This window comes from Streptomyces sp. NPDC090032 (assembly GCF_044748025.1).
Classification (GTDB): domain Bacteria; phylum Actinomycetota; class Actinomycetes; order Streptomycetales; family Streptomycetaceae; genus Streptomyces.
In genome coordinates, this window is sequence record NZ_JBIVFF010000002.1 from 379,837 (window position 1) to 493,832 (window position 113,996).

Annotated in this window: 100 protein-coding genes and 1 pseudogene (2 of these 101 only partly in view); 56 read left to right on the forward strand and 45 right to left on the reverse strand. The window is 70.7% G+C overall.

The window, feature by feature from the left end:
* Both ACIPWY_RS05440 and ACIPWY_RS05445 read left to right on the forward strand, forming a co-directional pair.
* Window positions 1–615, forward strand: partial view of an ABC transporter permease gene (locus ACIPWY_RS05440; protein WP_362900690.1) — the 3' portion only. It extends 57 nt beyond the left edge of the window; the window shows 615 of its 672 coding nt (coding positions 58–672); its start codon lies beyond the left edge, outside the window; it ends in the stop codon at window positions 613–615.
* Window positions 615–1,583, forward strand: coding sequence for an ABC transporter substrate-binding protein (locus ACIPWY_RS05445; protein ID WP_393698582.1), 969 nt, complete (start codon window positions 615–617; stop codon window positions 1,581–1,583). Before ACIPWY_RS05440 ends, ACIPWY_RS05445 begins: the two co-directional genes overlap by 1 nt.
* Before the next feature lie 24 nt (window positions 1,584–1,607).
* On the opposite strand, the gene ACIPWY_RS05450 is transcribed toward ACIPWY_RS05445, so the two are convergent.
* The 9 genes from ACIPWY_RS05450 to ACIPWY_RS05490 form a co-directional block, all read right to left on the reverse strand.
* The gene (locus tag ACIPWY_RS05450; RefSeq protein ID WP_393698584.1) at window positions 1,608–2,771 is read right to left on the reverse strand and encodes an ABC transporter ATP-binding protein; all 1,164 of its coding nucleotides are present in this window, start codon (window positions 2,769–2,771) and stop codon (window positions 1,608–1,610) included.
* Window positions 2,772–2,793: 22 nt separating this feature from the next.
* Window positions 2,794–3,450 carry a lactate utilization protein C gene (locus ACIPWY_RS05455; RefSeq protein ID WP_362900684.1) on the reverse strand — a complete coding sequence of 219 codons (657 nt, stop codon included), beginning with the start codon at window positions 3,448–3,450 and terminating at the stop codon, window positions 2,794–2,796.
* A complete protein-coding gene (locus ACIPWY_RS05460) occupies window positions 3,447–4,928 on the reverse strand; it encodes a LutB/LldF family L-lactate oxidation iron-sulfur protein (protein WP_362900683.1) in 1,482 nt (493 codons plus the stop codon). The genes ACIPWY_RS05455 and ACIPWY_RS05460 overlap by 4 nt, the downstream gene beginning before the upstream one ends.
* On the reverse strand, window positions 4,925–5,680 hold the full coding sequence (locus tag ACIPWY_RS05465; protein WP_362900681.1) for a (Fe-S)-binding protein: 756 nt from the start codon (window positions 5,678–5,680) through the stop codon (window positions 4,925–4,927). Before ACIPWY_RS05465 ends, ACIPWY_RS05460 begins: the two co-directional genes overlap by 4 nt.
* A gap of 74 nt (window positions 5,681–5,754) precedes the next feature.
* Window positions 5,755–7,161: a rhamnulokinase family protein gene (locus ACIPWY_RS05470; protein ID WP_401532418.1), complete on the reverse strand. Its 1,407-nt coding sequence runs from the start codon at window positions 7,159–7,161 to the stop codon at window positions 5,755–5,757.
* Window positions 7,162–7,241: 80 nt separating this feature from the next.
* Complete coding sequence (locus ACIPWY_RS05475; protein ID WP_401532419.1) at window positions 7,242–9,284, reverse strand: bifunctional aldolase/short-chain dehydrogenase; 2,043 nt, start codon at window positions 9,282–9,284, stop codon at window positions 7,242–7,244.
* 5 nt (window positions 9,285–9,289) lie between these two features.
* Window positions 9,290–10,489, reverse strand: coding sequence for an L-rhamnose isomerase (gene rhaI / locus ACIPWY_RS05480; RefSeq protein ID WP_401532302.1), 1,200 nt, complete (start codon window positions 10,487–10,489; stop codon window positions 9,290–9,292).
* 139 nt (window positions 10,490–10,628) lie between these two features.
* Complete coding sequence (locus ACIPWY_RS05485) at window positions 10,629–13,259, reverse strand: alpha-L-rhamnosidase C-terminal domain-containing protein (RefSeq protein WP_401532304.1); 2,631 nt, start codon at window positions 13,257–13,259, stop codon at window positions 10,629–10,631.
* Window positions 13,260–13,343: 84 nt separating this feature from the next.
* Window positions 13,344–16,559, reverse strand: a complete 3,216-nt coding sequence (locus ACIPWY_RS05490) for an alpha-L-rhamnosidase (protein WP_401532306.1) — start codon at window positions 16,557–16,559, stop codon at window positions 13,344–13,346.
* 225 nt (window positions 16,560–16,784) lie between these two features.
* Here ACIPWY_RS05490 and ACIPWY_RS05495 point away from each other — a divergent pair, with 225 nt between their 5' ends.
* The 6 genes from ACIPWY_RS05495 (at window position 16,785) to ACIPWY_RS05520 (ending at window position 23,961) form a co-directional block, all read left to right on the forward strand.
* Complete coding sequence (locus tag ACIPWY_RS05495; RefSeq protein WP_362900673.1) at window positions 16,785–18,281, forward strand: sugar ABC transporter ATP-binding protein; 1,497 nt, start codon at window positions 16,785–16,787, stop codon at window positions 18,279–18,281.
* Between the two features lie 40 nt (window positions 18,282–18,321).
* Window positions 18,322–19,380, forward strand: coding sequence for an ABC transporter permease (locus ACIPWY_RS05500; RefSeq protein WP_401532308.1), 1,059 nt, complete (start codon window positions 18,322–18,324; stop codon window positions 19,378–19,380).
* On the forward strand, window positions 19,373–20,362 hold the full coding sequence (locus ACIPWY_RS05505) for an ABC transporter permease (protein ID WP_393698593.1): 990 nt from the start codon (window positions 19,373–19,375) through the stop codon (window positions 20,360–20,362). The genes ACIPWY_RS05500 and ACIPWY_RS05505 overlap by 8 nt, the downstream gene beginning before the upstream one ends.
* 29 nt (window positions 20,363–20,391) lie before the next feature.
* Window positions 20,392–21,474 (forward strand): rhamnose ABC transporter substrate-binding protein, encoded by a 1,083-nt coding sequence (gene rhaS / locus ACIPWY_RS05510; RefSeq protein ID WP_393698595.1) that lies wholly within the window; start codon window positions 20,392–20,394, stop codon window positions 21,472–21,474.
* 100 nt (window positions 21,475–21,574) lie between these two features.
* The gene (locus tag ACIPWY_RS05515) at window positions 21,575–22,597 is read left to right on the forward strand and encodes a LacI family DNA-binding transcriptional regulator (RefSeq protein ID WP_393698597.1); all 1,023 of its coding nucleotides are present in this window, start codon (window positions 21,575–21,577) and stop codon (window positions 22,595–22,597) included.
* Between the two features lie 59 nt (window positions 22,598–22,656).
* Window positions 22,657–23,961, forward strand: coding sequence for an alpha/beta fold hydrolase (locus ACIPWY_RS05520; RefSeq protein ID WP_401532311.1), 1,305 nt, complete (start codon window positions 22,657–22,659; stop codon window positions 23,959–23,961).
* Between the two features lie 113 nt (window positions 23,962–24,074).
* Here ACIPWY_RS05520 and ACIPWY_RS05525 read toward each other — a convergent pair whose 3' ends face one another.
* Genes ACIPWY_RS05525 through ACIPWY_RS05535 form a run of 3 tightly spaced genes read right to left on the reverse strand, consistent with a single transcriptional unit; the run spans window position 24,075 to window position 27,862 of the window.
* Window positions 24,075–26,303 (reverse strand): molybdopterin cofactor-binding domain-containing protein, encoded by a 2,229-nt coding sequence (locus tag ACIPWY_RS05525; RefSeq protein WP_401532313.1) that lies wholly within the window; start codon window positions 26,301–26,303, stop codon window positions 24,075–24,077.
* Window positions 26,304–26,312: 9 nt separating this feature from the next.
* A complete protein-coding gene (locus tag ACIPWY_RS05530) occupies window positions 26,313–27,296 on the reverse strand; it encodes an FAD binding domain-containing protein (RefSeq protein ID WP_401532315.1) in 984 nt (327 codons plus the stop codon).
* Window positions 27,293–27,862 (reverse strand): 2Fe-2S iron-sulfur cluster-binding protein, encoded by a 570-nt coding sequence (locus ACIPWY_RS05535; protein WP_362900658.1) that lies wholly within the window; start codon window positions 27,860–27,862, stop codon window positions 27,293–27,295. Before ACIPWY_RS05535 ends, ACIPWY_RS05530 begins: the two co-directional genes overlap by 4 nt.
* A gap of 452 nt (window positions 27,863–28,314) precedes the next feature.
* On the opposite strand from ACIPWY_RS05535, the gene ACIPWY_RS05540 reads away from it, so the two are divergent.
* Window positions 28,315–29,160 (forward strand): enoyl-CoA hydratase/isomerase family protein, encoded by an 846-nt coding sequence (locus ACIPWY_RS05540; RefSeq protein ID WP_401532318.1) that lies wholly within the window; start codon window positions 28,315–28,317, stop codon window positions 29,158–29,160.
* A gap of 30 nt (window positions 29,161–29,190) precedes the next feature.
* On the opposite strand, the gene ACIPWY_RS05545 is transcribed toward ACIPWY_RS05540, so the two are convergent.
* Window positions 29,191–30,141 carry an SDR family oxidoreductase gene (locus ACIPWY_RS05545; protein WP_362900654.1) on the reverse strand — a complete coding sequence of 317 codons (951 nt, stop codon included), beginning with the start codon at window positions 30,139–30,141 and terminating at the stop codon, window positions 29,191–29,193.
* A gap of 148 nt (window positions 30,142–30,289) precedes the next feature.
* On the opposite strand from ACIPWY_RS05545, the gene ACIPWY_RS05550 reads away from it, so the two are divergent.
* From ACIPWY_RS05550 to ACIPWY_RS05600, 11 genes are all read left to right on the forward strand, one after another.
* Window positions 30,290–31,264, forward strand: a complete 975-nt coding sequence (locus ACIPWY_RS05550; RefSeq protein ID WP_362900652.1) for an NADPH:quinone oxidoreductase family protein — start codon at window positions 30,290–30,292, stop codon at window positions 31,262–31,264.
* Window positions 31,261–32,448 (forward strand): acyl-CoA dehydrogenase family protein, encoded by a 1,188-nt coding sequence (locus ACIPWY_RS05555; RefSeq protein WP_362900650.1) that lies wholly within the window; start codon window positions 31,261–31,263, stop codon window positions 32,446–32,448. Before ACIPWY_RS05550 ends, ACIPWY_RS05555 begins: the two co-directional genes overlap by 4 nt.
* The gene (locus tag ACIPWY_RS05560) at window positions 32,445–33,536 is read left to right on the forward strand and encodes an acyl-CoA dehydrogenase family protein (protein WP_362900648.1); all 1,092 of its coding nucleotides are present in this window, start codon (window positions 32,445–32,447) and stop codon (window positions 33,534–33,536) included. The genes ACIPWY_RS05555 and ACIPWY_RS05560 overlap by 4 nt, the downstream gene beginning before the upstream one ends.
* 141 nt (window positions 33,537–33,677) lie before the next feature.
* Window positions 33,678–35,279 (forward strand): ABC transporter substrate-binding protein, encoded by a 1,602-nt coding sequence (locus tag ACIPWY_RS05565; RefSeq protein WP_362900646.1) that lies wholly within the window; start codon window positions 33,678–33,680, stop codon window positions 35,277–35,279.
* A complete protein-coding gene (locus ACIPWY_RS05570; protein ID WP_401532421.1) occupies window positions 35,276–36,268 on the forward strand; it encodes an ABC transporter permease in 993 nt (330 codons plus the stop codon). Before ACIPWY_RS05565 ends, ACIPWY_RS05570 begins: the two co-directional genes overlap by 4 nt.
* Window positions 36,261–37,127 (forward strand): ABC transporter permease, encoded by an 867-nt coding sequence (locus tag ACIPWY_RS05575; protein ID WP_393698615.1) that lies wholly within the window; start codon window positions 36,261–36,263, stop codon window positions 37,125–37,127. The genes ACIPWY_RS05570 and ACIPWY_RS05575 overlap by 8 nt, the downstream gene beginning before the upstream one ends.
* Window positions 37,124–38,092, forward strand: a complete 969-nt coding sequence (locus ACIPWY_RS05580) for an ABC transporter ATP-binding protein (protein WP_393698617.1) — start codon at window positions 37,124–37,126, stop codon at window positions 38,090–38,092. The genes ACIPWY_RS05575 and ACIPWY_RS05580 overlap by 4 nt, the downstream gene beginning before the upstream one ends.
* Window positions 38,085–38,750, forward strand: a complete 666-nt coding sequence (locus tag ACIPWY_RS05585; RefSeq protein WP_393698619.1) for an ABC transporter ATP-binding protein — start codon at window positions 38,085–38,087, stop codon at window positions 38,748–38,750. Before ACIPWY_RS05580 ends, ACIPWY_RS05585 begins: the two co-directional genes overlap by 8 nt.
* Before the next feature lie 164 nt (window positions 38,751–38,914).
* Window positions 38,915–39,778: a phosphatidylinositol-specific phospholipase C/glycerophosphodiester phosphodiesterase family protein gene (locus ACIPWY_RS05590; RefSeq protein ID WP_393698621.1), complete on the forward strand. Its 864-nt coding sequence runs from the start codon at window positions 38,915–38,917 to the stop codon at window positions 39,776–39,778.
* Between the two features lie 116 nt (window positions 39,779–39,894).
* Window positions 39,895–40,089, forward strand: a complete 195-nt coding sequence (locus tag ACIPWY_RS05595) for a hypothetical protein (protein ID WP_362900638.1) — start codon at window positions 39,895–39,897, stop codon at window positions 40,087–40,089.
* 100 nt (window positions 40,090–40,189) lie between these two features.
* The gene (locus ACIPWY_RS05600; RefSeq protein WP_393698623.1) at window positions 40,190–41,770 is read left to right on the forward strand and encodes a hypothetical protein; all 1,581 of its coding nucleotides are present in this window, start codon (window positions 40,190–40,192) and stop codon (window positions 41,768–41,770) included.
* A 15-nt stretch (window positions 41,771–41,785) separates the two neighbouring features.
* Here the strand turns inward: ACIPWY_RS05600 and ACIPWY_RS05605 are convergent, their stop codons facing one another.
* From ACIPWY_RS05605 to ACIPWY_RS05625, 5 genes are all read right to left on the reverse strand, one after another.
* Window positions 41,786–43,033, reverse strand: coding sequence for a phosphodiester glycosidase family protein (locus ACIPWY_RS05605; protein WP_393698625.1), 1,248 nt, complete (start codon window positions 43,031–43,033; stop codon window positions 41,786–41,788).
* 74 nt (window positions 43,034–43,107) lie between these two features.
* On the reverse strand, window positions 43,108–43,467 hold the full coding sequence (locus ACIPWY_RS05610; protein ID WP_362900632.1) for a DUF779 domain-containing protein: 360 nt from the start codon (window positions 43,465–43,467) through the stop codon (window positions 43,108–43,110).
* A gap of 92 nt (window positions 43,468–43,559) precedes the next feature.
* On the reverse strand, window positions 43,560–44,375 hold the full coding sequence (locus ACIPWY_RS05615) for a dienelactone hydrolase family protein (protein WP_393698627.1): 816 nt from the start codon (window positions 44,373–44,375) through the stop codon (window positions 43,560–43,562).
* A 51-nt stretch (window positions 44,376–44,426) separates the two neighbouring features.
* A complete protein-coding gene (locus ACIPWY_RS05620; RefSeq protein WP_362900628.1) occupies window positions 44,427–44,987 on the reverse strand; it encodes a hypothetical protein in 561 nt (186 codons plus the stop codon).
* A 36-nt stretch (window positions 44,988–45,023) separates the two neighbouring features.
* On the reverse strand, window positions 45,024–46,124 hold the full coding sequence (locus ACIPWY_RS05625; RefSeq protein ID WP_393698629.1) for an AraC family transcriptional regulator: 1,101 nt from the start codon (window positions 46,122–46,124) through the stop codon (window positions 45,024–45,026).
* A gap of 70 nt (window positions 46,125–46,194) precedes the next feature.
* Here ACIPWY_RS05625 and ACIPWY_RS05630 point away from each other — a divergent pair, with 70 nt between their 5' ends.
* Window positions 46,195–47,760: a flavin-containing monooxygenase gene (locus tag ACIPWY_RS05630; RefSeq protein ID WP_393698631.1), complete on the forward strand. Its 1,566-nt coding sequence runs from the start codon at window positions 46,195–46,197 to the stop codon at window positions 47,758–47,760.
* Between the two features lie 222 nt (window positions 47,761–47,982).
* On the opposite strand, the gene ACIPWY_RS05635 is transcribed toward ACIPWY_RS05630, so the two are convergent.
* On the reverse strand, window positions 47,983–48,690 hold the full coding sequence (locus ACIPWY_RS05635; RefSeq protein WP_393698633.1) for a GntR family transcriptional regulator: 708 nt from the start codon (window positions 48,688–48,690) through the stop codon (window positions 47,983–47,985).
* Window positions 48,691–48,905: 215 nt separating this feature from the next.
* Between ACIPWY_RS05635 and ACIPWY_RS05640 the strand changes: the two genes are divergently transcribed.
* The 3 genes from ACIPWY_RS05640 to ACIPWY_RS05650 all read left to right on the forward strand — a co-directional run bounded on the left by ACIPWY_RS05640 (window position 48,906) and on the right by ACIPWY_RS05650 (window position 52,471).
* Window positions 48,906–50,222, forward strand: a complete 1,317-nt coding sequence (locus tag ACIPWY_RS05640; RefSeq protein ID WP_393698635.1) for an amidohydrolase family protein — start codon at window positions 48,906–48,908, stop codon at window positions 50,220–50,222.
* Entirely contained in the window at window positions 50,219–51,736 is a 1,518-nt protein-coding gene (locus ACIPWY_RS05645) for an APC family permease (protein WP_393698637.1), read from the forward strand. The genes ACIPWY_RS05640 and ACIPWY_RS05645 overlap by 4 nt, the downstream gene beginning before the upstream one ends.
* A gap of 156 nt (window positions 51,737–51,892) precedes the next feature.
* Window positions 51,893–52,471, forward strand: coding sequence for a dihydrofolate reductase family protein (locus ACIPWY_RS05650; RefSeq protein ID WP_362900616.1), 579 nt, complete (start codon window positions 51,893–51,895; stop codon window positions 52,469–52,471).
* A gap of 22 nt (window positions 52,472–52,493) precedes the next feature.
* On the opposite strand, the gene ACIPWY_RS05655 is transcribed toward ACIPWY_RS05650, so the two are convergent.
* From ACIPWY_RS05655 to ACIPWY_RS05665, 3 genes are all read right to left on the reverse strand, one after another.
* Window positions 52,494–53,672, reverse strand: coding sequence for a serine hydrolase domain-containing protein (locus ACIPWY_RS05655; protein ID WP_362900614.1), 1,179 nt, complete (start codon window positions 53,670–53,672; stop codon window positions 52,494–52,496).
* Window positions 53,672–54,070 carry a thioesterase, FlK family gene (locus ACIPWY_RS05660; RefSeq protein WP_362900612.1) on the reverse strand — a complete coding sequence of 133 codons (399 nt, stop codon included), beginning with the start codon at window positions 54,068–54,070 and terminating at the stop codon, window positions 53,672–53,674. Before ACIPWY_RS05660 ends, ACIPWY_RS05655 begins: the two co-directional genes overlap by 1 nt.
* Window positions 54,071–54,162: 92 nt before the next feature.
* Complete coding sequence (locus ACIPWY_RS05665; protein WP_393698641.1) at window positions 54,163–55,941, reverse strand: FUSC family protein; 1,779 nt, start codon at window positions 55,939–55,941, stop codon at window positions 54,163–54,165.
* Between the two features lie 120 nt (window positions 55,942–56,061).
* Between ACIPWY_RS05665 and ACIPWY_RS05670 the strand changes: the two genes are divergently transcribed.
* The gene (locus ACIPWY_RS05670) at window positions 56,062–56,694 is read left to right on the forward strand and encodes a DUF1345 domain-containing protein (protein ID WP_393698643.1); all 633 of its coding nucleotides are present in this window, start codon (window positions 56,062–56,064) and stop codon (window positions 56,692–56,694) included.
* A 100-nt stretch (window positions 56,695–56,794) separates the two neighbouring features.
* Here the strand turns inward: ACIPWY_RS05670 and ACIPWY_RS05675 are convergent, their stop codons facing one another.
* Window positions 56,795–57,286: an Hsp20/alpha crystallin family protein gene (locus ACIPWY_RS05675; RefSeq protein ID WP_362900608.1), complete on the reverse strand. Its 492-nt coding sequence runs from the start codon at window positions 57,284–57,286 to the stop codon at window positions 56,795–56,797.
* Between the two features lie 224 nt (window positions 57,287–57,510).
* Here ACIPWY_RS05675 and ACIPWY_RS05680 point away from each other — a divergent pair, with 224 nt between their 5' ends.
* The 3 genes from ACIPWY_RS05680 (at window position 57,511) to ACIPWY_RS05690 (ending at window position 60,915) form a co-directional block, all read left to right on the forward strand.
* Window positions 57,511–60,066, forward strand: coding sequence for an ATP-dependent Clp protease ATP-binding subunit (locus ACIPWY_RS05680; RefSeq protein ID WP_362900606.1), 2,556 nt, complete (start codon window positions 57,511–57,513; stop codon window positions 60,064–60,066).
* 43 nt (window positions 60,067–60,109) lie between these two features.
* On the forward strand, window positions 60,110–60,385 hold the full coding sequence (locus tag ACIPWY_RS05685) for a hypothetical protein (protein ID WP_362900604.1): 276 nt from the start codon (window positions 60,110–60,112) through the stop codon (window positions 60,383–60,385).
* A gap of 68 nt (window positions 60,386–60,453) precedes the next feature.
* Complete coding sequence (locus ACIPWY_RS05690; RefSeq protein WP_362900602.1) at window positions 60,454–60,915, forward strand: GreA/GreB family elongation factor; 462 nt, start codon at window positions 60,454–60,456, stop codon at window positions 60,913–60,915.
* 10 nt (window positions 60,916–60,925) lie between these two features.
* Here ACIPWY_RS05690 and ACIPWY_RS05695 read toward each other — a convergent pair whose 3' ends face one another.
* The 4 genes from ACIPWY_RS05695 to ACIPWY_RS05710 all read right to left on the reverse strand — a co-directional run bounded on the left by ACIPWY_RS05695 (window position 60,926) and on the right by ACIPWY_RS05710 (window position 66,494).
* Entirely contained in the window at window positions 60,926–61,855 is a 930-nt protein-coding gene (locus ACIPWY_RS05695) for a LysR family transcriptional regulator (RefSeq protein ID WP_393698649.1), read from the reverse strand.
* Window positions 61,856–61,932: 77 nt separating this feature from the next.
* Entirely contained in the window at window positions 61,933–62,769 is an 837-nt protein-coding gene (fdhD, locus tag ACIPWY_RS05700; protein WP_362900598.1) for a formate dehydrogenase accessory sulfurtransferase FdhD, read from the reverse strand.
* Between the two features lie 82 nt (window positions 62,770–62,851).
* Complete coding sequence (locus ACIPWY_RS05705) at window positions 62,852–64,057, reverse strand: MFS transporter (protein ID WP_401532321.1); 1,206 nt, start codon at window positions 64,055–64,057, stop codon at window positions 62,852–62,854.
* Window positions 64,058–64,199: 142 nt separating this feature from the next.
* Entirely contained in the window at window positions 64,200–66,494 is a 2,295-nt protein-coding gene (locus tag ACIPWY_RS05710; protein WP_401532322.1) for an FdhF/YdeP family oxidoreductase, read from the reverse strand.
* Between the two features lie 456 nt (window positions 66,495–66,950).
* On the opposite strand from ACIPWY_RS05710, the gene moaA reads away from it, so the two are divergent.
* From moaA to ACIPWY_RS05740, 6 genes are all read left to right on the forward strand, one after another.
* Window positions 66,951–67,970 (forward strand): GTP 3',8-cyclase MoaA, encoded by a 1,020-nt coding sequence (gene moaA / locus ACIPWY_RS05715; RefSeq protein WP_393698657.1) that lies wholly within the window; start codon window positions 66,951–66,953, stop codon window positions 67,968–67,970.
* Between the two features lie 75 nt (window positions 67,971–68,045).
* The gene (locus tag ACIPWY_RS05720) at window positions 68,046–68,171 is read left to right on the forward strand and encodes a hypothetical protein (protein WP_401532323.1); all 126 of its coding nucleotides are present in this window, start codon (window positions 68,046–68,048) and stop codon (window positions 68,169–68,171) included.
* A 62-nt stretch (window positions 68,172–68,233) separates the two neighbouring features.
* Complete coding sequence (locus ACIPWY_RS05725; protein ID WP_401532422.1) at window positions 68,234–69,424, forward strand: molybdopterin molybdotransferase MoeA; 1,191 nt, start codon at window positions 68,234–68,236, stop codon at window positions 69,422–69,424.
* Window positions 69,421–69,714 (forward strand): MoaD/ThiS family protein, encoded by a 294-nt coding sequence (locus ACIPWY_RS05730; RefSeq protein WP_401532324.1) that lies wholly within the window; start codon window positions 69,421–69,423, stop codon window positions 69,712–69,714. Before ACIPWY_RS05725 ends, ACIPWY_RS05730 begins: the two co-directional genes overlap by 4 nt.
* Window positions 69,715–69,791: 77 nt before the next feature.
* Entirely contained in the window at window positions 69,792–70,238 is a 447-nt protein-coding gene (locus ACIPWY_RS05735; protein ID WP_401532325.1) for a molybdenum cofactor biosynthesis protein MoaE, read from the forward strand.
* Window positions 70,239–70,354: 116 nt separating this feature from the next.
* Window positions 70,355–70,813: an SRPBCC family protein gene (locus tag ACIPWY_RS05740; RefSeq protein WP_401532326.1), complete on the forward strand. Its 459-nt coding sequence runs from the start codon at window positions 70,355–70,357 to the stop codon at window positions 70,811–70,813.
* Window positions 70,814–70,863: 50 nt separating this feature from the next.
* Here the strand turns inward: ACIPWY_RS05740 and ACIPWY_RS05745 are convergent, their stop codons facing one another.
* Window positions 70,864–71,829, reverse strand: a complete 966-nt coding sequence (locus ACIPWY_RS05745) for an alpha/beta hydrolase (protein WP_401532327.1) — start codon at window positions 71,827–71,829, stop codon at window positions 70,864–70,866.
* Window positions 71,830–72,026: 197 nt separating this feature from the next.
* Between ACIPWY_RS05745 and ACIPWY_RS05750 the strand changes: the two genes are divergently transcribed.
* The 3 genes from ACIPWY_RS05750 (at window position 72,027) to ACIPWY_RS05760 (ending at window position 74,403) form a co-directional block, all read left to right on the forward strand.
* A complete protein-coding gene (locus tag ACIPWY_RS05750; RefSeq protein ID WP_401532328.1) occupies window positions 72,027–72,941 on the forward strand; it encodes a helix-turn-helix transcriptional regulator in 915 nt (304 codons plus the stop codon).
* Window positions 72,942–73,064: 123 nt separating this feature from the next.
* The gene (locus ACIPWY_RS05755; protein ID WP_362900578.1) at window positions 73,065–73,760 is read left to right on the forward strand and encodes a L,D-transpeptidase family protein; all 696 of its coding nucleotides are present in this window, start codon (window positions 73,065–73,067) and stop codon (window positions 73,758–73,760) included.
* A gap of 370 nt (window positions 73,761–74,130) precedes the next feature.
* Entirely contained in the window at window positions 74,131–74,403 is a 273-nt protein-coding gene (locus ACIPWY_RS05760; RefSeq protein ID WP_393698667.1) for a hypothetical protein, read from the forward strand.
* Window positions 74,404–74,424: 21 nt separating this feature from the next.
* Here the strand turns inward: ACIPWY_RS05760 and ACIPWY_RS05765 are convergent, their stop codons facing one another.
* Window positions 74,425–75,075 (reverse strand): TetR/AcrR family transcriptional regulator C-terminal domain-containing protein, encoded by a 651-nt coding sequence (locus ACIPWY_RS05765; protein WP_362900575.1) that lies wholly within the window; start codon window positions 75,073–75,075, stop codon window positions 74,425–74,427.
* 38 nt (window positions 75,076–75,113) lie between these two features.
* Here ACIPWY_RS05765 and ACIPWY_RS05770 point away from each other — a divergent pair, with 38 nt between their 5' ends.
* Window positions 75,114–76,607, forward strand: coding sequence for an FAD-dependent oxidoreductase (locus ACIPWY_RS05770; protein WP_401532329.1), 1,494 nt, complete (start codon window positions 75,114–75,116; stop codon window positions 76,605–76,607).
* Here the strand turns inward: ACIPWY_RS05770 and ACIPWY_RS05775 are convergent.
* Both ACIPWY_RS05775 and ACIPWY_RS05780 read right to left on the reverse strand, forming a co-directional pair.
* A complete protein-coding gene (locus ACIPWY_RS05775; protein WP_362900571.1) occupies window positions 76,580–77,365 on the reverse strand; it encodes an SAM-dependent methyltransferase in 786 nt (261 codons plus the stop codon). The genes ACIPWY_RS05770 and ACIPWY_RS05775 overlap by 28 nt on opposite strands.
* Window positions 77,366–77,623: 258 nt before the next feature.
* Complete coding sequence (locus ACIPWY_RS05780; RefSeq protein WP_393698671.1) at window positions 77,624–78,769, reverse strand: S1 family peptidase; 1,146 nt, start codon at window positions 78,767–78,769, stop codon at window positions 77,624–77,626.
* Window positions 78,770–79,088: 319 nt separating this feature from the next.
* Between ACIPWY_RS05780 and ACIPWY_RS05785 the strand changes: the two genes are divergently transcribed.
* The 6 genes from ACIPWY_RS05785 to ACIPWY_RS05810 all read left to right on the forward strand — a co-directional run bounded on the left by ACIPWY_RS05785 (window position 79,089) and on the right by ACIPWY_RS05810 (window position 86,062).
* Window positions 79,089–79,856, forward strand: a complete 768-nt coding sequence (locus ACIPWY_RS05785) for an NPP1 family protein (protein ID WP_393698673.1) — start codon at window positions 79,089–79,091, stop codon at window positions 79,854–79,856.
* 179 nt (window positions 79,857–80,035) lie between these two features.
* Window positions 80,036–80,602, forward strand: a complete 567-nt coding sequence (locus ACIPWY_RS05790) for a glycerol-3-phosphate responsive antiterminator (protein ID WP_362900565.1) — start codon at window positions 80,036–80,038, stop codon at window positions 80,600–80,602.
* Window positions 80,603–80,831: 229 nt separating this feature from the next.
* Entirely contained in the window at window positions 80,832–82,133 is a 1,302-nt protein-coding gene (locus ACIPWY_RS05795) for a nitrate/nitrite transporter (protein ID WP_401532330.1), read from the forward strand.
* A gap of 117 nt (window positions 82,134–82,250) precedes the next feature.
* On the forward strand, window positions 82,251–83,027 hold the full coding sequence (locus tag ACIPWY_RS05800) for an SDR family oxidoreductase (RefSeq protein ID WP_362900561.1): 777 nt from the start codon (window positions 82,251–82,253) through the stop codon (window positions 83,025–83,027).
* A gap of 70 nt (window positions 83,028–83,097) precedes the next feature.
* Window positions 83,098–84,561, forward strand: a complete 1,464-nt coding sequence (locus ACIPWY_RS05805) for an FAD-binding oxidoreductase (RefSeq protein ID WP_362900559.1) — start codon at window positions 83,098–83,100, stop codon at window positions 84,559–84,561.
* 70 nt (window positions 84,562–84,631) lie between these two features.
* Window positions 84,632–86,062, forward strand: coding sequence for an FGGY-family carbohydrate kinase (locus tag ACIPWY_RS05810; protein WP_401532331.1), 1,431 nt, complete (start codon window positions 84,632–84,634; stop codon window positions 86,060–86,062).
* A gap of 275 nt (window positions 86,063–86,337) precedes the next feature.
* Here ACIPWY_RS05810 and ACIPWY_RS05815 read toward each other — a convergent pair whose 3' ends face one another.
* Window positions 86,338–86,766 (reverse strand): pyridoxamine 5'-phosphate oxidase family protein, encoded by a 429-nt coding sequence (locus ACIPWY_RS05815; RefSeq protein ID WP_401532332.1) that lies wholly within the window; start codon window positions 86,764–86,766, stop codon window positions 86,338–86,340.
* A 139-nt stretch (window positions 86,767–86,905) separates the two neighbouring features.
* Between ACIPWY_RS05815 and ACIPWY_RS05820 the strand changes: the two genes are divergently transcribed.
* Complete coding sequence (locus ACIPWY_RS05820; RefSeq protein ID WP_401532334.1) at window positions 86,906–87,334, forward strand: hypothetical protein; 429 nt, start codon at window positions 86,906–86,908, stop codon at window positions 87,332–87,334.
* Window positions 87,335–87,429: 95 nt separating this feature from the next.
* Here the strand turns inward: ACIPWY_RS05820 and ACIPWY_RS05825 are convergent, their stop codons facing one another.
* Entirely contained in the window at window positions 87,430–88,422 is a 993-nt protein-coding gene (locus ACIPWY_RS05825; RefSeq protein WP_362900551.1) for a phosphotransferase, read from the reverse strand.
* Between the two features lie 96 nt (window positions 88,423–88,518).
* Entirely contained in the window at window positions 88,519–89,076 is a 558-nt protein-coding gene (locus ACIPWY_RS05830; protein WP_362900549.1) for a pyridoxamine 5'-phosphate oxidase family protein, read from the reverse strand.
* A gap of 273 nt (window positions 89,077–89,349) precedes the next feature.
* On the opposite strand from ACIPWY_RS05830, the gene ACIPWY_RS05835 reads away from it, so the two are divergent.
* Window positions 89,350–90,024, forward strand: coding sequence for a DUF2238 domain-containing protein (locus tag ACIPWY_RS05835; RefSeq protein WP_393698683.1), 675 nt, complete (start codon window positions 89,350–89,352; stop codon window positions 90,022–90,024).
* Between the two features lie 133 nt (window positions 90,025–90,157).
* Here the strand turns inward: ACIPWY_RS05835 and ACIPWY_RS05840 are convergent, their stop codons facing one another.
* Window positions 90,158–90,643 (reverse strand): carboxymuconolactone decarboxylase family protein, encoded by a 486-nt coding sequence (locus ACIPWY_RS05840; RefSeq protein ID WP_393698685.1) that lies wholly within the window; start codon window positions 90,641–90,643, stop codon window positions 90,158–90,160.
* Window positions 90,644–90,842: 199 nt separating this feature from the next.
* On the opposite strand from ACIPWY_RS05840, the gene ACIPWY_RS05845 reads away from it, so the two are divergent.
* Window positions 90,843–91,793, forward strand: a complete 951-nt coding sequence (locus ACIPWY_RS05845) for an RNA polymerase sigma-70 factor (protein ID WP_393698687.1) — start codon at window positions 90,843–90,845, stop codon at window positions 91,791–91,793.
* A 44-nt stretch (window positions 91,794–91,837) separates the two neighbouring features.
* Here ACIPWY_RS05845 and ACIPWY_RS05850 read toward each other — a convergent pair whose 3' ends face one another.
* From ACIPWY_RS05850 to ACIPWY_RS05860, 3 genes are all read right to left on the reverse strand, one after another.
* Window positions 91,838–91,984, reverse strand: coding sequence for a hypothetical protein (locus ACIPWY_RS05850; protein ID WP_393698689.1), 147 nt, complete (start codon window positions 91,982–91,984; stop codon window positions 91,838–91,840).
* A gap of 304 nt (window positions 91,985–92,288) precedes the next feature.
* The gene (locus ACIPWY_RS05855; RefSeq protein ID WP_393698691.1) at window positions 92,289–93,791 is read right to left on the reverse strand and encodes a long-chain fatty acid--CoA ligase; all 1,503 of its coding nucleotides are present in this window, start codon (window positions 93,789–93,791) and stop codon (window positions 92,289–92,291) included.
* Complete coding sequence (locus tag ACIPWY_RS05860; RefSeq protein WP_393698693.1) at window positions 93,742–94,839, reverse strand: TauD/TfdA family dioxygenase; 1,098 nt, start codon at window positions 94,837–94,839, stop codon at window positions 93,742–93,744. Before ACIPWY_RS05860 ends, ACIPWY_RS05855 begins: the two co-directional genes overlap by 50 nt.
* 253 nt (window positions 94,840–95,092) lie before the next feature.
* Here ACIPWY_RS05860 and ACIPWY_RS05865 point away from each other — a divergent pair, with 253 nt between their 5' ends.
* The 8 genes from ACIPWY_RS05865 (at window position 95,093) to ACIPWY_RS05900 (ending at window position 105,113) form a co-directional block, all read left to right on the forward strand.
* Window positions 95,093–96,109: an AraC family transcriptional regulator gene (locus tag ACIPWY_RS05865; protein WP_362900538.1), complete on the forward strand. Its 1,017-nt coding sequence runs from the start codon at window positions 95,093–95,095 to the stop codon at window positions 96,107–96,109.
* Between the two features lie 216 nt (window positions 96,110–96,325).
* Window positions 96,326–97,384 carry a 3-keto-5-aminohexanoate cleavage protein gene (locus tag ACIPWY_RS05870; protein WP_362900536.1) on the forward strand — a complete coding sequence of 353 codons (1,059 nt, stop codon included), beginning with the start codon at window positions 96,326–96,328 and terminating at the stop codon, window positions 97,382–97,384.
* A 62-nt stretch (window positions 97,385–97,446) separates the two neighbouring features.
* Window positions 97,447–98,418 carry a quinone oxidoreductase gene (locus ACIPWY_RS05875; protein WP_362900534.1) on the forward strand — a complete coding sequence of 324 codons (972 nt, stop codon included), beginning with the start codon at window positions 97,447–97,449 and terminating at the stop codon, window positions 98,416–98,418.
* Window positions 98,419–98,451: 33 nt separating this feature from the next.
* On the forward strand, window positions 98,452–99,327 hold the full coding sequence (locus ACIPWY_RS05880; protein ID WP_362900532.1) for a TauD/TfdA family dioxygenase: 876 nt from the start codon (window positions 98,452–98,454) through the stop codon (window positions 99,325–99,327).
* Between the two features lie 4 nt (window positions 99,328–99,331).
* Complete coding sequence (locus tag ACIPWY_RS05885; RefSeq protein ID WP_401532335.1) at window positions 99,332–100,597, forward strand: MFS transporter; 1,266 nt, start codon at window positions 99,332–99,334, stop codon at window positions 100,595–100,597.
* Window positions 100,594–101,187: an RBBP9/YdeN family alpha/beta hydrolase gene (locus ACIPWY_RS05890; RefSeq protein WP_393698697.1), complete on the forward strand. Its 594-nt coding sequence runs from the start codon at window positions 100,594–100,596 to the stop codon at window positions 101,185–101,187. Before ACIPWY_RS05885 ends, ACIPWY_RS05890 begins: the two co-directional genes overlap by 4 nt.
* On the forward strand, window positions 101,184–103,133 hold the full coding sequence (locus tag ACIPWY_RS05895) for an acetoacetate--CoA ligase (protein WP_401532336.1): 1,950 nt from the start codon (window positions 101,184–101,186) through the stop codon (window positions 103,131–103,133). Before ACIPWY_RS05890 ends, ACIPWY_RS05895 begins: the two co-directional genes overlap by 4 nt.
* Before the next feature lie 225 nt (window positions 103,134–103,358).
* Window positions 103,359–105,113, forward strand: a complete 1,755-nt coding sequence (locus ACIPWY_RS05900) for an FAD-dependent oxidoreductase (RefSeq protein WP_401532337.1) — start codon at window positions 103,359–103,361, stop codon at window positions 105,111–105,113.
* A gap of 231 nt (window positions 105,114–105,344) precedes the next feature.
* Here ACIPWY_RS05900 and ACIPWY_RS05905 read toward each other — a convergent pair whose 3' ends face one another.
* The 7 genes and pseudogenes from ACIPWY_RS05905 to ACIPWY_RS05935 all read right to left on the reverse strand — a co-directional run bounded on the left by ACIPWY_RS05905 (window position 105,345) and on the right by ACIPWY_RS05935 (window position 113,691).
* Window positions 105,345–105,965 (reverse strand): GPP34 family phosphoprotein, encoded by a 621-nt coding sequence (locus tag ACIPWY_RS05905; RefSeq protein ID WP_401532338.1) that lies wholly within the window; start codon window positions 105,963–105,965, stop codon window positions 105,345–105,347.
* 207 nt (window positions 105,966–106,172) lie between these two features.
* Entirely contained in the window at window positions 106,173–107,519 is a 1,347-nt protein-coding gene (locus ACIPWY_RS05910) for a diaminopimelate decarboxylase (protein WP_362900521.1), read from the reverse strand.
* A gap of 300 nt (window positions 107,520–107,819) precedes the next feature.
* Window positions 107,820–109,463 carry a PucR family transcriptional regulator gene (locus tag ACIPWY_RS05915; protein WP_401532339.1) on the reverse strand — a complete coding sequence of 548 codons (1,644 nt, stop codon included), beginning with the start codon at window positions 109,461–109,463 and terminating at the stop codon, window positions 107,820–107,822.
* A gap of 220 nt (window positions 109,464–109,683) precedes the next feature.
* Window positions 109,684–110,187 (reverse strand): annotated as a pseudogene (locus ACIPWY_RS05920) (GNAT family N-acetyltransferase).
* A gap of 314 nt (window positions 110,188–110,501) precedes the next feature.
* Entirely contained in the window at window positions 110,502–111,710 is a 1,209-nt protein-coding gene (locus tag ACIPWY_RS05925) for a bifunctional class I SAM-dependent methyltransferase/NUDIX hydrolase (RefSeq protein ID WP_401532341.1), read from the reverse strand.
* A gap of 361 nt (window positions 111,711–112,071) precedes the next feature.
* Entirely contained in the window at window positions 112,072–112,845 is a 774-nt protein-coding gene (locus tag ACIPWY_RS05930) for an MSMEG_1061 family FMN-dependent PPOX-type flavoprotein (RefSeq protein ID WP_401532342.1), read from the reverse strand.
* 33 nt (window positions 112,846–112,878) lie between these two features.
* Entirely contained in the window at window positions 112,879–113,691 is an 813-nt protein-coding gene (locus tag ACIPWY_RS05935; protein WP_401532343.1) for a PDR/VanB family oxidoreductase, read from the reverse strand.
* A gap of 86 nt (window positions 113,692–113,777) precedes the next feature.
* On the opposite strand from ACIPWY_RS05935, the gene ACIPWY_RS05940 reads away from it, so the two are divergent.
* Window positions 113,778–113,996, forward strand: the 5' portion of a protein-coding gene (locus tag ACIPWY_RS05940) for a hypothetical protein (protein ID WP_401532344.1). The gene runs 75 nt beyond the window's last position; only the first 219 of its 294 coding nucleotides appear in the window; it begins with the start codon at window positions 113,778–113,780; its stop codon lies off the right edge, out of view.

A 113,996-nucleotide genomic window follows, 5' to 3' on the forward strand; every position in this document is an offset into this window, starting at 1 on the left:
GACGACGGCATCTGGCACCGCCTCGCCCAGCACCTCGTCCTGACCGTCGTCTGCCTCGTCATCAGCTGCCTGATCGCCCTGCCCGTCGCCCTCGTCCTCGGCCACCTCGGCAAGGGCGGCGCGCTCGCCGTGAACATCTCCAACGTCGGCCGCGCCGTCCCCACCTTCGCGGTCCTCGTCCTGCTCCTGCTCACCCCGCTCGGCAAGTACGGCGAGGGGCCCACCGTCGTCGCCCTGGTCCTCTTCGCGGTTCCGCCGCTGCTCACGAACGCCTACGTCGGGATGCGCGGCGTCGACCGTGACATCGTCCAGGCCGCCCGGGGCATGGGGATGACGGGACGACAGATGCTGTTCCAGGTGGAGGTGCCCCTCGCCCTCCCGATGATCATGAACGGGGTGCGCATCGCCGCCGTGCAACTCGTCGCCACGGCGACGATCGCGGCCCTCGCGGGCGGCGGCGGCCTCGGCCGCATCATCACCGCCGGGTTCAACCTGGCGAGCACCCCACAGGTCGTCGCGGGCGCCGTCCTCGTCGCCGTCTTCGCCCTCCTCGTCGAGGCGGTCTTCGAGCTCGCCGAACGGTTCGCGCCCTCCCTCGCGCGCAGGCGGGCCTGATGAGGGCCTTACGGCGACGGGCCGCAGCAACAGCCGTACTCTTCCCGCTCCTCCCTCTCTTCCTGGTCGGCGCATGCTCCGGCGGACCCTCCCTGGAGAACCAGGGCGCGGTCACCGCCCCGCCCGGCGACAGCAAGCACCTGACCATCGGCACAGCCGGCTTCACCGAGAGCGACGTGCTCGCCCAGATGTACGCCCTGCTCCTGAAACAGGCCGGATACAGCACCAAGATCCTGTCCGTCGCCAACCGCGAACTGTACGAACCCGCCCTGGAATCCGGCCAGATCGACGTCGTGCCCGAGTACGCGGCGACCTTCGCCGACTGGCTCAACGCCAAGACGAACGGCGCCAAGGCTCCGCCCGTCGGATCGCCCGACCTCGACGCCACCATGAAGGCCCTGCGCGGCCTCGCCGCCCCGCGCGGGCTCACCGTCCTCGACCCGGGCAGGGCCGTCGACCAGAACGCCTTCGCCGTGACCGCCGCCTACGCGAAGCAGCACCGCCTCAAGACCCTCAGCGACCTCGGCGCGTCCGGCCTGAAGGTACGGCTCGCCGCGGGCGACGAGTGCGTCCAACGGCCGTACTGCGAACCGGGCCTGAAGAAGACGTACGGCATCGACGTCACCGCCGTCGACCCCAAGGGCGTCGGCACCACCCAGTCGAAGAAGGCGGTCCAGGACGGCAAGGACCAGCTGGTGCTCACCACGACGACCGACGCGACCCTGTCCGACTTCGGCCTCGTGCTGCTCGCCGACGACAAGCACCTGCAGAACGCCGACTTCATAGTGCCGGTCGTCAATCGGTCGCGGGCGGGCAGCGAGCGCGTCGTCAAGATCCTCGGCGCGCTGAACTCCGTACTGACGACCCAGGACCTGGCGTCCATGAACGAGCAGGTGGACAGCTGGCGCAGGCTCCCGCAGGACGTGGCGCGCTCCTATCTGGAGTCGAAAGGGCTGCTCAAGAGCTGAACCCCCGCCACGGGGGCGGGTCGCTCACGCGTCGGCGACCGAGTCGAAATCCACCTCGTCCCGCGCCACGCCCAAAGCGTCCGCGTCCACCGAGCGGCGCAGCGCCTCATGGAGCTTGGCCGGGGTCAGTACGCCGAGGAAGCGGGCGCCGTCGAGGACCGCGACCCAGCCCGCGTCGTGCTGGAGCATCTCACCGAACGCCTGCTTGAGGGGGGCGCCGACCGGGACCCAGGCGTTCATGCGGTGGGCCAGTTCGCCGACCACCCCGTCCTCGCCCGCGAGCGACACCTCGTCGATGCCGATCCAGCCGTGCAGATCGCCGTCCGCGTCGAGGACGACGGCCCAGCGCGCGTCCTCGTCACGCAGCCGGGCGGCGGCGTGGCGGGCGGACTCGCCGACGCGGGTCACGGCGGGCTGCTCCAAGTCGTCCGGCTGGATCTCGGTCACGGAGAGCCGCTTCAGACCACGGTCGGCGCCGACGAACTCGGCGACGTACGGCGTCGCGGGTGTGCCGAGCACCGCGCCCGGCGTGTCGAACTGCTCGATACGGCCCTGCCCGTACACGGCGATCCGGTCACCGAGTCGGACAGCCTCCTCGATGTCGTGCGTGACCAGCAGCACCGTCTTGCGCACGGCGGCCTGCATCCGCAGGAACTCGTCCTGCAACTGCTCGCGGACCACCGGGTCGACAGCGCCGAACGGCTCGTCCATCAGGAGCACCGGCGGGTCGGCGGCGAGGGCGCGGGCCACGCCGACGCGCTGGCGCTGGCCGCCCGACAGCTGTTCCGGGTAGCGGGATCCGTACTGCTTCGGGTCGAGTCCGACGAGGTCGAGCAGTTCGGCGGCCCTGGCGCGTGCCTTGGACTTCTTCCAGCCGATCAGCGCGGGCACGGTCGCCGTGTTGTCGAGGATCGTGCGGTGCGGGAAGAGGCCGACCTGCTGGATGACGTACCCGATGCGGCGGCGCAGCTTGACGGGGTCGGCCTTCGAGATGTCCTCGCCGTCGACGAAGATCCGGCCGGACGTGGGCTCGATGAGCCGGTTGACCATCATCATCGTGGTGGTCTTGCCGCAGCCCGACGGGCCGACCAGGGTGACCAGTTCGCCCTCGCCGACCTCGAAGGACAGGTCGTCCACGGCCGTCGTGCCGTCCGCGTACCGCTTGGTGACTTGGTCGAACCGGATCATTTCCTCAACGTAACCGCGTCCGTCACTCCCCGCTCACCAGCACCACCTCCAGGGTGCGCGGGCCGTGCACGCCCTCGACCCGGTCGAGTTCGATGTCGCTCGTGGCGGACGGACCGGAGATCCACGTGAGGGGACGCGTGGGGTCGAGCCGTTCGAGGGCCTGCGGGACGGAGGAGACGACCTGGTCCGGGACGCGGACGACGCAGATGTGGTGGTCGGGGATCAGCGTGATGCGGCGGCGGCCCTGGTCGGGCGAGCCGTCGAGGACGATGGTGCCGGTCTCGGCGATGGCGACCGCGCAGCCGGTGACCACGCTTCCCACCTTGTCCAGGTCCTGCGTGGTGCTCACGGCACGGTCGTGCACCCGGGTCGGATCGGCCGCGGACATCCACTCGGGCGGCAGGCCCGGGGGCACGAGCACGTACTGCGGTCCCCGCGCCGCGAGCAGCCTCATGATCAGATACGGGAGCTCCTCCTCGTCCGGGCAGCGGTGCACGATCGCCCGGTAGTCCGCCAGGTTCTCCGCCAGCAGGTCGACGGTCTCCTCGCTGGTCCGGGTGCCGTGCTCGCGCCGGTACTCCCGGTCCACGGCCGTCTCGTACGACTCCCACGCATCGCCCCGCGGCGCATCGCCCAGCGCGCGCCGCACCCGGCCCAGGATGATGTCCCTGCTGCTCACTTGCCGCTCTCCTTGTTGCCGTGCGTGCGCTGCCACCAGTCCCTGAACGGCTCCGCCGGCACCTTCGGCAGATCACGCGTGGCGCTCCAGGCCCGGCCGGGACCGGGGAGCGTACGGGGATGGAAGCGGCGCGTGCGCGAGGCCACCCGCTGGCCGGCGCGCAGCGCTCCCGGGTGGGTGAACGCCCAGCCGGCCGCGCGCATCGCCGCCCGCTCGGCCGCATGCCCCTTCGCCGGCTTCAGGACCACCCTGTTGCCGTGCCGGGTGGCCGGCCCGCCCTGCACGATCCGCTCGCGCAGATGGACGAGGACCTCGGGGATGTCGATGGCGACCGGGCACACCTCGTAACAGGCGCCGCACAGGCTGGAGGCGTAGGGGAGCGAGGCGTCGATCTCGCTTGCGGTGCCCCGCAGTTGAGGGCTGAGGATCGCGCCGATGGGGCCGGGGTAGACGGAGCCGTACGCGTGGCCGCCCGCCCTCTCGTAGACCGGGCACACGTTCAGGCAGGCCGAGCAGCGGATGCAGCGCAGGGCCTGGCGGCCGACCTCGTCGGCGAGGGTGTCGGTGCGGCCATTGTCGATCAGCACCAGATGGAACGTCTGCGGGCCGTCGCTGTCACTGGTGCCGGTCCACATCGACGTGTACGGGTTCATGCGCTCGGCCGTCGAGGAGCGGGGGAGCGTCTGGAGGAAGACCTCCAGGTCGCGCCAGGTGGGGACGATCTTCTCGATGCCGACGACGGAGATCAGGGTCTCGGGGAGGGTGAGGCACATGCGGCCGTTGCCCTCGGACTCGACGACGACCAGGGTGCCCGTCTCGGCGACCATGAAGTTCGCCCCCGAGATGCCGACCTTGGCGCGCAGGAACTTCTCGCGCAGGTGGAGGCGCGCGGCCTCGGCGAGCTCCGCGGGGGTGTCCGTCAGACCCTCGGGGGCCGGGCGGCCCCATTCGCCCATCTCCTTGGTGAAGATGTCGCGGATCTCGCCGCGGTTGCGGTGGATGGCCGGGACGAGGATATGGGAGGGGCGGTCGTGGCCGAGCTGCACGATCAGCTCGGCGAGGTCGGTCTCGTAGGCGGCGATCCCGGCTTCTTCGAGCGCTTCGTTGAGCCCGATCTCCTGGGTGGCCATCGACTTGACCTTGACGACCTCGGGCTCGCCGGTCTCCTTCACCAGGCGCGTCACGATCCGGTTGGCCTCGTCGGCGTCGGTGGCCCAGTGGACGACGCCGCCCGCCGCGGTGACCGAGTCCTCCAACTGTACGAGGTAGGTGTCGAGGTGGCGGAGCGTGTGGTCCTTGATCTGCTTGCCGGCCTCGCGCAGGAGCGCCCAGTCGTCGAGCTCCGCGACGGCCTTCGCCCGCTTGTCGCGGATCGTGTGCGTGGCATGCCGGAGGTTGGCGCGCAGGGTCTTGTCACCGACGGCCTCATGGGCGGCCTCCGGGAACGCGGGCATGCCGACGAAGGTGCTACCGCTCATGACAGGGGCTCCTCTTCCGTGCTCGCCAGGATCTCCGCGATGTGGACGGGGCGCATCGCGGTGTGCAGTCGGGACATCGTGCCGCCGAGGTGCATCAGGCAGGAGTTGTCCGCCGCGCACAGGACGTCGGCGCCGGTCGAGGTGGCATTGCGGACCTTGTCCTCGCCCATCGCCGCCGAGACATCGGAGTTCTTCACGGCGAAGGTGCCGCCGAAGCCGCAGCACTCCTGCGCACCCGGCAGCTCCTTGAGGTCAAGTCCCTTGACCGCCTTGAGCAGTTGGTAGGGCCGGTCGCCGAGCCCGAGTGAGCGCAGACCGTGGCACGTCGGGTGGTACGTCACCGTGTGCGGGTAGTACGCGCCCACATCCGTCACACCGAGCACGTCCACCAGGAACTCGGTGAGCTCGTACGTCTTGGGCACGACCGGCGCGAGCGTGGCCGCGAGCCCGTCGCCGCGGCCCTCGGCGCGCGCCCGCTCACCCATCCGCGGGTACAGCTCGCGCACCATCGCCCCGCATGACCCCGACGGCGTCACGATCGCGTCGTATTCACCGAATACATCGGAGAACTTCCGGGCGAGCGGCTCCGCCTCATGGCGATAGCCGGTGTTGTAGTGCGCCTGCCCGCAACAGGTCTGCCCCATCGGGAAGTCGATGTCGACACCCAGCCTGGTCAGCAGTTTCACCACCGCGCGGCCGGTGTCCGGATAGAGCGTGTCGTTGACACACGTCAGGAACAGTGCGACGCGCATCGCGGCCCCTTCGTATCGATCATCGGATGGGTGCAGGGTACGCGGCAGGCGGCCCCGAGGGGAGACACCTGGCGTCACTGTTCGGCGAGGCGCCGCTCGGCGGCCCGCCACGCCGTGTGGTTCCCGCGCGGTTCGTACCGGGTCAGGGGCTGGGTGCCGGCGACGAGTTCACGTATCGCGGCCCGGTCGCCGACGAGGCCGTGGGCGCGCGCCTGCACGAGTACGTTGCCCAGGGCCGCCGCCTCGGCGGGGCCCGCCACGACGGGGAGGCCGCAGGCGTCGGCCGTCAGCTGGCACAGCAGTGCGTTGCGGGCGCCGCCGCCCACGATGTGCACGGTGTCAACCGGGTGATCGGCGAGGCGCGCCGCGTCGGCGACCGCCCGCCGGTGCGCGAGCGCCAGGGAATCGAGGATGCACCGGGTCGTCTCGGCCCGGCTGCGCGGCACAAGCTCGCCCGTGGCCCGGCAGGCCTCGGCGACGCGCTCGGGCATCCGGCCCGGGGCGAGGAACGCGGCGTCGCCCGCGTCCACCACCGACCGCAGCGGCGCGACGTCCCCCGCCTCCCTCAGCAGCGGCCCCAGTTCGGGATCACCCCAGGCGCGCAGGCACTCCTGAAGCAGCCACAGGCCCATGATGTTGCGCAGATAGCGGACCGTGCCGTCCAGGCCCAGCTCGTTCGTGAAGTTCGCGGCGCGGCTCGCCTCGCTCAGGACAGGGGCGTCGAGTTCGAGTCCGGCCAGCGACCAGGTGCCGGTGCAGATGTAGGCGAACCGCTCGCCGGACGCGGCCGGGACGGCGGCCACCGCGGACGCCGTGTCGTGCGAGCCGACGGCCGTCACGGGAACGGGACCCGCCAGCCCCGTCTCCTCCAGCACCTCCGGCAACAGCCGCCCCGCCGGGTCCCCGGGCCGCCGCAGCGGCGCGAACAGCCCGAGATCGACCCCGACGCGCTCGGCGACCGAGGACGCCCAGTCACCGGCGCGCGGGTCGATCAACTGAGTGGTCGAGGCATTGGTCACCTCCGTGCCCTGCTCACCGGTCAGCCAGTACGAGATCAGATCAGGAATCAGCAACAGACTGCGGGCGGCTGCCAGTTGAGCACTGCCCTGTGCCGCCACGAGCTGGTAGAGCGTGTTGAACGGCGCATACTGCAGTCCCGTCGCCGCGTACAGATCCGCCGCCGGCACGCTCGCCCACACCTTCTCCGCCACGCCCTCGGTGCGCCCGTCGCGGTAGTGCACGGGGTGACCCAGCAGTGTCCCGTCCGCGTCGAGGAGGCCGTAGTCCACGGCCCAGCTGTCGATGCCGACCGACGCGATCCGCCCGCCCGCTGTGGCACCGGCGGCCCGCAGCCCGTCGAGCACACCCGCGTACAGGCCGAGCACGTCCCAGCGCAGCCCCTCCGGAAGCCGCACCGGCCGGTTGGGGAAACGGTGGGCCTCCACCAGGCCGAGGCTGCCGGGGCCGACCCGGCCGATCATGACGCGCCCGCTGGAGGCCCCCAGATCGACCGCGGCGAACGCTCCCTCGCGCGCCCCCGCCGTACCGCTCGCCACCCCGCTCACCGCAGGAAGGCCGCGGCGACGCCGGCGTCCACGGGTATGTGCAGCCCCGTCGTGTGCGTGAGGTCCCCGCCCGTCAGGGCGAACACCGCGTTCGCGACATGCTCCGGCAGCACCTCACGCTTGAGGATGGTCCGCTGCGCGTAGAACTCGCCGAGCTTGTCCTCCTCGATCCCGTACGTCGCCGCGCGCTGAGCGCCCCAGCCGCCCGCGAAGATCCCGGAGCCGCGCACCACGCCGTCCGGATTCACGCCGTTGACCCTGATGCCGTACTCGCCCAACTCGGCGGCCAGGAGCCGCACTTGGTGTGCCTGATCGGCCTTGGTCGCGGAGTACGCCACGTTGTTCGGGCCCGCGAACACCGCGTTCTTCGAGGTGATGTACACGATGTCTCCGCCGAGCCCCTGCGCCCGCATGACCCGGGCGGCCTCGCGCGAGACGAGGAAGGAGCCGCGCGCCATGATGTCGTGCTGGAGGTCCCAGTCCCGGGCCGTGGTCTCCAGGAGCGGCTTGGAGATGGAGATGCCCGCGTTGTTCACCACCAGGTCGACCCCGCCGAACGCCAGGACCGCCGCCACGAACGCGTCGGCGATCTGCTCCTCCGACGTCACGTCCACGGTGACGGCCACCGCCTTGTCGGGACCGCCCAACTCCTCGGCCACCGCAGCCGCGTTCTCCCCGTTCAGATCCGCGACCACCACGCACGCGCCCTCCGCCACGAGCCTGCGCGCGATCGCCTTTCCGATCCCGCTGCCCGCGCCCGTCACGAGCGCGACCCGCGTGGCGAGCGGCCTGGGCTTCGGCATCCGCCGGAGCTTGGCCTCCTCCAGGGACCAGTACTCGATGCGGAACTTCTCCGACTCCTCGATCGGCGCGTAGGCCGACACGGCCTCGGCACCGCGCATCACGTTGATCGCGTTGACGTAGAACTCGCCCGCGACGCGCGCCGTCTGCTTGTCCTTGCCGAAGCTGAACATGCCGACTCCGGGGACGAGCACGATCGCCGGATCGGCGCCCCGCATCGCCGGCGAGTCCGGGCCCGCGTGCCGCGCGTAGTAGGCCGCGTACTCCTCGCGGTACTCGGCGTGCAGCTCCTTCAGGCGCGCGACCGCCTCGTCCAGCGGAGCGGTCGGCGGCAGGTCGAGGACCAGGGGCCTGACCTTCGTGCGGAGGAAGTGGTCGGGGCAGGACGTGCCGAGGGCCGCGAGACGCGGGTGCTCGGTGCGCGACAGGAAGTCGAGGACGACGTCGGAGTCGTCGAAGTGGCCCACCTGGGGGCGGTCCTGCGAGGCGAGTGCCCTGATGAACGGGGCGAGCGCGGCGGCTCGCTCCCTGCGCGCCGCCGGTCCCGCGGCGGTGTACCCCGCGAGCAGCGGGCCGAACGGCTCGGACCTTCCCCGCTCGGCGAGGAACGCCTCCGCGGTACGGATGATGTGCAGGGAGCGCCGCTCGCACTCGTCCGGCGAGTCGCCCCACGCCGTGATGCCGTGACCGCCGAGCACGCAGCCGATGGCCCGCGGGTTGGCCTCCTTGACCGCGGCGATGTCCAGGCCGAGCTGGAATCCCGGCCTGCGCCACGGCACCCACACCACCGTGTCGCCGAAGCACTCGGCGGTCAGCTTCTCGCCGTCCGCCGCGCAGGCCAGCGCGATGCCGGAGTCGGGGTGCAGATGGTCCACGTGCGCGGCGTCCACCAGGCCGTGCATCGCGGTGTCGATGGACGGCGCGGCGCCGCCCTTGCCGTGCAGGCAGTAGTCGAACGCGGCGACCATCTCGTCCTCGCGCTCCACCCCCGGATAGATGCCCGCCAGCGCGCGCAGCCGGTCCAGGCGCAGGACCGCGAGCCCGTCGGCCGTGAGCGTCCCCAGGTCACCGCCCGAGCCCTTGACCCACATCAGCTCGACGTCACCACCGGTCACCGGGTCGCTCGACGTGCCCTTCGCCGATGTGTTGCCCCCCGCGTAGTTCGTATTGCGCGGATCCGCGCCCAACCGGTGCGAACGGTCCAGGAGTTCGGCCACCACCGCGTGCTGCTCCGTCATGTCGCTCATGCCCCCCATCCGGCCTGTACGCCTCCGACGCGGTCCTTGACGATCCGCTCCTGCCATCCTGACCGCCGGTAGGCCCCCATGGGATCCGGGTCGAGCCCCAGCTCTTCCCTGACCTCCTCCAGTAGGGGACGCACGTCCGTGTTGTACGCGTCCATCAGCACGCCGTTGGCCGCCAGCACATCGCCCTCCCGCTGCGCCGCCGCGAGCGCCTCGGCGTCGACGAGCAGCGCCTTGGCCGTCGCCTCCTGGACGTTCATCACCGAGCGGATGATCGCGGGGATCTTGGCCTCGATGTTGTGGCACTGGTCGAGCATGAACGCGATCCCGGAGTCCGCCTCCAGACCGCCGCCGCGCCGCACCTCGTACAGGATGCGGAACAGCTGGAAGGGGTCCGCCGCGCCGACCATCAGGTCGTCGTCCGCGTAGAAGCGCGAGTTGAAGTCGAAGGCGCCGAGCCGGCCCTCCCGCAGCAGGAACGCGACGATGAACTCGATGTTGGTGCCCGGCGCGTGATGCCCGGTGTCCACACATACCTGAGCCTTCTCGCCGAGCTTGAGGCAGTGGGCGTACGAGGTGCCCCAGTCCGGCACGTCGGTGGCGTAGAAGGCGGGCTCGAAGAGCTTGTACTCGAGCACCATCCGCTGGTCGTCGCCGAGCCGGTCGTACACGGTCCGCAGCGCCTCTTCGAGCCGGTCCTGGCGGTCCCGGAGGTCGTCCTGGCCCGGGTAGTTGGTGCCGTCGGAGAACCACAGCTTCAGGTCGCGCGAGCCGGTGGCGTCCATGATGTCGACGCATTCCAGGAGGTGGCCGACGGCCTTGCGGCGCACGGCGGGATCCGGGTTGGTGACGCTGCCCAGCTTGTAGTCGTCGTCCTGGAAGACGTTGGAGTTGACCGCGCCCAGCTTCACGCCGCGCTCCTCGGCGTACGCGGCGAGCTTCGCGTACCCCTCGGGTCCGCCCTCGACCCGGTCCCACGGTATGTGCAGCGCCACGGTCGGCGCGGCCCCCGTGAACGCGTGGACCTGCGCGGCGTCGTCGAGCTTCTCCCGCGGGGTGCGGGGCACGCCGGCCTGGGCGAACACCTTGAAGCGGGTGCCCGAGTTTCCGTAAGCCCAGGACGGTGTCTCGATCGACTGGCGCTTCAGGACGGCCTTGGCGGCCGCCGTCCGTGCCTCGTGTGCTGTGGACCCGGTCATGTCTCTCCTGTGAACGAACGATCGTTGTGAAACGATTCAAAGCCTGACGCTAAAGGGCCGTGCGGGGTGTGTCAACGGCCCCGCACGGCCTGGTCCGTGACTGCGCCCGCGGCCCGATCTCCCGGGCCGCGGGCGCAGTTCACCCCTCGTGCGTCACGGTGAAGCGGTGGGTTCCCGGCGCGAGACCGGAGACCGTCACACGGCCGGAGTCCAGGCGCACCCCGGGCGCCGCGGATCTGCCGCCCCGCCACAGCGTCCGCCCACCGGAGCGCACGGTCGCGCCCCGCCCGTCCGTGGGCAGCGAGACGACCCCCCGGGTGCGCCGCGGCGCCTGCACGGTCAACGTGAACGTGTCACCCTCATGCCCCCACTCCACGCTCAACGGGCCGTGTGGTGTGGGCAGTTCACCCCGCGCCCAGCGCACCGAGCCGGTGAACGGACGCACCTCCCAGTCGGCGTACCCCGGCGACGTCGGCTTCGCGCCGAGCAGTTGATGCGTGAGCGCCGGCAGGACTCCGGTGGACCACCCGTGCGCCATGCTCGTGTAGGCGCCCTCGTACAGCGACCCGTTCGGGCCGATGCCCTCCCAGTGCGTGATCCCGGGGTCGTGGCTCTCCATCCACCCGTAGGTGCGCTTGATCTGGTCGATCGCCGAGTCGGCCAGACCGCTCTCGAAGCGCGCCACGAACTCCGGGTACGAGGTGAAGGCGTACACGCGCTGGGAGGCACCGCCGAAGAGGGTGTCGTTGTCCATGAAGGCGTTGCCGTACCGGCGTTTCGTCGTCGCGTCGAGGTGGGCGAGCGCCGAGGCCGCCCGGTCCGCGTCCGCGACACCTGACGTGATGGCGATCGCGTTGCCGTCCTGCGCGTGCCGGACGGCGCCGGCCGCGGAGTCCAGATAGGCGCCCGCCGCCTCGTCCCACAGATGCGTGTTGACCGCCTGAGCGACCTTGTCCGCCCGCTCCCGCCAACGCCCCGCGTCCGCGTCACGGCCCACGTGATCCGCGATCCGGGCCGCGTCCCTCAGCGCCTGCACATAGTTGGCGTTGTAGTACGTGATGCGGCCCGTGCGCCCGAGGAACGCGTAATCCCCGTACCCGGACGTGCCGTTGAGGCCCTTGCTCAGCAGGCCCGCGTCGTCCGTCACGCTCGGGTACCAGGTGTCGAGAACCTTGACGAGCTGCGGGTAGTAGCGCTCGGCGTAGTCCGTGTCGCCCGTGTACAGGACGTAGTCCCAGCTGCACGTCACCCACCACAGCGGGTAGTCGAACAGCGGGAGCGTGTAGTGGTTGATGGACGCCGGCGGGATCCAGCCGTCGGCCCTCTGGTGCTCGGCCAGATCCGCGAGCACGTTGCGCGCGGCCTCGGCCGCGTCGTCGTGCGTGAGATAGAGCGTGCGCCCCGCCACCGCCACGTCACCGACGTACGGATCGCGGTCCCGCTTCGCGCCGTCGTGCAGGACGAGCTTCCCGTCGAGCGACGAGGTGAAGGCGTCGCGCGGGTCCACGTCGTCCTCGCGGAAGGTGTCGACGACCAGCTCGTTCGTGTACGAGGCGCCGTACCAGTAGCGGTTCAACTCCTCGTCGGAGCACAGGAACCAGCCCCGGTACGACTGCGGTGTGCCGAGATACGCCGTGAAGTCGAGCGACACGGAGTCCACGGCCACGGTGCCCCACGGCTGCGCGGCGGGCGCGTCGGACGGCAGCGCGTCCAGCGTGATCTTGAGATAGCGGAAGCCGTGCAGGCCGTCCGCGTACACCTTGTCGCCGCCCGAGGCGTAGCCCTTCTTGTCCGTCCACTTGGCGCCGCCCTTGGGGACGGCGTACTGGTCCGTTCCCTTCGAGGCGCCGCCAGCCTGGTCGTTGCGGGTGAAGTCGGAGCGGTCGGTGAGGAACTGGAGCGTTTCGGAGAAGGCCAGGCGCACCCCGGGGTGGTTGTCGGAGGCCCAGGCGAAGTCGACCTTCGGGTAGCCGACGACGACCTTGCCGAAGTCGAGGGTGACGCTCGGCGCCACCACCGGGTCCACGGCCTCGGGCCAGACCTCGTTGATCCGCGTGAACACGCCCTGCCCGAGGTCCTGGGCCGAGGCGACCGTGATCCGGACCCGCGCCGTGGACACCGGCCCGTCGAAGCGGACGGCGCGCTGCACCGCGCTGTTGCCGGTGACGGCGGCGACCTTCCGCCAGTCCGAGTCGACCCAGGCGTCCACGCTGAAGTCGGTGGGAACGCCGTCCGTGTCGGACACCACGGTCAGGCCCGACAGCGTGAGCGCATCGGGCGCCGTCACCGTCAGGGTGTCGGGGAAGACGCGCTCGGTGTCGTCGTTCCAGAAGGTGTCGAGGTCGCCGTCGACGGCGTGCTGCGCGTCGTACGTGCGCGGTTGGCCGTCCCCTCCGTTGTTGCCGGCGTGCGTGGTGGAGCCTTCCGCGGTGGTTCCGTCGGGCCAGCGCGGCGGCGCGGGAGGCTCGGGGCGGCGCAGGACGGTGACCTGGCCGCCGGGTTCGAGGAGGGCGTCGGGGCGCGTCACGTCACCGGCGGACCGGACGATCCGTACCGGTCGCACCGTACGGCTGGACGGCGCCTGGACGTAGCGGTGCCAGGCCGTATCGGCGACCGGTCCGGCTGCCGGTCCCTGAACCGGCGTCGCTGCCGCGGCCGTTCTCGAGCCCAGGAGGGGCAGCCCGGCCGCGGCCAGCACCGCCCCGCCCACACCCGCTCCGAGTACGGCGCGCCGGTCGGGCCCCTGTGCTGACTTCACGTCATCCGTCACGTCTGTGTGCCTCCGTCCGCCCGCTCCGGGACCGGGCGGGAGTGAATCGATTTAGGCGTGGGCTCATCTGGGCCTCGCGATACGTCAGTTGGAGAAGCGGTGGGTACCGGACGCCGCGGAGAAGACGGCGCAGCCGTCGTCCATGCGGAGGAACTTCGCCGCCCCGTGGTCGACCTGTGCCGCCTCGGACGCGGGGATCCACACCTCGGCCGTGGTGTTGGCCGGCACGCCGATCGTGAGCTTGAACCCGTCCGAATCCACCGACCACTTCGTGCTGATCGGCCCCTGGACGGAGTCGTAGCGCCCCTCCGCTCGCGTGATCCCGCCACCGGGCCGCGGCCGCACGAGGATCTTGCGGAAGCCCGGCTCGGCCGGCGCGATCCCGGCGATGTTCGCGTACATCCACTCGCCGACCGAGCCGTACGCGTAGTGGTTGAACGAGTTCATCCCGGCGTCCTGGAAGCTGCCGTCCGGCCTGATGGAGTCCCAGCGCTCCCACATCGTCGTCGCGCCCTTGTCGATCTGGTAGCCCCAGCTGGGGAAGGACCGCTGGACGAGCAGCCGGTAGGCGACATCGGTGTGACCGGCCGCGGTGAGGACCGGCAGCAGGCGCGGAGTGCCGAGGAACCCCGTCGACAGGTGCCAGTCCTTCGCCTTGATGAGCGCCACGAGCCGGTCGGCGGCCGGACCCCGGTCGGCCTCCGGGAGCAGGTCCATCGACAGCGCGAGCACGTACGCGGTCTGCGTGTCGCCCTTCACCTTGCCGCCGTCCGAGACGTACGCCGCGCGGAACGCGTCGCGCACACTGCCGAACAGCGAGGTGTACGGCGCCGGGTCCTTGCCCAGCGCCTTCGCCGCCCGCGCCACGAGGTCGGCGGCGTGGGCGAAGCAGGCCGTCCCGATGACGTCCTTGGGCGTCTCGTCCTGGAGGTTGAGCCAGTCGCCGAAGCCCTCGGCCGGACGCAGGAAACCGCTGCTGTGCTTCTCCAGGTAGTCGAGCCACTTCAGCATCGACGCCCAGGACTCTTCGAGGACGCGGGTGTCGCCGTACGCCTGGTACAGCGCCCAGGGGACGGTCACGCCCGCGTCGCCCCAGCCCGCGACGCCGTCGCCGACTCCGGGCATGTCGGGCGCCACGTTCGTGAAGGCGCCCTCGTCGGTCTGGCCGTCGCGCAGGTCGCCGAGCCACTTGGTGAGGAAGCGGGCCGACTCCATGTTGTAGGCGGCCGTCGGCGCGAAGACGTTGATGTCGCCGGTCCAGCCGAGCCTCTCGTCGCGCGCCGGGGTGTCGGTGGGGATGGAGACGAAGTTGCCGCGCTGCCCCCAAGTGATGTTCTGGTGCAGTTGGTTGAGCATCGGCACGTTCGTCGAGAAGTCCATGGTGAACGGCGCCGACGTGTGGATGACCCGCCCCACGACGGCGTTCAGCGGCGGCTTGCCGGGGTAGCCGGTCACCTCGACGTAACGGAAACCGTGGAAGGTGAACCGCGGCTCGTACGTCTCCTTGCCGCCGCCCTTGAGGGTGTAGGTGTCCGTGGCCTTCGCCGTCCGGAGGTTGGCGGTGTAGATCGTGCCGTCCGGGTTCAGTACCTCGGCGTGCCGCAGCCGCACGGTGGTGCCGGCCTTCCCGGCGACGGTGAGCCTGACCGCGCCGACCATGTTCTGGCCGAGGTCGTAGACGAACACGCCGGGCTTCGGCTCGGTCAGCTTCCGTGCGGGCAGCTCGCGTTCGAGACGGGTGGGGCCGCCCGCCTCGGCCACGAGGGCGGCGCTCACCTTGTCGACGACGGTGGCCGCGACCCAGCCGGAGTCGTCGAACCCGGCCCGCGTCCAGCCGTCGGTCTCCAGGCGTGCGTCGTACTCCTCGCCCGCCATCAGGTCGGCCTCGGTGACGGGACCGGTCGAGGCGCGCCAGTCCGTGCCGGACAGCACCCGCTCGGTCGAACCGTCGGTGTACGTGACCTCCAACTGGGCCAGGAACGCGGGCCGTTCGCCGTACTGATGCGGTCCGAACCAGGCGATGTTCCCGGCGTACCAGCCCGCGGCGACCGTCGCCCCGAGTGCGTTGGCCCCGGACTTCACCAGCTTCGTCACGTCGTAGGTCTGGTACTGGACCCGCTTGCGGTAGTCCGTCCAGCCCGGCGCGAGCCGGTCCTCGCCGACCCGCTCGCCGTTGATGTGGGCCTCGTACAGGCCGAGCGCCGAGGCGTACAGGCGCGCCCGGGCGACGGACCTGCCCTTGAGCCGGAACTCGTGACGCAGCTGGGCGGCGGGGGAGTGCGACGGAGCGACCTTGCCCCAAGGGCCCGAGCCCCACTTCGCGAGCGCCTTCGCCGCCTTCCACGAAGTGTCGTCGAACCCGGCCGACCTCCAGTCACCGGCGGGCTCCTGGTCGGCGGCCTTCCAGTCGGCGCCAGTGGCGAAGGTCTTCACCCCGTCCGCCGTCGTCAGCTCCAGGAGACCGAGGAGACCGGCGGGGCTGTCCGTGGCGTTGACGGCGGCGACTGCCAGCGTGGCTGTTCCGGCGTGGAGTTGGGCCGTCACGTCGACGACTGCCGGGCGGCGCCAGTTCTCCGCCGGGCCGTCCGGGTCGGCGTGCGCCACCTCGGTGCCGTTCACGTACGCGGTGTAGCCGTCGTCGGCGGTCATCACCAGGCGGGCCCGGGTCAGCCCTTCCGGGATGTCGGCCCGGCCGCGGAAGTAGCGGGTTCCCGCCGGGGCGCCGGCGGCCGGGTCACCCTCGGGGAACCAGATCCAGGAGGCGTCGTCGAGCGCGGGCGCCCCGATCAGCGCCGCGGGCGCGCCGATCCACCGGGCCGACCAGTCCGACGCGGCGGTCAGACCGGTCTCCCACCAGGACGGCTCGCTCCACTCGGAGGCCCGGCCGGTGGTGTCCCAGACCCGGACGGACCAGTAGTAGCGGGTACGCGCGGTCAGGGCGGGTCCCGCGTAGGGGACGAGGGTGGACTCGGTGGAGTCGACCTTGCCGCTGTCCCACACGTCGGGGTCGGTGAGGCGGCTCGCGGCGGTGGCCACGCGTATCTGACAGGCGCTCTGCGCCCGGCCGGGCTCGTCCGACTCCAGAGGCCAACTCAGCCTGGGATGCGGCACGTCGAGGCCGAGCGGGTGCCTCACGTACTCGACGGTGGGTGCGTTCACGCGCACGGCCTTCGCGGCCCGAGCTCCTGCGGCGGCTCCCGAGGCGGGCGCGGCCTGCGCGGCTCCCGGCGCGGCGGAGGCGACGGCCGTCCCCAGGGCGGCTGTCGCGGTCGTGCTGAGCAGTCGTCTTCTGCTGATCACACTCGGCTCCATACGACTCGGCTATGAATCGTTTCAGGGAGGGAAGCTAGAGTGACGAATGTGGCCTGTCAAGGGTTTGCCGCAGCGCTGCGAAGGGTTGAGAGCCTGCTCTGGGAGATTTCCAAGTCTCACCATTGACGCCGCTGTTGGTGCGGGACTAGCTTCCGTGCAATCTGTTTGAAACCTTTCATAGTCAAGCCCTTCAGACCCGATCGGTGCCATCCCATGAGAGAGCCCCCCGTCCTGGCCGTAGAGGGACTCGACAAGTCCTTCGGTGCCGTGCGCGCCCTCCACGGCGTGTCCCTGCAGCTCCACGCCGGAGAGGCGCACGCCCTCGCCGGAGAGAACGGCGCGGGGAAGTCCACCCTCATCAAGACGCTCGCCGGGGTCCACCGGCCCGACGCCGGCACCGTGCTCATCGACGGCGAACCCGTCACCCTGCACGGACCCGCCGACGCCCGCGACGCCGGGATCGCGGTCATCTACCAGGAGCCCACGCTCTTTCCGGACCTGTCCGTCGCCGAGAACATCTTCATGGGGCGCCAGCCCCGCCGCTCCCTCGGCCGGATCGACCACAAGGCGGTCAACGCCGCGGCCGCCGCGCTCTTCGCACGCCTCGGCGTCGACCTCGCCCCCGAGCAGCCCGCGCGCGGCCTGTCCATCGCCGACCAGCAGATCGTCGAGATCGCCAAGGCGCTCTCCTTCGACGCCCGGGTCCTGATCATGGACGAGCCGACCGCCGCGCTCACCGGCAGCGAAGTGGCCCGCCTCTTCGCCGTGGTGCGCACCCTGCGCGAACAAGGCTCCGCCATCCTCTTCATCTCGCACCGCCTGGAGGAGATCTTCGGGCTGTGTCAGCGCGTCACGACGCTGCGCGACGGCACCCTGATCGCGAGCGAACCCGTCGAGGGCCTCACCGAGGACGACCTCGTACGCCGGATGGTCGGCCGTGACCTCGACGAGCTCTACCCCAAGCAGGCCACCGACATCGGCGCGGTCGCCCTGAGCGTGCGCCGCCTGACCCGCGAAGGGGTCTTCACCGACGTGTCGTTCGACGTGCGGCGCGGCGAGATCGTCGGCCTCGCGGGGCTCGTCGGGGCCGGTCGCAGCGAGGTCGCGCGGGCGGTCTTCGGCATCGACCGCCGGGACGCGGGCACCGTCGAGATCGACGGCCGTGCGCTGGTCAACGGCGCCCCCAGCACCGCCATGGCCGCCGGACTCGCCCTCGTACCCGAGGACCGGCGCGCCCAGGGCCTCGTGATGGGCATGTCGATCGAACGCAATATAGGGCTCACGGGGTTGCGCACGACCGCGCGGGCCGGACTCATGGACCGTGGGGCCGAGCGCAGCCGCTCACTGGACTGGGCCATGAAGCTCCAGGTCAAGTACGCGCGGATCGCCGACGCGGTCGGCACGCTGTCCGGCGGCAACCAGCAGAAGGTCGTCCTCGCCAAGTGGCTCGCCACCGGCCCCCGCGTGCTGATCGTCGACGAGCCGACCCGCGGCATCGACGTCGGCACCAAGGCCGAGGTGCACCGGCTGCTTTCCGGACTCGCCGCGGACGGCGTCGCGGTCCTGATGATCTCGTCCGACCTTCCGGAGATCCTCGGCATGGCCGACCGCGTCCTCGTCATGCACGAGGGGCGCCTCACGGCGGAGATCCCGCGCAACGAGGCGACGGAGGAGTCCGTGATGGCGGCGGCGACAGGGAGGGCTGCTTGATGCGCGGCCCGAACGAAACGCACCCCGGAAGGAGGACCCCATGACCGTCACCGCACAGCCCCCCGCGCCCGCCGTCGATCCCGACAAGGCCGGCGGCACCCGGCTCGTCGACCGGGTCTTCAAGATGCGTGAACTCGCCATCCTGCTCGTCTTCCTGGTGATGATCGGCATCACCCAGGCCGGCAACAGCGAGTTCCTCTCGGAGCAGGGCATCAAGGACCTGCTTCTCAACGCCACCATCCTCGTCCTCGTCGCCACCGGTCAGGCGCTGGTCGTCATCACGCGGAACGTCGACCTGTCCGTCGGCTCGACCCTCGGCATCAGCGCCTTCGCCGCCGGTGACTACCTCCACGGCGGCGGCAACTCCATCGTCGCGATCGTGCTGGCCGTCGCCCTCGGCGTCGGCTGCGGGCTCCTCAACGGCGCCCTCGTCAGCCTCGGCCAGGTACCGGCCCTCGTCGTCACCCTCGGCACGCTCTACGTCATCCGCGGCATCGACTCCATCTGGGTCGGCTCGCGGCAGATCACCGCGTCCGATCTGCCGGGCGGATACGTCGACTTCGGCTCCGGCGGCATCTCCGCCGTGCCGTATCTCGCGCTGATCGCCCTCGCCGTCCTCATCGCGGTCGCGTACTACCTGCGGCACTTCGGCGGCGGGCGCGAGCTGTACGCACTCGGCTCCAACCCGGAGGCCGCCCGCCTCGCCGGCATCCCCGTGCGCCGCCGGATCCTCGCCGCGTACACCGCGTGCGGGGCGCTCGCCGGGCTCGCGGGCGCCCTGTACCTGGCCCGCTTCGGCAACGTCGACTCCGCCACCGGCAACGGCTACGAACTCACCGTCGTCAGCGCCGTCGTGGTCGGCGGCGTCGCCTTCACCGGCGGCTCCGGCAGCGTCTACGGCGCGGCCCTCGGCGCGCTCCTGCTGACCTCCATCAACAGCGTGCTGCCCGCTCTCGGCGTCAGCTCGGTGTGGGTGCTCGCGATCAACGGCGTCCTGCTGGTCCTCGCCATCGCCGTCGACCGGGTCGTCGCCCTGCGCGTCGCCCAGGCACTGAAGAAGAGGGCCGCAGCCAACAGAAGGAGCGGCAGCCATGGCTGATCTCCCCCTCGCCCGTGCCGTCCGGTGGGACACCGTGGTGGGCGCCCTCCTGGTGGTGCTCCTCCTGGCGTCGTTCTCGTTCGTCGACGGCTTCGGCAACGCGCTCAACCTGTCGTTCCTGCTCGGCAACACCCTGCCCATCGCGCTGATCGCGCTCCCGATGACCCTCCTGGTGGTCGCCGGCGAGATCGACCTCTCCGTCGCCTCGACGGCCGGCCTGTCCGGGGCCGTGATGGGCTCCCTGTGGAACGCGGGCATGGCCATCGAGACGATCATCCCGCTGTGCCTCGTCCTCGGCGTCGTCTGCGGACTCGTCAACGGCCTTCTGGTGACCCGCCTCGGGCTGCCCTCCCTCGCCGTCACCATCGGCACCATGGCCGCCTACCGCGGCATCGCCCAGATCATCCTCGGCTCGGACGCGGTCACCGACTTCCCGTCGCAGTACCTGGACTTCGCGGCGGGACGCATCGGCGACACCTTCCTGCCGTACGCGTTCCTGCCGTTCCTGGCGCTGCTCGCGATCGCGGTCGTCATCCTGCACGCGACGCCGTTCGGCCGATCCCTCTTCGCGATCGGCGCCAACGAGGAGGCGGCGCGCTTCGCCGGGATCCGCGTCCGGCGCCACAAGCTGTGGCTGTTCGTCGCCACCGGCCTCATGGCCTCCCTGACCGGCGTCTTCTGGGCCCTGCACTACGCCAGCGCCCGCTACGACAACGCCACCGGGCTCGAACTGTCCGTCGTCGCCGCCGTGTTGCTCGGCGGCATCGACTTCGACGGCGGCAAGGGCACACTCGGCGGCGCGATCGCCGGAGTGTTCCTGCTCGGCGCCCTCCAGAACGCGATGAGCCTGCTCAACGTCTCCGCCCAGTCGCAGATCGTCGTCACCGGCGTCCTGCTCGTCGTCTCCGTGCTCGGACCCCGCGTCGCCCGACAGGTCGCCACCGCACGAGCGGGCCGCCAGGCCGCCACCCCCTCGCCCTGACCTCACGTACCGCCCGAAAGGGGCTCATGATGTCCGCACCCGCACTCCGCCGCGCCTGCCTGGCGCTCGCCGCCGTCACCTCGCTCGCGCTCGCCGCCACCGCGTGCGGCGGCACCACCAAGGACTCGGCGAAGGACGACGACGCCGGCACGTCCTCCCATGCCAAGGCCGATCCGGGGGCCGCCACCAAGAAGGGCCTGAAGGTCGCCTTCCTGCCCAAGCAGGTCAACAACCCGTACTTCACGACCGCCGACAAGGGCGGCGAGAAGGCCGTCACCGAGCTCGGCTCGACGTACAAGGAGACCGGCCCCAACAGCGCCACCGACACCAGCGGGCAGGTCAGTTACGTCAACACGCTCACCCAGCAGCAGGTCGACGCCATGGCCGTCTCGGCGCAGGACCCCGGCGCCCTGTGCACCGCCCTCAAGCAGGCCATGAAGAACGGCATCAAGGTCGTCACCTACGACTCGGACACCAAGCCCGAGTGCCGCAACGCCTTCGTCTCGCAGGCCAGTGCCGAGGCCCTCGGCCGCACCCAGGTCCAGCTCCTGGGCGAACAGACCGGCTACAAGGGCGAGATCGCGATCCTGTCCGCCGCACAGACCGCGACGAACCAGAACACCTGGATCGACTTCATGAAGGACGAGCTGAAGAAGCCCAAGTACAAGGATATGAAGCTGGTGAAGGTCGCGTACGGCAACGACGACGCCCAGCAGTCCTTCCAGCAGACCCAGGGCCTCCTCCAGGAACACCCCGAGCTCGCAGGGATCATCTCCCCGACCACCGTCGGCATCAAGGCCGCCGCCCAGTACCTGTCCGGCTCCAAGTACAAGGGCAAGGTCAAGCTGACCGGCCTCGGCACCCCCAACGACATGCGCAAGTACGTCAAGAACGGCACGGTCGAGGGCTTCGAGCTGTGGGACCCGGCCAAGCTCGGCGAGCTCGCCGCCCGCACCGCCGTCGCGCTGTCCTCCGGGCAGATCACCGGCAAGGAGGGCGAGACCTTCGAGGCCGGCGGCATGGGCACCTTCACCATCGGCAAGGACGGCGTGATCGACCTCGGCAAGCCCACCGTCTTCGACCGGAAGAACATCGACGACTACCACTTCTGAGTCCCGGACCTGCGAGTCCACCGTCTCCACAGCCACCAGCGCATTCACGGGTAATCTGAACCATTCCCGTCGCTCATCGCCCCATGGAGGTCCCCGCCCGATGGCCCAGTCGGTGGGTATCAAGGACGTCGCCCGCGCCGCCGGAGTCTCCGTCGGCACGGTTTCGAACGTCATCAACCGCCCGGACTCCGTCGCCTCCGACACCAGGGTCCGGGTGCTGTCCGCCATCGACCGGCTCGGCTACGTACGCAGCGAGTCGGCGCGCCAACTGCGCGCCGGCCGCAGCCGCATCATGGGGCTGCTCGTCCTCGACATGGGCAACCCGTTCTTCGTGGACGTCGCGCGCGGCGCCGAGCGTGCCGCGCGCGACGCGGGGCTCGGCGTGATGGTGTGCAACAGCGCGCAGAACCCCTCCGAGGAGGCCGAGTACCTCTCCCTCTTCGCCGAGCAGCGCGTGCGGGGCGTGCTCCTCACGCCGGCCGAGGCGAGCGGCCGCAACATCGAGAGCTTCCGGAGGCACGGCATCCCGTTCGTGCTCGTCGACCGTGTCGCCGAGGGCACCTCGGAGTGCTCCGTGTCCGTGGACGACGTCACCGGCGGCGCCCTCGCCGTGCGCCACCTCGTGGACGCCGGACACCGCAGCATCGCCTACGTCAGCGGACCGCCCGCGCTCAACCAGGTCAAGGACCGCCGCACCGGCGCCCTCCAGGCCCTCGCCGAGGCGGGCCTCCCGGCCGGAGCGCTGCGCGAACTGCCCACCGAGCGGCTCGACGTCGCTGCGGGACGCGACGCCGGGGCCCGCCTGCTCGGCCTCGCCGACCGCCCCACCGCCGCGTTCTGTGCCAACGACCTGCTCGCACTCGGCGTCCTCCAGGCGATGTACGCGGCCGGTGTACGGGTCCCCGAGGACATAGCGATCGTCGGCTACGACGACATCGAGTTCGCGTCGGCCGCCACGGTGCCCCTGACCTCCGTACGCCAGCCCGCCGTCACCATGGGAGCGATGGCCGCCGAACTCCTCCTGGAGGAGACGGAACCCGCGAGCGGCGAACCCCACCACCACCGCAGGGTCGTCCTCCAGCCCGAGCTGGTCGTACGGGGGTCGAGTCTGGGCTCGCGCTGACATGTGCTCAACTGGGCGGACAGCACGCACCGCATTCCGAACGCCGCCCAGGAGCCTCCTTGTCGACCGTCACCTACCGCCAGCCCGGAGTCGTCCTCACCGACCGCCGCTTCTCCGTGCCGCTCGACCACGACCACCCCGAGGGCGAGCGCATCGAGCTGTTCGCCCGCGAGGCGGTGGCCGTCGGCAAGGAACACGCGAACCTCCCGTGGCTCCTCTACCTCCAGGGCGGCCCCGGATTCGGCGCCAACCGGTTCTCCGGCAAGCAGGCCTGGCTCGGCACGGCGCTCCAGGACCACCGGGTGCTCCTCCTCGACCAGCGCGGCACCGGCAGCTCGACCCCGGCCAACCGGCAGACGCTCCCGCTGCGCGGCGGCCCGCGCGAACAGGCCGACTACCTCACGCACTTCCGCGCCGACTCGATCGTCCGCGACTGCGAGGCGATCCGCGGCGAGGTGACCGGCGGCGCCCCCTGGACGGTCCTCGGCCAGAGCTTCGGCGGGTTCTGCGCCACGCACTATCTGTCGACGGCCCCCGAGGGCCTCACCGCCGCCGTCATCACCGGCGGCCTGCCCACTCTCGACGGTCACGCGGACGACGTCTACCGCGCCGCGTACCCGCGCATCGAACGCAAGGTCGCCGCCCACTACGCGCGCTACCCGCAGGACGTCGAGCGCGCCCGCCGCATCGCCGAACACCTCGCCGAGCACGAGCCCGCACTGAACGGCGGCTACAAGCTGACCGTCGAGGCGTTCCAGTCCCTCGGCATCCTGCTCGGCGGGACCGGCGGCAGCGACCGCCTGCACTACCTCCTGGAGGACGCCTTCGTGCGCACCCCGGGCGGCGTCGAACTGTCCGACGCCTTCCAGGAGGACGTACAGGCCGCGCTCTCCTACGCCGGACACCCGCTGTACGCGCTCGTGCACGAGGCCATCTACGGACAGGACGCCCGCCCCACGAACTGGTCGGCCGAGCGCGTACGCGGGGAGTTCCCGCAGTTCGACGCCGCGAAGACGCTCGCCGGTGACGGGCCCCTGCTCTTCACGGGCGAGTCCGTGCACCCGTGGATGTTCGACTGCGACCCGGCCCTGCGCCCCCTGCGCGAGACCGCCGAACTCCTCGCCGCCCGCACCGACTGGGCCCCGCTGTACGACCCCGCGCGCCTGGCAGCCAACGAGGTGCCGGTCGTCGCCGCTGTCTACCACGACGACATGTACGTCGACAGCGCCCACGCCCTGAGCACGGCCCGCGCCATCAAGGGCCTGCGCACGTGGGTCACCGACGAGTTCGAGCACGACGGACTGCGGGCCGGAGCGCCTCGCGTCCTCGACCGGCTGCTCGCCATGCTGCACGGCGACATCTGACACAGGGCGGCGGGAGCTGCCCCAGGTGCTCGGCGCGGTCCCGGTTTCGCCGGCTCACGCCCACCGGCCGGCGAACCGGAACCGTCGTCACGGATTCAGGAATCCACACGGATTCACGTATCCATCAGTGGCAGACCGGGCAGCACCTTCTCGATGGTGATGGGGAAGTCGCGCACGCGCACGCCGGTGGCGTTGAACACCGCGTTCGCGATCGACGCACCGGCCCCGCAGATGCCCAGCTCGCCGACGCCCTTCGCGCCCAGGGCATTGGCCTTGTCGTCGTACCCGTCAAGGATGACCGCGTCGACGTCGGGGATGTCGGCGTGCACCGGCACCAGGTACTGCGCGAAGTCCCGGTTGACGAAGGCGCCGGATCGCAGGTCGACCACGGCCTCCTCTTCGAGGGCCGCGCCGGCTCCCCAGATCATGCCGCCGATCAGCTGCGAGCGAGCCGTCTTCGCGTTGAGCACGCGGCCGACCGAGAACACGCCGAGCATCCGCCGCAGACGGATCTCGGCGGTGTCCGCGTCGACCCCCACTTCGGCGAAATGGGCCCCGTAGGTGTTGATCGAGTAGTCCGTGTAGTTCGGATCATCGCCCATGAAGCGGGTACCGCCCTCCGCCTCGAACCCTTCCGGACGGCTGCGTGCGACGATCTCGCTCAGCGCCTCGGACGCGCCGCCGATGCCCACGTTGCCATCGGAGAACACGGCGTCTGCCGGGTCCAGGCCGTGCAGCGGGGAGCGGGTGTCGTCGCGCGCCGCGGCCAGGAGCTGCTCGCGCAGGGTCATACACGCACCATGCACCGCATTGCTCGAGCTGGCGGCGCCCCACGAGCCGCCGGATCCCCAGCTGGTGGGAAAGTCGGAACGCCCGAGCTCGATCCGCACCCGGTCGGGCGGCAGCCCGAGCCCCTCGGCCGCGACCTGGGTCAGGACGGTGTACGTGCCCGTGCCGAGATCGGTCATGTCCGTCCGGACGACGGCGGTGCCGTCAGCCTCCAACCGCACTCGCACAGCTGTCGGCCCTTGGAAGTGCCCGCGGATGGCGGCCGACATGCCGTATCCGACCAGCCACCGCCCGTCGCGCACACTCGCCGGCGTGGCGGGGCGGCGCTCCCAGCCGAACCGGCGCGCGCCCTCGCGCAGGCACTCCACCAGGTGCCGGTCGCTGTACGGCACGCCTCGCTCGGGATCGACGGTGGGCTCGTTGAGGATCCGCAGCTCGACCGGGTCCATCCCGAGCGCTTGGGCCAGCTCGTCCATCGCCGACTCGACCGCCAGCATGCCCGGCGCTTCGCCCGGCGCGCGTACGTCCGTCCCGGGCGGCAGATCGAGCGGCGCAAGACGGTGGCTGGTCAACCGGTGGGGCGCGGCGTAGAGACTGCGGGTCGTGGCGGCGGTCTGCTCGGCGTACTCCACGTCGGGGTTGGTGTGCATGGTGACGTCATGGGCGATCGCGTTCAGCCGTCCGTCCTGCTCCGCGCCCAGTCGGACCCGCTGGCTGGTTGTGGAACGGTTGCCGACGAGCTGGAAGATCTGCTGCCTGGTCATCGCGACCTTGACCGGTTGGCGCAACTCGCGAGCGGCGAGCGCCGCCAGGATCGTCTCGGAATGGATGCCCAGCTTGGAGCCGAACCCCCCGCCGACGAAGGGGGTGACGATGTGAATCCGCTCCGGGTCGAGCCGGAGCGTGCCGGCGACCGAGGCCCGCGCCGCGTCGACGATCTGGCAGCTGACGTAGACGACCAGGTCCTCGTCGCGCGGTTCCACCAGACACGCGTGCGGTTCCATCGGCATCGAGAGTTCGTACGGCGTCGTGTACAGCTGGTCGACCTTGACCGCCGCGCTGTCGAACCCGGCATCGAAATCGCCGACCGCAGTGTCGGTGGGGAGACCGGCGTTGACCACTTTCGGGATGTACACCTCGTCTTCCTGCTCGGCAAAGTTGAAACGTCCGTGCCCGTCGGCGTATTCGACGTCGACCAGATCGGCCGCCCCTCGGGCCTGTTCGAGGGTCGCGGCGACGACGAATGCCACCGGCTCGCCGAAATAGTGGACGTCGGGGCCGGTCAGCACCGGCTGGGCGCGCCAGTACTCGGACGGAACGGACTCGTCACGGACACCCTGTGCGGGGGCATTGTGATAGGTCATCACCATCTTTACGCCAGGTGCGCGTTCGGCGTTCTCGGTGTCGATCCGGGTGATGCGGCCTTTGCCGATCGTCGCGCCGACGATGAACCCGTAGAGAGGCTGGCCGGCCCCCCACTGCTCGTAGGCGTATGTGGCCCGGCCGGCGACCTTCAACGGGCCGTCGACACGGTTCAGCGCTTGCCCGATCATCTCGTCTCCTCAGCTCGCCCGAGCCGCTTGCGCCAGCGTGCGGCACAGCGTGCGCCTGGCCAGCTCGATCTTGAAGTCGTTCTGCCCCTGTCCCACGGCGTCGCGCATCGCGGCCTCGGCGGCGGCGCGATAGGTGGCCATCGTGGCGGGACGGCCGGTCAACGCGGCCTCGGCCTCGATGGACCGCCAGGGCTTGTGCGCCACACCGCCGAAAGCCACCCGCGCGTCACTGATCGATCCCTGATCGGTCGAGACGACGGTCGCCACGGAGACCAGCGCGAACTCGTACGACGCCCGGTCTCGCACCTTGCGGTAGATCTGCCGGCCCGGCGGGGGCGGGGGAAGGAGCACGCTCGTGATCATCTCGCCGGGACGCAGCACGGTCTCGATGTGCGGCGTATCGCCCGGCAGCCGGTAGAAGTCCGAGATGGCGACGCGGCGTACCGACCCGTCGGCGTCGAGCAGCTCGATCTCCGCCTCCAGCGCGGTCATCGCGACGGCCATGTCCGAGGGATGGGTGGCGATGCAGGAGCCGCTGGCCCCGAGGACGGCGTGAATCCGGTTGAACCCGCCGATCGCCGAGCATCCGGAACCGGGATCCCGTTTGTTGCAGCCCGCAGCGGTGTCGTAGAAGTAGGGGCAGCGAGTGCGCTGCAACAGATTCCCCCCGGTGGACGCCTTGTTGCGCAGCTGTCCCGAGGCTCCGGCCACCAGTGCCTCCGACAGCACCGGGTAGCGGGTACGCACTCGGGTATCGGCGGCCACATCGGAATTTGCCGCCTGGGCCCCGATGCGCAGTCCGCCGTCCGGGAGCTCCTCGATGTCCCGCAACGGAAGCCGACTGATGTCGACCAGATGGCTGGGCTTCTCGATGTCGAGCTTCATCAGGTCGAGCAGGTTGGTGCCGCCGCTGATGAACTTCGCGCCGGTTCTGGACACCGCTGAGACGGCGGCCTGCGCGTCGCTCGCTCGCTCGTACGTGAACGCTCTCATTCCGGGTCTCCCACCGCGATGCCGCGGATGGCCGCGACGATGTTCGGATAGGCGGCGCACCGACAGATGTTGCCGCTCATCCGCTCGCGGATCTCCGCATCGGTCAACGCGATCCGCGGCGAGGTCACGTCAGCGGTGGCGTGGCTGGGCCAGCCCGCCTCCACCTCGGTGAGCATGCCGACAGCCGAACAGATCTGGCCGGGAGTGCAGTAGCCGCATTGGAAGCCGTCACGCTCGACGAAGGCACGTTGCATGGGGTGCAGGTCATCGGGATCGCCCAGGCCTTCGATCGTCACGACCTCGTCGTCCTCGTGCATCACGGCGAGCGTCAGACAGGAGTTGACGCGCCGGCCGTTGATCAGCACCGTGCAGGCACCGCACTGCCCGTGATCACACCCCTTCTTGGTCCCGCTCAGGCGCAGGTGCTCGCGCAGCGCGTCGAGCAGTGAGGTCCGTGGATCCACCTCCAGTCGTCGCACCTGATCGTTGACGTTCAACTCGATCGCCGAGAGCTGGGCCGTCTCGCCCTGGCTCCGCCCTGCGGCGCCCGTATCCGAATCGCTCACCACAGCCCGCCTTCCTCGCTGGGTGCGGGTGTCACCCTGGATATGTGTCGCCACTGTCGGGCGCACTCCTCCTCAAGATCTCGCAGGAATCGATGCACCGCTCGTCGGGAGGCGCTCAATCGCGCCCGCCTCACTCGACCGGGCGCTTCTGCGCGGCAGCCCGGCGCGGATCCCGCGCAGCCACACCGCGAACCTGCGCCGGTGGCGAAGACGGGCCGTCGGCGTGTCTGTGTGTGGGGGGTGGCCCAGAGTCTTTGAGTGAGACTCGCGGACGAGGACCCCGAGGCCTGGTGCCGCTCGTTCCGCACCGGAAACGTCGAAGCGATGGCGCCCCGCTTCGGAGGCGTACCGGCCGTAGCGTTCGAACCCTTCAGTCGGTAGGGCCTGTCACCTACTCTGCCCCATCTGATGACACGTCTGATGACACGTCAGAAAGGGTGGGTGGTGGCGGGATGATCGACACGACAGGCAATGAACTCCCCGACGACAAAGACAGCGAACGGCGGCTCCGGCTGGACGTGGAGGACGGCGGCATCGGCGTCCTCACCCTGTGCCGGCCGGAGAAGCTGAACGCCTGGAGCTGGGAGTCGAGCCGCCAGCTCGGGCTGCTCGCCGACCGGATCCGCTTCGACGACACGATCCGGGTGGTGCTGCTGCGGGCCGAGGGGCGGGCCTTCTGCGCGGGCATCGACATCAAGGCGCCCGGCGGCGCGATCACCGGCAGCACCGGGTCCGAGCGGACGCGCAACTACTACGAGGGCATCCGCTGGGTCCACGAGCGGTTCCGCGCGTTCGCCGGCCTGCCGCAGCCCGTCGTCGCGGCCGTACAGGGCTACTGCCTCGGCGTCGGGTTCGAGCTGGCCCTGATGGCCGATGTGCGGATCGCGGCCGACGACGCGGTGTTCGCGCTGCCGGAGGCGCGGCTCGGGGTCGCGGTCGACGCGGGCGGCGATCTGCGGATCGCGCGCGAGGCGGGCGCGGGGTGGGCCAAGTTCCTCGCGCTGACGGGCCGCCGCATCGACGCGGGGGCGGCGCACCGGCTGAACCTCGTCCAACAGGTCACCGCAGCAGGCGAGTTGGACGATGCGGCTCGTATGGTCGCCGCGGAGATCGCGGCGAACGCGCCGCTCGCCACGCAGTCCATCAAGCGTGACATCGACGCCTTCGCGGACGCGGGCCTAGAGGCCGCGCTCGACCGGGTGGCGATGAGCGCGGCCCTCACACTCACGTCGGAGGACATCAGGGAGGGGTACACGGCGAAGGCGGAGCGGCGCGCGCCGCGGTTCGAGGGGAAGTAGGGCCCGCGGTGCCCGTGTCCTACACGGTCACTACTCGAACAACCCCCTCCCCATCTGCTCCCGCACGGTCACCACGGGCGGGCTCACCAGCCCGCGCCGCTGCCAGTTCGCCCCGTCCACGACGAGTGTGTGGCCGCTGATGAAGCGGGCGTAGGGGGAGGCGAGGAAGGTGGCGGCCCAGCCCAGCTCGCGGGGTGCGCCGACGCGCAGGGCGGGCTGCCGGGCGTCGTGGCCGGCGTCGTCCCTCTCGATGCCCTCCTCTCTGGGGCCGCCTCTCTCGAGGTTGGCGCGGATGTCGCCCGTCATGTCCTCGTGCGGCATGAGCCCCGGCACGAGGCCGTTGACCTGGATGCCGTACGGGCCCCACTCCACGGCCAGCGTCTCCACCAGGTTCTTCACGCCCGCCTTGGCCGCCGCGCTGTGGGCGAAGCCGGGGCCGCCCGTCCATGCGTACGAGGCGCCGACGGCGATCACCGATCCCGGCGTGCCCTCCGCGAGGTGTCTGCGGCCGAACTCGCGCGTCATGTAGAAGGTGCCGTTGAGGGTGATGTCGACGACGGTGCGCCAGGCGTTCGGGCTCATGTCCTCGGCGGGCACGGGGAAGTTGGCGGCCGCGTTGTTGACGAGGACGTCGGGTGTGCGCCCGTGCGCGGCCTCCGCCGCGTCGAAGACCTCGGCGATGCGGTCCGGGTCCCTGATGTCACAGACCGCGGCCGTCACTGTGCCGCCGTCCCGGCTCACGCGCGCCAGTTCCTCCAGTGCGGGCTCCAGATGCGCGGCCCGGCGGCTCACGATCACCACGTCCGCGCCGAGCCGTGCGAACTCGGCGGCGACGGCCTTCCCGAGCCCGGTCCCGCCACCGGTGACCAGGACCAGGCTTCCCCGGTACGTTCCCGGGAGCAGCGCCGTCGTGCCGGCCGGGGGAGGGGCGGGCAGTCCCCGCGGTGTGGTCGCACGGGCGGGGCCGGTCGAGTCCGTCATGCCGTATCGATACCGCGTGGACGCCGAAAGCTCCATGCCTGCGACGGCAGGCGCGAAAAAGGGTCGCCCGCCTGTTCCCAGATCTCCAAGCGACCGCTTAGTATGCGAACGAGCCCGGTCAGACGAAGCAGTCCCGTGGAGGCCCCGCATGCAGGCATGGCAAGTGCACCGGAACGGCGAGCCGAGCGAGGTGATGGAGCTCGCCGACGTCGAGCGGCCCGTCCCCGGCGACGGCCAGGTCCTGCTCAGGGTGCGCGCGGCGAACATCAACTTTCCCGACGCGCTGATGTGCCGCGGCCAGTACCAGGTGCGGCCGCCGATGCCGTTCACGCCCGGCGTGGAGATCTGCGGCGAGACCGAGGACGGCCGGCGCGTGCTGGCGAACCCGGCGCTGCCGCACGGCGGCTTCGCCGAGTACGCCGTGGCGGACGCCGCCGCCCTGCTGCCCGCGCCGGACGCGCTCGACGACGCCGAAGCCGCGGCCCTGCACATCGGCTACCAGACGGGCTGGTTCGGCCTGCACCGCAGGGCGCACCTCCAGGCGGGCGAGACGCTCCTCGTGCACGCGGCGGCCGGCGGCGTCGGCAGCGCGGCCGTCCAGCTCGGCAAGGCGGCCGGCGCCACCGTCATCGGCGTCGTCGGCGGCGAGGAGAAGGCGAAGGCGGCCCGCGACCTCGGCTGTGACGTCGTCATCGACCGTCGCGCGCAGGACGTCATCGCCGCCGTGAAGGAGGCCACCGGCGGCCGGGGCGCCGACGTCATCTACGACCCGGTCGGCGGCGAGGCGTACACGCAGTCCACGAAGGTCGTCGCCTTCGAGGGCCGGATCATCGTCGTCGGATTCGCGAGCGGCACCATCCCGAGCCCGGCCCTCAACCACGCCCTGGTGAAGAACTACGCGATCCTCGGCCTGCACTGGGGCCTGTACAACACCAAGGACCCGAAGCTGGTCGCCCACTGCCACGAGCAGCTCACCGAACTCGCGGCGCGTGGCGCGATCAAGCCGCTGATCAGTGAGCGGGTTCCGCTGGGCGGCGCAGCGGCTGCCGTGCAGCGCGTCGCCGACGGCGTCACCACCGGCCGTGTCGCAGTGGTGCCCGGCCGCGAGGGGGCGGGCGCATGACGGACGCCGCCGAACTGCGCCGCCGCACCCAGGAGTTGCTGTCCGCGTATCCGCCCGCGACCACGGGCCGTACCGACTTCCTCAAGGCCCGCTTCGACGCCGGACTCGCGTGGGTGCACTACCCGCGGGGCCTCGGCGGGCTCGGTCTGCCGCGCTCGCTCCAGGCCGTCGTGGACGCCGAACTCGCCGCCGCGGACGCCCCGGACAACGATCCGCGCCGCATCGGCATCGGCCTCGGCATGGCCGCCCCGACGGTGCTCGGCTTCGGTACCGACGAGCAGAAGCAGCGCTTCCTGCGCCCGCTGTGGATCGGCGAGGAGGTGTGGTGCCAGCTGTTCAGCGAGCCCGGCGCGGGCTCCGACCTCGCGGCCCTCGGCACCCGCGCCGTGCGCGACGAGGCCACCGGCGACTGGGTGATCAACGGCCAGAAGGTGTGGACGTCCGGCGCGCACGCCGCCCGCTGGGCCATCCTCATCGCCCGTACCGACCCGGACGTGCCCAAGCACCGCGGCATCACGTACTTCATCTGCGACATGAGCGACCCGGGCGTCGAGGTGCGGCCGCTGCGCCAGATCACCGGCGAGGCCGAGTTCAACGAGGTGTTCCTCACCGACGTCCGCATCCCGGACAGCCGCCGCCTCGGGGAGATCGGCGACGGCTGGAAGGTCGCGCAGACCACGCTCATGAACGAGCGCGTGTCGATCGGCGGCTCCCGCATCCCGCGCGAGGGCGGCATGATCTCCGCGGTCGCGAAGACCTGGCGCGAACGCCCCGAGCTGCGCACCCACGACCTGCACCAGCGGCTCCTGAAGCTGTGGGTCGAGGCCGAGGTCGCCCGCCTCACCGGCGAGCGTCTGCGCCAGCAGCTCGCCGCCGGACAGCCGGGCCCCGAGGGCTCCGGCATGAAGCTCGGCTTCGCCCGCCTCAACCAGGAGATCAGCGGCCTGGAGATCGAACTCCTCGGTGACGAGGGCCTGTTGTACGACGACTGGACCATGCGCCGGCCTGCCGTCGTCGACTTCCTGGCCCGTGACGCCGGATACCGCTATCTGCGCGCGAAGGGCAACAGCATCGAGGGCGGGACGAGCGAGGTCCTGCTCAACATCGTCGCCGAACGGGTCCTCGGGCTGCCCTCCGAGCCGCGCACCGACAAGGACGTCGCCTGGAAGGACCTCGCGCGATGAGCGATCTGCTGTACACGGAGGACGAAGACGCGCTGCGGTCCGCCGTGCGCGGCCTCCTCGCCGCCCACTGCGACGCCGCGTCGGTGCTCGCCCGCGTCGAGACGGACGAGCCGCACGACCGCGCGCTGTGGAAGTCCCTCGCCGAGGGCATGGGGCTCGCGGGCCTGCTGATCCCCGAGGAACTCGGCGGTCAGGGTGCCACGCACCGCGAAGTGGCCGTGGTCCTGGAGGAGTTGGGGCGTTCCGTCGCCCCCGTCCCGTATCTCACCAGCGCCGTCGTCGCGACCGAGGCGCTCCTCGACTGCTCGGGCGACGAGGCCTCCACGCTGCTCGGCGCGCTCGCGTCGGGCCGCACGGTGGGCGTGCTCGCCGTCCCCCTGTCGGCCGCGCCCGGCCAGGCCTTCACCGGTGTACGCGAAGAGGGTGGCCGGCTGGAAGGGCGGGTCACCGGCGTCGCCGACGCGGCGGCGGCCGATGTGCTCGTGGTGCCGACGAGCAGCGGCCTGTACGCGGTCGATGTCACCGACGACGGCGTCACCGTCGAGCCGCGTACGTCCCTCGACGCCACCCGGCCCGTCGCCACGGTGACCTTCGCCGGCGCACGCGCGCGCGTGCTGACCGACAACGCCGTTCCGGCCGTCCGCCGCGCGCTGCGGGCCGGAGCGGGACTTCTCGCGTCCGAGCAACTCGGCCTCGCCGACTGGTGCTTGACCGAGACGGTCCGCTACACGCGCGAGCGCCACCAGTTCAACCGGCCCGTCGGTTCCTTCCAGGCGCTCAAACACCGGCTCGCCCAGGTCTGGCTGGAGGTCGTCGGCGTCCGCGCCGCGGCCCGCAGCGCGGCGGACACCCTCGCCGCCGGGAGTGACGACGCGGACGTCGCGGTGGCCGTCGCCCAGGCGTACGCGGGACCCGCGGCCGTCCATGCCGCGGAGGAGGCGCTCCAGCTGCACGGTGGCATCGGCATGACCTGGGAGCACCCCGTCCACCTCTACCTCAAGCGGGCCAAGGCCGACTCGATCGCGCTGGGTTCCGCGGGCAGGCACCGGGAGGAGCTGGCCGAGCTGGTCGACCTCCGGGCACCCTGACGCCGGGTCCGATGCCGGACACGACATCGGGCCGGATGCCGGAGCCGATGCCCGGCCTGACCCCGGGTTTTACCTTCCCTTGACGAGATGGCATTATTGCGACTCGTTCGCAATAAGAGTTGATCTTCAATAGGGGTGGGCATGGTGGTCAGGCCGGCACGAGGTGCGACAGCGATGGCGGCGGTCGCCGCATTGTCGGTGACCGCCGCGGCCTGTTCGGCTCCAGGAGGGTCGGGCGAAGGTGGCAAGGGGCGGACAGGGTCGAGCGCCGTCGTGGGTATCGCCTACGAACCGGACACGCTCAGCCCGCTCCTGGGCTACGGCAAGGACGGCAACTCGAAGATCTTCGACGGGCTGCTCACCCGCGACGCGGACATGAAGCTGCGGCCCGCGCTCGCCGCCGCCCTGCCGAAGGTGAGCGCCGACGGCCGCACCTACACGTACAAGCTGCGCGACGGCGTGCGGTTCAGTGACGGCAAGCCCTTCTCTGCCGAGGACGTCGTCTTCACCTACGAGACGATCCTCGACAAGAAGACCAACAACGCCTCCAAGACCGAGCTCGACGCCGTCGACACCATCGAGGCCGAGGGTGACGACACCGTCGTCTTCCGCCTCAAGTACCCCTACGCCCCGTTCGCCGAACGCACCGTCCTGCCCATCGCGCCCGAGCACATAGCGGGCAAGCAGGACGTCAACACCGGCGACTTCACCACGAAGCCGGTCGGCACCGGGCCGTACACGCTCGTCAAGTGGTCCAAGGGCGAGAAGCTCACCTTCAAGGCCAACCCCCGCTACTGGGGCGGCGAGCCGAAGGTCAAGAACTTCACCATGGCCATCGTCAAGGACGACGACGTGCGCGCCACCCGGCTGCGCTCCGGCGACCTCGACGGCGCCATCCTGCCGCCCAACCTCGCCGCGACCTTCAAGAGCGACGGCGACAAGAAGACGTACACCGCCCGCACCTTCGACTACCGCGTCGTGACCCTGCCCACCGGCAACAAGGTCACCGGTGACACCGCCGTCCGGCGCGCGCTCGACATCGGCGTCGACCGCAAGGCCATGGTCGACTCGATCCTCTACGGCGCGGGCAAGGAGGCGTACGGCCCGGTCCCGACCGACAGCCCCTGGTTCACCAAGGGCACCGAGCGCACCCACGACCTCGCGAAGGCAAGGGAGATCCTCGACGACGCGGGCTGGAAGGCCGGCAAGGACGGGATCCGCGCCAAGGACGGCGTCCGCGCCGCCTTCCCGCTCTGGTACCTGACCGGCGACAAGCTCCGCCAGGACCACGCCCTCGCCTACGCCTCCGACGCGAAGAAGCTCGGCATCCAGATCAAGGTCGAGTCCGGCACCTGGGAGGTCATCGAGCCGCGTATGCCCAAGGACGCGGTCCTCGCGGGCGGCGGCTCCCCGGCCGACCCCGACTTCGACCAGTACACGCTCCTCAAGTCCTCCCTCGCGGGCGACGGTTTCAACAACATGGCCTGGTACGACAACGCGCGCGTCGACGAGGCACTCGACGCGGCCCGCAGGACCGACGGCCGCGCCGAGCGCAAGGCCGCCTACGACACCGTGCAGCGCGAACTCGCGAAGAACCCGGGCTACACCTTCCTCACCCACATCGACCACCTCTACGTCGTCGGCGACCGGTTCGGCGGCCTCACCACCCAGGTCGAGCCGCACGACCACGGGCTCGCGTCCGGCCCCTGGTGGAACGTCGAGAAGTGGCAGCCGGCCTCGTGAAGCGGCGGCTCCCCTGGGGGCCGATGGCGCGCCTGACAGGACGGCGGATCCTGTTCGCCGTCCCGGTCCTCGCCACCGTGACCTTCGGCGTCTTCGCCATCGCCGCCGCGTCCCCCTTCGACCCCGTCAAGGCCTACGCGGGCACGGCCGGCCTCACCGCCTCACAGGACAACCTCGACCAGCTCCGCGCCAACCTCGGCGTCGACCGCCCCCTGGTCACCCGCTGGTGGGACTGGCTGACCGCCGCGCTCCAGGGCGACCTGGGCGACTCCTCCGTGCTGCGGCAGCCCGTCGCCGACGTCGTCGGCGAACGCATCGGCTGGTCCGTCCTGCTCGCCGCCACCGCTTTCCTCGCCGCCGTCCTGCTCGGCACGGCGCTCGGCGTCCTCGCCGCGCGACGTCAGGGCGGCCGGCTCGACCGAGCGGTCAGCGCGCTCGCCTACACCCTCGAAGCCGCGCCCCCGTTCTGGCTCGGCCTGCTCGCCATATGGCTGTTCGCCCTGAAACTCGGCGTCCTCCCCGCCGGCGGACTCACCGACACCGGCAGCACCACGATCACGGCAGGGCAGATCGCCTCGCACCTGGTGCTCCCCGCCGCCGTCCTCGCCGTCTCCCAACTTCCCTGGTTCGTCCTGTACGTACGCCAGGGCGTCGGCGACGCGCTGGAAGAGGACCCCGTCCGCGGGGCGCGCGCACGCGGACTCGCCCCGCGCACCGTCCTGCTCGGCCACGCCCTGCGCTGCGGAATGCTGCCCGTACTGACCCTCATCGGCTCCCGCGTACCCGAACTGATCACCGGCGCGCTCCTGGTGGAGACCGTGTTCAGCTGGCCGGGCATCGCCGCGGCGACCGTCCAGGCCGCGACGTCCGTCGACTTCCCCCTGCTCGCCGCGCTGACCGTCCTCGCCACGCTCGCCGTGCTCCTCGGCAACCTGGCCGCCGACCTCCTGTACGGCCTCGCCGACCCGAGAGTGGGCTTCGATGGCTGAACTCACCTGGCGCACCTACGGCGGCGCGCGCCGCTCCACGCGCGCGTGGCGGGTCCGCACGTCCGCCGTCCTCGTCGCGGCGGTCGTCCTCGCCGTCCTCGTCGTCCCGCCCCTCGCGCACCTCGACGAACAGGCCGTCGACCTCGCCGCCAAGCTCCGACCACCGTCGTGGGCCCACCCGTTCGGCACCGACGACGTGGGCCGCGACCTGCTGCTGCGCTGCGTGTACGGGCTGCGGGTCTCCCTCCTCGTCGGGGTCGTCGCCGCCGTCGTGGCGACCGTCATCGGCACGGCCGTGGGCGCCCTCGCGGGGGCTGCCGGCGGCTGGACGGACCGGGTCGTCATGCGGCTCGTGGACGTCTTCTCGTCGGTGCCGCACCTGCTCCTCGGCATCTTCATCGTCGCCATGTTCCGGCCGGGCGTCTGGCCGGTCGTCGTCTCCGTGGCGCTCACGCACTGGCTGTCCACGTCCCGGATCGTGCGTGCCGAAGTGCTCTCCCTGCGCTCGCGGCCGTACATCGACGCGGCCGTCTCCGGAGGCTCGTCGCGGTGGCGGATCGCCGTGCGCCACCTGCTGCCGGGCGTCCTGCCGCAGGCCGCACTCGCCGCCGTCCTGATGGTGCCGCACGCCATCTGGCACGAGTCCGCTCTGTCGTTCCTCGGCCTCGGCCTGCCCGCGCACCAGGCGAGCCTGGGCACCCTCGTCCAGTCCGCGCGCGGCTCCCTGCTCGCCGGGGACTGGTGGCCGACGCTCTTCCCCGGCCTGTTCATCATCGTGCCGACCCTGGCGATCGCGGGCCTCGCGGGCGCCTGGCGGGAACGGCTCAACCCGCGCCGCCGATCGGAGCTCATGCTGTGACCCGGCCCCAACCGGTCCTCTCCGTGCGGGACTTGTCCGTACGCTTCCGGATGCGCGACGGTGTGTACGTCCAGGCCGTCAGCGGCGCACGCTTCGACCTCGCGGCGGGCGAGTGCCTCGCCCTCGTCGGGGAGAGCGGCTGCGGCAAGTCGGTGCTCGCGTCGGCCCTCCTCGGGCTCCTCCCGGGGAACGCGGAGACCGCCGGGTCCGCGTTCGCCGGGGACCTCGACCTGCTCGCCGCCGACGAGCGCACCCTGGCCCGCACCGTCCGCGGCCGCCGCGTCGGCCTCGTCCCGCAGAGCCCCGCCGCGCACCTCACGCCCGTACGAACCGTCCGCTCTCAACTGGAGGAAACAGTACGTGAGTTGACCGGGGTGCGGCGCGGGCCGCGGCTGCGGGCCGCCGCAGAGGAAGCGGCGGCGCGCGCCGCGTTCCCCGCCGGGCATCTCGACCGCCACCCGCACGAACTGTCCGGCGGGCTCGCGCAGCGGGCCGCGACCGCGCTGGCCCTGGTCGGCGACGCGCCGCTACTCCTCGCCGACGAACCCACGACCGGGCTCGACCGCGACCTCGTGGAGCGCACCGTCGACGAACTGCGCCGCCACATCGGGGCGGAGCGTGCGCTCCTGCTCATCACGCACGACCTCGCGGCCGCCGAGCGGATCGCCGACCGGGTTGCCGTGATGTACGCGAGCCGCATCGTCGAACTCGCCGACGCCCCCGCCTTCTTCGGCAGCCCCGGGCCCCGGCACCCGTACGCCCGTGGCCTCCTCGACGCACTGCCCGACCGGGAGTTCACGCCCATCCCGGGTATGCCGCCCGAACTGGGCGCGCTCCCGGCGGGCTGCGCGTTCGCCGCGCGCTGCGACCGCGCCACCGACACCTGCGCGACCCGGCCCGCATTCGCGGACGGCGTGGCCTGCCACCACCCCGCGACCATGCCGCTGGAGGCGCCGCGTGCTTGAACTGATCTCCGTCACCGCCGGCTACGAGCGCGCCAACCCCGTAGTGCGGAACGCCGGTCTGACCATCGCCCCCGGAGAGGCCGTCGGGCTCCTCGGGCCGAGCGGCTGCGGCAAATCCACCCTCGCCCGCGTCGCCGCCCTGCTCCACCGCCCCGATTCCGGCCGCGTCGTCATCGACGGGGAGCCGGCCCGCGGCTGGCGCCACCGCGCGCCCCGTGAGCAGCGCACCGCGTTCGGCGTGGTCTTCCAGCAGCCGCGCATGTCGGCCGACCCACGGCTGCGCCTCGCCGACCTCATCGCCGAACCGCTGCGGGCCTCGGGGCGTCCACCGGACGACCGGGTGGGCGAACTTGCCGCGACCGTCGGCCTGGGCACCGACCTCCTGTCACGGCGCCCCCACGAAGTCAGCGACGGACAGCTGCAACGCGCCTGCCTCGCCCGCGCCCTGGCCCTGCGCCCGCGCTGGCTGATCTGCGACGAGATGACGGCGATGCTCGACGCGTCCACGACGGCGGCCCTGGTCGGCGTCGTGGAGGTCTATCGCGAGGAAACGGGTGCGGGGCTGCTGGCCGTGGGCCACGACCGACGTCTCCTTGAACGCTGGTGCGACCGAACGGTGGAGTGGGCCTCGCTGGGCTCGGGCGGGGGTGGCGGGTGAGCGAGGGGCGGGCCGACCCCCGCCCGGCAGCCCCGCGTTCACCCTGAGCGCACAGGTGAACGCGGAGTGCCGGTCCGGCCAACTCCCGCTCCGGGCCTGCCCATCGGTACCTGCGGGACTCCATACTCGCTGGGGTCCCGTACGGCACTCCCCGGGAGGAACACATGGCCCGCCCCACCCGTCGCAGAGCCCTCACCGCCCTCGCAGCGGCGGTCACCGCCACCGTCGCGGTGCCCGGCTACGCGCAGGCGTCCGAGCCCGCGCGGGGCCGCGGTCCCCGCCCCCTGGCGCGCGCCCACGCGCACAACGACTACGAGCACCCCCGGCCCCTCCTCGACGCCCTCGACCACCGCTTCGCCAGCGTCGAGGCGGACATCTACCTCGTCGACGGTCAGCTCCTCGTCGCCCACGACCCCGTCGACCTCGACCCGAAGCGCACCCTCGCGGCGCTCTACCTGGAGCCGCTCGCGGCCCGCGTGAGGGCCAACCACGGCTCCGTGTACCGGGGTTACCGCGCCCCCGTCCAGCTCCTCGTCGACATCAAGACCGAGGGCGCGGCCACCTACCTCGAACTCGACCGCCAACTGCACGGTTACCGTCACTTGTTCACCACGTACGCGCACGGCCGGGTGCGCACCGGCGCGGTGACCGCGGTGATCTCCGGCGACCGTGCCGCCCGCGAGCCCATGGAGCGGCAGCGGGCGCGCAGCGCGTTCTACGACGGCCGCCTCACCGACCTCGGCGCCGCCGCGCCCGCCTCCTTCACGCCGCTCATCAGCGACAACTGGGCGAACAACTTCACCTGGCAGGGCGCGGGACCGATCCCGGCCGCCGAGCGCGAGAAGCTGCGCTCCATCGTGTCGGCCGCCCATCGTGAGGGCCGCCGCGTCCGCTTCTGGGCCACGCCCGACGTCGCGGGACCGGAGCGCGACGCCGTGTGGGGCGAACTGCTCGCCGCCGGCGTCGACCACCTCAACACGGACGACCTGGCGGGTCTCGAAGCGTTTCTCGACGCGCACGAGAAGTAGGCGCCCGCCGTCACATCACTCGTTCGGCGGACACGTCACTCGCCCGGGCGCAGCCTCCGCTACGCCACACTTGCGGCCGAAAGCCGCGGTGTTGGCGTGGCGGAGGAGGTTCGGCGATGTCCCTGTCGATTTCGGTCGTGCTGCTGCTTCTGATCCTGGCGGTGGTCTTCCTGCGCAACGGCGCGATGAAGATCTCGCACGCGACGGTCTGCGTGCTGCTGGGGTTCCTGCTGGCCGGCACGAGTATGGCGCCCACGCTGCAGAACGGCCTGACGGCGACGGCGGGGATCGTGAGCAGCCTGCATCCATGATCCGTCGGCCGTCACCCACGGGTCCGTTGATCGTTTCGGGTTCATGAACAACACCCGTATACGCATGGACACTTCAAGGGCGCGGCCCTAGCTTCGCGCCATGACGAGCAGAGCCCTCAGTCGCGCCCTCGCCCTGACGATGACGATCGCAGCTGCCTCGGTCGCGTACCCGGCCCAGGCGGACGACATCCCCAAGGCCCCCGGTCACCGGCTTGTGGAGCAGTACGCGGGCGCGCCCGCTGAGGCGCACCCCGTGCCGGGGCAGGCTCCGCCGCAGCACCCGTATCTCGCGGCGAACGGGCGCAGCGGCATGCACGCGGACGCGGCCGGCAGCGGCACGTATCCCTGGAGCGGGCCGCTGGGGAACAAGCCCACCGTGAGCAGCGAGAAGATGGCCGCGCTCGGTGGTGAGTGCGCGACGGTGACCTTCGACAAGGACGGCCGCATCGTGACCGTCTGCGGCACGTTCACCGGCTTCCTGGTGAAGCTGCTCGACCCGCACACCCTCAAGACCCTCGCCGAGTACAAGCTCCCGCAGCGCCCGTCCACCATCGAGGCCATCACGCGCCTCGACTTCTCGAAGATCTTCAAGGACACCTCGGGCGGCGCCTACTCGTACCTCGACAACGAGGACCGGCTCGTCCTCGCCGACTCGCGCCAGCACATCGTCAGGCTCGCGCACGAGCAGGCGGCGGACGGCGGTTGGAGCTTCCGTGTGACCGACGACTGGGACCTTACGGGGCAGGTGCCGCACGACTGCGTGAGCTGGACGAACCTCTACCCGAGCGGCACGTGTGACCCGGTGACGTCGGTGATGCCCGACTGGGAGGGTCGCATCTGGTGGGTGACGCGCCAGGGGCGCGTCGGCACGGTCGACCCGGCCAACGGGACGATCAAGTCGGTCCAGCTGCCGGGGGAGGAGATCCAGAACTCCTTCTCGGTCGCCGAGGACGGCGTCTCGATCGTCTCCGACCACGCGCTCTACAGCTTCGAGGCGGATGCGGACGGCACACCGAAGGTCGTCTGGCGCCAGACGTACGACCGCGGCACAGGCACCAAGCCCGGCTCGGTGAACCAGGGTTCGGGCACCACGCCCGACCTGTTCGGCGCGGGCGAGGACTACGTGGCGATCACCGACAACGCGGACGACCGCATGAACATCCTGGTCTACCGCCGCGGCCGCGACGTCCCCGACGACCGCCGCCTTGTCTGCAAGGTCCCCGTCTTCGGCTCCGGCGCCTCCACGACGGACAACTCCCTGATCAGCTACGGCAACAGCCTCGTCGTCGAGAACAACTACGGCTACGAGAACATCACGTCACTCACCTTCGGCCGCTCCGTCGTGGGCGGCGTCACCCGGGTCGACGTACGCAAGGACGGCTCGGGCTGCGACACGGTCTGGGAGAGCAAGGTCCGCTCCCCCTCCACCGTCCCCAAACTCTCCACGGCGAACGGCCTCCTGTACTTCTACACGAAGGACTCCAACCCCCTCGGCATAGACGCCTGGTACTTCACAGCGGTCGACTTCCGCACGGGCGAACCCCGCTGGAAGCAACTGGCGGGCACGGGCATCGCCTACGACAACAACTGGGCCCCGATCACCCTCGGCCCGGACGGAACGGCGTATGTGGGGGCCTTCAACGGACTGGTGGCGGTGCGGGACGAGAACCTGGGCGGTTGAGCCGGGAGGTGGGGTTCAGCGCCGCGAGAACACCCCGATCCCGTTCGCCACGGCCCGCTCCGGTGCGTCCGTCGGGTGGTTTCGTACGGTGACCGCCGCGGCGCCCGGGTCCCTGGTCACCAGGGTCGACGAGCCGCCGCCGTCCAGGCTGAATGCGTCGTCCGCGCCCAACTTGCTCATCGCGTCCGCCACTTCCGCGATGGTCAGGCCGGTGCGGTACTGCGGGGCGCCGTCGAGGGCCAGGAGGAAGAGGTGGCGGCCGTCCGCCGTGGCGCCTGCGGCGGTGCGGACCGCGGCCGTCTTCGCGTCGAGGCCGGGCAGCGGCGCGCCGTCCCGCAGTACGGGGTAGCCGCCGATCGCGAACCGGTAGGGAATGTGGGACGCCGCCGCCACCAGGCGGTGCCTGATCCCGACGCGGTCGCCCGCCGACAGCTTCCGCAGTTCCTGCGCGCCCGCCTCGCGCCCGACGAGCACAGTGGTGCCGGACGCTATGGGACCGCTGCCGGGAGTGTCGGCCGATGACACCACGCGGCCGTGGCGCACCGTCACCTCGTACGTGTCCGTGCTGCACGGCGCGGCCCGGTTCGTGTCGGTGCCGCACGTGGCGCGCACGCGTGACACGCCGCCCCAGTCGGAGGTGAACGCGCCGATCGAACCGACCGGCAGGGCGTACTGGTTGAGGCCGCCGAGCGGCAGCCGCCGGCCGTCGGCGCTGACCGAGCCGTCGAGGGCCATGTGGTCGAGCCGGACCCGGCGGTCCACGCCCACGCCGAGCACGTCCTCGGTGGTGGTGCCGGGCGGGAGAGCGGGGCCGAAGCGCTGGCCGTCCGGCACGGCGGCCTTGAGCGTCCGGCCGTCGGCGACGGCGGGACCGACGGAGGCGCCGGTGGCCTCGACGCCGGGGTGCTGGGACTCGGTGATGTTGAAGAAGTCGCCGTTGACGCCGCCGACCGCGCCGCTCGCGTCGGCCAGCGAGGAGACGGTGGCCCGTCCGCCGACCGCGTCCGGGTGCAGCAGATCGACCCGCACCCGCGGGTTGCGCAGATCGACGCTCAGCACATGGGCGTGCGTGAGGCCCTTCGTCGCGGGGATGTCGAACTCCTCGTACGTGACACCCGGCGCGATCTCCGTGCCGCTACTCTCCGCACCACTGGCCGGTGCCGCCCCGGCGAGGACGGTGCCGGCCAGCGCGCCGAATGCGGCACAGGCCGCCAGAGCCGATCTGTAGCGTCCGTCTCGCCGGCGTCCGTCGCGATGTCTCACGTGCCCCCCTGGTGTCCGCGTAACTCACCCCTGTCACAGGGGAGTTCACCAGACGCGGAGGGACACGTCGATGGCTAGGTGCCGACCAGCCGGGAACGGATCAGGAAACGTACACCTTCGGGTGCTTCCAGGGAGAAGCCGCTGCCGCGGCCCTCGACCACGTCGACGATCAGCCGGGTGTGGCTCCACACCTCGAACTGGCTCTTCGACATCCAGAACGCGACCGGCTCCGCGACACCCTCGACGGTCAGGGACGCGAGCCGCACATCGCTGCCACCCGTACGGAACTCGCCGTCCGGGTAGCACATGGGAGCACTGCCGTCGCAGCACCCGCCGGACTGGTGGAACATCAGGGGCCCGTGGGCCGCACGCAGCCGCCGCACCAGCTCGGCGGCGGCCGGGGTCAGCTCCACACGCGGGGCCTCGTCACTCACGGCAGGCTCCTTCCATAGGGCGGTGTCGCGGGGCCACAGTCAACTCTCCGCTACGTTGCAGGAAGGTTGCGCCCCGCGCCAGGCCCCGGGATCTAGGAAGCCTCGGGAACCAGCCGTTCGCGCAGGAAGGAGACGACTCGCTCGCGGGCGGCGAGCGCCGGGTTGCCCGGCTCCTCGCGGACCTCCGCGGTGAGCACCGAGTGCGCGGTCCTGGCGAAGCCGCCCGCGTTGCCCGGGGACGAGTCCAGTTCGACGACCTCGAACGCGTCGCCGAGGTGCTCGCGCAGGGTGCGGAAACGCTGGGCGGGCACCGCCCTGTCCTCGCTGAAGCGCAGGCCGAGCATGCACAGACCGGACTCCTTGGAGCGGCTGACCACCGTGTCGAACTCGGCCCGGGACAGCCCCGGGTCGACCCTCCGGGCCCCGCTGACCGGGAAGGGGACCGACGGCTGGCTGAGCACCGGCGCGAGCACCACGTCGTCCACCGCGGCGGCCAGCGCGAAGCCTCCGGTGAAGCACATGCCGATGACGCCGACACCGGGCCCCGGCGTGCGGGCCGCGAGATCGCGGGCAAGGGCGCGCAGATAGTCCGCGATGGGCCGGCGCGCGTTGGTGGCGAAGGCGCGGAACTCGGAGGCGACGCAGAGCCGGGTGAGGACCTTGAGGACGTAGCCGGCGGACTCCTCGCGGCCCGGCTCGCCGAACGGGGACGGGATCGCGACCGTGAACCCCTGCTCGACCAGATGGTCGGCGAGGCCGAGCACGGCGGGAGTGATGCCGGGGATCTCCGGGATCAGTACGACACCGGGTCCGCTGCCCTTCTCGTACACGTCGTAGGTCAGTCCGGCGCCCGTGAACGGCGCCTTCTGCCAGCCGGTGAGATCAGAGGTCGATGCCGAACCGGTCACGGCCGTTCTCCTTCGACGAGAGTGAGCAACGAGCGGGCGTCGCCCACGATCTCACGCGGCGAACGCCGAGATCTTCAGCGTGTCCGAAAGGACCTGCCACACCGCCAGGGCGAGCAGTCCGCTCACCACACCGCAGCCGTTGGTGCACGTCGTCACCTCGTCGTACCAGGCGCGCACGGTCAGGAAGTGCAGGCCGAGGGTCCGCGAGAAGGAGAACCGGATGTGGAGACCGTCCCCGAGGCTGTGTCCCGGCAGCGTGGTGATCTGGAAGTACGTCCTCCCCACGCGCTCGACGGACACGGGGTTGCCGCCCACCAGCGAACACCGATCGCCCTGCCGGACCGGCCCCAGGCAGCCGCTGCCGGCCACGGGGAACAGCCAGAAGTGGTGCGTGAGCTGGGACCGGATGTCGTGCGGGGTGGTGAACGGATGCAGTCCGAGGGCGAAGTCGTACTCGTACAGCCAGTTCACCCCGGAGCACGGGTAGGCGTCGGTGCCGCACTGCGCGGGGCGGCTCCCGGCCTGGGCGGCGGCGGGTCCTTGCGGCGCGGTGACGAGGGCGCTCCCCATGACGACCGCCAGTACGGCCCGCGCCCACGCGAGACGCCGCATGCGTACTCCCTGTGTCCTTACGTCTTCACGGCCGGATCATGCCCGTGAAGCACCATAAGTCGGACCGAGCTGCGGCGGGCGACGCACTGGGGCAGTCGGCCCAAGGGCCGCTCCCGAGTCCGTGTCTCTCAGTTGTCCGGGCCGGCCCAGGCGAATCGCGCGAGGCGTGGCGCCCCACCAGCGCCGGCAGCAGCGGTTGAGGGCCGACTGCTCGGACAGGCCGAGAAGGAGTGCGACCTGGCCGAGGGGCAGGTCGGTGCCGGTGAGGTAGCGGTGGGCGGCGGTGCGGCGCTCCTCGTCGACGACCTCGGCGAAGGTCGTGCCCGCGGCGCGCAGCCGCCGCTGCAGGGTCCGCGGATGGACGTTGAGGAGGCCGGCGACGGCCGAGATCTCGGGCGACGACGTGCCGAGCGACTGCTCGACGACGGCCCGGACACTGCCCACGACGTCCGCCGGTTCCTTCGGCAACTGCTCGTCGAGGTACGCGAGCGCGAGGTGGCGCAGATGCGCGTTGCTGCCGCCGAGCGGCCAGTTGGCCAGGCTCAGGGGGACGCGCAGCAGCGCCGCGGGGCGGTCGACCTTGACGGGTACGCCGAAGAACTCCTCGTACACAGGGAGCGGGGCGAGCAGCGGGTGGGGGAGTTCCACGGAGCCCAGTCCGTACGGGCCGACCAGATATGTGACGGCCCGGTGTATGAAGCCGAGGGAGAGGTCGATGCCCTGCGGCGGCGCCACCACCCCCTCGCGCACGCCGTAGCGCAGCGCGGCCATCCCCGGAGTGCCGTACGGATCGGGTTCGAGGCTGAGTCTCACCGAGCGGGCATGGACGAAGAGGTAGCGGGTCGTGCACTCCAGGGCGTCCCCGAGGGTGTCGGAGTTCTGGATCGCGAGGGCCAGGGCGCCGAGCATGCCCAGGTCCTGCCGGGCGGCGATGCGCAGCCCGAGGTCGGTGCAGCCGAGGTCGGCGGCGGCGAGTTCGAGCACCGTCGCCATCGCCTCCTCCGGCACCAGGAGGTCGTCCACGTCGAGCGCGGCCGGCGGGCAACCGGCCTGCCGGGCGTACGACTCGGCGTCACCGCCGAGCTCCGCCACCGTGGCGCGGAAGCCCCGCAGCCCCGCCGATCTGATCACGGACATGTCGTACAGCGTCAAAGATCTGTCGTCCCAGGTCAATTCCTGCGGGGTGTGCGTCCCGACACTGGGAAACATGACGCACACCGCAGACACCAGCACCGCCGGCTCCGCGGCCCCTGCCGAGCACATCGACGTGGTGATCGTGGGCGCCGGCCTGTCCGGCGTCGGCGCCGCGTACCGGCTCCAGACCGAATGCCCGGAACGCTCGTACGCGATCGTCGAGGCGCGCCAGGCCATGGGCGGGACGTGGGACCTGTTCCGCTACCCGGGCGTGCGCTCGGACTCCGACATGTTCACGCTGGGCTACCCGTTCAAGCCCTGGCGGGACCGCAAGGTCCTCGCCGACGGCGGGTCCATCCTGAGCTACATCAAGGAGACGGCGGCCGAGTTCGGCATCGACCGCCGGATCCGCTACGGCACCAAGGTGCTCGCCGCCGACTGGTCGACCGAGACGGCGCGCTGGACCCTGACGCTGGAGCGCACCGACAACATCGGCCACCGCGCACGGTCCATCGTCACCTGCGACTTCCTCTACTCCTGCGCGGGCTACTACGACTACGACAAGGGGCACACCCCGGAATTCGAGGGCGCCGACACGTTCTCCGGCACGGTCGTGCACCCGCAGTTCTGGCCCGAGGACCTGGACTACGCGGGCAAGCGCGTCGTCGTCATCGGCAGCGGCGCCACCGCCGTCACGCTGGTCCCCGCGATGGCGCGGAGCGCCGCGCACGTCACCATGCTCCAGCGCTCCCCGACCTGGATCAGCTCGCTGCCCTCGCGCGACAGACTGGCCGACGGCATCCGCGCGGCCCTGCCCGCGGGAGTGGCCCACCGGGTGGTGCGCAGCAAGAACATCCTGTTCACCATCGGCGTCTACCAGTTCTGCCGGCGCAGCCCGAAGGCGGCACGGCGCGTGCTCACCGGGCTCAACAAGCGCATCGTCAAGGACGACCGGCTGGTCGACGAGCACCTGACGCCGTCGTACGACCCGTGGGACCAGCGGCTGTGCGCGGTGCCCGACGCGGACCTGTTCAAGGCCCTCAAGTCGGGTGACGCGGAGATCGTCACGGACCACATCGACCGCTTCGTCCCCGAGGGCATCCTGTTGCGGTCGGGCCGCGTCGTGGAGGCCGACATCATCGTGTCCGCGACCGGACTCAAGCTCCTTGCCTTCGGCGGCATCGCGCCGCGTGTCGACGGTGAACCCGTCGCGTTGAACCGCCAGTTCGTGTGGCGCGGCGCGATGATGACCGGCGTCCCCAACTTCGCGGTGTGCATCGGCTACACCAACGCCTCCTGGACGCTGCGCGCCGACCTCACGTCGCGGCTGGTGTGCAAGGTGCTCAACCACATGCGCCGCCACGACTACGCGGCCGTGGAGCCGAGGCCGACGGGCACCCTGAACGAGCGCCCGCTGCTCGACCTCGCCGCCGGCTACGTGAAGCGCTCCATCGACGCGTTCCCCCGGCAGGGCGACCGCAGCCCCTGGAAGGTCCGGCAGAACTACGTGCTCGACGCCGCGTCGACCATGCGCACCAACCTGCACCGGACGCTCGCACCCACCCCGGCGTCGAAGGTGCGCGCGGCCCGCATCGGCACGGGCGGGAGGCCGGCCGAGACGGCGACGGCGGCACGGTGACGAAGCCCCGGTCCACGGGCGACGACGAGGGCGCGAAGCGGCGAAGAGCTGATCGACGGTGACCGACGCTGATCGGCAACGCCGTCAGAACCTGAAGCCCTCGGTGACGGCCGGGCCCGATGGGCCGCCCGACAGCGCTCGGCACGGCTTGCCGCTCGGGGTCGGAACGGCCGCAGCGGTTGAGCCGGCTGGGGGGCGGCCTCGGGGCCCCCACCCCCCCCGTTACGCGGCGCCCCCGTCGGAGAGCTGCGTCGTCGCGTCGGAGAAGTAGCGCAGCGCCGAGTCGCGGGTGCCGGCCACGTGGTGTCGGGCCAGTTCCTCCGCGCGGGGCGCGTCGTGATCGCGGATCGCCTCGTACAGGCGCTCGTGCTCCCCGCACATCGGATCGCCGTCGTTGAGGTCGGAGGTCAGCCGGAAGAGACGGCGCAGCCGGGCGTCGAGAGGGGCCATCAGCTCCTGGAGGAGCGGGTTGCCCGAGGCCTCGACGATCTGCTGATGGAAGTCCGCGTTGTGGGCCACGGCCTGGCGCAGCCGCCCCGCGTCGGAGGCCTTGCGGCTGCGCGCCAACAGGCGCTCCATCGTGTGTAGTTGGAGGGTCGTGGCATGGCGGGCCGCGAGCCCCGCGGCCAGACCCTCCAGGTTCTCCCGGACGTCGAAGAGGTAGCCGGCGTCCTGTGCGCCGAAGTCCGTGACCACGGAGCCGCGCCTGGCCTGCACGGTCAGGAAGCCCTCCCGTTCGAGCCGCTGCATGGCTTCTCTCAAGGGGATGCGGGAGACGCCCAGCTGGTCCGCCAGTTCGCGTTCGACCAGTCGCATGCCCGCCGGAAAGGTCCCCTCGATGATCCGCTCGCGGAGTTCCACGTAGACCCGTTCTCTCAGGGACTGGTGGGTCTCACCGATCGTGGGGCGGCGGTCAGCGCGGGTGGTCATCGAGTCCTCTCCGGTGGCGTGCGGGCGCGGTCGTGACTGCGCCAGGGGTGCTCCTGATCATCGCAGACCGCGGAAACAAGATCCCTCAGACCATTGCCTGGTATTTGGTATACCAGTTAGCTTGTCGTTGCCCGCCGCTCACCAGCAGCGATTCCGCCGGTTCACGACCGGCTGGTCAGTCGTGCCGGGCGCCGAACGAACAGTTGGAGGAAGTCGTGTCGCACCCCGCCGACACCCCGTCGATCCCGCTCGCCCCCGAGGTCCTCAGGAACGCCACGCTGCCCGACGGCCGACGTGCCGACATCCACCTCGCCGAGGGCCGGATCACGGCTTTGGTCGACCAGCCGGACCACCCCCACAGGCCCGAAGTCGGCCGGGGCCCCGCCGCCGCCCGCGGCAGCATCGACCTCGAGGGCGCTCTCGTCCTGCCCGCGCTCGTGGACGGGCACGCTCACCTGGACAAGACGCTGCTCGGAGCACTCTGGCAGCCGCACCCCACCTCGGCCACGCTGCGCGAACACATCGCGAACGAACGGGCCCTGCGCTCCTCCGTCGAGGTATCCGTGACGGACCGGGCCACGGCCCTGGCACACCGCATGGTGTCCCTCGGCACCGGCCATGTGCGATCACACGTCGACATCGACCCGGACGTACGTCTGGACGGTCTGCACGCGCTGGCCGAGGTGCGGGAGAAGTTCCGCGACCGGCTGGGCATCCAGATCGTCGCGTTCCCGCAGAGCGGTGTGGTCACCGCGCCGGGCGCCGCCGACCTTCTCGACGCGGCGCTCGCGGAGGGTGCCGACCTGATCGGCGGGCTCGATCCGGCGGGCTTCGACCATGACGTGGACGGCCAGCTCGACATCGTCTTCGGGCTGGCCGAGCGGCACGGCGCGGGCGTCGACATCCATCTGCACGACGGAGGCGAGACCGGCACCCGGCAGCTACGGGCCATCGCGGAGCGGACAGCGGCCCTCGGCCTCGACGGCACCGTCACCGTCAGTCACGCCTATGCCCTCGGCGAGGTCGATGCCACCGAACTCGACCGCACCGCCACCGCCCTGGCGACGGCCGGTGTGGCGATCATGACCAACGGCCCCCGGCACTCCATGCCGCCCGTGCTGCGCCTGCGCGACCACGGCGTCCGCGTCTTCGCCGGCTCGGACAACATCCGCGACACCTGGTGGCCCTATGGCACCGCGGACATGCTCGAACGCGCCACCATCATCGGCCTCCAGGGCGACCTGATGACCGACGACGAACTGCGCCACGCTGCCTCGATGGTCACCGACGAGGCCGCCGCGGCCCTCCGTCTCGACGGCTACGGCCTCGCCCCCGGCTGCCGCGCGGACCTCGTCGTCATCGCGGCAGGCGGGGTGGCGGAAGCGGTCGCGGCCCATCCGCGACGCCTCCTGGTCCTTCACGACGGACAGGTCGTCGGGCCCGCGCCCGAGCCGGACTTCCCGAACTTCCCGGACTTGCCAACCTTCTCCGTACCGGGCGGCGACGCCTCTGCCCCACAGGGGGAGCGATGAGCGTCCAGCCGTCCACAGCCGACCCCGCCGGAACCGCCGAACCCGCGGGAGCCGTCGGCAGACCCGGACCCGGCGTCGCCGGGCAGGACGCGAGCGGTGGCCTCTCCTCCGGACAGATCGGCACCTTCGATCTCGTCTTCTTCGTCGTGGCCGCCGCCGCGCCACTCACCGTGCTCGCCGGCGTGGCGCCCATCGCCATCGCCATCGGCGGCCCGGGCGCCCCCCTGGGATACCTGATCTCAGGAGCCCTCCTCGTCCTCTTCGCCGCGGGCTTCACGGCCATGAGCCTGTATGTACGCAACGCCGGTGCCTTCTACGCCTATGTGGCTCGTGGCCTCGGCCGCACCCTCGGTGTCGGTATCGCCTACGTAGCCGTGGTGTCGTACAACCTCATCACCCCCGGAGTGGCGGCGGCCTTCGGCTACTTCGCGGCCGGGTCGGTGCACGACGCGACCGGAGCCGACATCCCGTGGTGGGTGCTCTCCGGCGTCTGCGTCCTCGCCGTCGGCGTGCTCGGCTGGCTCAGAGTGACCCTCAGCGCCAAGGTCCTCGGCGTCGCCCTGATCCTCGAAGTGCTGACCCTGCTCATCATGGACGGCGGCATCCTCGGCCACCGGGGCACGGCAGCCCTTGACGCGCACTCCTTCGACCCGAGCACACTCGCCACAGGCGGTATCGCCGGGATGTTCGTCATCGTGATCGGCGCCTTCACCGGTTTCGAGGCCACCGCCATCTATGCGGAGGAGGCGCGCGAACCGAGCCGCACCGTCCCGCGCGCCACCTTCATCGCCATCGGGTTCCTCGCCCTGTTCTACTCCGCGGGCGTGTGGCTCATCATGGGCGCGTTCGGCACGGACAAGGCGGTGGCCATGGCCCGCGCCGCCGCCGGTCCCGAACTCACCTTCAGGGCAGGTGAGTTGTACGTCGGCGCCTGGCTGTCCGACACCATGCACGCCCTCGTCATCGTCAGTGCCTTCGCCGCCACCCTCGCCTTCCACAACGCCGCCGCGCGCTATCTCTACGCTCTCGGACGCGAAGGACTCCTGCCGCGGCGACTGGGCGTCGTCTCCGCCCGGCACGGCTCTCCCGGCGTCGCGGTGAGTGCGCAGACCGTCTTCAACCTCCTGGTGATCCTCGTCGGCGCCGCCCTCGCCGCCGACCCGTTCTCGCAGGTCCTGATCTGGACCAACAGCATCGCCGTCCTCGGCATCATGGTCATGCAGGCCCTGGCGGCCCTCGCCGTATGGGCCTTCTTCCGCCGGGACCGACGGGGCATGTCGGCCGCCCGGGTGGTCTGGTCCCCACTGATCGCGTTCGCCGGCCTCGCGCTGCTGACCGTCCTGGCGGTCCTCCACTTCGACCTTCTGACGGGCGCGTCGGACACAGTGAACGCCGTCCTCCTGGCACCCCTGCCCGTCGTCCTGCTCGCAGGCATGGGCATCGCCCTGCGCATCCGGAACAAGGACCCGCAGCGCTACGCCCGGCTGACCAACATCGACGTCGAAAGGGACTGACACCCGGCGGCAGGCCGCGACGCAGGAGACGTACACGAGACGTACGCGGGTGATGCGCCCGCCCACGTATGTCTCTCGTCGAGCGATGAGTCCTGGGGGTCTGCTCGGTCTATGCATGTAACGGCTTCACGCGACGGACGACACCCAGGAGATGTGATGAGCAAAGTGGTCATGCACAACGTCGTTTCCGTGGACGGCTTCATCGCCGACTCGGAGGACCAGGTCGGCCCGCTGTTCGACTGGTACGCGAACGGCGGCGTCGAGATCGGTTCGAACGGGATGGTGTCGGTGTCCAAGGCCTCGGCCGACTACGTCCGGCCGATGTGGGAGAGCATCGGGACGCTGGTGATCGGGCGGCACTTGTTCGACGTGACCAACGGCTGGGAGGGGCAGCCCCCGGCGGGTGAGCACGTGGTCGTGGTGTCCCATCGGCCAAGGCCCGAGGACTGGCACCCCGAGGCGTCGTACTACTTCGTGGACGGCGTGGCGGAGGCGATCGCGAAAGCCAAGGAACTCGCGGGGGACCGCACCGTCGGCGTGGCCGCCGGCGAGACGGGCGGTCAGGCACTTGCCCTGGGGCTGGTGGACGAGGTGGCCATGGACGTCGTACCCGTCGTCTTCGGCTCGGGCAAGCGGTACTTCGGGTCCGTCGACGCCCAGCACCTCCTCGAGGACCCCCACGTCGTGATCCAGGGCGACCGCGTACTGCACCTCCTCTACAAGGTCCGTCACTAGCTCTACAAGGTCTGTCACCAGTTCACGAGGTGAGGACGGAAACGACCCGGTTGGTCATGTCCTCCGCGGACGCCGGCGGGGTCTGGGTGTACGCGAGAACCCAACGGAGCCGCTGATCGCGCGTGGAGAACACCCGTGTCCGGTATCCGTACGTGTCACCTGTCTTCCCCCAGAACGTCACACCGTTCACCGTGGCCTGCTGCAGTCCCAGGCTGTACCGGGCGGGACTGCCGTCGAGCATGCGCACACTGTCGGGTGGCAGCGTGAACAGGTGGTTCATCGCGTGCGGTGGCAGCAACTCGCCCGAGAACAGGGCCTGATGGAACCGGAGGAGATCGGCGACCGTCGACACCAGTTCTCCCTCGCCCCAGGCGCTGGACTGGTCGTACACGGTGACGTCCCGGAGCGACCCGTCGGTCATCTTCAGGTATCCGTGCACATGAGAGCCGTGCAGTCGCGGGTCGCGGTCCGGTATCAGAGTCCCTCGCAGACCAAGCGGACGGACGACCCGCTCTCTGATCACGTCGCCGTACGGGCGTCCGGTGAGGGCCTCGACGAGCAGGGCGAGCAGGACGTAATTGATGCCCCGGTACTCCTGTTTGCTGCCTGGTCGGAACTTCGGCGGATCGAGCGTCACCGTGCGCACCAGCTCCTGTGGCGTCCACTTGTCGAACCGATGGCGCAGGACGGCTTCCGGCGTGCTGACGTCGGGCAGGCCGCGATGGTCGGGGAGCCCGCTCGTATGGTTCAGCAACTGCGCGACGGTGATCCGCGCGGACTCGGCCGGAAGCAGTCCGGGAAGATGCCGTCCGATGGGCACGTCGAGCTCCACGAGCCCCCGCGCCCACAGTTGCAGCACCACGGTCGCCACGAATGCCTTCGTGACGCTGCCCGCGCGGAACGCGTCGTCAGGGCGTACCTGACGTGCGGTTCTGATGTCGGCCACGCCTGCCGTGCCGTACCAGCGCTGCCCCGGCCGGTCGACGAGCAACTGTGCGGACGTGGCCGGTGGGTGGGTGAGGTCGGAGATCGCTTCTTGTAAGGCGCGTGTGTCGAGTGAGGCAGAGCCCGACGGCGTATGTGCGGCAGCACGCCCCGTGCCGGCCGGCATCGTGCCCGCTGCCGCACTGCCTGCCAAGAGGGAACGTCGCGAGAGGAATGTCATGACGTCGATCTTGCCGCCGACGCCCCGCGCTTCCATCAGGGATGGCCCCCACGCGCACCCCGATTGAACCCGGAGTCCTGGGCCGACGCCCGCGCGAGGAAGCGTCGCCGGTCGACGATCGCGCGGTCGATCTCGCCCGTCGCCACCAGCTCTCCCGTACTGTCCAACGCCCTCACGAGGAAGGTGAGTTGCCGGCCGTCCGCCTCGGTCGGCGGTTCCGCGAGGACGTCGACCCAGGCGCCCACCCGTGTGGCACGAAGATGCTTGACGCGCACGCCGGTTCCGACCGTCGTGCGGCCCGGCGCGGTGAAGGGCGCGGCGGCCCGCACGGTGGCCGCCTCCATCCACGCGATCAACCACGGAGTGGCGAGAACGGGCAGGTCACCGCTCCCCACCGCCATCGCGGTATGGGCGTCGGACACCTCATGGCGCATCACCCCACGCTAAGGGCCGTCCTGTGATCCCGCAGCCGGAGCCTCGGGCGCGTCGGCCGTCGCTCGCACCACAAGGTCCCTCGAGGACCCCGCTACCGCTGGTGATGGAGCCGTTCCAGCAGGAGGTACGCACGTTGCTCGGCGGCCGCGAGCTCGGCGGGATCGATCCCCGCCGGCCACAGTTCTCCCGCGGCGGCGTCGTCGGCATCGCGCAACTCCACCACCGCCAGCACCAGTTGGACCTGGACGACCGGGAGCTGGGGCGCCGAGGCCCGGGTCAGGAACCGCTGTGCCTGATCGGATGCCTGCGTGCAGGCGGCCAGCGCACGCTCGACGCGCAGGGCGGCATGGTCATGGACGACGAGGAGCGCGCAGACGAGCCCGACGACGATGCCGAGTACGCTTCCCAGCACCCGGTCGGCGACGAGCTCCCCGGCAGGGGCGGGCGCGGCCAGGTCGCTCATCAGCAAGGCCAGTGGGGTGAGGAAGACGACGCCCAGCCCGTAGTTGCGCGGGACGAAGTATTCGAGAAGGAATTCGAGGAGCACGATCACGCAGGCGAGTGCCACCGGCCTCGGATCCGTGGCCAGCACACCCAGCGCGAGAAGCAGGCCGATGACCGTGCCGAGGGTTCGCTGGACGGCGCGCTGGGCCGTGGTGCGGAGGTTGACCGAGTGCAGCACGGCGGCCGCGGAGATCGACGCCCAATAGCTGTGCTCCAGCCCGCCGGCCACCGCCAGCCCGCCCGCGATCCCGGTGCCCAGGACCATCCGCACCGCGGGAACGGCGAGGACGGCCCGATGCTCGGCGCCGCCCGCGCGTCGCCCCACCAGCAGCTCGGTGGCGCGCCAGGCGACAGGTTGGGCCGGTCCCGCGGCCGGCCCTGCGACGGGAACCATGGGCGGAGCCTCGCTGTCCTGCGCCGTCGGCGACGGGAGGGACAGCTCGGGCACAAGCGCGGGCGGCCGCCGGCGCCGCTCGGTGAGGATCCGGGCCTGACGGAGCAGTTGATCGGCCGTCGCGGCGGGGGCGTCGGGCGGTCGGCGCGCGGAGCTGATCAGCAGTGACCAGGACAGGTCGGTGAGGCGTACGAAGATTCCGTCCCGGCCGGTCTGGTGCGCCTGTGTCGGGGGCGCGATGCCGAGGGAGTGGTACGCCTGCAGCACTGCCACGGTGGTGCGGTGTCGCGCCTGCCGGGCGTCGCCGCCCGGTCCAGGCCCGGTCAGCAGTCCCGCGAGCTCACGCAGGGCCCTGGCGACGGCGAATCTCTGCGGACGGTCCGGGTGCACGAGCCGGCCGGACACGCCGAGCACCCAGGCGACCGCCGCTCCGGCCGCGGCAAGGCCCGTCTGCGGCAGGACGTCGGCGGCAGAGGGGGAGCCGTTGGCCGCCACCGCGAAGGAGAACAGCAGCAGCACCGCCCCGAGCCCGCTCAGCCGGGTCGCATCGCACGCCACCTTCGCCAGCCCGGCGACCACCGCCGTCGCCGCGACCACGACGGCGGCGCCCCCGCCTCCCTCCTCCGGCCGGACCCAGGCGGCGAGAGCCGATCCGCAGCCCACGCAGGCCGTCATGGCCACCGCCACCAGCGCGAGCACGCGAGCACGGCGCGGGTAGGGCAGATTGCGCCCGAACGTCGTCGTGAAGGTGCCCAGCATGGCGTAGACGGAAAGGTCGGGCCGCCCCGCGACCGCGACCGGCAGTGCCACCAGAGCCATCGCCAAGGCGCCGCGCGCGGCGAAGAGAAGCGCCCCGTCCGCCCGCTGGAGCGTGAGCGAGCCGCGCGGGGAGAGCAGACGCATCGCGCCGGCCACAGCAGGCCGCCAACCGTGCCTGGTCACGGCAGCGAGTGGGCGGCGGGTAAAAGGCATCCGGTATGTACCACCGGCTCCGAGCGGGGTTTTTGAGCTGAATCCAGCTGAATCCAGTCTGTGTCCAGGCCGCGGGCTCCGCCAGGCCGGCCGACGGCGGAAAGACTACTGTGGGCGTCCATGAGCACATGGCTGCCTTTGTCCGCGCTTCCCCGACTCGCGGTCGCTGTGGTTGCCGGTGCGGTGGTCGGAGCGATCGTCGCGGTGGCGAACAACGCGGCGCTGGGTGTTCTCTCCGGTATCGCGGCGACCGAACTGATCTTCGTGCTGGCGGGTTGGGCAGTGCTGTGGCCGATGGACGCCAAAGCCACGAAAGCCAACGCCCGGCGTGAGGACTTCCAGCCCGTCACCGATGAAATCGTGATCGTCGGCGTCGCCCTGTGCGGCCTGGTGGCGACCGTGCTGCTACTCCTGCTGGGCAAGTCCGACAGCGGCCACGCCGCGGCGGCGGTCGCGCTCGGCGGCGTGTTCATGGCCTGGGCGGCGCTCCATCTCATGTACGCCACGCGTTACGCGTACCTGTACTACACGGCCTCCGGTGGGATCGACTTCAACAACGACGACCCGCCCAGGTACAGCGACTTCCTCTACTTCAGCTACAACCTCGGCATGACCTACCAGGTGTCCGACACCAACGTCTCGACCTCGACGATCCGCGCAGTGGTGCTGCGGCACTCGCTCCTGTCGTACGTGTTCGGCACCAGCATCCTCGCCACGACCATCAACCTCGTCACCGGCATCGTCACCGGCTGACATCGACAGTGACGCCTTTGCCGGCAGGACGACCGGAGAATGACGGGGGACACTGGGAGGAGAACGGCGCCTCTCAGCGCCCGGTTGCTGCTGCCATCAGCTACTTGCCGCTGCCATCGGCGTTGTCGTTGCCGTCGGCGCGGACATCGATGGTGCGCCGCGTCACCGCCGCGGTTTTCGGCAGGCGCAGAGTCAGGACACCGTCCGCCATATCTGCCTGGATTCGATCGACATCGACGTCGCCGGGAACGCGAACCCCATAGGAAAAGGTCCCTGATCGGCGGCGCAGCGCATTTCCGTCCGTGGTCTCGTCCACGGAACCGGAGATGTGGAGTTCCCTGCCGTCCACCTCTACCTTCACGCGCTCACGACGGACGCCGGGCAGTTCCGCGCGCACCACGTAGGCGACACCGGAATCCGCTTCTTCCACCACGGGCATCCAGTGCTGCAAAGGGCCGGCCGGCTGCGAAGAACGCTCCAGCAGACGGCTCACCTCGCCCCACAGGTGCTGAAGCTCCGCTGCCGGATCGGCCCCGGCCCACCAGGCAGTTCGTGCCGGATTCGACCGGGCGACGTCTGCGCGTTCATCCATGATGTGCTCTCCGACTCCGTCGACCCTCGCGGCGCTCGGCCGCCGGATTTCTCTCACGACAGCCTGCGTCCCGAGCCGCCCGCCCGCAATTAGGCCCACGCCATTAGGTTGCATACCCCTCCTAACTTGATTCCGGAGCTCGGAAGCGCCGATTCCGCTGCTGTTGCGACCCGGCTGACATCGCGCTTGAGTTGAACCAATCTCTCTCGGCACCTGGAGCAGGCATGTCGATGACCTTCGGTTCAGGGTTCGGCCAGTCCGACCCCTTCAGCGACTTGTTCAACCGGTTCTTCGGAATGTCGCCCGCCTCGTCACCACCGGCCGTCCAACGCGTGCCGATCGGACGGCTCTTGACGGATTCGTCGCAGGAACTCCTCAATCTCGCCGCCCAGAGAGCGATCGAGGACGGAACCTCCGATCTCGACACCGAGCACCTGCTGTGGGCGACCACCAAGGTCGATCCGACCCGGAAGCTGCTCGCCCAGATCGGCGTGGACCCCGACGCGCTGTCCACGGAAGTCGCCGCTGTCCTGCCGCAGGAGTCCGGCCAGCCGTCGGCCGAGCCCGGACTCACCCCGGCGGCCAAGCGCACGCTCCAGGCCGCCTACTCCCATTCACAGGCGACCGGGGCCTCTTACATCGGCCCCGAGCACATCCTCGCGGCACTCCTGAGCGACTCCGGCAGCGGCGCCGCCCGACTGCTGCGCGCGCAGGGCTTCAGCCCGGACCGCCTGGAGGGCCTCGCGGACCAGGCGTCGCGTGCGGACGGGGCCGCGGAGGCCAAGAAGCCGGCGACGACGCTCGACGAGTACGGCCGGGACCTGACGGAGGACGCGAAGGCCGGGATGCTCGACCCGGTGGTGGGGCGGGCCGACGAGATCGAGCAGACCATCGAGATCCTCTCGCGGCGCTCCAAGAACAACCCCGTACTCATCGGCGAGCCCGGCGTCGGAAAGACCGCCATCGTGGAGGGCCTGGCCCAGCGCATCGTGGCGGGCGAAGTCCCGGACACCTTGAGGGACAAGCGAGTTGTCTCACTCGACCTCTCCGGCATGGTCGCCGGCGCGCAGTACCGCGGCCAGTTCGAGGAGCGCCTGAAGAAGGTCATCGAGGACGTCCAGGAAGCCAGCGGCGACATCATCCTGTTCATCGACGAACTGCACACGGTCGTCGGCGCCGGAGCGACCGGCGAGGGTTCCATGGACGCGGGCAACATGCTGAAGCCCGCGCTCGCGCGTGGTGAGCTGCAGCTCGTGGGCGCGACGACCATCGACGAGTACCGCAAGCACATCGAGAAGGACGCCGCGCTGGAGCGCCGTTTCCAGCCCGTCCTGATTCCGGAGCCGACCGTCGAGCAGACCGTGCAGATCCTGGAAGGGCTTCGGGACGCGTACGAGGCCCACCACCAGGTCCGCTTCGCCGACGGCGCCCTGGCGGCGGCGGCCGAGCTCTCCGACCGCTACATCAGCGACCGGTTCCTGCCCGACAAGGCCATCGACCTGATGGACCAGGCGGGCGCGCGCGTGCGGCTGCGCAGCGCCGGTCGTTCCACCGAGGTCGTCAGCCGCGAGGACCGCATCGCCAAGCTCCGGCGCGAGCAGCAAGAGGCCGTGGCCGGTGAGGACTTCGAGAAGGCGTCGGAGTACAAGCGGCAGATCGCCGAGCTGGAAGGCGAACTCGCGGGCATCGAGGAGCGGCGCGAGGGCGTCGTCTCGGTCACCGCGGCCGACATCGCCGACATCGTCTCCCGCCGCACCGGCATCCCCGTCTCCCAGCTCACCGCGAGCGAGAAGGAGAAGCTCCTCAACCTCGAGGCGGAGATGCACGCGAGGATCGTCGGCCAGGACGAGGCGGTCACCGCGGTCTCCGAGGCCGTGCGGCGCAACCGCGCGGGTATGGGCGACCCCAATCGCCCCGTGGGCTCGTTCCTCTTCCTCGGCCCCACCGGCGTCGGCAAGACGGAACTCGCGAAGACCCTCGCCGACCTCCTGTTCGGCGACGAGGATCACATGATCCGCTTCGACATGAGCGAGTTCCAGGAGAAGCACACCGTCGCCCGTCTCGTCGGCGCCCCTCCCGGGTACGTCGGTTACGAGGAAGCCGGCCAGCTCACCGAGAAGGTCCGCCGGCAGCCGTACAGCGTGGTGCTGTTCGACGAGGTGGAGAAGGCACACCCCGATGTCTTCAACACGCTGCTGCAGATCCTCGACGACGGGCGTCTCACCGACGGCCAGGGCCGCACGGTCGACTTCCGCCACTGCGTCATCATCATGACGTCCAACATCGGCGCCCACCGGATCCTCGCGCACCACGGTGATGTGTCCGAGATCAAGGACGACTTGATGGAGGACCTGCACGCCAGGTTCCTGCCCGAGTTCCTCAACCGCATCGACGACATCATCATCTTCCACGCCCTCAGCCAGGACGACCTGTCGCAGATCGTGGACCACCTCCTGGACCAGAGCAAGCGCCGGGTGTCCGGACAGGGCATGACCCTGGAGGTCACCGAGGCGGCCAAGAAGCTGCTCGTCGCCCACGGGCACCAGCCGGAGTTCGGTGCGCGTCCGCTGCGGCGCACGATCCAGGCCGAGCTCGACAACCGGATCGCGTCGATCCTGCTGAGCGGTGACGCGGAGCCCGGGGACACCATCGTCGCGGACGTGGTGAAGGACACCCTTCACTGCACCGTGAGAAAGGGCGACGCCGCGGGGGAGGCGAAGGCCGAAGGGTCCGCGGAGGAACCGCCCGCGGCCGAGGCGCAGCAGACGCCCGATGCCTGATCCGGTCGGGCGCGCCTGACGGCGCCTGAACCAAGGAGGACACATGGTCCATCACCACAAGTCCAACCGAGCCGTCGAGGGCAACCCCGACGACCGGCGAGGCATGCCCCTGCGCCCCAACGTGGAACAGCTCGAAAGGCGCACCCAGGAGGACCTGCGGGACGTCGGGCTGCGTGTGAAGAAGCCCGAGCGGCCCGCGAAGCAGTACGAGGCGATCCGGAACGAGGTCGAACGCGAGGTCGACAGCGGCGAGCTGCCGAGCGGCAAGATGTCCCGCGCGGAGCGAGAGGCCTTCCCGCCGACCCGCTACGACAGGTGACACAGGTGGCCTTCCCGCACCAGGGCCACGACGGCAGTGCGGCCACGACAAGTGAAGGGAGCGCGGGAATGAGCGGAGAGCCCGAACCGATGAGCGCCGCCGAGCGCCGCGCGCTCGAGAAGGAACTCGCCGACGTGACGGCCGAACGCGACGCGGACGCCGCCACGTTGCAGGACACCACCGAGGTGGGCGACCGCGCCGACCAGGCCGATGAGTTGATCCGCTCCGACGAGACCCACCGTCTCGATGCGCGCATCGACGAGATCAAGGTGCGCCTGCGCACAGCCGCCGACGCGGGCCGGCCCGGCACGGACGTGGTGGGCGTGGGCAGCACGGTCGAGGTGCGGTACTCGGACGGCTCGGTGGCGACCGTCCAGATCGGTGAGGGGGCGGCGGTGCTGGACCAGACGCTGGTCACCGCCGACAGCCCGCTCGGCAGCGCGCTGCTCGGGGCCCGGGCCGGTGACAGCGTCAGCTATGACGCGCCCGCCGGGCGGGCGACGGTCACGGTCGTGTCGCTGGGGGCGTAGCCGGCCGGGTCTACGCGCCCCCGGGACCCCCCGGGAGACGTTCCAACGCGGCCGCCACGTCGGTGTGCCGGGCGACTTCCACCAGCGCGCGGGCCATGACCGAACCCGGCTCGCGGGCCGTGACCACGAGCCCGACCGGCACCGTCCGGGCGGGCTCGACGAGTGGCACCGCCCGCATGCCGTGCGGGACGCCGAAGACGTGCAGCCACGCGTGCGGCACGATGCTGGCCCACCGGCCCGTCCTGACATGGGCGAACAGCGCGCCCACCGAGTCGGTCTCGACCCGGGGCGAGGGCCGGGACCCGGCCTCGGCGAACACCTCGTCCAGCACCCGGCGCCCCTGCATGGAGTCGGTCAGCAGGCACAGCGGCAGCCGCGACGCCTCCGTCCACGTGGCCGTCGTCCGATGCGCCAGGGTATCGGCGGCCGTGATCAGGAGCACGTACCGCTCGTCGTACAGCGGGACGGTGTGGAAGTTCTCCGCAAGTTCCTTGTGCAGATAGGTGATTCCGGCGTCGAGCTCGAAATTCTGCAGCTGCCGCAGTATGTCCCGCGACTGGAGATCCGCTATCACCTCCACGGTCACCAGCGGGTGCTGTGCGCAGAACGGGCTCGTCAGCAGGGAGACGGCGCCGGACGCCGTCGGGACCGAGCCGATCCGCATCCGGCCGCTCAGTCCGGTGCGCAGCGCACCGACCTCGTCCTTGAGCGCGTCGCGATCGGCGAGGATCCGCTGCGCCCACACCACGATGCGTTCGCCTTCGGGCGTGAGGCCCTCGTACTTGCGGCCGCGCCGGACCAGTGGCACGTCCAGCTCCTCCTCCAGCTTGCGGATCGCCTCCGAGAGGGCGGGCTGGGAGACGTAACAGGCCTGGGCGGCGCGGGCGAAGTGGCGCTCCCGCGAGAGGGCCACCAGGTATTCGAGCTGGCGAAACAACACGCCATGGGTCTACCCGACGACCTGGGGGAAAGCCAATCGGGCTCGCTGGCCGGCGGGCGAATCATCGGTCGGGGCCGTCAGGCCACGGGCACCTGTGCCAGCCGTTCGGCACCGGTGTAGACGTTCATCGAGGAGCCGCGCAGGAAGCCGATCAGGGTCAGCCCGTTCTCGGCGGCGAGGTCCACGGCGAGCGAGGACGGGGCGGAGACGGCGGCCAGCATCGGGATTCCGGCCATCAGCGCCTTCTGCACCAGCTCGAAGGAGGCCCGGCCGCTCACCATGAGCACGCTCTCGCGAAGCGGCAGCAGCCCCTCGCGCAGTGCGTGGCCGACCACCTTGTCGACGGCGTTGTGCCGGCCGACGTCCTCGCGCAGGCACAGCATTTCCCCGTCGGCGCTGAACAGGCCCGCCGCGTGCAGGCCGCCCGTGCTGTCGAAGACCTTCTGGGCCGCCCGCAGCCGGTCCGGCAGGGCTGTCACCAGCTCGGGACCGACGCGCAGCGGATCCTCGGAGACGGTCCACGCCGCCGAGGTGCGCACCGCGTCCAGGCTGGCCTTGCCGCACAGCCCGCACGAGGACGTGGTGTAGAAGTTCCGCTCCAGGGAGGCGTCAGGGGCGGCCACACCGGGGGCCAGGGCGACGTCCACCACGTTGTACGTGTTGCCGCCGTCGGCCGTGGCGCCCGCGCAGTAACGGATCCCCGTCACATCGTCGGCGGCGTGCACCACGCCCTCGCTCACCAGGAAGCCGGCCGCGAGATCGAAGTCGTCGCCCGGTGTCCGCATGGTCACGGTGAGCGCCCGCCCGCCCACCCTGATCTCCATCGGCTCCTCGACGGCCAGGGTGTCCGGCCGGTAGGAGGACACCCCGTCCCGAACTCGCAGCACCCGCCGCCGCGCGGTCACGCGTCCCATGATGTTGCTCCTCTCCTCGGAGCAGCACTCCGATGTTGTCGACGATATGACGCATGGCGGACCCCGTCGTGCGGCCGCGCCATCAGGGAAGACTCAGGCGGCTGTACCTCGCCGTGACCGCCAGGCACAGCAGGCCCACGGCCGCCATGCCCGCCAGGAGTTCCGGGTAGACGGCGGTGCCGGTGCCCGCACCAGCGGTGAGGGCGAGCAGCAGCGGTGTGAGGAAGCCGCTGTAGGTGGCGCCCTGGTAGAGGACCGCCGTAGAGGGGTGGGCTTTCGGTGGCACGAGCCGTTCGATCTCCAGCAGCCCCGCCGCCAGGGTGAGGCCGTATCCGGCGCCGAGGAGGGCTGCCGCGGCCATCACCAGACCGGCGGAGTTCCGGTGCGCGGCGAGGGCACCCACCGTGAGTCCGCCGATCACCGTGACCATGGCGGCCAGGGTGGCCCGCGCGCTGTGCGCATGGTCCAGCCATACGGCCAGGGGCTGGACGACGATGCCCACGGTGAGCGTCAGCGCCGTCACGAGACCGCTGAAGAGCGGCGCGTAACCGGGAACCCGGTTGGCCACCAGCGGCGGCAGCACGACGTACGCCACGGTCGCGGCGCCGAACACCGCCGGGCTCGCGGGAAGCACGACCCACAGGAAGCGCCGGTTCCTGACGACCGCCCGGTGCAGGACCATGACCCGGGACGTCACCGGGGCGGCACCGGGCGTAGGCGCCGTCTCCGGTACGCGCCTGGTCGCGCCCAGGACCAGCAGGACCAGCAGACAGTGGGCGAGGCCGGGCAGCACCATCGGCTGCGGCAGCCACTCGGCGAGCGCGCCCGCCGTCACCGCACCGGCCGCGAAGCCGCCACCGCTGGCGTACGTCGCGCGCCGGTCACCGGCGTCCGGGCGTCCGGCCCCGGCCGACAGTTCCCGAAGCCATTTGGTGCCCGCGGTCAGGACGACACCTGCCGCGAATCCGGTGGCCGGCCGGCTCAGGTAGACGGCGACAGGGCTCACCGGCGCCGCCGCCAGCAGGGCGCTCGCGGCGGCGGACAGGGCCAGGGCGGGCCGGACCGTGAGGCATCGGCCGAACCTGTCCGCGGCCGGGCCGCCGAGCAGCAGGCCGGGGAGCAGACCCAGCAGATAGGTGGTGAACATCGCGGCGACCGGGACGGGAGGCCAGTGCTCCTGGGTCCGGTACACCACCGCGAGCGGAGTGAACTGGTTCGCGCCCCACCCGGCGGCGAACACCGCGGCCGCCGCCGGAAACCAACCGCGGGCGGCGCGAGATGCGGGCATGCAGGCACGTACCTTTCTGACTGGACACTGCGCTTCGGCCCGCCGGCGCGGCGAGCGGGCGCTTCGGCTCGCCGTCGTGGCGAGCGCTCCGAGGAGGGTTCCGGCACTCCCTCCCGAATTCCCGGGGAGTGCCGGAAGTTGGTCAGCCAGAATTGCTGACGGGCTCCAGACGCACCACGACTCCCTTGGAGGTGGGGCAGTTGCTGATGTCGGCGACGCTGTCCAGCGGGACCAGGACGTTCGTCTCGGGGTAGTAGGCCGCGGCGGAGCCGGGGCTGGCCGGGTAGGCGACGACCTTGAAGTTCTCGGCGCGGCGCTCCCGTTCGTCGTGCCAGACGCTGACCAGGTCGACCATGTCGCCGTCCTCGATGCCGAGCAGTTTGAGGTCGGCGGGGTTCACCATCACGACACGACGGGCGTTGTGGATGCCGCGGTAACGGTCGTTGGGCGCGTACCAGATGGTGTTCCACTGGTCGTGCGAGCGCAGCGTCTGGAGCAGCAGGTGGCCCTTCGGCACGTGCGGCATCGTGAACTCGTTCTGCGTGAACACGGCCTTGCCGCTGGGGGTGTTGAAGACGCCGCGGTTGGCCGGGTTGGGCAGGTTGAACCCACCCGGCGCGGAGACACGCTCGTTGAAGTCCTCGAAGCCCGGGATGACGCGGGAGATCCGGTCGCGGACCGTGCCGTAGTCGTCCTCGAAGCCCTGCCACGGGATGCCGTACCTGTCGCCGATCGTCGCGAGGGCCATGCGGCTGATGATGGCGACCTCGCTGAGCAGGTGCGGGGAGGCCGGCGGCAGCTTGCCGCGGGAGGCGTGCACGTCGCTCATGGAGTCCTCGACGGTGATGAACTGCTCGCCGGAGGCCTGGAAGTCCTTGTCGCTGCGGCCCAGCGTGGGCAGGATCAGCGCGGTCTCACCGCACACCGTGTGGGAACGGTTGAGCTTCGTCGAGACGTGGGCCGTCAGACTGCAGTTGCGCATCGCCTGCTCGGTCACCTCGCTGTCGGGGGTGGCCCGCACGAAGTTGCCGGCGACGCCGAGGAAGAACCTGGCGCGCTTCTCGTACATGGCACGGATGCCGTCGACGGCGTCCAGGCCGTGGTGGCTGGGCGGCGTGAAGCCGAACTCCTTGCCCAGGGAGTCCAGGAACTTCTGTGGCATCCGCTCCCACACGCCCATCGTGCGGTCGCCCTGCACGTTGCTGTGGCCGCGTACCGGGCACGCGCCCGCGCCGGGCTTGCCTATGTTGCCGCGCAGCATGAGGAAGTTGATGACTTCGCGGATCGAGGGGACACCGTGCTTGTGCTGAGTGAGGCCCATCGCCCAGCACACGATGACCGACTTGGCGTTCAGGACGCGCTCGAAGACCTCGTCGATCTCCTCGCGGGACAGGCCGGTCGCGTCGTGGATGTGCTCCCAGGTGACCTGGCGCGCGTGCTTCTCGAAGGCCTCGTAGCCGATGGTGTTCTTCTCGATGAAGGCGTGGTCGATCACCGTGCCCGGGTTGGCGTCCTCGGCCTCCAGGAGCAGCAGGTTCAGGGCCTGGAACAGGGCGAGGTCGCCGCCGGCCCGGATGTGCAGGAACTGGTCGGCGATCTGCGTGCCCTTGCCGATGATGCCGCGCGGGCGCTGCGGGTGCTTGAAGCGCAGGAGGCCGGCCTCGGGGAGGGTGTTGACGGCGACGATCTTGCCGCCGTTGCGCTTGGTCTCCTCAAGGGAGGACAGCATGCGCGGGTGGTTGGTGCCCGGGTTCTGGCCCACGACGAAGACCAGGTCGGAGTTCTCCAGGTCGTCGAGCGAGACCGTGCCCTTGCCGATGCCGAGGGTCTCCGACATCGCGGAGCCGCTGGACTCGTGGCACATGTTGGAGCAGTCCGGCAGGTTGTTGGTGCCGTAGGCGCGGGCGAAGAGCTGGAGGAGGAACGCGGCCTCGTTGTTGAGGCGGCCCGAGACGTAGAACAGGGCCTCGTCGGGGGAGGTGAGCTGCTTGAGTTCCTTGGCGAGGATGCCGAACGCCTCGTCCCAGCCGATCGGTTCGTAGTGGGTCGCGCCGGGGCGTTTGACCATCGGCTCCGTCAGCCGGCCCTGCTGGTTGAGCCAGTAGTCCGACTTGGCGTCCAGTTCGGCGATCGAGTGCTCACGGAAGAAGTCACGGGTGACGCGCCGCGAGGTGGCCTCGTCGTTGATGTGCTTGGCGCCGTTCTCGCAGTACTCGTTCATGTGCCGCTTGCCCGGCGCGGGCTCCGGCCAGGCACAGCCGGGGCAGTCGATGCCCTTGGCCTGGTTGATGTTCAGCAGCGTCAGCATGGTGCGGCGCGGCGACGTCTGGCTGAGGGAATACTCCAGCGCGTGCGTCACGGCGGGGAGGCCCGTCGCCCAGGTCTTGGGGGGCGTGACGGTCAGGTCGTCGATCGGGTCCTCGATGCTGCTGCTCATGATCTGGTCTGCCTCTTTCTTCCATGCACCTGGGCGGACGGGTCCCCGGGAAACGGCGGCCTGTTCTCCGTGTTCACTTTTACGCGGATCACTTACACGCGGTTTACATATGCGCGCCCGTTACGTTTACGCGTCAGCGCCGCAGTACCGCGAGAGAAGCTTCCTGCAATCCGTGGGGCGCGTCAAAGAGGCATTTCCGATCACCTGATAGGTACCGCTTATCAAGGCTCCTGCCCTTGTCCTGCCTGAGGTCTGAGGCTCGATAGTCCCGACCGATCATGCCATCGGGAACCCCTCTTTGACTTCAGGGAGAAACCTTCCGATGATGATCGACGAGTGCGTAAAGGTGGGGTGAAGAAAAGGAATCAGCCAAGGCTCTTGCTATTTCACGAGCCCCGGCTTCTGATATTTGACGAACTGGCCCCGACTTCTGGTATTTCTCGGGAGGGCGCAACCATGCTTGATCATCTTCCTGGCGTTCCGTCGCCCTCGCCCCTCGTGGACCGCTTCGGCCGGGTCCACACGGACCTGCGGGTCTCGCTGACCGACCGCTGCAACCTGCGGTGCACGTACTGCATGCCGGCCGAGGGGCTGGACTGGCTGCCCCGAGCCGAAGTGCTCACCGACGACGAGGTCGTACGCCTCGTACGTATCGGCACCGAGCGCCTCGGGATCACCGAAGTCCGGCTGACCGGGGGTGAGCCGCTGCTGCGCCGTGGCCTGCCCGGTCTGGTGGCCCGCCTGTCCGGCCTGGACCCGGCACCGGAACTGTCGATCACCACCAACGGCATCGGCCTGGCCCGCAGTGCGGTGGCCCTGCGCGAGGCCGGGCTCAGCCGGGTCAACGTCAGTCTGGACACACTCCGCCCGGACCGGTTCGCGCAGATCACCCGGCGCGACCGGATCAAGGACGTACTGGCCGGACTCTCGGCCGCCCGTGACGCAGGCCTGAACCCGGTGAAGATCAACGCGGTGCCGGTGCGAGGTGTCAACGACGACGAGATCGTCGACCTGACCGCGTTCGCGGCGGAGCACGGCTACCAGATGCGGTTCATCGAATCGATGCCGCTCGATGCGCAGGGTGCCTGGGACCGGGACCGGATGGTCACCGCCGCGGAGGTCCTGGACCGGCTCGGCGAGCGCTTCGAACTCGTGCCGGTCGGCCGGCAGGACAACGCGCCCGCCGAGGAGTGGCGGATCGCCGGTGCGGAGGCTCTGGTGGGTGTCATCGCCAGTGTCACCCGTCCGTTCTGCGGAACGTGCGACCGCGTGCGGCTGACGGCGGACGGGCAGTTGCGCAACTGCCTCTTCGCCACCGAGGAATCCGACCTGCGGGCGCTGCTGCGAGGTGGCGCCGACGACGCGACGGTGGAGGCGGCGTGGCGGACCTCGGTCGGCGGGAAGGGGCCCGGCCACGCGATCAACAGCCCGGAGTTCCGCCGCCCGGAACGCCCGATGTCGGCCATCGGCGGCTGACGGGCCCAGCCCCGAGAGCCTCCGAGGCGGCAAGAGGCAAGAACGAACAAGAGGCAGACAAGAGAGGTGAGCTGGATGTGTAAATGGATCGAGGACGTCAAGTCCGAACTCGACGTCGAACTTGACGCCGCGAACTGCAAGCCGACGGCGTCGGCCGAACGCTGGGCGGCCGGGCCCGGGAACAGCGCGGGCACCGCATGACAGCGACAGTCACGCACACCCCGCACGGCTCGGGGAGGGCGGCCGTGGCGGCAGACACCCACATGGCGTGGGAACAGGCCCGGCAGATAGCAAGGGACTGCGTCGGCCGGCCGCTGCCGGTCGTCACCCGACCCCTGGCGGACACGCTCGGCCACGCTCTCGCCGAACCACTGACGGCGCTCACCGATCTGCCGCCGTTCGACACGTCCGCGATGGACGGCTGGGCCGTGGCCGGACCGGGACCGTGGCTGCTGGGCGGCGCCGCCGTCCTCGCCGGCGACCGGGCGGCACCGCTCAGCGGCTACGGCACCGCCGTTCCCATCGCCACCGGCGCGCGGCTGCCGACGGGCGCAACAGCCGTACTACGCAGGGAACATGGGGAGTTCGATGCCGAGGGCGGCACGCTGCGCGAGTGCTCCACCGGGCCCGGATCGGTGGCTGCGGGCCGCGACATCCGGCCGCGTGGCCAGGAGTGCCGTGCGGGTGAAGAGCTGATGCCGGCCGGTGGCACGGTGACCCCGGCCGTGCTGGGCCTCGCGGCGGCGGCCGGGTACGACCGGCTCGCCGTGCACCGCCGTCCGACCGTCGAACTCCTGGTCCTCGGCGACGAGTTGCAGGAGTCCGGCCTGCCCCGGCACGGGCGGGTCCGCGACGCGCTCGGCCCCATGCTGCCGCCGTGGCTGCGGAGCTACGGCGCCGACGTGATCAGCCGCCGCCGGGTCGCGGACGACCCGGGAGCGCTTCGGGAAGCCGTACGCGACTCTGTTGCCGATGTCGTCGTCACCACCGGCAGCACCGCCGCGGGACCGGTGGACTTCCTGCACGCCACCCTCGAAGAGGTGGGCGCCCACCTGCTGGTCGACTCCGTCGCCGTACGGCCCGGACACCCGATGCTGCTCGCCGAACTGCCGCCCACCGCCGACGGCCGGGCACGATGGCTGGTCGGCCTGCCCGGCAACCCACTTGCCGCCGTCGCCGGCACGCTGACACTGGCCGCGCCGCTGCTGCGCCGCCTCGTCGGGCAGGGGGACCCGGAACCGCGGCTGATGCGCGCCACAGCAGCGTTGCCGGGGCACCCGCGCGACACCCGGTTGCTGCCGGTGCGGCGCGCGGACCACGAGGTGGCGCCGCTCCCGTTCGACGGCCCGGCGATGCTGCGCGGGCTGGCATGCGCCGGCGGTCTCGCGGTCGTCCCGCCCGGGGGTGTGCCTGCCGGAGGCAGCGCAAAGGTGTGGGAGGTGCCGGGACAGTGACCGCGACGACAGAGGGCACCGATGCGGAGACGCCCGCCGGCACCATCCGCTACTGGGCGGCGGCCAAGGCCGCGGCCGGCACGGTGGAGGAGCCCTATCGCGCGACGACGCTCGCGGAGGCGCTGGAGCACGCACGGTCCCGGCACGACGACCGTCCGCGGTTGGCACGGGTGCTCGGGTACTGCTCGTTCCTCGTGGACGGCCGCCCGGTTGGCGGGCGCGACCACGCTTCGGTCCTCCTCGCCCAAGGGGGAACGGTCGAGGTGCTGCCTCCGTTCGCGGGCGGCTGACCCACCCCAACCCATCACGTGCAGGCGGGAGTTCATACATCCCGCGCACACCGCACCCATGACCTCAGGATCGAACCATGCCGCACAGTCCGGCCTTCTCCGGCCCTCCCGTCCAGCTGCTCGCACTGCGCGACACCCCGCTCTCCCTGGACGAGGTGTGCGAGGCGGTGGGCGATGACACCGCCGGAGGTACCGCTGTCTTCGTCGGTACCGTGCGCAACCACGACGGGGGCAGGCCGGTGGAGGCCCTCGAGTACAGCGCCCACCCCGGCGCCGGGGGAGAGTTGCGCCGGGTGGCCGAGAAGGTCGCCGCCGACTTCCCGGTCAGCGCCCTCGCAGCCGTCCACAGGACGGGCCGTCTGGAGATCGGCGACATCGCGGTGATAGCGGCGGTCTCCTGTCCGCACCGCGCGGAGGCCTTCGCCGCCTGCGCCCGCCTGGTCGAGGACCTCAAGCACGAGGTGCCGATCTGGAAGCACCAGTTCTTCTCGGACGGCGACGAGGAGTGGGTCGGCGTGTGCTGACGCTCTTCCGCCGGTCACTGTGAGTGTGCGGTCGGCGCCTGCCCCGACCCGTCCCGCCGCGCGGGACGCCGGGCCGTCACATAGGGTCGCGGTGCTACGACAAGGCGGGAGTGCCCATGTCAGGACAGTTCGAAGCGACGTTCGTGGTCGCACGGCCCGTCGACGAGGTCTTCGAGTACCTCGCCGACGGTCGCAACGATCCGCAGTTCAGTCCGCGGGTGCTGAAGATCGAGCGGGTACCCGACACCCCGACCAACGTGGGCACCGTCTTCCGGAGCACCGTCAAGGACGCCGGGATGAGGTCCGCGAGGGAGTTCCGCATCACCGCCCTCGACGCCCCCGTGAAGATCCGGTGGGCCGAGGTGTCGAAGAACAGCGTGATGGCCCGTGAGGGCGGCTACGACCTGGAGGGGCTGCCCGACGGCAGGACCCAGGTCCGCATTTTCAACGTGCTGGAAGGCCACGGGGTGGGCAAGCTCCTCGTCGGCCTGGCGCTCTCCGCCGCCCGCAAGGACGCCGACGACTTCGGGGCCCGGATCAAGGCGGCGGCCGAGGCGGCCATCGCTCCCAGCTGACACCATTGATGCGGGCCCACACCAGCCGTCATGCGCCCACCCCACGCGAGTCAGACCGCCGGCGCGAGCCTGTCGTCCTCGTGCGCGGGCGTCAGGTGGTCGGCGGGCGTCAGGTGGCTGTGGAAGAAGTCCGTCAGCCGGGCCACCGCGGGCGTCATGTACTCGTCCTTGTCGTACAGGTCGACGTGCACCGCGCCGTCGATCCAGACGAGTTCCTTCGGGCCGCGCGCGTTCTGGAACGCGTGCACGCTCATCCAGGAGGTCACCGCCTCCCGCCCGACGACCATCATCAAGGGGCGCGGGGCAATCAGGTCGACGCGGGCGAAGGCGTCGAAGGCCGCGATGCGGTCGACGCTGCTCCAGGTCAGCGCCTTGGCGGACCGCGGATGCCGCGCACGCGGAGTGCAGTAGTAGTCCCAGCCCTCGAACACGTGCGGTCCTGCCCGGCGGGCCTCCTCCTCGGTGGCCGGGAAGAGGTCGAAGCGCTGGACCCCCTCGCCGTGCGCCTCGGCGGTGCGGGCCTGCGCGGCCGCGTCGAGCATGCCCTGGAAGACGGCGGGGTCCTGGCTGCCGTCCGCGCCGAGCCGGAACTGGCGGGAGATGTCGACGGCACTGACGGTGCCGACGGCCTTGATGCGTTGGTCGCTCGCGGCGGCCGTGATCGCGTAGCCGCCGGAGGCACAGACACCCAGCACCCCGATGCGCTCCGGGTCGACCTCGTTCCGGGTGGTCAGGAACGAGACAGCCGCCTTGAGGTCCTCGACGCGGTGGCCCGGGTCCTCCAGGCCGCGCGGCTCGCCCGCACTCTCGCCCTGGTAGGCGGCGTCGAAGGCGAGGGTGATGAAGCCCTGGCCGGCGAGGCGCCGCGCGTACAGCCCCGCGGTCTGTTCCTTGACGCCGCTGCCGGGGTGGCCGACGACGACCGCCGGTCCGGGGGCGCCGTCCACGCCGTCCGGGGTGTAGAGGTGGCCGGCGAGCGTCAGGCCGTCGCTGGGGAAGGTGACGTCGGTGCGCATGGTGGTTCACTCCAGTCGTACGTCGAGGGGGAGGGGCCTCGGGGGAATGGGGCGGCGGGCCCGGTGGGCACCGGTTTCCCCGGCTTCCCTCGGCCACGTCACCACCATCGGCCCGCCGCTCCCGGGGTGCCAGGGAGGGCTCTGCCTATGCGCGCCAGTACCAGGCACGCGGCCGAGGCTGCGAGGACACTGGAGAGATGGCATCCGCGAACACTCCGGCCGGCGACAATGAGCTGGGCGACTTCCTGCGCTCCCGCCGCGCCGTCCTCGACCCGCAGCGGGCGGGCTTCCCGGACGACGGCCGCCTGCGCCGCGTGCCGGGACTGCGCCGGGAGGAGCTCGCCCAGCTCGCGCACGTGAGCATCGACTACGTCGTCCGTCTTGAACAGGGGCGCACCCGACGAGTGTCCCGTCCCGTCCTCGACGCCCTCGCCGACGCGCTTCAACTCGCTCCGGACGAGCGTGCCTACCTCTTCACGCTCGCCGACGTGGCCCCCGCCGCACCGGCGCGCCGGCCCGGCCGCCCGGAGGTCGCACCGGAGCTGCGGCAACTCCTCGACACCATGGACAACGTGCCCGCCATGGTGCTGCACCGCGGCATGGACGTGCTGGCGTGGAACCCCGCGGCCGCCGCGCTGCTCACCGACTTCGGTGCCCTCGCACCGGCCGAGCGCAACCTGATCCGGCTGACCTTCCTCGACGCGGACTTCCGTGCCCTGTACGCGGATTGGCCCCGCGCCGCCCGCGAGTGCGTCGCCGTCCTGCGCATGGAGACGGGCCGCACCCCTCACGACCCGGCGCTGGCCGCCCTGGTCGGCGAGCTCAGCGTCCGCGACCCCGACTTCCGTACCTGGTGGGCCGGCCACCAGGTACGCGGGCCGCGCCGGCTCACCAAGACCTACGTCCACCCGGTGGCGGGGAGCCTCACTCTCGATGTCCAGCAGTTCACCGTGGACACCCACCCCGAGCAGTTCCTCGTCGCCTACACCGCCCCACCCGACTCCCCGTCGCACGAGGCGCTGCGCTTCCTGCTCCAGTGGTCCGCCACGCCCGCGACCGCCCGCGACCCACATACTCCTCACCAGCGCAGAACTGGCGCAGGACCGGCATAGGCATCGGAATGGTCACCATCAGGTACCAGCCCGAGCACCCCCGCAACCTGAGCGACCCGTGGCCGGTCTACCTGGCAGAGAACGCTTCGAACGCATCGAGCGCCCTGCGAGGAAAGGCCGACCATGGGGGACACACGCAGACGGGGAGCCGTCGCACTGGGGATCACCGGACTTGTCGCACCGCTGACACTCGCGCTGGGCGCCGCGCCCGCGCAGGCGGCGAGCTGCACGACCTCGACCGGTCCCTATCAGAAGCAGGTGGAGCGGTTCCTCGGCCGACCGGTCGACGGAAAGCAGTCCGCCGCCGACTGCAAGGCCGTCCAGGCCTTTCAGAACAAGCACGGGATCACCCCGAACATCGGCTACGCGGGGCCTGTCACGTGGGGCGTCATGGACCTCATGAACAAGCAGAAGGCCGTCGGCAGCAACCCCAACAAGGACGGTAAATGCCCCGTCAACAAGGGGCGCATCGCCTGTGTGAACCTGACGCTGCAGCTCAGCTGGATCCAGGACGGCAAGAAGCTCGTCTACGGGCCGGTGCCCGTCCGCACGGGCCGTAACGGCTACGAGACCCGCACCGGCCTGAAGAAGATCTACTGGCGGCACATCGACCACGTGTCGAGCATCTACAACGTGCCCATGCCCTACAGCCAGTTCTTCGACGGCGGCCAGGCCTTCCACTCGGTCGGCGTGAGCATGTGGAACCCGCCCGGCTCGCACGGCTGCGTCAACATGACCAGCACCACCGCGAAGAAGTTCTGGTCCCTGCTGAAGACTGGCGACGACGTCTACGTCTACGGGCGCAAGCCGGGCACCTGATCCCGACGGGCGGCCGCGGGTTCCCCGCTGTCCTTATTCCCCTACTGTTATGCGTTCCAGGTAGGGGAATTGACGGACAGTCATAGAGCGGAGCGCGTGCGGTGGCGTCGGGGGAAACGAACCGTGGCGAGCTGATCGGCAAGGTACTCGGGGGGCGTTACCGCGTCATCTCGATGATCGGGCGCGGCGGCATGGGGGTGATCGCCCGGGCGGTGGACGAACTGCTCAACAGAGAGGTCGCCGTCAAGATCCTCAGAGCCTTCACCGACGCGTCCGCATCCGATCTGTCCGATCTTCGGCGCGGCCGAGCAGCGACGGCGGCGCCACGGCCTCGCAGCCGCCGGCCCCTCTCACGTCCAAGCCGAGCTCGGTGTCGAAGAGTTGCGGCGGCTGGACCCACCGCGACCCGAACCCGGGCACGTACGGCTACATGTCCGGCAGCCACCACATCGTGACCGGGCCCTCCCAGACGTGCTCCTCCGTCGCCCTGGCCGAGAACGGCTCGAAGCTCTGGTACCACCGCTCGGTCGTCAACGCGCACGGCCGCAACTGGACCTACGTCCGGGTGGCGGGAACGAACACGTCGGGCTGGATGTCCAACGACAACCTCGCCAACCAGTCGGGTGCGTCGACGCGCTGCTGAGCCGTCCCCGGCAGCAGTGGCTCAGCCCGTCCCGTAGCGCGCTTCGATCCCCGCGATCACCAGGGCGAGACCGTCCTCGAAGTGCTGCTCGTAGTCCTCGAAGATCTCCGCGCCCGCCGCGGCCGACAGCGGGAAGTCGGCCATCCGGCGGGCGCGTTCGTCGATGTCGTACCCCTCGCGGCGCTCGCCCGGCAGGGGCTGGACGCCCTGCTCCTCGGTGACGAAGCCGAGCGTGTACATGTACGCGGTCGTGGTGGCGCGCACCGCCTGGGCGAGCGTGAATCCGGCGTCGGCGAACAGCCGCAGCGTCCTCTCCATCTCGACCGCGTGCAGCGTGCCGGTGAAGCGTGAGCCACTGAAGACCTTGGCGCCGTCGCGGTGGCTCAGGAGCGCGGAGCGCAGTCCGCGGTTCGCCGTCAGCAGGCACTCGCGCCAGGTGGCGTCGGGCGTGAGCGGGTCGTCGGCGGTCATGCGGCGGTACATCTCCGTCGCCATCTCGTCCAGCAGCTCCTGCTTGTTCTTGAAGTGCCAGTAGAGCGCGGGCGCCTGAACGTTCAGCTCCTTGGCGATGGCGCGGAGCGTGAGGCCGTCGAGGCCGACGTCGTTGAGCAGGCGCAGCGCGGTGTCGACGACCTGCGTCTTGTCCAGCTTGGGGGATCTCCGGGTAGCCACCTTGACAGTTTAACGCCGTTAAGCGCATGCTGCGAAGCATGGGCCTTAACGGCGTTAAGGAGCTGGCCATGGACACACGTACAGACGCGATCACGCACACAGACGCGATCACACAGACCGAGGTCATCGTCGTCGGCGCCGGGCCGACCGGCCTCGCCCTGGCTGTCGACCTGGCCCGGCGCGGCGTCGACGCCCTGGTCGTCGAGCGGGCGGACGCGCTCTTCCCCGGATCGCGAGGCAAGGGGATCCAGCCGCGCACGCGGGAGGTCTTCCACGATCTCGGCGTGCTGGACGCGATCCACGCCGCGGGCGGCCCCTATCCCGTCGGGATGATCTGGCAGGACGGCGTCCGGGTCGGCGAGTACAGGATGTTCGACCCGGCGGAGGCGAGCGACGACTCCCCGTACGCCGAGCCGTGGATGGTGCCGCAGTGGCGCACGCAGCAGATCCTGTTCGAGCGGCTCATGGGGCTCGGCGGCCGGGTGGAGTTCGGCCGTGAGCTGGTGGCGGTGGAACAGGACGCGGACACGGTGACCGCGCACTTCGCCGCCGGAGGTGCGGTCCGCGCCCGGTACGCCGTCGCGGCCGACGGCGGACGCTCGACCGTGCGCCGCGCGCTGGGCATCGCCATGACCGGCGAGACCGTCGACCCGCGTCCGATGCTCGTGGCGGACGTGCGCATCAGCGGCCTCGACCGCGACAACTGGCATGTCTTCCCGGCCCGCGAGGGAAGCGACGGTTTCCTCGCGATCTGCCCGCTCGCCGGCACCGAGGACTTCCAGGTCTCCGCGCAGTTCCCCGAGGCAGCCGTGCCCGGCCTCTCTCTCGACGACATCCGCAAGGTGGTCGCCGCGCGCTCCCACCTGGCGCCCGAGGACGTGACCGAGGTGCGCTGGGCGTCGGACTTCCGGCCGCGGGCCGCGCTCGCCGACCGCTTCCGCGCGGGGCGCGTCCTCCTGGCCGGGGACGCCGCACACGTCCACTCGCCGGCCGGGGGCCAGGGGCTGAACACCAGCGTCCAGGACGCGTACAACCTGGGGTGGAAGCTGGGCGCGGTGCTGCGCGACGGCGCCCCGGACTCCCTCGTCGAGACGTACGAGGAGGAGCGCCGCCCGGTCGCCGCGCACATGCTAGGCATCTCGACGGGCGTGCACCGCGGCGAGATCCGCCGCGGCGAGGTGACCCGCCAACTCGGCCTGGGCTACCGCGAATCGTCACTCGCGGTGGACACCCGCACGACCGCGGGCCCGGTGCGGGCGGGGGACCGGGCGCCGGACGGAACGGTGGACGGCATCCGCCTCTTCGACGCCTTCCGCGGCCCCCACTGGACGCTGCTCACGGTCGGCACGGACACCGGACTCCCCGCGCTCGGCGTCCCCACCGTCCGTATCCCGGCCTGCGAGGCGTACGGCACGGGCGTGTACCTCGTCCGGCCCGACGGATACGTGGGGTGGGTGGGCGACACAGCCGACGGCCTCGCGCAGTACGCGCGCCGGATGGGTCTTCAGGGCACGCGAGCGACCCCGACGTAGAAGCCGCTGAGCTCCGGCTCGGGCGCGGGCGAGTCCTTGTACCACCGCGTCGACGTCACCAGCCCCGGATCCACCAGCTCCAGACCCTCGAAGAACGGCTCGACCTCGGCCCGCGTACGCATCCGCAACGGGATCTCGCCCTGCCGGTACGTGTTCTTCACCGTCTTCGCGAGGTGCGGGTGCTCATCGGTGGTGCCGTGGGAGAGCACGAAGTAACTGCCCGAGGGCAGTGCGTCGATGACGGACCGCGCCAGGCCGTAGGGGTCCTCTTCGTCGGTGATGAAGTGCATCAGGGCGACCATGGACAGCGCGATGGGCCGGGTGAAGTCCAGGAACGTACGCGCGTGGTCGAGGATGACCTGGGGCTGCCGGACGTCCGCCTCGATGTAGTCGGTCGCGCCCTCGGGGGTGCTGACCAGCAGGGCCTGAGCGTGCCGCAGCACGATGGGGTCGTTGTCGGCGTACGCGACCCGCGCCGACGGCACGATCGACTGCACGATCTGGTGCAGGTTCGGCTTGGTCGGGATGCCCGTGCCGATGTCGAGGAACTGGTCGATGCCGTTGCCGGCCAGCCAGGCCGCCGCGCGGTGCATGAACGCCCGGTTGCGCACGGCGCTGAGGCGCGACTCCGGCGGCAGCTTCTCCGCGACTTCCTGATCGACCGGATAGTTGTCCTTGCCGCCCAGCAGCCAGTCGTAGACACGCGCCGGATGGGCCCTGCTCGTGTCGATGCGGGTTCCGGAGGACTGTGCCGTCATGCGTGACTCCAGCGTGTACTAGATCGCTGACCGACTTGCCGGGACCGCTGCGCGCCCCCTGGGTCAGGCCGTGAAGGACCTCGCGATTATGTCACTGGCCACGCCGTGGCGCAGAGTTGTCAGGGTAACTCCGCCGCAGGTCATCTCACCTCTGGTGACGGCGAGTTGAAGAATGGCGACCGGGGGAGGAGGCGGGACTCCGTACGGCGGGCGGCGCCTTCCACGCCGTACCGAGCCCGTCTCCTCTCAGCGAGTCGGTCAGGCCGTGTTCAGTGTCAGGCCGTACCTGTTCAGGATCTCGTTGATCGGCTGGTACCAGGTCTCGCCGCCGCCGGAGCAGTCGCCCCAGCCGCCCGAGGTGACTCCCTGGGCCTGGTCGCCGCTGATGAACGAGCCGCCCGAGTCGCCCGGTTCGGCGCACACGCTCGTCTTGGTCATCTCGTGCACCGCGCCCTGGCTGTAGTTCACGGTCTCGTTCTTGGCCAGCACATTGCCGCAGTGCCAGTGCGAGGTGGAGCCCGAGCGGCAGATGGACGCGCCGATCGGGGCCTCGGCCGAGCCGCGCACCAGCTGGTCGGGGACGGTGCCCCAGCCGAGGACCACGGGGACGGTCCACCAGCCGCTGCCGACGTTGACCCAGGCGTAGTCGTTGTCCGGGAACGACGACCCCTGGAAGTTGCCGATGTACGAACCGTCCCAGCCGTTCACCGCGGCGCCGGCGCCGCTGCAGTGGCCGGCCGTGACGAATCCGCCGATCACCGAGAAGCCGATCGAGCAGCGCACGTTGCCCGTGTAGTAGGGGTCCCCTCCGACCGTGCCGGCGGCGAGGGTGCGGGGCGCGTGGGCCGTCTTCCCGACGGTGACAGGACCTGCCTCACGGGCCTGCGCGAGGAAGTGCCTGACATCGTTGTCGCCCTGCCGTCCGGCCAGGGTCTCGATCACGATCCGGTTGGACTTCGGATCGACGTGCCAACTTGCCACGCCCTTGGGGGCCTTGAGTGCGTCGATGCGTTCCTTCGTCGCGTCGAGCTGCTTGGCGGTGTACTTCACCAGCTTGGCCTCGGCGCCCGTCGACCGTACGGCCGCGGCCTTGTTCCGGTCGGTGACGGCCACGGTCAGCCGGCCGCTCTCGGGTGTGAACCACGCGCCGCCGTAGGACGATCCGGCGGCCCGCCGTGCCTTTCCTTCGACGGCCGTGGCCTTCTTCTCCGCTTTCAGCCGCGCCTCGGCCTGGCTCTTGGTGAGGCCGAAGTCGCTCTGCATCGCGGCGAGCATGGCGCCGGAGGCCGGTGCCTTCTCGTCCGCGGGGGTGGCGGCACCGGCCGAGGCCGGCATGAACCCGGCCGACACTCCGGCGACGAGTAATGCGGACAGGGCGATGCGCAGGGGTTTCGTGCGTCTCATGGGGTTGGCCCTTCGTTGTTCCAGCTTCGTGGGGGTGGAACAGCAAAGCCTGGGAGCGCTCCCAGGAAATGCCCGCTGGGAGCGTATCGAAGGATCATGGGCAGGTCCATGCCAATACCAATGCATTACTGCGGCCTGCGGGAGACGGCCGGCCCGGTCAACGCCAAGCCCCTGACTGCCTGTTGACGACGGCACTGACTCTTCATCACTGCGCCATATTGCCGGGGTTCGTTGGGCAACTGGGACCCCGATGATGACGAGGGCATGCCATATTCGATCGCGCGTGTCCCACCCCCCCACGGTTCCCCAGGAGGACGCAGTGAAGAAGAGCCCGCGGATCCGCAGAGCGGCATTCACCCTCGGCAGCGCTGTCGCGCTGGTCATCGTTTTCCCCGGCATCGCGCTCGCGGACCCGCCCCCGGCACTGCCCGCCAACGCGGACGGCCTCGAGCAGACGTTCCAACCGGCCTATGACTACGACGGTGACGGCTGCTACCCGACGCCCGCCATCGGCCCCGACGGCACCATCAACCCCGGCCTCAACCCGTCCGGGGCCGTCAACGGCCAGTGCCACGACTCCTGGGACCTCGACAGCACCAACGGATACGCCCGCTCCAAGTGCAACAACGGCTGGTGCGCCATCATCTATGGCCTCTACTTCGAGAAGGACCAGGCCGTCGCGGGCAGCGGACTCGGCGGACACCGCAACGACTGGGAACACGTCGTGGTGTGGGTGCAGGACAACGAGGCCAAGTACGTCTCCACCTCGGCCCACGGCAACTTCAACGTCTACAGCCGTGACCAGATCCTTTGGGACGGCACCCACCCCAAGGCCGTCTACCACAAGGACGGCCTGGGCACGCACTGCTTCCGCCCCGCGACCGCCAACGACGAGCCGCCGGAGAACCACCGCCACACCTGGCAGTTCCCGAGCCTCGTCGGCTGGAACGGTTACCCCGAGGGCCTGCGCGAGAAGCTCAGCCAGGCCGACTTCGGCAGCGCGGTCTTCGGCCTCAAGGACGGCAACTTCAACTACCACCTCGAGAAGGCCGAGCCGGCCGGCATACCTTTCGACCCCAACGCCTGAGCGGGGACGGACCGGTCGGCTGCCTCGGCCCGAACATGGGCACCGGCGCCCGGCCACCGGGGGGCGCGGTGCCCACCGGTCCGTCCAGAGGGAGGTGGCGGGTCCCGGCGCCGGGAAGTTACCCTGCGCTGCGGCGCTGATCGGCGGAGATTGGCCGCCGACCCCCTGGGAGGTCTTTCGTGGACGTATCACTTCCGGTCCTCCTGGAGGACCACCCGGTCATCGCCAGCGTCATCGACGACGACGGGCTGCGCGCCGTCCTGGACTCGGAGTGCAAGGTCGTCTTCCTGCTGTACGGGTCGCTGCTGAACCTCCCGGCGATCGTGCGGCAGCTCAAGGACAGCGGCAAGGTCGTCCTGGTCAACGTGGACCTGCTCGAAGGGTTCAGCGGCAAGGACATCGTGGTGCAGTACGTGAAGGAGCACACCTCCGCCGACGGGGTGCTCAGCTCCAAGGCGCACATGGTGCGCGCCGCCCGCGAGGTCGGCCTGTTCGCCGTGCACCGGTTCTTCCTCATCGACTCGAAGTCGTACCGCAACCTCGCGCCGCAGGTTCGCCAGTCCAAGGCGGACTGTGTGGAGATCCTGCCGGGCTGCATGCCGCGGGTCATCTCCTGGGCCGTCCAGGACATCGAAGTGCCCCTCATCGCGGGCGGGCTCGTGTGTGACCGCGAAGACGTTTTCGCCGCGCTGAAGGCGGGAGCCGCGGCCATCGCCTCGTCGAATCGTGAGGTCTGGGCCATGTAAGGGAATGTGACGCCGGACTCCATTGACACTGCCGATCGGCCCTGCCTAACATGGCGAACGCACCCGGAGTTCATGTCCTGGACACGGGCGCGATAATCGAATAAGGGTTCCGGCCTCGCGCCGGGACAGTTACTAGAGACCAGAGAACAGTAACCTCCGAACATCGGAGTTTGCTGTTCTTTTTTTGTGCCCATTTCCTGTCCACGACGAGGTGGCTGCGGTGATCCGGATGAACAAGGCCCAGAAGTGGCTGAGCTTCTTCGCGCTCTCCATGACCGGCGGAATCATTTTCCAGGTCGCCTACATCAGGTTCGTGTACCTCGAACCTACCTATACGGCGCTGAATCTCAGCTCGCAGCAGTACGGGAACATCATCTCGGCATTCGGGGCCGTGGCCATCGTCATGTATTTCTTCGGCGGCTGGTTCTCCGACAAGTTCTCGCCGAAACTTCTCATCGTCATTTCGCTCGTCGGAATGGGAATCGCCGATATCTACCTCGCCACCGTTCCAGGCTTCTGGGGAGTGGTGGCGGCGCACATCGCGATGGCCGTCGTCGGCATGGGTCTGTACTGGTCCGCGCTGGTGAAGTCGATCAGCATGCTCGGCGACTCCGGCGAGCAGGGCCGGCTCTTCGGCTTCCTCGAAGGCACCCGCGGCATCGTCTCGACGGCCATCGGCTTCATCGGGACAGCGATCGTCGCCGCCTCCGTCGTGCCCGCGCACGGAGTCCTCACGCTGATCCGGATCTACGGCGTGCTGAGCTTCGTCTTCGCCGCGATCGTGTGGTTCGTCGTCCGCGAGGACAAGACGAGGCTCGCCGGGCTCGACTCGGCGACCGTCACCCTCAAGCAGCTGCTCGCCGCGGCCTGCAACCGGTACACCTGGCTCATCGGCGGCACCGCCATGCTGATGTACTGCTTCTACACGACGCTCGGCTACTTCTCGCCGCTGCTCCAGGACAACTACGGCGTCTCCGCCTCCATGATCGCCGTCATCGGGGTCGTGCGGTCCTACGTCTTCCAGTTCGTGGCCGGGCCCGCGGGCGGCGTCGTCGTGGACAAGGTGACCCGCTCCAGCGCGTTGTTCCTGCGCTGGATGTTCGCCGGCAGCGCCGTGCTCGCCGCCCTCTTCCTCGTACTGCCGCGCACCGCCTCGCTCGCCTGGCTCGCGCTGGTGATGATGTTCGTCCTGTGCGCACTGGTCTTCGCCTCGCGCGGCGTCTACTGGTCCACGGTCGGCGAGGTGGAGGTACCGGAGCAGGAGCGCGGGGGAGTCATCGGGCTGGCATCCGGGCTCGCGTATCTGCCGGACGCGTTCCTGCCGTCCCTGTGCGCCTGGTGGATCGGCGACTCGTCGGCAAGCCCGAAGGTGCCCGAACAAGGGGGCGGCTACAGCGCGCTGTTCGTCTTCCTGCTCGTGGCCGCACTGCTCGGCCTGGTGATGACGACGCTCACCGCCCGCACCCGCCGGCGTGAACTGGCCGCCCGGCACACGGCCCCCGTCAGCGACCCCGTCCCGGCAGGGGTGTGATCGCCGGGTCCTTCGACTCGCCGCCCCGAGCGCGTAGAACGTATCCATACAAAGACTTGCAAGCATCGCAAAGATTAGTAAAGCGTCACGAAGAGTAAGAAGATCGGCAGGCATCACATGGACATCACGGACTTCTCCCGGGACTTCTTCTCCCTCGACGGGAAGAACGCGATCGTCACCGGGGGCAACACCGGCCTCGGTCAGGCGTTCTCCCTCGCCCTCGCCAAGGCGGGCGCCAACGTCCTCGTCCCGGCGCTCGCCGACGACGGTGGCGAGACGCGCAAGCTGATCGAGGCCGAGGGCCGGCGCATGGAGTTCCTCGAGGCCGACATCACGGGGGCCGGCGTGCCCCGGCAGGTCGTCGAGACTTGCGTGGACACCCTCGGGTCGGTCGACATCCTGGTGAACTCGGCGGGCATCTGCAATCTCGCCTCCGTCGAGGAGTTCGACCGCGCCGCGTGGGACCCGATGCTGGCCGTGAACCTCACCGCCCCCTTCGAACTCGCCCACGAGGCAACGAAGTTCATGATCCCGCAGCGCTCCGGGAAGATCATCAACATCGCCTCGCTGTTCTCCTTCCTGGGCGGCCAGATGTCCCCCGCGTACGCCGCCACCAAGCACGGCATCGCCGGCTTCACCAAGGCGTACTGCGACGAGCTCGCCCAGCACAACATCCAGGTCAACGCGATCGCCCCGGGCTACTTCGCCACCAAGATCACCGAAGCCACGCGCGCCAACCACGAGACCAACCAGCGCGTCCTCGACCACATCCCGGCCGGCCGCTGGGGCGATGTCGCCGACCTCATGGGCGCCACCGTCTTCCTCGCCAGCCGCGCCGCCGACTACGTCAACGGCCATGTCCTGACCGTCGACGGCGGCTATCTCGTCCGCTGACCCCGACCCGACACCCACTTCTCCCTCGCCCCCACACGTACACACCCACGTACAAAGAAGGTTGATCCACATGGTGCAGTCCGCATCGAAGCTGAACCGAGAAGAGATCGTCGACCGCCTCACCTCCCTGGTCGGCGCGGGCGCGGTCGTCACCGACGAGCAGCAGCTGCGCGAGGCGAGCGTCGACCGCTTCAAGAAGTACCAGGCGGTGCACGGCATCTACGACGCCCCGCCGCCCGCCGCGATCGTCAACGCCACCAGCGTGGACGACGTGTCGAAGGTGCTCGCGTTCGCCGACGAGAACCGCATCAACATCGTGGCCCGCACCGGCCGCACCGGCACCGAGGGCGGCCTGGAGACGGCCGTCACCGACACAATCGTCCTCGACGGCTCGGGCCTCGACGAGATCATCAAGATCGACGAAGAGAACATGCAGGTCACCGCCGGGTGCGGCGTCCAGCTCCAGGTCCTTGAGGACACGCTGCGCGCCAAGGGCTACACGACCGGGCACTCCCCGCAGTCCAAGCCGCTCGCGCAGATGGGCGGGCTCGTCTCGACGCGCTCGATCGGCCAGTTCTCCACGCTGTACGGCGCGATCGAGGACATGGTCGTCGGCCTGGAGGCGGTCTTCCCCGACGGCACCGTCAGCCGCATCAAGAACGTCCCGCGGCGCGCGACCGGCCCGGACATCCGGCACATCGTCATCGGCAACGAGGGCGCCCTGTGCTACATCACCGAGGTCACGGTGAAGATCTTCAAGTACCAGCCGGAGAACAACGAGTTCCACGGCTACCTCGTCGACGACATGGCGACGGGCACCGCCATCATCCGCGAGGTCGTCGTCGGCGGCTTCAAGCCGTCCGTGGTACGTGTCTACTCGCCCGAGGACGCCGGCCAGCACTTCTCGCACTTCTCGAAGGGCAAGTGCGTCGTCGTCTTCGTCGCCGAGGGCCCCAAGGGCATCGTGCGTGCCACCAGCGACGAGATCGAGCGCGTCGCCGGGCAGCACGAGCACGAGAAGGTCGACCCGAAGCTCATCGAGGCCTGGTTCGACAACCTCAATTGGGGCCCGGACAAGATCGAGGCGGAGAAGGAGGTCATGCGTGCCAAGGCCGAGCTCGGCTACACCACCGAGGTCTCCTGCGACTGGTCGAAGGTCACCGAGCTGTACGGCGCCGTCATGAACCGCATCCGCACCGAGTACCCGCACGCCGACGACCTCACGCTGCTCGGCGCCCACTCCTCGCACAGCTACCAGACGGGTACGAACCTCTACTTCGTCTACGACTACAAGATCAACTGTGAGCCGGAGGAGGAGATCAACAAGTACCACGTGCCGCTCAACGCGATCATCGTCGAGGAGGCGCTGCGCGTCGGCGGCTCGATGGTCCACCACCACGGCGTCGGCAAGTACCGCACCGCATGGACGAAGCAGGAGCACGGCAGCGCGTACCACATGCTGGTCAAGCTCAAGGAGGCGTTCGACCCGAACGGGATCATGAACAAGGGAACGATCTTCCCGCTCGACGCCTGATCCCCAACTGTCGTACAGGGGGCCGCCGTCGGCCGGCGGCCCCCTCCTCTCTCGCACCCCGGAGTGGGCCATGACTCGCTACTTCATCGGCATCGACAACGGCTCCCAGAGCTCGAAGGTGACCGTTTTCGACGAACACGGCCGGGCCGTCTGCGAGGGACGGCAGAGCCTGCGTCCGTACGCCACCCCGCGCCCCGGCGTCGTGGAACACCCGGACGACGACCTGTGGACGTCGATCGGAGAGGCCAGCCGCCAGGCCATGGCCGCCTTCCCCGGCGACGTGGCCGACATCGTCGGCGTCGGCCTGTGCACGATCCGCTTCTGCCGTGCCGTCCTCAAGGCCGACGGTACACTCGCCCAGCCGGTGATGAGCTGGATGGACGCACGGGTCTCGCGCCCCTACGAGCACACCCTCCCCGAGGCGCGGTACGTCACCACGTCCTCCGGCTACATCAGCCACCGCATGACCGGCGTCTTCCAGGACACTGCCGCCAACTACGCGGGCGACTCATGGCCGTTGGACTCCGGCACCTGGCAGTGGACGACCGACGACACCGTTCTCGCCAAGTCCGGCATCCCGCGGGAGATGCTCTTCGACCTCGTGATGCCGGGCGACGTCCTCGGCACGGTGACCGCCGACGCGGCCCGCCACACCGGCATCCCCGAGGGCCTGCCCGTCGTGGCGACCGCCAACGACAAGGCAGTTGAGGCCCTGGGCTGCGGGCTGCGCGCCGGCGACACGCTCCTCATCTCCCTCGGTACGTACGTGGCCGGCATGACCGTCGGGGACAGGAACGTGCCCGACGCCTCCGACTTCTGGACCAACTACGCCTGCATGCCGCACTCCTACCTCTACGAGAGCTTCGGCGTGCGCCGCGGCATGTGGACGGTGAGCTGGCTGCGCGACCTGCTCGGCGAGGAGGCGGTCGCGGGAGCGCGCGCCGCGGGTCTGTCCGTCGAGGACTACCTGAACGCCGAGGCGGCGAAAGTCCCGCCCGGTTGCGACGGTCTGATGACGGTGCTCGACTGGCTGGCGCCCACCGACGCCCCGTACCGCAAGGGCACGATCCTCGGCTTCGACGGCCGCCAGGGCCGCTTCCACATGTACCGCTCGATCCTCGAAGCGCTCGCCCTGTCCATCCACGCCACCGGCACCCACATGGCCACCGAACTCGGCACCACCTACCGGCACACCGTCATCTCCGGCGGCGGCTCCGGCTCCGACCTCATGATGCAGATCTACGCCGATGTCTTCGGCATCCCGGCCCACCGCGCCGAGGTCAACAACGCGGCCGGGCTCGGCTCCGCGATCTGCGCGGCGGTCGGACTCGGCGCGTACAAGACGTTCGACGAGGCGATCGACGCGATGGTCCGCCCCGGCGCGGAGTTCACACCCGACCAGGCCAACCACGACCTGTATCGGCGCCTCGGCAGGGTGTACCGGGACATTCGCGAACACACGGACGGGATCTACCGGCGGTCGTACGACGTCTTCGGCTGACGGCTGACGGCTGACGGCTGACGGCTGACGGCTGACGGCTGCGCGTGTCGCTCCACCCATGTGATGCCGTAGCCGCAGGGCGAGGTGGAGAGGCAGCGCCTGGGGTGTGCCGGTGGGTCGCCGCCGAGGAGGTCGAAGGCGCGCTGGAGCCGGGCGTACAGCGACTGGAGAGCTTTCCCCATCTGGATCTGGCCGCTGATGGAGGCAACGGCCCGCGCGGTGGGGCCGCACCGCGCGGGCCTGGTTCGGCGGCTTGCACGTCGCCGTTTGTCGTGTCAGACGGAGCCGAGGTCGGCCGACAGCCAGTGCTCCGGGCGGATGTGGAAGGTGACCTGCGCGCCATGCTCGGCGGTGGCCGCCTTCACGTATCCCTCGACCTTGTCGGCGGGCAGATAGCGGGCCGCGAGATCGGTCAACTCCTGGACCGTGGACGTGACTTCCGACGTCACCGGGCCCTCAACGGTCACGTAGCGGACCGTGGGATCGAGGCGTTCGACCATGAGCGAGATGCGTCCGGCGGCCCTGATGGCCTTCGCCTTGGCGGAATCCCGGCCGGTCATGAACCAGAAGGCGCCGCCCGGCTCGTACCAGTACCAGATGGGGACCGTCAGGGGCGCACGGCCGGGCTGAGCACGTGCGACGGCCAGGGCACCGATGTGGGGTTCGGCCAGGAACGCCTCGCGCTCGTGGAGCGGAAGGGGCATAGCGACTCCTCGTGTATGTCGATCACGTCGGGCAGGTCGAGAAGCAGTCTTCAACGCCGGTCACGGGAGAGAACGGTGAACACACCGGCGGGTATTCCGCCATGACCGATTGTCAGTGGTGGGTGCCACGATGGCGCGTATGGAGATCTTCGCGTGGGGACCGCTGCTCAAGCGGAGGAGTGAGCACCCGCGCACCATGTACTACCGCACGTTCGAGACCGTGGTCGACGACGAAGCCCATCTCTACGAGTTCGTCGTGCCCATGGTTCCCCCGACATGGAACGACCGGGAGCGGGTGGCGGAGTACGCCGAGCAGATGGAGAGGGGGACGATGCCGGCCGTGGCGGTGTCGACCCTGGACGTGTGCCGGCCCGCCCTGGACCGGTCGACCGACTACTACACGCACTGGGGGTTGACGCATTTCCTGCTCGACGGCCATCACAAGCTGGAGGCAGCAGCTTCCGTAGGGCGTCCCGTACAGCTCCTGTCACTCCTGGCCTGGGCGAGAGCCTGTCCGAGGCCAGTGATCAAGACCGGCTGGCTGCCCTGCGCTCCCAGCCCCTCCTGAGCCGTGGAGCTCGACCGGCTCAGTGACCTCGGCAGGTGTTCTTGAACCAAGGTGCGGGCGGGCGCCACCGCTTGGGGATGACCGGTCCGGCTCGCTCACGGAAGACAAGCCAGTTCCAGCGCCTTGGTCAGGTTGTGTTCGGCGATGGCTGCCATCAGGGTCCGGTTCGGGAAGTCGCCGTCGAGCAGCCTCAGCGGCCCCGCCGTGAGTGAGATCCGCTGGGCCAGCATGTAGAGCGCGAGCCGGTCCTCGTCCAGTCCCTCCACCCGCAAAGGCCGATAGGCGTCGTGCAGGCGGATCCGCAGAAAGACGTGCTCCCACTCGACGTCGAAGTACATCAAGCCCTCGATGTCGATCGCCACGGGGTTCCCGCTCGTGTCCACCAGCACGTGGTCCGGACCCAGTTCGCCGTGCACGACCGCGTACTCCGCGCGCGGCCGGACCGCGGACGCGAGGCCCAGCAACCGCTCCTCCAGCCGTTCGCGGGCCCCCGCGATCCGCGGATCACGCGACGCGGCCTCGGCAAGGTCCCGCAGCGCACGCTCCAGGACGACCCCCTCGCACGACGTCCCGCGCGACGTGCCGCCCCCGTCGACCACGGCCACCTTGCCGTACGCGGACGCTCGATGACGCCGCATCGACCCCAGGGCCTCCCCGAGCCTCGCCATGACGGGTTCAGCCGCGCGCGGGTCGCGGGCGAGCAGCTCCTCCAGGTTTTCCCCCTGGAGGTCCTCGACGATCGCCAGGTCGGCCGGGCAGTGGGTGCCGTCGCGGTCGACGAGACGGATCGCCGGGACGCGGACGCCGAGCGCGTCCAACCGTGCGTGCGCGGCCTCGAACAGGTCGAGCCCGAGACCGGGCGAGAACGGGTCGGTGAGGTCGTCGTCGCCCACGGCCGCCGGCCAGTAGTTCTCGGATTCGTCCCACAGGTAGGCGATCGCCGTCGTCGCGTCGTCCATCACCAGACGGTAGACGCCCTTCTTGCTGCCACCCGCGACCCGCTCGACCGCCTCAAGCCGCCGTCCGCCACCCAGCGCGGCCCTTGCCGCACCCGCCAACTGTTCCCGCTTCGCCGCTCTGAGCGCCACGTCCGAAACCGCCCCTCACCACCCGGCCACAACAAACAGCGCACCCTACGGGAGCATCGACGCGGAGGCGATCGGATTGTGTGTGAGGGTTGCTGCTCAGAACGCCCAGCGCGTGTGGGAGTAGACCCCGTCGTCCCGGCCGAAGCCGTACGCAGTGGCCGGGGACACCGCGAACACCATCGCGTCCCCCTTCCGGAACGCGTCCCCGATCCCGTGGAAGGTGCCCTCGGGAGAGGTGATGTGCGCCCCGTACTTCGCCTCGTACGCCGCGATCACCTCCTCGAGCACCGCGCGATCGGCAACCGCCTCCGCCTTGCCTTCGACCACGAGGTCGAGCCCCTCGGTCAGCGAATTCCGGCCGGTGGTCAGCGCACAGTGCCCGTCATGAGCGAGGTTGCGCGCCTTCTGCTCGCCCGGGCCGGTGGAGAAGTACAGCACCCCGTCGTGCCAGGCGGCGAGAACTGGCGTGACGTGCAGACGACCGTCGGGGCGCACCGTGGATACCCAGAAGATCTCGGCGGCCTCCAACTGCCTTTGGGCTTCGGCCCATTCAGTGGCGGTGACATCGGCGGCACTCGGGCTGGGACGGAGCGCGGAGCTGTAGCGGGCGTCGAGCTCGGTCGTGGGCTGCTTCGCAGGTCCCTGGTTCGGCATGGTGGATCTCCTTTCCTCTCACGTACAACGATCCACCGTCATCGAGGGAATCGTGTGGCGCAGATCCATCGGTCCCCGGTGCCGAGGTGGGCGGGTGGCGGTATGTCGGATACGTCGGCACCCGCTTCTCCTCGCCGACCGGCCTGACTCGCTTTCGTGAGACCAACTGCCTTCATACACGCGTCTGTTACTCCTCCTGTTTGAGTAGCCGTACTCAAGCCGCCCGGCTTCGGGGCCGCCACGATGTGGCAACCGAGAGGAAGGAGCGCCCTGATGTCCCTGACCGCAGCTGCTCGTGGCCGGATGATGAAGAACCATCCGGCCGGGTCCACGGCCACATCCCCTGCACCGCCCTCCGCGGTGCCCCGCGTCTGCGTCGCTGTGGTGGTCGCAGGGCTCGCCGTCTCCGCCTGGGCGCCGCACGACCGGACGACCTGGCTGCTGGAAGTGGTGTGGGTACTGATCGGGCTGCCGCTGGCCGTCCTGACCCGGCGGCGTTTCCCGCTGTCGGGCCTGCTGTGCTGTCTGCTCGCGGCGCACGCGCTGGTGCTCGCGCTGGGCGGGCACTACACGTACGCCCAGGTGCCGTTGGGCGAATGGGTGCAGGACGGACTGGGCTTGTCGCGGAACCCGTACGACCGGTTCGGACATCTGATGCAGGGCTTCGTACCGGCCATCCTGGTACGGGAGTTGCTGGTCCGGACGTCTCCGCTGCGCGGCAGCCGGTGGCTGGCGCCGCTCACGGTCTGCGCGTGCCTGGCGTTCAGCGCGCTCTTCGAGATGTTCGAGTGGGTGGCGGCGGTCATCGGCGGGCACGCGGCGGACGCCTTCCTGGCCACGCAGGGCGATGTGTGGGACACCCAGTGGGACATGTTCTGCGCGCTGATCGGCGCCACGGTCTCGCTGCTGCTGCTCAGCGGGTGGCACGACCGGCAGCTGAGTCGCTGAGCCGCAGGGCCGCCTGATGCCGGAGCGCCTCTTAAGCGTCATCAAATGCACCCGAGTGTCAGGACACCCGAGGTCAGGTGCCGGGCCGGCCCGGGGCGAAGGATCCCCGGGCCGGCCCCGACACACCTGGTGATCAGTTCGCGATCGTGGCGAGGTCGCCGGGCTCGTAGGAGCCGCCCTGATTGTTGAGGATCAGGCCGAGCCGGTTGGTCGCGTTGATCATGGCGATCAGGGAGACCAGTGCGACGGCCTGGTCGTCGTCGTAGTGCTTTCGCACCTGGGTCCACGTCTCGTCGGACACGCCATGACCGTTGTCGGCGATGCGCGTTCCCTCTTCGGTGAGCGCCAGCGCTGCCCGCTCGGCCTCCGTGAACACGGTGGAGTGGCGCCAGGCGGCGACGAGGTTGAGGCGGGCCTGGGTCTCGCCGCCGGCCGCGGCGTCCTTACCGTGGATGTCGACGCAGAAACCGCAGCCGTTGATCTGGCTGGCGCGCAGCTGCACCAGCTCCTGGGTGGTCTTCGGCAGCGGCGACTCCTGGATCACCTGGCTGACGGCATAGATCCGCTTGCCGATCTTGGTGCCGATCTCGCTGCCGAACAGGTTCAGACGGAGTTCCATGACGATGTCTCCTCATGCGTGAATCGCGTGCCGTGCGCATCGTTTCGCGCCGCGGCCTGACGAACACGAGATGCCGCCCGCGCCGATCCTGTGACAGCGCGGCGATGTGACGTAGACCACTGAGTCTGGGTGTCACAGGACGGTGAGGGGCGGCGTCTTGTGCGTGACGCGGTCGTGAGAGCACAGGCAGGAGCCGGCCATGAGCGAGCCCACCGAGGGAACCACCGACAAGGCTGCTGGCGAGGCTGCCGACAAGGCCGCCGACGACGTCTGTGACGGCCGTACGGACACCGCCACCGAGGCGTTCGTCGACCATCGCAATCTGCTCTTCACCGTCGCCTACGAGATGCTCGGCTCGGCGGCCGACGCGGAGGACGTCCTTCAGGAGACGTGGCTCCGCTGGGTGGCCGTCGACCTCGAAGCGGTGCGGGATCAGCGCGCCTACCTGGTCCGGATCACCACGCGCCAGGCTCTGAGCCGACTGCGTACGCTCCGCCGCCGCAAGGAGTCCTACGTCGGGCCCTGGCTGCCCGAGCCGCTGCTGACCGCTCCGGACGTGGCGGAGGACGTCGAGCTGGCCGACAGCGTCTCGATGGCGATGCTGCTGGTCCTGGAGACACTCGCGCCGACCGAACGGGCGGTGTTCGTGCTGCGCGAGGTGTTCGATCTGGGCTACGACGAGATCGCGGAAGCCGTTGACAAGAGCCTGGCCGCCGTCCGCCAGATCGCGCACCGTGCCCGGGCCCATGTGGCTGCGCGCCGCCCGCGCGAGGTCATTTCCCCGGCCGAGACCCGCGGCGCGCTGGCCGCGTTCCAGCAGGCGATCGAGACGGGCGATCTGCAGAGCCTGCTCGACATGATCGCGCCGGACGTCGTCCTGCTGACCGACGGCGGCGGAGTGGTGCGGGCCGCGCTCGCGCCCGTCGTGGGCGCCGACAAGGTGGTCCAAGTGCTGGGCAGGATCGACGCTGCGATGTCCGTCCGTCCGGCCCAGGTAAACGGCTACCCGGCGCTCGTTCTCCGGCAGGGCGACGACGTCGACACCGTCATGGTGCTGCACATCGACAACAGCCTCATCACCGGGCTCTACGCCGTGCGCAACCCCGAGAAGCTGTCGCGCCTCGGCCGGGAGACCGCGGTGAGCCGCTGACCCCGTGGGGAAACTCCGGCCGCGTCGGACCGGTCGCCCCTAGGTCACGCGGGCTCGGACGCGGGCGGCCGGGTGGGGCCGGGGAGCTGGGCAGGGCGTGCGTGTTGGGACTGGTCGGCCTGGCGGCGGTACATCCGCGCGTAGCGCCTGGCGGGTTCGGCGGTGAACAGCTCGGCGTGACTGCCTTCCACAGGGTGAGGTCGAGGCGGGCGTACTCGTGCTTGCTCCAGCCCGCGTCGTAGCGCAAGGGTCCGCCGAACAACTCCCTCTCGCCGGCCGAGACAACGGGAGCCCCCGGCTCCGGACTGCGCACCAGCCTCGTCCACCTGCCCCCGTTCCGCTCGACAGGTTCGGACGCGGGGAACGCGGCAGGTGCCCTCCGGCGGTGGTGCCGTCATCTCCTTTTCGCATCACCCGTGCGGGGTTGGTTACCCACTTGAGGGATGGCGTGTCGCGCAGAGGGCCGTTCCGGCCGGGGTCGAGTGCGTCGCCGGATCAGGCCCCCGAAGGTGCCGGCGGGGCGAGCACGATGTCCCGCTTGAGGATCTTGCCGGTCGCCCCCTTGGGGAGCGCGTCGACGAATCTCACGATCCGCGGGTATTTGTAGGCCGCCACCCGCTGCCGTACGTAGTCGCGCAGTTCGTCCGTCGTGGTGCCTGCGCCGGGCCGGAGCACCACCACGGCCGCCACCTCCTCGCCGCGCGCCGGATCGGGCACACCGATCACCGCCGCCTCCGCGACGTCCGGGTGCTGGTACAGGACCTCCTCGATCTCGCGCGGATAGACGTTGTACCCGCCGCGAATGATGAGGTCCTTCTTGCGGTCGACGACGAAGTAGTAGCCGTCCTCGTCGACGCGGGCGAGATCGCCGCTGTGGAACCAGCCCTCCTGGAACGCCTCCGCGGTGGCGTCCGGCCGGTTCCAGTACCCCTTCATCACGTTCTCGCCCCGGATCGCCAGCTCGCCGACCGCGCCGGGGCCGACCACGCGGCCGTCATCCCCGACGAGCCGCAACTCGACCCCTCGCACGGGAAGCCCGATGGAACCCGGCTTGCGGGGCCGGTCCGGCGGGTTGAAGCAGGCCACCGGTGATGTCTCCGACAGGCCGTAGCCCTCCAGCAGCGTGACCCCCAGGTCTCGCTCGGCGGCGTGCAGCAGTTCGACGGGCAGCGACGAGCCGCCCGAGACCGCAAGGCGCAGCCGCGGCAGGGCCGGCCCGACGCCGGTCTGGAGCAGCGCGGTGTACATCGTGGGCACGCCCAGGAAGACGGTCACCTCGTCGCGGCGCAGTATCTCCAGTGCCGCCGCCGCGTCGAAGCGGGGCAGGAGGGTCAGGCAGGCGCCCGCCGCGACCGCAGTATTCATGGCGCAGGTCTGGCCGAAGGCGTGGAACAGCGGGAGCCCGCCGAACAGGACGTCGTCCGGCCCCACGCACAGCAGCGTCCGGGCCGCCGTCAGCGCGTTGGTCACCAGATTGCGGTGCGTCAGCTCGGCACCCTTGGGCGTCCCGGTCGTGCCGGAGGTGTAGAGGATCACCGCGGTGTCGTCGTCGGCGTTCACGGCCGTTCCGGTCATCGGCACGGCCAGGCGCAGCTGCGCGTCGAGGGCCATCGGGTCCGCGACCAGGCACTCCGCGCCGGCCGTCGCCGCCGCCGGAACGGCCTCGCCGGAGGCGGAAGGTGCGGCCACCACGAACCGGGCGGCACAGTCCTGCAGCACGAACGCCATCTCGTCCGACTTCAGCAGCGGATTCATCGGGACCACGACGGCGCCCGCGCGCAGGATGCCGTAGTACACGACGGGAAAGCGCACGACGTTGGGCAGGACCATCGCCACCCGGTCGCCGGCGCGCACGCCCCTGGTCCGCAGCAGGGCCGCGAACCGGGCGGTCAGGTCGTCGAGTTCCCCGTACGTGAGGACGCTGCTGTCCTGACGGACGGCGGTCCGGTCAGTGTGGGACCGGGCCGAACGCGCCAGGACTGCGCAGAGGTCGGACATGTGGCTGCCTACCTTTCGTCGGGGTGTGCGGGGTGTGCGGGGTGATCACATCGCGAGGCGTGACCCCGCCGCGCCCGCCGGTGCCGGAGTGCTCATCGCCCCAGAACTCCGTCGGCAGGACGCGTGATTGATGGGGCGTCAGCCACAACTGCAGCAAGTTCCACGGCTGTTCGGGCTGCGGCCCGTCCCCGTCGTGCGGTGCGCGGGTGTGCAGTACCGCGTGATTGTTGAGCAGCAGCAGGTCGCCGGGGGCGAGGTCGATGTCGAGGCGCAGCTCCGGCGATGAGGCCGCCTCGTCCATCAGGTCGAAAAGCTCCCGATCGGCCGAACTCAGGCGTGGCACCTCGGGAAACCGCTGGGCCGACTCCAGGCGGCCGCGGTCGTAGCGCAGGCTGAGCCTCTCCCCGTCCCGGTGGGCGAGCGGCAAGGCCTGCCAGGGGAGTTGGCCCGGGAGCTGTTCTCCGCGGCGGTCCAGGAAGTGTGTACGGCTCAGGCCGTCCAGGAGCTCGGGCCGGCGAGCCAGCACGGCATTGTGCACCGCCGCCGAGCCGGCGAGTGTCGTACGCCCGCTGGTGCCGCCCGTCCGCAGGCACAGCAGCGCGAGCGCGTCGGCCGCTTCGGTGCGCGGCGACAGCGCGGCCCGTGCGTCGGTCGTGTCCCGCAGATGTCTGAGCATGTGACCGGTCGCGTCCTGCGACACCGGGATGCCCAGGTGCTGTCCCACACCCCACAGGAGGACACCGGCCTCCTCCTCGCTGTACCGCTCCACGGGGATGCCTCGCACCAGCACGAAGCCCCGGCCGTTCTCCAGCTCGTCGGCCGCACTGTGCAGCTCGTCCGCCAGGGTCGGCAGCGGGAAGTCGCCGGCCGTCACCTTCAACAGAGGCGTGCCACGGGCGCGCACCGTCCGCAGGGCCGCGTCCAGCTCGTCGAGCCGGGCCGGTGACAGGTGCAGCGCCCAGGCGCGGGAGGCTGCGAGATCCCGGCCCCGCCACACGGCCGGACCGGTGCAGGGGCGGCGGGGAAGTTCTGGGGATTCACCACGCACCACATTCTCCTTTCTCCGCCGGGGAATTCCGTGAGAGGTTAGGTGCCGAGACCCGGATTGACCGGCGCTTTCGCGGCCTCCATCGCCGCGATATCGAACCCTTTTCAAGAGGTCGATACTTTGCCAAGGTGTCTTCCATCGGAATTCCGTGCGTCCTTCGCGGTGGTGCCACGCTAAGTCACGACCTCCGGCATCGCTTGACGTCACGGGACGAATGACTTATCAATCTGGGACACAGCCCTGGAGCGCGCCGATGAAACCGCTGGTCCGCAACGCGGCACTGAGCCGCTACATCGAGGTCAGCCAGTCCCTCGGCATCGACCCACGTGCCCTCATGAAGCGCGTGGGCCTCGACCCCGTCGGACTCACGATTCAGGACCGCTGGATCCCTGGCGCGGCGGTCGCCGAGCTGCTCGAACTGTCGGCGGCAGCCGCGCGGCGCGAGGACTTCGGCCTGCTCCTGGCCGAGCGGCGCCGTTTCTCCAACCTCGGCCCGATCAGCCTCGTCCTGCGCGAGGAGCCCGACGCGCGCAGCGCCCTCCGGCTCCTGGTGCGCCACGAGCGTATGTACAACGAGATGCTGCGCAGCAGGCTCACGGAGGCGAACGGGCTCGCCACGGTGAAGGTGAGCCTCGACGGCGAGGCCCGTGAGGCCCGGCAGTCCGTCGAACTGGCCGTCGGCGTGCTCCACGGATTTCTCCGGGTGTTCCTCGGCGCCCGCTGGCAGCCGCTGTCCGTGTGCTTCTCCCACGGCGCACCCCCCGACCTCTCCGCGCACCGGCGATTCTTCGGGCCCGTCGTGGAATTCGACCGGGAATTCAACGGCATCGTTTTCTACGCGACCGAACTCGACACCCCGAACGCGATGTCGGACCCCCTGCTGCGCGGCTACGCCCGACAGTACTTCGACTCCATCGCGGTCTCCGAGGACACCACCGAGCTCGATCGGGTGCGCGAGCTGATCGAGGTCCTGCTGCCGACGGGGCGCTGCTCCGTCGAACAGGTGGCAGGCAGCCTCGGCGTCGACCGCAGGACCGTCCACCGACATCTCGCCGCGGCGGACGAGACCTTCTCCTCGCTCGTCAACGCCACGCGCACGCATCTGGCCGAGCAACTCGTGGCGAACCCGAGCCGTTCCCTCACTGAGATCGCCGGGCTCCTCGGCTTCTCCGCGCCCAGCGCCTTCTCGCGTTGGTTCCGTGACCAATTCGGCAGCAGCGCGCGCGAATGGCGCGCTCGGCGGGCCGCCACCGCACCTGTCCAGGACTGACCACCGGCCCTGTCCCACCCGGCCACCGGCCGTGTCCCCAACTGACAAGTCTCCTGTCACCTGTGGTGAAGCGCCGCGCGTAACCCGCTCTTAACGTGGCCGTACCGCAGGGGCCACCGCGGCTCGATAAGGCAACGCCCCTGCGTCAGCCATCAGTTGGGTCGGTGTGCCCACGCAGGCCTGCCGCCCGGCGCGTCCACGTACCAGGAGATGACCATGCACTTCCTCGACGACTCCCTGCTGCCCGAGAACCAGCAGAAGCTGGTGATCCAGGCGGCCCCCTACGGCCCCGAGTGGCTCCCCGGCGACGCCGACGACCTGCCCCTCACCATGGACGAGCATGTCCAGGCCGCCGTGGACTGCTACAACGCCGGTGCCACCGTGCTCCACATTCACGTACGTGAGCTTGACGGCCACGGCTCCAAGCGGATGTCCAAGTTCAACGAGCTGATCGGCCTGCTGCGCGAGGCCGTGCCGGACATGGTCCTGCAGATCGGCGGTTCCATCTCGTTCGCCCCTGAGGACGAGGGCGCCGAGGCGAAGTGGCTCAGCTACGACACCCGCCACCTGCTGGCCGAACTCGACCCGCGGCCCGACCAGGTGACGATCGCCATCAACACCAGCCAGATGAACATCGTCGAGATCATGTCCGACGACGACCTCGCCGGAACCTCCATCGCCAAGCCCGACTACTACCAGGCCTACCGGGACATGGTCGTCGAGGCAGGCCCCGACTTCTACCTCGAACACCTCAAGCGTCTGCACGCGAACGACATCCAGCCGCACTTCCAGCTCGCCACCCTGGCCCAGCTGGAGACGGTCGAGCGTCTCATCCGCAGCGGCGTGTACACCGGCCCCCTGGTCCTCAACTACGTGGCCATCGGTGGCGGGTTCGCCGGGCGCCACCCGGCCGACCTCATCGAGTTCGTCCGCCGTGTTCCCGACGGCGCCGTCCTCACCATCGAGTCCTCGATGCGCGCCGTCGCCCCCATGAACGCCATCGCCATCGCCCTCGGCGTCCACGTCCGCGTGGGCAACGAGGACAACCTGTGGGCCCGCAAGGGCGAGCCCATGAGCTCCGTGCAGCAGGTCGAGCAGATGGTCAGCATCGCCGACACGCTCGGCCGCGACATCGCGAACGGCGCGGAGGCCAAGGAGATCTACCACATCGGCGAGTACTACACCGGAACCGACGAGACCCTGGCCGCGCTCGGCATGGTGCCCAACCGGCGTCCGGGCCGGCGCGGCTTCATGCTCGGCGGATCCGCCCGCTGACGGCAGCCGAACAAGCAGCACACACCGCACACGCTGAACAAGCCGAACGAAGAGAGCATCCCGTGGCATACGCCATCCGCTTCCACGAGACCGGCGGCCCCGAGGTACTGCGCCGCGAACAGGTCACCGTCGGCGCCCCCGGCCCCGGCGAGGTCCGGGTCCGGCACGAGGCCGTCGGCCTCAACTTCGCCGACACCTACTTCCGCACCGGCCTGTACCCGGCGCCGCTGCCCGCGGGAATCGGCGTCGAGGCCGCCGGTGTCGTCGAGGCCGTCGGCCAGGGCGTCACTCACGTCGGCGAGGGCGACCGCGTCACGTACACCGGCAGCCCGCTCGGCGCGTACAGCTCCGAACGGGTCATGCCCGCCGACTCCCTGATCCGGCTCCCCGACGGCATCGCCTGCGAGACCGCGGCCGCCATGACCATGCGCGGCCTCACCGCCTCGTACCTGCTGCGCCGTATCCACCCGCTGAAGCCCGGGGACACGATCCTGCTGCACGCCGCCGCGGGCGGCGTGGGGCTGATCGTCTGCCAGTGGGCGAAGCTCCTCGGGCTCACCGTCATCGGCACCGTCTCCACCGAGGAGAAGGCCGTACTCGCCCGCGCCCACGGCTGCGATCACACCATCCTCTACCGGCAGGAGGACGTCGCGGAGCGCGTGCGGGAGCTGACCGACGGGGCCGGCGTCCCGCTCGTCCTCGACAGCGTCGGCAAGGACACAGTCGCCGGGTCCATGGCCTCGCTGCGCCGCCGCGGCCTCCTGGTCTGTTTCGGCACCTCGTCCGGTGTGCCGCCGCTGGACGCGATGCAGCTGGTCCGGCACGGCTCGCTGTTCGTGACCCGGCCGGCCCTTGCCGACTACATCGCCGACCCGGCCGAGCGGGACGACCTCGCCGGAGAGCTGTTCGGCCACGTCGCCGCCGGCCGCATCGGGATCCGCGTCGACCAGCGCTTCGCCCTCGACGACGCCGTGACCGCGCACCGCACGCTGGAAGCGGGCCGCACCACTGGCTCGTCCATCCTCGTCCCCTGAGCCACCTGTCCCCCGTACCCCTGGAGAGCACCCATGCCCCGGACCGCTGCCCGCACCCGGATCCAGGTCGAACCGCTGACCTGCACCATCGGCGCCGAACTGCACGGCGTCCAGCTCGGCGACGCCGTCCATGACGACGCCCTCTACGCCAAGATCAAGGAACTCCTGCTCCGCCACAAGGTGTTGTTCCTGCGCGACCAGGACATGAGCCGCGCCGAGCACGTCGCGTTCGCCTCCCGGCTCGGCCCGCTGGAGGACCACCCGGTCCTCGGCAGCGATCCCGACCACCCGGGCCTCGTCCGCATCTACAAGGACCTGGACAGCAAGCCCGAGCACTACGAGAACGCCCTGCACTGCGACGCGACCTGGCGCGACCGCCCGCCCATGGGCGCCCTGCTCCGCTGCGTCGAGACGCCCGAGGTCGGCGGCGACACGATCTGGGTCAACATGGCCGAGGCGTACCGCAGGCTCCCCGAGCACATCCGCACCCAGATCGACGGGCTGCGCGCCCGGCACAGCATCGAGGCGAGTTTCGGCGCGGTCATGCCGACGGAACAGCGCCACCAGCTCAAGGCCCGCTACCCGGACGCCGAGCACCCGGTCGTGCGCACCCACCCCGAGACCGGCGAGAAGATCCTCTTCGTCAACTCGTTCACCACCCACTTCGTCAACTACCACACCCCCGAGAACGTGCGGTTCGGCCAGGACCACGCGCCCGGCGCGAGTCACCTGCTCAACTACCTCACGAGCCAGGCGGCCGTCCCCGAGTACCAGGTCCGCTGGCGCTGGACCCCGAACAGTGTCGCGCTCTGGGACAACCGCTCCACCCAGCACTACGCGGTCCAGGACTACTGGCCCGCCGTCCGCAAGATGGAGCGCGCCGGCATCGCCGGTGACAGGCCCTGCTGAGCCGATGACCCGTCGCTACGCGTGGCTGGTGTTCGCCCTCAGTTTTGGGCTGTTGCTGTCCGACTACATGTCGCGGCAGGTACTGAACGCGGTGTTCCCGCTCCTGAAGGCCGAATGGCTGCTCTCCGACACCCAGTTGGGGTCGCTGAGCGGCATCGTCGCCCTCATGGTGGGCGTGCTGACCTTTCCGCTGTCGTTGCTCGCGGACCGCTGGGGCCGGGTCAGGAGCCTGGTCCTCGCGGCGGTGGTGTGGAGCGTGGCCACCCTGGGCTGTGCCGTCTCCGCGAGCTACGGCCAGATGTTCCTGGGCCGCTTCATGGTGGGCGTCGGCGAGGCGGCGTACGGGAGCGTGGGCATCGCGGTGGTGCTGAGCGCGTTCCCGGTCGGCCTGCGGGCCACGCTGTCGGGCGCCTTCATCGCGGGCGGCGCCTTCGGCTCCGTACTCGGAGTGTCGATCGGCGGTGTGGTGGCCCAACACCTCGGCTGGCGCTGGACGTTCGGAATCATGGGCCTGCTCGGGCTGGTCCTGGCCGCGGTCTACGGCGTCGTCGTGACGGAGCGGAGACTGGCGCCGGCCGGCTACGGCACCGGCCCCGCACCGGGTACGGGAGGCCCGGTACGGACGCTGCTGCCCCGGCTGTTCTCGTCGGTGTCCGTGCTGTGCGCCTACGTCGGAAGCGGCCTGCAGATGTTCATCGCGATGGCGCTGCTGGCCTGGATGCCCAGCTTCCTCGACCGCTACTACGGCCTGCCGCCCGGCAGGGCCGGACTCGCCGCCGGAGGCTTCGCGCTGATCACCGGGATCGGCATGATCGGCGGCGGCATCGTCAGCGACCGGCTCGGCCGCAACAACCCCCACCTCAAGTGGACCGTCGCCATCGTATGCAGCTTCGGTTCGCTGGTCCTGCTCGCCGGCGGGTTCCGACTCCCGCCCGGCGTACCGCAACTCCTCCTCGTGGGCGCCGGGACGCTGCTTTCCAACGCCACGGCGGGGCCCGCCGCCGCCATGGTGGCGAGCCTGACACCGGCCGCCGTCGCGGCGACGGCCATGGCGACGCTCACCCTCGCCAACAGTCTGCTGGGCCTGGCGCCCGGTCCCGCGGTGACCGGCATGCTGGCCGACCGCGTGGGCCTGGACGGCGCACTCCGCCTGGTCCCGCTCGTCGCCGTCGTGGCGGGCCTGGCGTTCGCCCTCGGCAGACGCCACTACGACAAGGACCTCATCCCGGCCCCGGCCCCGGCCCTCGAAAAGACGGAGATCTCCATATGAACCCCGTTCCCGCGCCCACGGCCGTGCTCGTGCCCGGCCTGCGCGACCACGTCCCCGACCACTGGCAGACGGCCCTCGCCGCCCGCCTCCCCGGTTCGGTGACCGTGCCGCCCCTGACGGACCTCAGGCTCAGCTGCGACGCGCAGGTCACCGCTCTGAACGACGTGGTGTCGGCCATCGAGGGACCGGTCGTGCTCGTCGCGCACAGCGCCGGCGTGCTCACCACCGTCCACTGGGCGGCCCGGCACACCCACCCGGTGCATGGCGCCCTCCTCGCGACGCCGCCCGACTTCGAATCCCCGCTGCCGGACGGCTACCCCGGACCGCAGGCCCTGCGTGAGAACGGCTGGCTGCCGACGCCGAGCGGCACGCTGCGGTTCCCGAGCGTTGTCGCGGCGAGCACGAACGACCCCCTGGCCCGCTTCGACCGGGTCACCGCACTGGCCGACGCGTGGGGCAGCCGTCTGGTGGACCTCGGCCCGGTGGGACACCTCAACCCCGCCTCCGGGTACGGCGAGTGGCCCCGCGCCCTGGAATTCCTCCAGGCCTTCGGCTGCCGTACGACGCCGGACCCGAAGGTGTCGGCATGAGCGCGCGGAACTCCAACATCACGGAGTTCCTGGCCTGGTTGGCACAGGAGCGGGGACTGTCGTTCACCGACTACGCCGAGCTGTGGCGGTGGAGCACCGACGACCTGCCCGGCTTCTGGTCGGCCGTGTGGGAGTTCTACGGCCTGGACACGGTCAGCGACTACGGCGAGGTGCTCGCCGACGCGAGGATGCCCGGCGCGACCTGGTTCACCGGAGCGCGCCTCAACTTCGCGCAGCAGTGCCTCGCCCACGCCACCGACGAACGCCCCGCGCTCATCGCCGTGTCCGAGACCGGCGACGCTGTGGAGATCTCCTGGGACCGGCTCGCCCAGGAAGTGGCGGGCACGGCCGCGGCCCTGCGCGAGATGGGCGTCGGCCCCGGTGACTGCGTCGCCGGGTACCTGCCGAACATTCCGCAGGCCGTGATCGCCCTCCTGGCCACCGCCGCCGTCGGCGCGACCTGGACGGTCTGCTCTCCGGAATTCGGCACGCCCAGTGTCCTCGCGCGGCTGCGCCAGGCCCGGCCGACGGTCCTCGTCGCCGCGGACGGCTACCCCCACGGCGGCAAGGAGTACGACAGGCGCCCGCACATCGCCGAGATCCTGGACGGCCTGCCCACGGTCCGCCACCTCGTCGCCGTCGACCGCCTGCACGCGTCCGCCGGGGGACCGGCATGGTCACGGCGGCCGGACGTGACGCAGCACGACTGGTCCGACCTGGCCGACCGCGAAGCCCAACTCGCATACGCCGACGTGGCGTTCGGCCATCCGCTGTGGATCCTCTGGTCCTCGGGCACCACCGGCATCCCGAAGGGAATCGTTCACGGCCACGGCGGCATCGTCGTCGAACTGCTCAAGGCACTCGGGCTCGGCGTGGACCTGCGCGCCGACGACCGCTACCTCTTCCACACCTCCACCAGCTGGATGGTGTGGAACTTCATGGTCGCAGGCCTCCTGCACGGCAGCACGCTCGTCCTCTACGACGGCAGCCCCACCCACCCCGACATCAACGGTCTCTGGCGGATCGCCGAACGCACCCGCGCCACGACGGTCGGCGTCGGCGCCGCCTACCTGATCGCGGCGGAGAAGGCGGGCGCCCACCCGGCCGCCGACACGGACCTCGGCGCGCTGCGGACGATCCTGCAGACGGGATCGGCGATGCCTGACAGCACCTGGGGCTGGGTCCACGACCGGCTCGCCCCCGACGCCCGGCTCCAGTCGATCTGCGGCGGCACCGACATCTGCTCGGTGCTCGCCGGAGGCTCCCCGCTGCTGCCGGTGCGCACGGGGCGGCTTTCCGGCCCCTCCCTGGGCGTCGCTCTCGCCTCCTGGGACGCCACCGGGCAGCCGCTCGTGGGGGAGCAGGGCGAACTCGTGGTCACTGCGCCCCTGCCGTCGATGCCGCTCCACTTCGTCGACGACCCCGACCACGAGCGCTACAGGAGCAGCTACTTCGACGTCTATCCCGGCGCGTGGCGGCACGGCGACTGGGTCACCCTGGACTCCGACCTGTCCGTCGTCGTGGCCGGACGCTCCGACTCCACGCTCAACCGCATGGGCGTGCGCATGGGATCCGCTGACCTCTACGCCGTCGTCGAACGGCTCCCGCGGATCGCGGACAGCCTTGTCATCGGCGCCGAAATGGCGGACGGCCGCTACTACATGCCGCTGTTCGTGGTGCCTGCGGACGGCGAGCGGTTCGACGACGCGCTGCGCGACGAGATCGTCGGCGCGATCAGGCACAGCCTGTCTCCCCGGCACGTCCCCGACGCCGTGGTCCCCATCGAGGCCGTGCCCCGCACCCTGACGGGCAAGAAGCTGGAGGTCCCCGTCAAGCGCATCCTCCAGGGCGCCCGCGTCACGGATGTCAGTGCGGAAGGCGCGGTGACCCGGCCCGACATGCTGGCCTGGTTCGCGGAGTTCGCGGCAGGGCTGGGGCAGAGCTGAGAGCGCTGATGAGGCGCATGACGGGACCGGCCCGGATGTCTCGGCACCGGGCGTGGAGCTCGTAGGGACGCGGTTCGGGAGCCAGGAGTGAGCAGTGCGCGTGGCGCAACAGTGGGCGCCCATCATGTGTGAAGGCTGCGAATGTCGCGGGACGCTCGTTCCGATCTTGGGTGGTCGCCCCTAGCGTCCCGCCGACACCAATGTCGTACGGGATGGGGGACCGCGATGCCGGGACGCAGGCAGTTACTGGCCCTGGGCGGATCGATGGCGGCGGCAGGCGCACTGGGGCTGCGGCCCTCGCGGGCGACCGCGGCGCAGCGGGCGCGTACGAGAGTGGCAGTGCTCGGCGGCGGGATCGGCGGCCTCACCGCCGCCCACGAGCTCGCCGAGCGCGGCTTCGACGTCACGGTGTACGACCGGCGCGCCGAGTGGGGCGGCAAGGCACGCAGCATCCCGGTGAGCGGCACGGCCTCCGGTGGCCGCCGCGATCTGCCCGGGGAACACGGACACCGGGGCTTCTTCGGCTTCTACACCAACCTGCCCGACACCATGCGCCGGATCCCCTTCGAGGGGCAGGCACACGGTGTCTGGGACAACCTCACCACCGTGCCGTACTTCGCGTTCAACCGGGAGAACGGGAAGGGTGACCTCTTCCTGCCCACCCTGCCGCCCAGCACCCGAACCCTCGACCCCGTTACGCTGCCGGCTGTCCTGGAGGGCCTGCTGCGGGTCATGCCCCAACTCCTGCCGCAGGAAGTCGCGTTGCTCGCCCGCAAGCTCGCGGTCGTCATGACGAGCTGCGACGACCGTCAGTTCGGGCAGTGGGAGCACCTGAACTGGCTGAAGTTCATCGAGGCAGCGGGCAAGTCCGATTTCTACCAGGTGATGTGGGGCGGCTCGGCGAAGGTGATCCAGGCGCTACGCCCCGAGACGGCCAGCACGCGCACCTGCGGGCAGGGCATCAGCAAGATTCTCTACTCGATACTCGGCATGGGCCCCGACGGCCCCTTCGACCGGATCCTCGACGGCCCCACCAGCGAGCGCTTCATCGGCCCATGGGTACGCCATCTGACCTCGCTCGGCGTCCGGTTCGTGACCGGACATCTCGTCGAGTCCCTCGAACTCGGCCCCGACGGGCGCATCGCCGCCGCCCGCGCCCGTACGGCGGCCGGGCCCGCACGCATCGACGCCGACTGGTTCGTCGCGGCTCTCCCGGTCGACCGGGTACGGCGGTTGTGGTCCGACGAGATCCGCGCGGCGGATCCGCGGCTCGCCGCGATGGACAAGCTGCGTACCGCCTGGTGCCAGGGCATCGTGTTCTGGCTCAAGGAGAGCTTCCACGGGCCGCTCGCCCATCTCAGCCTCATGGACTCGCCCTGGGCGCTGTGTCCGGTGGCGCAGTCCCGCTTCTGGACGCAGCCGTTCGCGAAAACCTGGGGCGACGGGACGGCCGCCGAGTCCCTGTCCGTCGTCATCTCCGACTGGGAGACACCGGGCCGCCTGTACGGGAAGCCCGCGCGGCAGTGCACGCCGAAGGAGATCGCCGAGGAGGTCTGGGCGCAGATGAAGGCGGGCCTGGAGGACAACGGGGACGTCGTCCTGCCCGACGGCATCGTGCACTCCTGGTTCCTCGACCCGGCGGTCACCCGGGCCGAGGGCGGTGGACTCACCAACGACGACAAGTACTTCCTCAACGACGTCTCGTCCTGGGAACTGCGCTCCGAGGCGGTCACCGCCGTCCCGAACCTCTTCCTGGCGGGGGACCATGTCCGCGCCCACAGCAACACCGACTTCACGTGCATGGAGACCGCGAACGAGACGGGCCGCCGCGCCGCGAACGGCGTCCTCGCGGCCGCGGGCGCCGACGGCGCGGACGAGGTCCGCCTCTTCACCGGCGCCGAGCCGCCCGGCTTCGACGCGCTCAAGGCCACCGACCGGATGCGCTACCGCCTCGGCCTGCCTCACGTGCTGGACTTCTGATTCTGAGGAAACCGGGGGGTCCCGCCGGGCCTGGCCGGCCAGGCCGCCCAGTCCGAGTGGGTCGGGACTTCGGCGTCTGCCGCGGGGGCGCGGGGTGTGGGGCGCGGGACCAGCAGATCCGGCTCGCGGTGTCGGGGGAAGTTCTCGGAAGTTCTCGGAAGGTCCCGAATTCTCTGGCACACCGTCGTCAGCGCACAGCCTCAGGCGAAGGACTGGGCCACGGCCCGGTCCTCAGTAGCCGCGCCAGATATTGTCGAACGCCGCGTCCTCGATCGCCTTGCGCTGCCGTACGGCCCGCAGTTCCTGGACAGCGCTCCCGACGGCGGCCAGCACCGCCGCGACGGCGTCCCCGGCGAGCTCCGGCGCGTCCTCGGCCGGTTCCTCCTCGGCCGGCTCGTCCCTGATTCCGGCGGCGGCCGCCAGGGCGACGAGTACGGGTTCGTCCTGCGCCCACCGCTCTTCCGCCCGGCGCCGGGCGGCGGACTCGACCGGCTCCGTCCGCCCGCCCCGCAGCGGACTCCGAAGCCCCCGCGGCCGCTTCGTCAGCCCCTCCCGCTCCAGCTCGTCGACGTACGCCGAGGAGAGCCCGCGGCCCCGGCGCCACAGCCAGTCCTCGATGGACTCGTACGGCTCCTGCCGGACGAGAGCCGTGGCGGCATCGTCCAGCAGGCGGTCCCCGATGGGTGCCTGAGCGCTGGGCAGGATGCGGTCGCCCTCCACGACCAGGGCCTTGGCCTCGATGAGGTCGAACACCTCGGCCCCCGCAAGCGCCAGCGACAGGTCGCCCTGCTCCAGAGGGCGGTCGGGCGGCACGCCCAGGGCGACGATCGCGAGGTCCCGTGCGGTGGTCATGAGCGGCTCCACGTCAGTTGGCCGAGTGCGGGGCGAGAGCGTCGGGGCCGGCCGCGGCGGGCCGGGCTCCCAGGTCGATTGTCGCCGTGCTTCGGGCGCTGTGGCTACGCGAGGGACGCGGTGTCCCGGTGAGGCGCCCCGGGATCACGCGGCGACACGACACCTATAACCGTTTACCGGGGCAACCTTTCCCGGCCGGGGGCGCCCCTACGAAGAGAGCCGGTCAGTCAGCCCCACCAGCGAACCGGCCTGCGCCGCACCGGACTCCGCGACCAGCTCGGCCACCGTCTGCGCGGCCCTGACCGGAGCGAACGTCACCACTCCCGCATCGGACACGGCGTATCCGTACACGGCGGGACGCGGCAGGCTGTTGTAGTGGAAATGGGTCGAGAAGTAGTAGGCCCCGGTGTCGTACAGCGCGACCAGATCACCGGGCGCCAGCTCGGGCAGCTCCCGCTCCCGCGCCACCAGGTCCCCGGCGAAGCAGCACGGCCCGGCGACGTCCTGTACCAGCGGCTCGGTCGCCCTGGGCCGGCCGTCGGCGTCGTACGCACCCACGCGCAGCGGCCACGACTCGGGCACGAACACGGTGCGGGTGGCCACCTGCGCGCCGGCGTGCGTGACGGCGATCCGCCGGCCTCCGGAGGTCTTGGTGTACTCGACGAGCGCCAGGATCAGCCCCTGCTTGGCCAGCAGCGAACGGCCGAACTCGGTGACGAGCGTGTAGCGCCCGTCGAACAGGCCGGGCACGGTCTCCCGCAGCAGCCGCGCGTACTGCGCGAAGGCCGGGGTCACCTCGTCCGAGGCGAAGTTCACCGGCAGGCCGCCGCCGATGTCGAGGGTGTCGATCTGCTGCCGGCCGACGTGCGCGTTCACCTTCTCCGCCAGCTCGTACGCGGCCCGCACGCCTTCGGCCATCAGCTCCAGGGCGACACCCTGGGAGCCGGTGTGGGTGTGCAGCCGGGTCATCCACGGACGCAGCCGGTAGGCGTCGAGCACCCACTGTTCCGCGCCCTCGTCGCGCAGCGCCACGCCGAACTTGGACGTGGCCGTCGCCGTGCTCATCGCCCCGATCGAACCGCTGCCGACCTGCGGGTTGACCCGCAGCCCCACGGGCGCGCAGCCGACCCCGAGATCGGCGACGACGGCGTCGACACGGTCCAGCTCCTGCGCGTTGTCCGCGTTGACCGCGATGCCGTGGGCGAGCGCGTCGCGCAGCTCGGCCATCGTCTTGGCGGGGGAGTCGAAGACGATCCGCTCGGCGGGGACGCCCGCGGCACGGGCCAGTTGCAGCTCACCCGCGCTGGCCACCTCCGCACCGATGCCCTCCGCGTTCAGCAGCGCGAGGACCGGCACCAGCGAGGCGGCCTTCACCGCGAACGTGTGCTGCACCGGGACCCCGTCGAAGGCGAATGCCGCGCGCAGTTCGCGTGCGGCGCCCCGGATCCCGTCCACGTCGAGCAGCCCGACGACCGGCGCCTGCGCGCCAACCAGTCCCTGCTCTGCGGCTGCGCGCACGGCCGCCTCCCTGCGGAGGACGGATTCCGGGGCCATGGTCATGGGTGTACCTGCCTTCTCACTGCACATTGCCGGCTATGAGCCCGGCGGATCGCCCGCCAGGCGGGCCGTCGACTGTGGCGACCGCAGGCGGTGTCCACGCCACCGGCTCGTCGCCCGTGCGCCCCGCCCCGGTCCACTGTGCGGCTTCGAGTCCCGCACTGTCTGCGTGCTACGGCACGAAGTCCGCACCGTTCCCGTTGTGGCCGCGCACCAGCACCGGGCCCCGTCCATATCTCCATGGTGCGCCCGCACGAAGGAGAGGCGCACGACGTGGTGCGCCCGCACCGGTCTGGTTCACGGCAGCGGGATCAGCCCGGCCCGCCGCAGCCCCAGCTCCACCAGCAGCCGTACGTCGGGATCCGTGAGGTCGATGCCGCACAGCTCCGCGGCCCGGCGCAGCCGGTACCGCAGCGTGTTGGTGTGGACCCCCACATAGCGGGCGGTGGCCGCCGCGTCGCCGAAGAACACCAGGTGCGCGGCGACGGTGCGCGGCAGGTCCGTGCCGTGCCGCTCGTCGTGTGCGAGGAGCGCTGCCACCGCGTCGGCGGCCGAAGGCACGTGCTCGGCGACCGCATCGGTCACCCGGAGCGCGTCCATGGCGAACCGGACGTCCTCGGCGCCGGCGGTCTCGGGCCCGCCCCGCTCGCGCAGCACCCGCAACACCTCGGCGGCCCCCGCCCGGGAGGCGGCCGCGTCGCCGAGGCCCCCGACGGCGTGCCCCACCGCGACGAACGGCCGCACCCCGGCGCCGCGCAGGACGGCGGCCAGGTCGCGTGCCAGCCGGTCCGCGCCGTCCCCCGCCCCCGTACTCGCCAGCAGGACGTCGAGCCGGTCGCCGTCGCGGTGCGCGAAGGCCGGGGTGCGATGCGCGGCGAGACGCAGGGAGGCCAGATGGAAGGCCCGGTCCAGTTCGTCCGGTGCGACCGGCTCCGCGGCTGCGGCCGTGAGTACGGTGCACGGCTGTCCGGCCTCGACCCCGAGTACGGCCGCCGCCGCGGGCACGTCCGGCGGGCGCTCCTCGAACAGGGCCCGCACCGCGTACCGGCGACGGCCGGCGGCGGACCGCGACCGCAGCCGGTGGTGCAGCAGATGAGGTACGGCGATGGAGGCCGCCTGCCGCAGTGCGTCCCGAGCTCCGGGCGGCAGCGGTTCCCCGTCGGCGGCCGCCCACAGCGACCCGAGGATCTCGTCGCCGGCGCGCACGGCGACGGCAAGGCGTTCGGGGAACCGCCCGTCCGCGGGCCGGTGCACCACGTCGCCACTCGCCCACAGCATGGTGAGGAACCCGCTCTCGGCGAGTTCGGCCACCCGCCAGCTCGGTACCCGCCGGCCCAGGATCGTCAGCCTGCGCAGCGGGTCGGCGGTGTCGGCGGTCGGCGAGTACGCCAGCACGTTCGACTCGGGGTCCTCGACGGTGATCGCCCCGCCCACCAGCGCTGCCAGAGTCAGGGCGAGCCCCGGCAGATCACCGAGTGGAACCTCGGCCGATGCCTCGGGCACCGCCGTACCGGTACGGACGACGGCCGCCCGCAGCAGCCCCATCAGCTCGCCCCACTCGATCCACGGGGCCCGCGCGAGCAGGGCGGTCGACACCTCATCGGCCGCCTCGGCGAGCGACGGAGCGATTCCCTGGGGGCCGCGCCGCAGTACCAAGGCCGCCGCCCCGGCGCGGTCCGCCGCGCGCAGCACACCCGCGGCGCCCGGCGCGGACGTGTCGACGCCGGGCGCGATGAGAATTCGCCCCCGTGCCTGCAGCGTCTCGCCCTCGTCGAACACCCCGGCTCCGCTCACCGGCACGTCCGTGCCGCACGGTGCCCGCAGCACCTCGACCACGTCCGGCCCGACGACACCGACGGCCTGACCCAGCGTGGGCGTACCGCCTCCGCGCGCAGCGGCGGCATCGGGCGAGGGGGGAGGGCCGGGCGGGGAAAGCTGCATGACCCAAGTGTCACCGATGCCGCCGGTCAGCAAGTGTGAAGCGGCCCCCTGGCGAGCCCGAACCTGAACGAGCCGGTCGAGGACGAGGCCTCACGCGGGCCCGACAAGACCGTCTGCAGCGTCGAGTCCTGACGGGTAGTGGTGACCGTCTCCTGACGGGTAGTGGTGACCGTCACGGCCCCGAAGTCCGGCCCGTCCCGGTCGGCGGGGCACGGTGCGCTCAGAGTGCGCGGGGCATGATGTGCAGACCCTCGGATCCGTGCACGGGGTGGCGGAAGCCCTCCGGGAGTGTGCCCACCACCGCCATGCCGAGCGAGCGCCAGAGGGCGACCGCCCGCGTATTGGTCTCGACGACGGCGTTGAACCGCATGGCCCGGAACCCGTCTCCCCGCGCCGTTCGATCACGTGTTTCCCGAGTGCCCGTCCCGTACCCCGCCCGGCGTGGGCCGGATCCGCCATGAAACTGGCACTCGCGATGTGCGAGGCGCCCCCGCGATGATTGCGGACGCTGTTGGCGGTGCCGAGGATCTCGCCACCGCCGCCCACGGCGAGGAACGTGCGTCCGGGCGGTTGTGGAAACCACATCCCCGCGCCTGTTGCTCCGTGGTCTCACGGTCCCAGAAGAAGGTCTCCCCGGCCCGCACGATGCCCTCCATGAACGCCCACATCGCGGTCAGCCCTCCGTGGTTGCCTCTCTGACCAGCGGGATACGGGCGTCAGCCATGCGCCTGGTGCCTTCCTCTTGAGAGTCGCTGTCGGTGGTTGCCCGATGGGGCAACCAGGACGTGACGGGGTAGTTGCTGCGGATCGTGTGGTGCGGGTCGTGACGATGCTTGATGCCGCGCAGCCGGGCCGGCGCGGGCCCCGGGCGGGGAAAGACCGTCGTCATGAGGTTCCTCCTCGCTGGGATGGTCAGGCGGCAGAGATCGCGGCGGGGTGGCCCGTGTACCAGACGTTGTCGATGCGCATCCGACGGATCACCCAGCGCCCACCGCCGCGGTATGCGCGCACCACGCCGGTCGCGGCCTCACGGAGGGGTCACGCCCCTGCGTCTGTCGGGTCTGTCGAAGGAGTCGTGCGGCGGGCGTAAGGGGTGAAGTGGGCCGGTGGGTGATCGATGGGCAGGTCGGGGCGCCAGGCGGCGAGAATCTGAGCGCTGCACTCGAACAGCTCGGAGGGCAGGGCGTCGAGCGGCCACCAGTTCCAGTCACCGACACTCTCGTCCGGCTGAGTGGTGGGTGAGCCCTGCCAGGCAGTGACGACGGCGCCCACGGTGACACGGACGACATCCCCGACGTGATCTACCAGCGTGCCCAGGAGGGTGACGTCCTCGGGCCGGGCGGTCAGCCCCGTCTCTTCGGAGAGTTCGCGCACCACGGTCTCCTCCAGAGATTCGCCGGCCTCGACGGTTCCGCCGGGCAGCTCGACGGTGCCGCGGCGGTGGCGCCCCAGGAGCAGACCCTCGTCGCCGAGGACGATGGCGCCCACACCGATCGCCGCGTGCGGGACCGGAGGTTGTTGGCTGCGCGGCCTGCTGGAGATCCGGGTACGCCGATCCGGCAGGCGCCGCGCACGGATGAGTTGTTGGACGGCCGGGGTGTCCGCCGCGGGGGCGGTCAGCAGGTTCACCGCTTCGACCTGGAAGCCGTATGAGGTGAGCAGGTCTTCCCACAGGCGCGGGGTGAGGACCCACATGTCCACGGGGATCGGCGGCTCTTTGCGCAGCAGGACCTGTTGCTCGCGCGGCGCGACGCCGGTGGACGGGCCGCGGCCGTGCAGGTCTGTGTGGAGGACGGAGAAGACCAGCGGCGCCCCCCTCGTCAGACCGTCGCGGAGGGCGGGAAGCGAAACATGCGGATCGAGGTACGCGAGACTGCCGATCGCGTACGCCGCCTCATACGGCTCGGCCGCGCGCAGGTGCTCGATGACGTCCCCGTGTACCCAGTCGATGCCGGGCTCGGTGCCGTAGTGGTCAGTGGCGCGGGCGTGTTGGGTCGCGGACCGCTCGATCGCGGTGACGCGCGCGCCGTGGTCGCGGGCCAGGTGCACGGCATAGTGGCCGGGCCCGGAACCGATGTCCAGCACTCGCCTGCCGGTGAGGTCGCCGAGGACGTCGGTGCCCGGACCGACCCCTTTCCAAGGGCCCCACATGATCGTCTCGGGTACAGGCGGCATGAAGCCGTGGTCGAGCTGGCGTTGACCGTAGACGGTCCAGGCTTCCTCGTTGCGTGACGCCTCAGCGGACATGTGAACTCCGGGGGTTGTCGGCGGATTTCAAGCGGGGTCGGTGACGAGATGCTGTACGCCAAGCCAGGGCAATGGTCTGCCGGACCAGGCCGGGCAGGGACTTCAAAGCCCCCCACAGCGTGAGGTCCAGGCGGGCGTACTCGTGCTTGCTCCAGCCCGAGTCGTACCGTAAGGGTCCGCCGAACAGCTCCAGTTCGGAGACCGAGACCTTGGGCTCCGCCATCCGCGGGCGGCGCAGCACCCTCATACGACGTCACCCGCCGCTGTGGAGTCGGCCGTGACGACTGCGGGCACTCGGATCGACCCCCCGTGACGCGGAATTCCGCGGGCTCTTCCAGCATCCGGCGCTGACTTCGTCTGATCAGTACAGCCCGTTCTCGTATTGCTGCTCGGCGATCGCCGTGAGATTCCCGAGCTGGTCGCCCAGGCTGTCCGCCATCTTCGCAGCGTTCTCGGCGATGTGCATGGTGTAGAAGTTGCCGCCCATCAGGACGGCGTCGGCGAGGCGGTGTGGATCCCCGTCCCACAACTGGGCGCGGATCACCGCCTTTCCGCATTGCGAGAACACCTCCCGTACGCGTACGACGGTCGCCAGCACCGCTGGTTTCCCGTCCGCGCTCAGCATCTCCAGGAGTTGCGGATCGTCGCTGATGAACGCGTCCCCGTTCACGCGAACGACTTCACGCAAGCCCGGCACGAGGAACACCAGACCCACGGCCGGGTTGCGTCTGAGGTTCTCGAAGGTGTCGGCGAGCTTGTTGCCGGGGCGGTCCGGAAGTACGAGGGTCCACGGGTCCAACACCCGTACGGATCCCGGCGGATCGCCCTTGGGACTGGTGTCGAGCTGCCCGGCGTCGTCCGAGGTGGCCAGACAGAAGAAGGTGCTGTGGGCGATGAACCTGATGATGAACTCGCCGAGGTGGGTCTCCTTCTTGTCCGCGATGAACGGCGGTGGGTGCCCGATGATCTCCCGCACGCGGTCCATGCCGATGGGGCGGAACTCGTCTGCGGCGGTGCGCGCCGGTATCGCGCTTGGGTGGTCGAGGTGGTCGAGGTGGTCGAGGTGGTCTGGGAGGCCGGGGTGGCTGAGGTGGTCTAGTTGGCCAGGGTGGCCGGGGTGGTCGGATTGGCTCATGACGGTCCTCCAGTTCCTGTCGTCCGTCGGGTCCTATACGTCAAGGACCAGGCGCCCGCCGCGGGCCCGGGAGACGCAGATGTACATGCGGTCACCGGCGTCGCGGTCGCCCGCGGTGAGGATGTCGTCGCGGTGGTCGGGCTCACCGTCGAGGACGCGGGTCTCGCACGTGCGGCAGATGCCCTCGCGGCACGAACCGGCCACCGGGAGGCCCGCGTCCTCCAGGGCGCTCAGGATGCTCCGCCCGGCCGGAACGGTCACCGTGCGGTCCGACCGCGCGCACACCACCTCGACCTCCTTCTCCGGCAGCGCCGGATTGCGGCGCGCCCGGAACCGTTCGAGGCGCACCGCCCCGGGACCCCAGTGCGCGGCCCCCTCCTCCACGGCGGTGAGCAGGGGTTCCGGTCCGCAGGCGTAGATGGTGGTGCCGGGTCGCCGCTCGTCCAGCCACTCGCCCAGAGGGATCCGTCCCACCCGGTCTTCCGGGTAGATCCGGACGTTCTCCGGGTGGGCGGCCAACTCGTCCAGGAAAGGCATGGATTCGGCGGCACGGCCTCCGTAGACGAGCTGCCACGGAACACCCCGCCTGTCGGCCCGCCCGACCATGGCCAGGATCGGAGTGATCCCGATGCCGCCCGCGATGAACAGATACGAATCGGCGGGTTCGAAGCCGAAGTTGTCCAGCGGCCCGCGCAGCCGCACCGGCTGGCCCGCCCGCAGGAAGGCGTGTACGTACTCCGATCCGCCGCGGCTCGACCGTTCGCGCAGGACCCCGATGCGATAGTGCGAGCGGTCCTCGGGGGATCCGCACAGGGAGTACTGCCGCACGATCCCGGTGGGCAGCACGAGTTCGACATGGGCGCCCGGCTGCCACGGCGGCAGCTGCGGGACTCGCGACGACGGAGGCCAACACCTACCGGTTCGCCGACGCGATGATCCAGGCGCTCCTCGACGCGGGCTTCCCGCCGCGCACCGCGGCCTGGGCCAACTGGACCGTTTTCTATCTGATCCTGGGCATCACGCAGGAGCAGCAGGCGGAGTCGACGGAGGCGGCCGGCCTCGCCGCGGCGTTCGACGACGCGGAGTTCCCGGCATTGCGGGCGGCCTCCGCGTACGTCACCGCCGGGACGTTCGATGAACGCTTCGAGTTC

Excerpts from the sequence above, each read along its gene's own strand:
- ACIPWY_RS05445 (WP_393698582.1), top strand. The coding sequence starts at position 615 with ATGAGGGCCTTACGGCGACGGGCCGCAGCAACAGCCGTACTCTTCCCG.
- ACIPWY_RS05450 (WP_393698584.1), bottom strand. The coding sequence starts at position 2,771 with ATGATCCGGTTCGACCAAGTCACCAAGCGGTACGCGGACGGCACGACG.
- ACIPWY_RS05460 (WP_362900683.1), bottom strand. The coding sequence starts at position 4,928 with ATGAGCGGTAGCACCTTCGTCGGCATGCCCGCGTTCCCGGAGGCCGCC.
- ACIPWY_RS05465 (WP_362900681.1), bottom strand. The coding sequence starts at position 5,680 with ATGCGCGTCGCACTGTTCCTGACGTGTGTCAACGACACGCTCTATCCG.
- ACIPWY_RS05470 (WP_401532418.1), bottom strand. The coding sequence starts at position 7,161 with ATGATCGGCCGGGTCGGCCCCGGCAGCCTCGGCCTGGTGGAGGCCCAC.
- ACIPWY_RS05475 (WP_401532419.1), bottom strand. The coding sequence starts at position 9,284 with ATGACGGAGCAGCACGCGGTGGTGGCCGAACTCCTGGACCGTTCGCAC.
- rhaI (WP_401532302.1), bottom strand. The coding sequence starts at position 10,489 with ATGACCGGGTCCACAGCACACGAGGCACGGACGGCGGCCGCCAAGGCC.
- ACIPWY_RS05495 (WP_362900673.1), top strand. The coding sequence starts at position 16,785 with ATGAGAGAGCCCCCCGTCCTGGCCGTAGAGGGACTCGACAAGTCCTTC.
- ACIPWY_RS05500 (WP_401532308.1), top strand. The coding sequence starts at position 18,322 with ATGACCGTCACCGCACAGCCCCCCGCGCCCGCCGTCGATCCCGACAAG.
- ACIPWY_RS05505 (WP_393698593.1), top strand. The coding sequence starts at position 19,373 with ATGGCTGATCTCCCCCTCGCCCGTGCCGTCCGGTGGGACACCGTGGTG.
- rhaS (WP_393698595.1), top strand. The coding sequence starts at position 20,392 with ATGTCCGCACCCGCACTCCGCCGCGCCTGCCTGGCGCTCGCCGCCGTC.
- ACIPWY_RS05515 (WP_393698597.1), top strand. The coding sequence starts at position 21,575 with ATGGCCCAGTCGGTGGGTATCAAGGACGTCGCCCGCGCCGCCGGAGTC.
- ACIPWY_RS05525 (WP_401532313.1), bottom strand. The coding sequence starts at position 26,303 with ATGATCGGGCAAGCGCTGAACCGTGTCGACGGCCCGTTGAAGGTCGCC.
- ACIPWY_RS05530 (WP_401532315.1), bottom strand. The coding sequence starts at position 27,296 with ATGAGAGCGTTCACGTACGAGCGAGCGAGCGACGCGCAGGCCGCCGTC.
- ACIPWY_RS05540 (WP_401532318.1), top strand. The coding sequence starts at position 28,315 with ATGATCGACACGACAGGCAATGAACTCCCCGACGACAAAGACAGCGAA.
- ACIPWY_RS05545 (WP_362900654.1), bottom strand. The coding sequence starts at position 30,141 with ATGACGGACTCGACCGGCCCCGCCCGTGCGACCACACCGCGGGGACTG.
- ACIPWY_RS05550 (WP_362900652.1), top strand. The coding sequence starts at position 30,290 with ATGCAGGCATGGCAAGTGCACCGGAACGGCGAGCCGAGCGAGGTGATG.
- ACIPWY_RS05555 (WP_362900650.1), top strand. The coding sequence starts at position 31,261 with ATGACGGACGCCGCCGAACTGCGCCGCCGCACCCAGGAGTTGCTGTCC.
- ACIPWY_RS05560 (WP_362900648.1), top strand. The coding sequence starts at position 32,445 with ATGAGCGATCTGCTGTACACGGAGGACGAAGACGCGCTGCGGTCCGCC.
- ACIPWY_RS05565 (WP_362900646.1), top strand. The coding sequence starts at position 33,678 with ATGGTGGTCAGGCCGGCACGAGGTGCGACAGCGATGGCGGCGGTCGCC.
- ACIPWY_RS05575 (WP_393698615.1), top strand. The coding sequence starts at position 36,261 with ATGGCTGAACTCACCTGGCGCACCTACGGCGGCGCGCGCCGCTCCACG.
- ACIPWY_RS05590 (WP_393698621.1), top strand. The coding sequence starts at position 38,915 with ATGGCCCGCCCCACCCGTCGCAGAGCCCTCACCGCCCTCGCAGCGGCG.
- ACIPWY_RS05595 (WP_362900638.1), top strand. The coding sequence starts at position 39,895 with ATGTCCCTGTCGATTTCGGTCGTGCTGCTGCTTCTGATCCTGGCGGTG.
- ACIPWY_RS05600 (WP_393698623.1), top strand. The coding sequence starts at position 40,190 with ATGACGAGCAGAGCCCTCAGTCGCGCCCTCGCCCTGACGATGACGATC.
- ACIPWY_RS05620 (WP_362900628.1), bottom strand. The coding sequence starts at position 44,987 with ATGCGGCGTCTCGCGTGGGCGCGGGCCGTACTGGCGGTCGTCATGGGG.
- ACIPWY_RS05625 (WP_393698629.1), bottom strand. The coding sequence starts at position 46,124 with ATGTCCGTGATCAGATCGGCGGGGCTGCGGGGCTTCCGCGCCACGGTG.
- ACIPWY_RS05630 (WP_393698631.1), top strand. The coding sequence starts at position 46,195 with ATGACGCACACCGCAGACACCAGCACCGCCGGCTCCGCGGCCCCTGCC.
- ACIPWY_RS05635 (WP_393698633.1), bottom strand. The coding sequence starts at position 48,690 with ATGACCACCCGCGCTGACCGCCGCCCCACGATCGGTGAGACCCACCAG.
- ACIPWY_RS05645 (WP_393698637.1), top strand. The coding sequence starts at position 50,219 with ATGAGCGTCCAGCCGTCCACAGCCGACCCCGCCGGAACCGCCGAACCC.
- ACIPWY_RS05650 (WP_362900616.1), top strand. The coding sequence starts at position 51,893 with ATGAGCAAAGTGGTCATGCACAACGTCGTTTCCGTGGACGGCTTCATC.
- ACIPWY_RS05655 (WP_362900614.1), bottom strand. The coding sequence starts at position 53,672 with ATGGAAGCGCGGGGCGTCGGCGGCAAGATCGACGTCATGACATTCCTC.
- ACIPWY_RS05660 (WP_362900612.1), bottom strand. The coding sequence starts at position 54,070 with ATGCGCCATGAGGTGTCCGACGCCCATACCGCGATGGCGGTGGGGAGC.
- ACIPWY_RS05665 (WP_393698641.1), bottom strand. The coding sequence starts at position 55,941 with ATGCCTTTTACCCGCCGCCCACTCGCTGCCGTGACCAGGCACGGTTGG.
- ACIPWY_RS05670 (WP_393698643.1), top strand. The coding sequence starts at position 56,062 with ATGAGCACATGGCTGCCTTTGTCCGCGCTTCCCCGACTCGCGGTCGCT.
- ACIPWY_RS05675 (WP_362900608.1), bottom strand. The coding sequence starts at position 57,286 with ATGGATGAACGCGCAGACGTCGCCCGGTCGAATCCGGCACGAACTGCC.
- ACIPWY_RS05680 (WP_362900606.1), top strand. The coding sequence starts at position 57,511 with ATGTCGATGACCTTCGGTTCAGGGTTCGGCCAGTCCGACCCCTTCAGC.
- ACIPWY_RS05685 (WP_362900604.1), top strand. The coding sequence starts at position 60,110 with ATGGTCCATCACCACAAGTCCAACCGAGCCGTCGAGGGCAACCCCGAC.
- ACIPWY_RS05690 (WP_362900602.1), top strand. The coding sequence starts at position 60,454 with ATGAGCGGAGAGCCCGAACCGATGAGCGCCGCCGAGCGCCGCGCGCTC.
- fdhD (WP_362900598.1), bottom strand. The coding sequence starts at position 62,769 with ATGGGACGCGTGACCGCGCGGCGGCGGGTGCTGCGAGTTCGGGACGGG.
- ACIPWY_RS05705 (WP_401532321.1), bottom strand. The coding sequence starts at position 64,057 with ATGCCCGCATCTCGCGCCGCCCGCGGTTGGTTTCCGGCGGCGGCCGCG.
- ACIPWY_RS05710 (WP_401532322.1), bottom strand. The coding sequence starts at position 66,494 with ATGAGCAGCAGCATCGAGGACCCGATCGACGACCTGACCGTCACGCCC.
- moaA (WP_393698657.1), top strand. The coding sequence starts at position 66,951 with ATGCTTGATCATCTTCCTGGCGTTCCGTCGCCCTCGCCCCTCGTGGAC.
- ACIPWY_RS05720 (WP_401532323.1), top strand. The coding sequence starts at position 68,046 with ATGTGTAAATGGATCGAGGACGTCAAGTCCGAACTCGACGTCGAACTT.
- ACIPWY_RS05725 (WP_401532422.1), top strand. The coding sequence starts at position 68,234 with ATGGCGTGGGAACAGGCCCGGCAGATAGCAAGGGACTGCGTCGGCCGG.
- ACIPWY_RS05735 (WP_401532325.1), top strand. The coding sequence starts at position 69,792 with ATGCCGCACAGTCCGGCCTTCTCCGGCCCTCCCGTCCAGCTGCTCGCA.
- ACIPWY_RS05740 (WP_401532326.1), top strand. The coding sequence starts at position 70,355 with ATGTCAGGACAGTTCGAAGCGACGTTCGTGGTCGCACGGCCCGTCGAC.
- ACIPWY_RS05745 (WP_401532327.1), bottom strand. The coding sequence starts at position 71,829 with ATGCGCACCGACGTCACCTTCCCCAGCGACGGCCTGACGCTCGCCGGC.
- ACIPWY_RS05750 (WP_401532328.1), top strand. The coding sequence starts at position 72,027 with ATGGCATCCGCGAACACTCCGGCCGGCGACAATGAGCTGGGCGACTTC.
- ACIPWY_RS05755 (WP_362900578.1), top strand. The coding sequence starts at position 73,065 with ATGGGGGACACACGCAGACGGGGAGCCGTCGCACTGGGGATCACCGGA.
- ACIPWY_RS05770 (WP_401532329.1), top strand. The coding sequence starts at position 75,114 with ATGGGCCTTAACGGCGTTAAGGAGCTGGCCATGGACACACGTACAGAC.
- ACIPWY_RS05775 (WP_362900571.1), bottom strand. The coding sequence starts at position 77,365 with ATGACGGCACAGTCCTCCGGAACCCGCATCGACACGAGCAGGGCCCAT.
- ACIPWY_RS05780 (WP_393698671.1), bottom strand. The coding sequence starts at position 78,769 with ATGAGACGCACGAAACCCCTGCGCATCGCCCTGTCCGCATTACTCGTC.
- ACIPWY_RS05795 (WP_401532330.1), top strand. The coding sequence starts at position 80,832 with ATGAACAAGGCCCAGAAGTGGCTGAGCTTCTTCGCGCTCTCCATGACC.
- ACIPWY_RS05800 (WP_362900561.1), top strand. The coding sequence starts at position 82,251 with ATGGACATCACGGACTTCTCCCGGGACTTCTTCTCCCTCGACGGGAAG.
- ACIPWY_RS05805 (WP_362900559.1), top strand. The coding sequence starts at position 83,098 with ATGGTGCAGTCCGCATCGAAGCTGAACCGAGAAGAGATCGTCGACCGC.
- ACIPWY_RS05810 (WP_401532331.1), top strand. The coding sequence starts at position 84,632 with ATGACTCGCTACTTCATCGGCATCGACAACGGCTCCCAGAGCTCGAAG.
- ACIPWY_RS05815 (WP_401532332.1), bottom strand. The coding sequence starts at position 86,766 with ATGCCCCTTCCGCTCCACGAGCGCGAGGCGTTCCTGGCCGAACCCCAC.
- ACIPWY_RS05820 (WP_401532334.1), top strand. The coding sequence starts at position 86,906 with ATGGAGATCTTCGCGTGGGGACCGCTGCTCAAGCGGAGGAGTGAGCAC.
- ACIPWY_RS05830 (WP_362900549.1), bottom strand. The coding sequence starts at position 89,076 with ATGCCGAACCAGGGACCTGCGAAGCAGCCCACGACCGAGCTCGACGCC.
- ACIPWY_RS05835 (WP_393698683.1), top strand. The coding sequence starts at position 89,350 with ATGTCCCTGACCGCAGCTGCTCGTGGCCGGATGATGAAGAACCATCCG.
- ACIPWY_RS05840 (WP_393698685.1), bottom strand. The coding sequence starts at position 90,643 with ATGGAACTCCGTCTGAACCTGTTCGGCAGCGAGATCGGCACCAAGATC.
- ACIPWY_RS05845 (WP_393698687.1), top strand. The coding sequence starts at position 90,843 with ATGAGCGAGCCCACCGAGGGAACCACCGACAAGGCTGCTGGCGAGGCT.
- ACIPWY_RS05855 (WP_393698691.1), bottom strand. The coding sequence starts at position 93,791 with ATGTCCGACCTCTGCGCAGTCCTGGCGCGTTCGGCCCGGTCCCACACT.
- ACIPWY_RS05865 (WP_362900538.1), top strand. The coding sequence starts at position 95,093 with ATGAAACCGCTGGTCCGCAACGCGGCACTGAGCCGCTACATCGAGGTC.
- ACIPWY_RS05870 (WP_362900536.1), top strand. The coding sequence starts at position 96,326 with ATGCACTTCCTCGACGACTCCCTGCTGCCCGAGAACCAGCAGAAGCTG.
- ACIPWY_RS05880 (WP_362900532.1), top strand. The coding sequence starts at position 98,452 with ATGCCCCGGACCGCTGCCCGCACCCGGATCCAGGTCGAACCGCTGACC.
- ACIPWY_RS05885 (WP_401532335.1), top strand. The coding sequence starts at position 99,332 with ATGACCCGTCGCTACGCGTGGCTGGTGTTCGCCCTCAGTTTTGGGCTG.
- ACIPWY_RS05890 (WP_393698697.1), top strand. The coding sequence starts at position 100,594 with ATGAACCCCGTTCCCGCGCCCACGGCCGTGCTCGTGCCCGGCCTGCGC.
- ACIPWY_RS05895 (WP_401532336.1), top strand. The coding sequence starts at position 101,184 with ATGAGCGCGCGGAACTCCAACATCACGGAGTTCCTGGCCTGGTTGGCA.
- ACIPWY_RS05900 (WP_401532337.1), top strand. The coding sequence starts at position 103,359 with ATGCCGGGACGCAGGCAGTTACTGGCCCTGGGCGGATCGATGGCGGCG.
- ACIPWY_RS05905 (WP_401532338.1), bottom strand. The coding sequence starts at position 105,965 with ATGACCACCGCACGGGACCTCGCGATCGTCGCCCTGGGCGTGCCGCCC.
- ACIPWY_RS05910 (WP_362900521.1), bottom strand. The coding sequence starts at position 107,519 with ATGGCCCCGGAATCCGTCCTCCGCAGGGAGGCGGCCGTGCGCGCAGCC.
- ACIPWY_RS05915 (WP_401532339.1), bottom strand. The coding sequence starts at position 109,463 with ATGCAGCTTTCCCCGCCCGGCCCTCCCCCCTCGCCCGATGCCGCCGCT.
- ACIPWY_RS05925 (WP_401532341.1), bottom strand. The coding sequence starts at position 111,710 with ATGTCCGCTGAGGCGTCACGCAACGAGGAAGCCTGGACCGTCTACGGT.
- ACIPWY_RS05930 (WP_401532342.1), bottom strand. The coding sequence starts at position 112,845 with ATGAGCCAATCCGACCACCCCGGCCACCCTGGCCAACTAGACCACCTC.